Annotated in this window: 74 protein-coding genes and 2 pseudogenes; 43 read left to right on the forward strand and 33 right to left on the reverse strand. The window is 55.7% G+C overall.

Annotated elements, in window-relative coordinates:
- Positions 1 to 172 precede the first annotated feature (172 nt).
- The 8 genes from ACTIKR_RS00445 to ACTIKR_RS00480 all read left to right on the forward strand — a co-directional run bounded on the left by ACTIKR_RS00445 (position 173) and on the right by ACTIKR_RS00480 (position 7,629).
- Positions 173 to 1,045 carry a branched-chain amino acid ABC transporter permease gene (locus tag ACTIKR_RS00445; protein WP_193088079.1) on the forward strand — a complete coding sequence of 291 codons (873 nt, stop codon included), beginning with the start codon at positions 173 to 175 and terminating at the stop codon, positions 1,043 to 1,045.
- Positions 1,042 to 2,037 carry a branched-chain amino acid ABC transporter permease gene (locus ACTIKR_RS00450; RefSeq protein WP_193088080.1) on the forward strand — a complete coding sequence of 332 codons (996 nt, stop codon included), beginning with the start codon at positions 1,042 to 1,044 and terminating at the stop codon, positions 2,035 to 2,037. The genes ACTIKR_RS00445 and ACTIKR_RS00450 overlap by 4 nt, the downstream gene beginning before the upstream one ends.
- Positions 2,034 to 2,843: an ABC transporter ATP-binding protein gene (locus tag ACTIKR_RS00455; RefSeq protein ID WP_193088081.1), complete on the forward strand. Its 810-nt coding sequence runs from the start codon at positions 2,034 to 2,036 to the stop codon at positions 2,841 to 2,843. Before ACTIKR_RS00450 ends, ACTIKR_RS00455 begins: the two co-directional genes overlap by 4 nt.
- Positions 2,844 to 2,902: 59 nt before the next feature.
- Positions 2,903 to 3,607, forward strand: a complete 705-nt coding sequence (locus tag ACTIKR_RS00460; RefSeq protein ID WP_193088272.1) for an ABC transporter ATP-binding protein — start codon at positions 2,903 to 2,905, stop codon at positions 3,605 to 3,607.
- Positions 3,608 to 3,716: 109 nt separating this feature from the next.
- Positions 3,717 to 4,946: an FAD-dependent monooxygenase gene (locus ACTIKR_RS00465; protein WP_193088082.1), complete on the forward strand. Its 1,230-nt coding sequence runs from the start codon at positions 3,717 to 3,719 to the stop codon at positions 4,944 to 4,946.
- Positions 4,947 to 5,067: 121 nt separating this feature from the next.
- Positions 5,068 to 5,898, forward strand: coding sequence for an alpha/beta fold hydrolase (locus ACTIKR_RS00470; protein ID WP_193088083.1), 831 nt, complete (start codon positions 5,068 to 5,070; stop codon positions 5,896 to 5,898).
- A gap of 37 nt (positions 5,899 to 5,935) precedes the next feature.
- On the forward strand, positions 5,936 to 6,994 hold the full coding sequence (locus tag ACTIKR_RS00475) for a 2,5-dihydroxypyridine 5,6-dioxygenase (RefSeq protein WP_193088084.1): 1,059 nt from the start codon (positions 5,936 to 5,938) through the stop codon (positions 6,992 to 6,994).
- A complete protein-coding gene (locus tag ACTIKR_RS00480; RefSeq protein WP_193088085.1) occupies positions 6,994 to 7,629 on the forward strand; it encodes an N-carbamoylsarcosine amidohydrolase in 636 nt (211 codons plus the stop codon). The genes ACTIKR_RS00475 and ACTIKR_RS00480 overlap by 1 nt, the downstream gene beginning before the upstream one ends.
- Before the next feature lie 59 nt (positions 7,630 to 7,688).
- On the opposite strand, the gene ACTIKR_RS00485 is transcribed toward ACTIKR_RS00480, so the two are convergent.
- Positions 7,689 to 8,381, reverse strand: coding sequence for a TetR/AcrR family transcriptional regulator (locus tag ACTIKR_RS00485; RefSeq protein WP_193088086.1), 693 nt, complete (start codon positions 8,379 to 8,381; stop codon positions 7,689 to 7,691).
- 364 nt (positions 8,382 to 8,745) lie between these two features.
- On the opposite strand from ACTIKR_RS00485, the gene ACTIKR_RS00490 reads away from it, so the two are divergent.
- Positions 8,746 to 9,570, forward strand: a complete 825-nt coding sequence (locus ACTIKR_RS00490) for an SDR family oxidoreductase (RefSeq protein ID WP_442326945.1) — start codon at positions 8,746 to 8,748, stop codon at positions 9,568 to 9,570.
- A 191-nt stretch (positions 9,571 to 9,761) separates the two neighbouring features.
- Here ACTIKR_RS00490 and ACTIKR_RS00495 read toward each other — a convergent pair whose 3' ends face one another.
- Both ACTIKR_RS00495 and ACTIKR_RS00500 read right to left on the reverse strand, forming a co-directional pair.
- Positions 9,762 to 11,168, reverse strand: a complete 1,407-nt coding sequence (locus ACTIKR_RS00495) for a heavy metal sensor histidine kinase (protein ID WP_193088088.1) — start codon at positions 11,166 to 11,168, stop codon at positions 9,762 to 9,764.
- A complete protein-coding gene (locus ACTIKR_RS00500) occupies positions 11,168 to 11,839 on the reverse strand; it encodes a heavy metal response regulator transcription factor (RefSeq protein WP_193088089.1) in 672 nt (223 codons plus the stop codon). Before ACTIKR_RS00500 ends, ACTIKR_RS00495 begins: the two co-directional genes overlap by 1 nt.
- A gap of 193 nt (positions 11,840 to 12,032) precedes the next feature.
- Here ACTIKR_RS00500 and ACTIKR_RS00505 point away from each other — a divergent pair, with 193 nt between their 5' ends.
- Together ACTIKR_RS00505 and ACTIKR_RS00510 are read left to right on the forward strand one after the other, a co-directional pair.
- Positions 12,033 to 12,494: a DUF305 domain-containing protein gene (locus ACTIKR_RS00505; RefSeq protein WP_193088090.1), complete on the forward strand. Its 462-nt coding sequence runs from the start codon at positions 12,033 to 12,035 to the stop codon at positions 12,492 to 12,494.
- A 56-nt stretch (positions 12,495 to 12,550) separates the two neighbouring features.
- Positions 12,551 to 13,942 (forward strand): YVTN family beta-propeller repeat protein, encoded by a 1,392-nt coding sequence (locus ACTIKR_RS00510; protein ID WP_193088091.1) that lies wholly within the window; start codon positions 12,551 to 12,553, stop codon positions 13,940 to 13,942.
- 23 nt (positions 13,943 to 13,965) lie between these two features.
- Here ACTIKR_RS00510 and ACTIKR_RS00515 read toward each other — a convergent pair whose 3' ends face one another.
- Genes ACTIKR_RS00515 through ACTIKR_RS00540 form a run of 6 tightly spaced genes read right to left on the reverse strand, consistent with a single transcriptional unit; the run spans position 13,966 to position 20,236 of the window.
- On the reverse strand, positions 13,966 to 15,159 hold the full coding sequence (locus tag ACTIKR_RS00515) for a mandelate racemase/muconate lactonizing enzyme family protein (RefSeq protein WP_193088092.1): 1,194 nt from the start codon (positions 15,157 to 15,159) through the stop codon (positions 13,966 to 13,968).
- A 39-nt stretch (positions 15,160 to 15,198) separates the two neighbouring features.
- Positions 15,199 to 16,824 carry a GMC family oxidoreductase gene (locus ACTIKR_RS00520; protein ID WP_193088093.1) on the reverse strand — a complete coding sequence of 542 codons (1,626 nt, stop codon included), beginning with the start codon at positions 16,822 to 16,824 and terminating at the stop codon, positions 15,199 to 15,201.
- A gap of 5 nt (positions 16,825 to 16,829) precedes the next feature.
- Entirely contained in the window at positions 16,830 to 17,828 is a 999-nt protein-coding gene (locus ACTIKR_RS00525) for an ABC transporter substrate-binding protein (protein ID WP_193088094.1), read from the reverse strand.
- 37 nt (positions 17,829 to 17,865) lie between these two features.
- A complete protein-coding gene (locus ACTIKR_RS00530; RefSeq protein ID WP_442326946.1) occupies positions 17,866 to 18,684 on the reverse strand; it encodes an ABC transporter ATP-binding protein in 819 nt (272 codons plus the stop codon).
- A gap of 2 nt (positions 18,685 to 18,686) precedes the next feature.
- A complete protein-coding gene (locus ACTIKR_RS00535; protein WP_193088096.1) occupies positions 18,687 to 19,472 on the reverse strand; it encodes an ABC transporter permease in 786 nt (261 codons plus the stop codon).
- A gap of 41 nt (positions 19,473 to 19,513) precedes the next feature.
- Positions 19,514 to 20,236, reverse strand: coding sequence for a GntR family transcriptional regulator (locus ACTIKR_RS00540; RefSeq protein WP_193088097.1), 723 nt, complete (start codon positions 20,234 to 20,236; stop codon positions 19,514 to 19,516).
- A 385-nt stretch (positions 20,237 to 20,621) separates the two neighbouring features.
- Here ACTIKR_RS00540 and ACTIKR_RS00545 point away from each other — a divergent pair, with 385 nt between their 5' ends.
- Together ACTIKR_RS00545 and dmeF are read left to right on the forward strand one after the other, a co-directional pair.
- A complete protein-coding gene (locus ACTIKR_RS00545) occupies positions 20,622 to 20,897 on the forward strand; it encodes a metal/formaldehyde-sensitive transcriptional repressor (protein ID WP_193088098.1) in 276 nt (91 codons plus the stop codon).
- A 12-nt stretch (positions 20,898 to 20,909) separates the two neighbouring features.
- The gene (gene dmeF / locus ACTIKR_RS00550; RefSeq protein WP_442326953.1) at positions 20,910 to 21,902 is read left to right on the forward strand and encodes a CDF family Co(II)/Ni(II) efflux transporter DmeF; all 993 of its coding nucleotides are present in this window, start codon (positions 20,910 to 20,912) and stop codon (positions 21,900 to 21,902) included.
- 180 nt (positions 21,903 to 22,082) lie between these two features.
- Here dmeF and ACTIKR_RS00555 read toward each other — a convergent pair whose 3' ends face one another.
- The 3 genes from ACTIKR_RS00555 to ACTIKR_RS00565 form a co-directional block, all read right to left on the reverse strand.
- Positions 22,083 to 22,892: a substrate-binding domain-containing protein gene (locus ACTIKR_RS00555; protein WP_193088099.1), complete on the reverse strand. Its 810-nt coding sequence runs from the start codon at positions 22,890 to 22,892 to the stop codon at positions 22,083 to 22,085.
- 302 nt (positions 22,893 to 23,194) lie between these two features.
- A complete protein-coding gene (locus ACTIKR_RS00560; protein WP_193088100.1) occupies positions 23,195 to 24,892 on the reverse strand; it encodes an L-lactate permease in 1,698 nt (565 codons plus the stop codon).
- A 423-nt stretch (positions 24,893 to 25,315) separates the two neighbouring features.
- Complete coding sequence (locus ACTIKR_RS00565; RefSeq protein WP_226816695.1) at positions 25,316 to 26,239, reverse strand: LysR family transcriptional regulator; 924 nt, start codon at positions 26,237 to 26,239, stop codon at positions 25,316 to 25,318.
- Positions 26,240 to 26,377: 138 nt separating this feature from the next.
- Here ACTIKR_RS00565 and ACTIKR_RS00570 point away from each other — a divergent pair, with 138 nt between their 5' ends.
- Positions 26,378 to 27,016 carry an NAD(P)-dependent oxidoreductase gene (locus tag ACTIKR_RS00570; RefSeq protein ID WP_193088101.1) on the forward strand — a complete coding sequence of 213 codons (639 nt, stop codon included), beginning with the start codon at positions 26,378 to 26,380 and terminating at the stop codon, positions 27,014 to 27,016.
- 213 nt (positions 27,017 to 27,229) lie between these two features.
- Here ACTIKR_RS00570 and ACTIKR_RS00575 read toward each other — a convergent pair whose 3' ends face one another.
- The 4 genes from ACTIKR_RS00575 to ACTIKR_RS00590 form a co-directional block, all read right to left on the reverse strand.
- The gene (locus ACTIKR_RS00575; protein WP_193088102.1) at positions 27,230 to 27,370 is read right to left on the reverse strand and encodes a hypothetical protein; all 141 of its coding nucleotides are present in this window, start codon (positions 27,368 to 27,370) and stop codon (positions 27,230 to 27,232) included.
- A 192-nt stretch (positions 27,371 to 27,562) separates the two neighbouring features.
- A complete protein-coding gene (locus ACTIKR_RS00580; RefSeq protein WP_193088103.1) occupies positions 27,563 to 27,886 on the reverse strand; it encodes an EthD family reductase in 324 nt (107 codons plus the stop codon).
- 138 nt (positions 27,887 to 28,024) lie between these two features.
- The gene (locus ACTIKR_RS00585; RefSeq protein ID WP_193088104.1) at positions 28,025 to 28,264 is read right to left on the reverse strand and encodes a hypothetical protein; all 240 of its coding nucleotides are present in this window, start codon (positions 28,262 to 28,264) and stop codon (positions 28,025 to 28,027) included.
- Positions 28,265 to 28,494: 230 nt separating this feature from the next.
- Positions 28,495 to 29,718: an MFS transporter gene (locus ACTIKR_RS00590; protein WP_193088105.1), complete on the reverse strand. Its 1,224-nt coding sequence runs from the start codon at positions 29,716 to 29,718 to the stop codon at positions 28,495 to 28,497.
- A gap of 55 nt (positions 29,719 to 29,773) precedes the next feature.
- Between ACTIKR_RS00590 and ACTIKR_RS00595 the strand changes: the two genes are divergently transcribed.
- Positions 29,774 to 30,598, forward strand: coding sequence for an AraC family transcriptional regulator (locus ACTIKR_RS00595; RefSeq protein ID WP_226816698.1), 825 nt, complete (start codon positions 29,774 to 29,776; stop codon positions 30,596 to 30,598).
- A gap of 157 nt (positions 30,599 to 30,755) precedes the next feature.
- On the opposite strand, the gene ACTIKR_RS00600 is transcribed toward ACTIKR_RS00595, so the two are convergent.
- Positions 30,756 to 31,400 (reverse strand): TetR/AcrR family transcriptional regulator, encoded by a 645-nt coding sequence (locus ACTIKR_RS00600; protein WP_442326947.1) that lies wholly within the window; start codon positions 31,398 to 31,400, stop codon positions 30,756 to 30,758.
- A 237-nt stretch (positions 31,401 to 31,637) separates the two neighbouring features.
- Between ACTIKR_RS00600 and hglS the strand changes: the two genes are divergently transcribed.
- From hglS to ACTIKR_RS00625, 5 genes are all read left to right on the forward strand, one after another.
- A complete protein-coding gene (hglS, locus tag ACTIKR_RS00605; protein WP_193088107.1) occupies positions 31,638 to 33,014 on the forward strand; it encodes a 2-oxoadipate dioxygenase/decarboxylase HglS in 1,377 nt (458 codons plus the stop codon).
- A 523-nt stretch (positions 33,015 to 33,537) separates the two neighbouring features.
- A complete protein-coding gene (locus tag ACTIKR_RS00610; protein WP_442326948.1) occupies positions 33,538 to 34,467 on the forward strand; it encodes a siderophore ABC transporter substrate-binding protein in 930 nt (309 codons plus the stop codon).
- Positions 34,468 to 34,570: 103 nt separating this feature from the next.
- Positions 34,571 to 35,533 (forward strand): ABC transporter permease, encoded by a 963-nt coding sequence (locus ACTIKR_RS00615; RefSeq protein ID WP_193088109.1) that lies wholly within the window; start codon positions 34,571 to 34,573, stop codon positions 35,531 to 35,533.
- On the forward strand, positions 35,526 to 36,482 hold the full coding sequence (locus ACTIKR_RS00620; protein ID WP_193088110.1) for an iron chelate uptake ABC transporter family permease subunit: 957 nt from the start codon (positions 35,526 to 35,528) through the stop codon (positions 36,480 to 36,482). Before ACTIKR_RS00615 ends, ACTIKR_RS00620 begins: the two co-directional genes overlap by 8 nt.
- Complete coding sequence (locus tag ACTIKR_RS00625; RefSeq protein WP_193088111.1) at positions 36,479 to 37,237, forward strand: iron ABC transporter ATP-binding protein; 759 nt, start codon at positions 36,479 to 36,481, stop codon at positions 37,235 to 37,237. The genes ACTIKR_RS00620 and ACTIKR_RS00625 overlap by 4 nt, the downstream gene beginning before the upstream one ends.
- Before the next feature lie 133 nt (positions 37,238 to 37,370).
- Here the strand turns inward: ACTIKR_RS00625 and ACTIKR_RS00630 are convergent, their stop codons facing one another.
- The 5 genes and pseudogenes from ACTIKR_RS00630 to ACTIKR_RS00650 all read right to left on the reverse strand — a co-directional run bounded on the left by ACTIKR_RS00630 (position 37,371) and on the right by ACTIKR_RS00650 (position 43,093).
- Positions 37,371 to 39,842, reverse strand: a complete 2,472-nt coding sequence (locus tag ACTIKR_RS00630; protein ID WP_370540195.1) for a mechanosensitive ion channel domain-containing protein — start codon at positions 39,840 to 39,842, stop codon at positions 37,371 to 37,373.
- Positions 39,843 to 40,091: 249 nt separating this feature from the next.
- A complete protein-coding gene (locus ACTIKR_RS00635) occupies positions 40,092 to 40,826 on the reverse strand; it encodes an SDR family oxidoreductase (protein WP_193088112.1) in 735 nt (244 codons plus the stop codon).
- 88 nt (positions 40,827 to 40,914) lie between these two features.
- A complete protein-coding gene (locus ACTIKR_RS00640; RefSeq protein WP_255509673.1) occupies positions 40,915 to 41,760 on the reverse strand; it encodes an alpha/beta fold hydrolase in 846 nt (281 codons plus the stop codon).
- A gap of 6 nt (positions 41,761 to 41,766) precedes the next feature.
- Positions 41,767 to 41,883: pseudogene (locus ACTIKR_RS00645) on the reverse strand (twin-arginine translocation signal domain-containing protein); the annotation flags it as partial.
- Positions 41,884 to 41,926: 43 nt separating this feature from the next.
- Positions 41,927 to 43,093 carry a mandelate racemase/muconate lactonizing enzyme family protein gene (locus ACTIKR_RS00650; protein WP_193088114.1) on the reverse strand — a complete coding sequence of 389 codons (1,167 nt, stop codon included), beginning with the start codon at positions 43,091 to 43,093 and terminating at the stop codon, positions 41,927 to 41,929.
- Positions 43,094 to 43,273: 180 nt separating this feature from the next.
- Here ACTIKR_RS00650 and ACTIKR_RS00655 point away from each other — a divergent pair, with 180 nt between their 5' ends.
- Together ACTIKR_RS00655 and ACTIKR_RS00660 are read left to right on the forward strand one after the other, a co-directional pair.
- A complete protein-coding gene (locus tag ACTIKR_RS00655) occupies positions 43,274 to 44,236 on the forward strand; it encodes a Bug family tripartite tricarboxylate transporter substrate binding protein (protein ID WP_193088115.1) in 963 nt (320 codons plus the stop codon).
- 39 nt (positions 44,237 to 44,275) lie between these two features.
- Positions 44,276 to 45,250 (forward strand): LysR family transcriptional regulator, encoded by a 975-nt coding sequence (locus ACTIKR_RS00660; RefSeq protein ID WP_226816701.1) that lies wholly within the window; start codon positions 44,276 to 44,278, stop codon positions 45,248 to 45,250.
- A gap of 131 nt (positions 45,251 to 45,381) precedes the next feature.
- Here ACTIKR_RS00660 and ACTIKR_RS00665 read toward each other — a convergent pair whose 3' ends face one another.
- The 3 genes from ACTIKR_RS00665 to ACTIKR_RS00675 all read right to left on the reverse strand — a co-directional run bounded on the left by ACTIKR_RS00665 (position 45,382) and on the right by ACTIKR_RS00675 (position 48,874).
- Entirely contained in the window at positions 45,382 to 45,822 is a 441-nt protein-coding gene (locus tag ACTIKR_RS00665; RefSeq protein WP_193088116.1) for a VOC family protein, read from the reverse strand.
- A gap of 110 nt (positions 45,823 to 45,932) precedes the next feature.
- Positions 45,933 to 46,445 carry a VOC family protein gene (locus ACTIKR_RS00670; RefSeq protein ID WP_193088117.1) on the reverse strand — a complete coding sequence of 171 codons (513 nt, stop codon included), beginning with the start codon at positions 46,443 to 46,445 and terminating at the stop codon, positions 45,933 to 45,935.
- A gap of 437 nt (positions 46,446 to 46,882) precedes the next feature.
- Complete coding sequence (locus ACTIKR_RS00675; RefSeq protein ID WP_193088118.1) at positions 46,883 to 48,874, reverse strand: sigma-54-dependent Fis family transcriptional regulator; 1,992 nt, start codon at positions 48,872 to 48,874, stop codon at positions 46,883 to 46,885.
- Positions 48,875 to 49,115: 241 nt separating this feature from the next.
- On the opposite strand from ACTIKR_RS00675, the gene exaC reads away from it, so the two are divergent.
- The 3 genes from exaC (at position 49,116) to ACTIKR_RS00690 (ending at position 53,799) form a co-directional block, all read left to right on the forward strand.
- Positions 49,116 to 50,639, forward strand: a complete 1,524-nt coding sequence (gene exaC, locus ACTIKR_RS00680; RefSeq protein WP_193088119.1) for an acetaldehyde dehydrogenase ExaC — start codon at positions 49,116 to 49,118, stop codon at positions 50,637 to 50,639.
- Positions 50,640 to 50,998: 359 nt separating this feature from the next.
- A complete protein-coding gene (locus ACTIKR_RS00685; RefSeq protein WP_193088120.1) occupies positions 50,999 to 51,463 on the forward strand; it encodes a (2Fe-2S)-binding protein in 465 nt (154 codons plus the stop codon).
- On the forward strand, positions 51,460 to 53,799 hold the full coding sequence (locus tag ACTIKR_RS00690) for a xanthine dehydrogenase family protein molybdopterin-binding subunit (RefSeq protein WP_193088121.1): 2,340 nt from the start codon (positions 51,460 to 51,462) through the stop codon (positions 53,797 to 53,799). The genes ACTIKR_RS00685 and ACTIKR_RS00690 overlap by 4 nt, the downstream gene beginning before the upstream one ends.
- A 163-nt stretch (positions 53,800 to 53,962) precedes the next feature.
- On the opposite strand, the gene ACTIKR_RS00695 is transcribed toward ACTIKR_RS00690, so the two are convergent.
- Together ACTIKR_RS00695 and ACTIKR_RS00700 are read right to left on the reverse strand one after the other, a co-directional pair.
- A complete protein-coding gene (locus ACTIKR_RS00695; protein WP_193088122.1) occupies positions 53,963 to 54,604 on the reverse strand; it encodes a nucleotidyltransferase family protein in 642 nt (213 codons plus the stop codon).
- A 7-nt stretch (positions 54,605 to 54,611) separates the two neighbouring features.
- Positions 54,612 to 55,631: an XdhC family protein gene (locus ACTIKR_RS00700; RefSeq protein WP_193088123.1), complete on the reverse strand. Its 1,020-nt coding sequence runs from the start codon at positions 55,629 to 55,631 to the stop codon at positions 54,612 to 54,614.
- Between the two features lie 401 nt (positions 55,632 to 56,032).
- On the opposite strand from ACTIKR_RS00700, the gene ACTIKR_RS00705 reads away from it, so the two are divergent.
- The 3 genes from ACTIKR_RS00705 (at position 56,033) to ACTIKR_RS00715 (ending at position 59,607) form a co-directional block, all read left to right on the forward strand.
- Positions 56,033 to 56,815 (forward strand): c-type cytochrome, encoded by a 783-nt coding sequence (locus ACTIKR_RS00705; protein WP_442326949.1) that lies wholly within the window; start codon positions 56,033 to 56,035, stop codon positions 56,813 to 56,815.
- 79 nt (positions 56,816 to 56,894) lie between these two features.
- Positions 56,895 to 58,685, forward strand: coding sequence for a pyrroloquinoline quinone-dependent dehydrogenase (locus ACTIKR_RS00710; RefSeq protein ID WP_193088125.1), 1,791 nt, complete (start codon positions 56,895 to 56,897; stop codon positions 58,683 to 58,685).
- Between the two features lie 340 nt (positions 58,686 to 59,025).
- Positions 59,026 to 59,607 carry a DUF4760 domain-containing protein gene (locus ACTIKR_RS00715; RefSeq protein WP_193088126.1) on the forward strand — a complete coding sequence of 194 codons (582 nt, stop codon included), beginning with the start codon at positions 59,026 to 59,028 and terminating at the stop codon, positions 59,605 to 59,607.
- 103 nt (positions 59,608 to 59,710) lie between these two features.
- Here ACTIKR_RS00715 and argE read toward each other — a convergent pair whose 3' ends face one another.
- A complete protein-coding gene (argE, locus tag ACTIKR_RS00720) occupies positions 59,711 to 60,874 on the reverse strand; it encodes an acetylornithine deacetylase (RefSeq protein WP_193088127.1) in 1,164 nt (387 codons plus the stop codon).
- A 143-nt stretch (positions 60,875 to 61,017) separates the two neighbouring features.
- Between argE and ACTIKR_RS00725 the strand changes: the two genes are divergently transcribed.
- Entirely contained in the window at positions 61,018 to 62,316 is a 1,299-nt protein-coding gene (locus tag ACTIKR_RS00725) for an MFS transporter (RefSeq protein ID WP_193088128.1), read from the forward strand.
- 145 nt (positions 62,317 to 62,461) lie between these two features.
- Here the strand turns inward: ACTIKR_RS00725 and ACTIKR_RS00730 are convergent, their stop codons facing one another.
- A complete protein-coding gene (locus tag ACTIKR_RS00730; protein WP_193088129.1) occupies positions 62,462 to 62,938 on the reverse strand; it encodes an OsmC family protein in 477 nt (158 codons plus the stop codon).
- A gap of 81 nt (positions 62,939 to 63,019) precedes the next feature.
- Positions 63,020 to 63,340 (reverse strand): putative quinol monooxygenase, encoded by a 321-nt coding sequence (locus ACTIKR_RS00735; protein ID WP_193088130.1) that lies wholly within the window; start codon positions 63,338 to 63,340, stop codon positions 63,020 to 63,022.
- Between the two features lie 323 nt (positions 63,341 to 63,663).
- Here ACTIKR_RS00735 and ACTIKR_RS00740 point away from each other — a divergent pair, with 323 nt between their 5' ends.
- Both ACTIKR_RS00740 and ACTIKR_RS00745 read left to right on the forward strand, forming a co-directional pair.
- Positions 63,664 to 64,470 (forward strand): helix-turn-helix domain-containing protein, encoded by an 807-nt coding sequence (locus ACTIKR_RS00740; RefSeq protein ID WP_442326950.1) that lies wholly within the window; start codon positions 63,664 to 63,666, stop codon positions 64,468 to 64,470.
- A 57-nt stretch (positions 64,471 to 64,527) separates the two neighbouring features.
- Positions 64,528 to 65,421 (forward strand): arylamine N-acetyltransferase family protein, encoded by an 894-nt coding sequence (locus ACTIKR_RS00745; RefSeq protein WP_193088132.1) that lies wholly within the window; start codon positions 64,528 to 64,530, stop codon positions 65,419 to 65,421.
- On the opposite strand, the gene soxR is transcribed toward ACTIKR_RS00745, so the two are convergent.
- On the reverse strand, positions 65,347 to 65,808 hold the full coding sequence (soxR, locus tag ACTIKR_RS00750; protein WP_193088133.1) for a redox-sensitive transcriptional activator SoxR: 462 nt from the start codon (positions 65,806 to 65,808) through the stop codon (positions 65,347 to 65,349). The two genes, ACTIKR_RS00745 and soxR, sit on opposite strands and share 75 nt — an antisense overlap.
- 289 nt (positions 65,809 to 66,097) lie before the next feature.
- Here soxR and ACTIKR_RS00755 point away from each other — a divergent pair, with 289 nt between their 5' ends.
- The 8 genes from ACTIKR_RS00755 (at position 66,098) to ACTIKR_RS00790 (ending at position 73,104) form a co-directional block, all read left to right on the forward strand.
- On the forward strand, positions 66,098 to 67,096 hold the full coding sequence (locus ACTIKR_RS00755; RefSeq protein ID WP_193088134.1) for an MmgE/PrpD family protein: 999 nt from the start codon (positions 66,098 to 66,100) through the stop codon (positions 67,094 to 67,096).
- Positions 67,097 to 67,229: 133 nt separating this feature from the next.
- Positions 67,230 to 67,490 (forward strand): ParD-like family protein, encoded by a 261-nt coding sequence (locus tag ACTIKR_RS00760; protein ID WP_193088135.1) that lies wholly within the window; start codon positions 67,230 to 67,232, stop codon positions 67,488 to 67,490.
- The gene (map, locus tag ACTIKR_RS00765) at positions 67,487 to 68,278 is read left to right on the forward strand and encodes a type I methionyl aminopeptidase (protein WP_442326951.1); all 792 of its coding nucleotides are present in this window, start codon (positions 67,487 to 67,489) and stop codon (positions 68,276 to 68,278) included. The genes ACTIKR_RS00760 and map overlap by 4 nt, the downstream gene beginning before the upstream one ends.
- Positions 68,279 to 68,506: 228 nt before the next feature.
- Complete coding sequence (gene pcaCD, locus ACTIKR_RS00770; protein WP_442326952.1) at positions 68,507 to 69,769, forward strand: bifunctional 4-carboxymuconolactone decarboxylase/3-oxoadipate enol-lactonase PcaCD; 1,263 nt, start codon at positions 68,507 to 68,509, stop codon at positions 69,767 to 69,769.
- Between the two features lie 252 nt (positions 69,770 to 70,021).
- Positions 70,022 to 71,047 carry a ketopantoate reductase family protein gene (locus ACTIKR_RS00775; protein WP_193088138.1) on the forward strand — a complete coding sequence of 342 codons (1,026 nt, stop codon included), beginning with the start codon at positions 70,022 to 70,024 and terminating at the stop codon, positions 71,045 to 71,047.
- Between the two features lie 8 nt (positions 71,048 to 71,055).
- The gene (locus tag ACTIKR_RS00780) at positions 71,056 to 71,925 is read left to right on the forward strand and encodes a fumarate hydratase (RefSeq protein ID WP_193088139.1); all 870 of its coding nucleotides are present in this window, start codon (positions 71,056 to 71,058) and stop codon (positions 71,923 to 71,925) included.
- A gap of 6 nt (positions 71,926 to 71,931) precedes the next feature.
- On the forward strand, positions 71,932 to 72,525 hold the full coding sequence (locus ACTIKR_RS00785; RefSeq protein WP_193088140.1) for a fumarate hydratase C-terminal domain-containing protein: 594 nt from the start codon (positions 71,932 to 71,934) through the stop codon (positions 72,523 to 72,525).
- Positions 72,526 to 72,741: 216 nt separating this feature from the next.
- Positions 72,742 to 73,104: a DUF488 domain-containing protein gene (locus tag ACTIKR_RS00790; RefSeq protein ID WP_193088141.1), complete on the forward strand. Its 363-nt coding sequence runs from the start codon at positions 72,742 to 72,744 to the stop codon at positions 73,102 to 73,104.
- Positions 73,105 to 73,361: 257 nt separating this feature from the next.
- On the opposite strand, the gene ACTIKR_RS00795 is transcribed toward ACTIKR_RS00790, so the two are convergent.
- Together ACTIKR_RS00795 and ACTIKR_RS00800 are read right to left on the reverse strand one after the other, a co-directional pair.
- Entirely contained in the window at positions 73,362 to 75,842 is a 2,481-nt protein-coding gene (locus tag ACTIKR_RS00795; protein WP_193088142.1) for a glucose/quinate/shikimate family membrane-bound PQQ-dependent dehydrogenase, read from the reverse strand.
- 173 nt (positions 75,843 to 76,015) lie between these two features.
- The gene (locus tag ACTIKR_RS00800; RefSeq protein ID WP_226816708.1) at positions 76,016 to 78,214 is read right to left on the reverse strand and encodes a TonB-dependent receptor; all 2,199 of its coding nucleotides are present in this window, start codon (positions 78,212 to 78,214) and stop codon (positions 76,016 to 76,018) included.
- Positions 78,215 to 78,670: 456 nt separating this feature from the next.
- Between ACTIKR_RS00800 and ACTIKR_RS00805 the strand changes: the two genes are divergently transcribed.
- From ACTIKR_RS00805 to ACTIKR_RS00820, 4 genes and pseudogenes are all read left to right on the forward strand, one after another.
- Complete coding sequence (locus ACTIKR_RS00805; RefSeq protein ID WP_193088143.1) at positions 78,671 to 79,924, forward strand: aminotransferase class V-fold PLP-dependent enzyme; 1,254 nt, start codon at positions 78,671 to 78,673, stop codon at positions 79,922 to 79,924.
- A 58-nt stretch (positions 79,925 to 79,982) separates the two neighbouring features.
- Complete coding sequence (locus ACTIKR_RS00810; RefSeq protein WP_193088144.1) at positions 79,983 to 81,032, forward strand: taurine ABC transporter substrate-binding protein; 1,050 nt, start codon at positions 79,983 to 79,985, stop codon at positions 81,030 to 81,032.
- A gap of 11 nt (positions 81,033 to 81,043) precedes the next feature.
- Positions 81,044 to 81,877 carry an ABC transporter ATP-binding protein gene (locus tag ACTIKR_RS00815; protein ID WP_226816713.1) on the forward strand — a complete coding sequence of 278 codons (834 nt, stop codon included), beginning with the start codon at positions 81,044 to 81,046 and terminating at the stop codon, positions 81,875 to 81,877.
- Positions 81,874 to 82,101 (forward strand): annotated as a pseudogene (locus tag ACTIKR_RS00820) (hypothetical protein); the annotation flags it as partial. The gene ACTIKR_RS00815 and the pseudogene ACTIKR_RS00820, both read left to right, overlap by 4 nt.

Raw genomic sequence — 82,101 nt, forward strand, 5'->3', positions numbered from 1 at the left:
ACAAGACGGACTATGCAGCGCCTAACGGACGATTCCAGTTCACCGAAAAAGGCGAGGGCTACGGCTTTGATACCGTACTGGTGCAAATCCAGGGAGGCAAGACACATGTGGTCACTCAGGCTCGTACCGAGAAGCCGTAATTATTTCGGGATAACAAAATAAGGAAACCGGTATGGAGTTGTTACCGCAGTTTATCGCCAACGGGCTGGTGATCGGGTCATTTTATGCATTGTCTGCACTGGGTCTGACACTCATTCTGGGTTTGATGCGTGTCGTCAATTTTGCGCATGGTGAATTGTACATGGTCGGCGGCGTTATGGGGTGGTGGGCTACGACACGCCTGGGGCTTGATTTCTTTTCAGGCCTGCTGCTTGTCGCAGTTGTACTGGGCACGTTCGGTTGGTTGATTGACCGATTCCTGATTGAGCGAATACGCGACCAGGGTGAAGAGCCCGGGATTCTGTTGACTATCGGGCTTTCGATTTTCCTGGCCAATACCGCCTTGCTTCTGGTTGGCACCGCGCCCCTGAAAATAGAATCACCCATGGCTGGAGGCCCGCTCTTTCTTGGCCCGATCGTGCTGACCAAGGCACGCCTGTTTGCTGTTGCGGTCAGTATCGTTTTGATGATTGTCACGTATCTGGTTATCCAGAAAACCCGGCTGGGCCGTGCGATGCGGGCGACGTTTCAGGACCCGATGGCTGCAAAACTGGTAGGGATCCGTACCGCCAGTATCTATGCCGGTACGTTTGCTATGGGAACGGTGATTGCCGCCATGGCGGGAATGCTGCTTGGCTCCATTTATTCCACCCAGGTGTCCATCGGCGGATTGGTAAGCATGAAAGCCTTTGTGGTCGTCATTCTTGGGGGCATGGGCAGCTTTGCCGGCGCGATCGTGGGCGGCTTGCTGCTGGGCCTTGCCGAAGCATTGTGGGGCGGCTACGTTGCCACAGGGTGGGTGGATATTATCGGTTTCATACTGGTGATTCTGACCCTGCTGTTTCGCCCTTATGGACTGTTTGTTAAACGCGCGGAGAGAGCATGAAGATTCAACGCAATTGCCTGACGGCATTCATGCTGCTGGCAGCGGTACTGCCATTTGTCATAAACGATCAATACATTCTGCATGTGGCCATCATTGTGATGTTCTATGCGGTATTGGCAACAAGTCTGAACCTTGTGGTGGGCTATGTTGGTGAGTTTTCCCTGGGACATACGGCATTTCTGGGGACCGGAGCGTATGCGGCAGCACTGCTTTCGACCCAGGCAGGCTGGCCAATGTGGGCTACGATCCCTGCTGCCGGGTTGTGCGCCGCTGTCATGGGAACAATTATCGGCGCCATCACATTGCGATTGCACGGGCCGTTTTTCGTCATCATTACCCTATCATTTTCGGAAGTATTGCGGCTGATTGCCAACAACTGGGTCGCAGTCACAAAGGGGCCGATGGGCATTGCCGGGGTGCCACAGCCAGCGTTTCTGGCACAGATAGACAATCTGGCCGGCAAACACTTTTATTACGGTATTGCGTGGCTGCTGCTGGCGATTGCCTTATATCTGGCATACCGTTTTGTGAACTCCAATGCCGGGCGCGCTGCGGTGGCTGTCCGGGAAAACAGGTATGTTGCGCAGTCCATCGGCATTCGTCCGCTGAACTATTCCATGATGGCGCTGGTGCTGGGCGCTTTCCTCAGTGGTACTGCAGGGGGGTTCTATGCGCATTACATTTCATTTGTAGGGCCGGAGATGTTCCGGTTTGCGTTCATGGTCACCATGATCACGATGGTGCTCATCGGTGGCAAGGGTACGCTGATCGGCCCATTGGTGGGCGCGCTGCTGGTCACGTTTCTTGAAGAGTATCTTAGAGAAGCACAGGAATTGCGATTGTCATTGTTCGGCCTGATCGTTATTGCGATTGTGCTATTCATGCCCAATGGAATCATGGGATTTGTTACGCGGCATCGTGAAAAACGGGCGCAGTGCCAGGCAACACCGGTGGGCATGCCTGTAAGTGGTACGAAAAGGAGATCGGCATGATGCAAACGCACGCGCAAAACGGGCAGCCCAGCGGCGTACTGCAGGTCAATGGGTTGTGCAAGTCATTCGGCGGTATACATGCAGTCAAGGACATCAGTTTCAATGTGAATCGCGGAGAAATTGTCGGCTTGATCGGACCCAATGGCGCCGGCAAAACGACATGTTTCAATCTGATCACTGGCTTTTATGCTCCAACCTCCGGGACGGTTCACTTTGATGAACAGGAGGTAACCGGTGAAAAGCCATATAGCATGGCGCGCCGAGGCATTGTACGCAGCTTTCAGAAAACCAATATCCTGAAAACACTTTCAGTATTTGAGAACGTGCTGACTGGCCACTACATGGAGGCACGCCAGCCGGTGTGGAAAACGTTTTTTCCTACAGCAAAGGTACGTCAGACGGAAGCAGCAATCCGCGACAGTGCAGCGCGCATCGTCAATACGATTGGGTTGTCGCGGCACATGAACGTACCTGCAGCCCAGCTGTCCTGCGGCGAATTGCGTTTACTGGAGGTGGCGCTGGCATTAGCAGCGAAGCCCAGAATTCTGATGCTGGATGAGCCAGCTGCCGGCCTCAATAGCCACGAGGCCCGGGAGTTCGGCAATGTGCTAAGAAAATTGATTGGCGATCTGGTCGAATCTATTCTGATCGTCGAACACAACATGGGGCTGGTCATGAGCGTATCCGATCGTGTGGTTGTCATGCATTTCGGTCAGAAGCTGGCCGAGGGAACACCGGAGCAGGTGCAGAAAAACGCGAAAGTGGTGGAAGCCTATCTGGGCGCAAGCGCAAAGGAACGATCATGAATGCAGTCACGCTGCCACAGACGTCTGATCTGGATAATAAGTGTGCACCGGCAAACCCGATGCTTGAGATCCGGAACCTGCACGTCAGCTACGGAAAGACCCAGGCATTGCATGGGGTCGATCTGATGGTTCAACAGGGAGAGGTTATTGCCCTGATCGGTGCCAACGGCGCCGGGAAAAGCACAACGTTGCGGGCGATTTCCGGGCTGCTCAAGCCCACGCAAGGGCAGATTATTTACCAGGGAAATAATATAGCCGGTGTTTCTGCCGACCGCATCGTCGCCCGAGGCATCGCCCAGTCGCCTGAGGAACGCCATATTTGGCCGACCATGACGGTATACGAAAACCTGACTTTGGGTGCATATCTGTGTAAAAAAGAGGCAGAAGTGGAGCGGCGCGTTGCGTTGGTGTATGACCGATTTTCCCGCCTCAAGGAAAGACATCGCCAACTGGCAGGCACGCTTAGCGGGGGCGAACAGCAGATGCTGGCAATCGGCCGCGCCTTGATGTCGGAGCCCTCACTGTTGCTATTGGATGAACCCAGTCTTGGGTTGAGTCCGCGCATGGCTGAGGAGGTCTTTGAGTTTGTCAAAGAAATCAACACGCATGGAGTGACCGTTGTCCTGGTTGAGCAGAATGTGTATAACGCGCTGTCGGTCTCTACACGTGCTTATGTATACGAAACCGGAAAAGTGGTTGCCGAAAGGGAAGCGGCGGGCCTGTTGGACGATCCTGAGCTGCTGAGCGCATATTTGGGAGCCTGACCAATCAGGCATGTGGCGGGCAGTGCCGCATCTTTTAAATTAATTAATTAGTTATTTAATAAATAATGTGTAGTCAATTACACATGTTGTTGAAACTGGAGTGGAATGTATGTCGAAAACTTTGAAAGTAGGAATCATCGGGGGCGGTATTGGTGGCGCAGCACTGGCCCGCGCCTTGCAGCAGCACGGTATAGAGGCATGCGTTTTTGAGCGCGCGCCTGCCTTTGGCGAAATTGGCGCCGGCGTGCAGATGACGCCGAACGCGGTCAAAGTACTCAGAGCGCTGGGATTGCAGACGGACCTTGACCAGATCGGGTTTTTGCCCAAGGCCATGGTGGGGCGCAACTGGGATGATGCACGTGAGCTGTTTCGCACCCCTTTACAGCAGATGTGTCGGGACAATTTCGGAGCCGATTTTCATCATGTACATCGTGCGGACTTGCATGCCATTTTGTGCCAGGACATTGCCTCGGATCACGTGACATTCAACACGACCTGCATCGGTATCACGCAGAATGCCGACTCTGCCACGGCACACTTTGATGATGGTTCGACTTTTGAGGCCGATATTATCGTGGGGGCCGACGGCATTCATTCGGCCGTGCGCGATTCGCTCTGGGGCAAGGATCAGGCCAGCTTTACCGGCCATATGTGCTGGCGTGCACTGGTGCCGGTAGAGCAACACCCATTGCCTTTTGTGAGCCCGGATGCGTCATTCTGGTTTGGTCCCAAGGCTCATATCGTTACTTACTACGTCAAGGGAGGAGCCGCTGTCAATATTGTCGCGGTCAACGAAAGTGCAGATTGGGTTGCAGAGTCGTGGACCGAGCCGAGTACGCGCGAAGAGTTACTGGCTGCCTATGACGGTTGGCATCAGAACATCATCGACCTGCTGGAGCGCACCGATCCTGATCAAACCTTCAAATGGGGACTCTTTGACCGGGATCCCATGAAGCAATGGGCCAAAGGCCGGGTGACGCTGCTTGGGGACGCGGCGCATCCAATGCTGCCCTTTTTGTCACAGGGTGCAGCCATGGCGCTGGAAGATGCTTTCGTGCTGGCCGAGATGATTGCTCACTTTCCGGCAGATCATGAAGCAGCCCTCAGGTGCTATGAAGCCGAACGGCTTGCACGTACAGCACGGGTTCAGCTTGAAGCACGCGAGCGCGGCCGTACGTACCATCTGTCCTCGCCTGAAGAGCAACGGGCACGTGACGAGGCGCTCAAAAAGCAACAGGCTGAAAATCCCAACGCTGTCGGCATCAAGGCCGAATGGGTTTATGAATACGACGCGACCCGTTGCAAAGAGCGTATCGGCACGATGGAAACGGTTGCATGAGAATGCGTCGGCACACATTCAAATGCGTTGTTAATTGTGTGAAAAATGTGAGGGTGCAGCAACGACGCGATCGATGCTGAGCAGGCTTTTACTTTGCCATGAACACCAGGAAACAAATTCGATGACAAATACTTATCTTTATGGCGCCCACGTTTGGGCCAATGACATACGTCAGCACTATCTGCGTTTTGGCGGACAGACTGATGGCCGGGCTGAACGTGATCCGGTAATCGTGATTCCAGGTATTACCAGCCCGGTTGAAACATGGCGTTTTGTCGCAGAGCGGCTGGGACGGTATTTCGACACTTACGTGCTGGATGCTAGAGGCCGGGGGTTGAGTCAGGCCAATGACGAGCTGGATTACAGCCTTGATGCAATGGCAGCCGATGTCATTGCCTTCGTGCAGGGGCTGAACCTGCCGACGTACTCGATCGTCGGGCACTCCATGGGCGGGCGTATTGGCATACGCGTGGCGGGACAGCGGCCCGCAGGACTGACGCGTTTGGTCGCGGTGGACCCACCGGTTTCCGGCCCGGGCCGGCGCCCATATCCGGCAAACCTTGCCTGGTATGTGGATTCGATCAGGCAGGCACAGCGGGGAATAAGCGTTGAGCAGATGCGCCAATACTGTCCGACCTGGACCGAAGAGCAACTGCGGCTGCGCGCTCAATGGCTGCATACCTGCAATGAGCGTGCCATCACGACAAGCTTTCATGCATTTCAGACGGATGACATTCATGTCGATGCGGCTCGGATCAATATCCCGGTTCTACTGATGACAGCGGAGCGGGGTGATGTCATTCGTGATAACGAGGTTGAACAGTTGCGGCAGCTATTGCCGTCCATGCAGTGCTTGCGGGTTAAAGACGCCGGCCATATGATTCCCTGGGATAACGAAGCAGGTTTTTATCGGGCTTTTGGGGGGTTTTTGGGCCATCCTCTGGACCATTGATGAACGTGATTTTACAAGGCAGAAACAGGGAGATACTATGGCTGTGCGCGATACAGATCTGATCCAGGCGTGGATCAATGTACTGAAATTATCAAATCTGAAAAAGGGGGATGCGGTTACTGTGCTGACCAGTGATCATACCCATCCGCAAACACTGCGCTGCGCCTTGACCGCTGCGACCATGTTGGGCGCGATTGTCAGCCGCCTGGATCTGCCACCCGTAAACGCAGAAAAATCGTTAAGTCGAGACCCGCTGGCCTATCTTGGCACGACGCCGCTTACCGGCAATAAACCGGCGATTGCCGCATTAAAGGCAAGTGACCTGGTCCTGGACCTGATGACGCTGCTGTTTTCACCGGAACAGCATGACATTTTGCAAGGAGGCGGTAAAATCCTGCTGGCCGTGGAGCCGCCGGAGGTTCTCTTGCGGATGGAGCCGACCCAGGAAGACTATGTGCGGACCCAGGCCGCCGCCGCATTACTGAAAGAGGCTGGGCAAATGCGCGTGACATCTGCAGCAGGAACCGATTTGCGCTGTCCGCTGGGCCAGTACCCCTGCGTATCTGAATATGGCTTTGTCGATGCGCCGGGTCGTTGGGATCATTGGCCTAGCGGCTTTACCTTTACCTGGCCCAATGAGGGAGAAACCCAGGGCACCATCGTGCTATCAAAAGGCGATATTCTGCTGCCAATGAAATCCTATGTGGGCGAGACAATCACCCTGACCGTAAAAAACGGGTTTGTGACCGGCATAACTGGTGGGGTTGAGGCGCAAATGCTATCGGAATACATAGAATCGTTTGCCGATCCTGAAGCCTACGCCATTTCCCATATTGGATGGGGTTTGCAGAAACGTGCCTACTGGTCCACATTGGGCTTATACGACAGAGAGGCGACCATAGGCATGGATGCCCGTGCAGTAAGCGGCAATTTTCTGTTTTCTCTGGGCCCGAACAACGAGGCGGGCGGCAGCCGAACGACAGCGTGCCATATTGATGTGCCGATGAGGCGATGCAATGTTTATCTGGACGATCTGCAGGTGGTTGCCGATGGCAGGGTGGTTGAGTCCACGCTGACGCAGCGGGAGAGCGCGTAATGAGCGAGGAAAATCAGGTGTTCAAGCGCCAGGGTTTTGGTACAGATGTGGATCTGGCGCCGCCCTTTGGCCTGCTTATCGTCGACTTTGTCAATGGATTTGCCGACCCTGGGGTTTTTGGCGGTGGCAATATCGCAAATGCAATTGCTTCAACACAGCCGCTGTTGCAACACGCAAGACGCAGCGGCTGGCCTGTCGCCCATAGCCGGATCGTGTTTGCGGATGATGGCGCGGATCACAATGTTTTCAGTCGTAAAGTGCCAGGGATGCTAACGCTTCGGGAAAACAGTCATGCCAGTGCGATTGTGCCCGAGCTGCAGCCGCAAGCAGGTGAGTTGGTCGTACGCAAGACGGTCCCGTCCGCGTTTTTCGGGACGATGCTGGCAGCCTGGCTTGCGCAGCGCGGCGTGAGCACGCTGCTGGTGGCTGGCTGCGTGACCAGCGGTTGCGTACGTGCCAGCGTTGTGGATGCCATGTCGATGGGTTTCACACCGCTAGTGGTGGCCGATTGTGTGGGCGATCGCGCCATTGGGCCACATGACGCCAGTTTGTTTGATATGCAGCAGAAATATGCCATGGTGATGGACCGGCTGGCTGCGCTTGCACTTTGCAGCCAGGCCGTGCTGGGCAGTTGACGCGCGGCTTAGCTGGTTGGTGGCCACCCAAGGCCACCGCAAGAGCCAGCGCTGATGCTTTATTGTGCCTCCAATCCGCCAACCATGAACCGGGTTACCTGGTCGATCAACTCGTCCGTATCATTGACATCGTAAAGTCCTTTGGGCGTCATTTCCTGCATCCTGTGCGTGTCGGAAAACGCATATAAATAGGTGCCGATCATGAAGGTTACTCGCCAGCAGGCATCCAGTTCACTCAGTTTGGGCAATGCTTTTCTCAGTACTGCAACATAGCGCTGGGTTGAACCACCATAGGCCTCGGACCGAAGCGAGTAGGAAATTTCTGACGGCTCGGTATGAAGCCTGGCCTGCAACCGGAGAAATGCGCGCCCCTGGAAGGTACTTCGCAACGACAGCACCGGCTCCAGAAACGTTCTTACAATATCCTTAACTTGAGGAGTCTTCTGCCTTTCCAGCGCTTCAAGGCGTTCCAGGCGTTCCCGCGAGACCAGTTCGCTCCTGCGCAAAAACACGGCCTGGAAAAGTCCGAATTTGGAACCGAAATAATAGCTGATCAATGCCTGAGTCACATTTGCCTGGTCGGCAATCTCTCGCAATGCCGTCCCCGCATAACCCTTGTCTGAAAAGATGACTTCGGCTGCATCCAGGATTTCGTCCCGCACAACACTCGCCCCTTCGGGACGACCGGGGCCATTGATTTTTCGGGGCCGTCGTACTGAGGTTTTTTTTGCAAGCTGCTCTGTTTTTTTCATAATTGATCGATTAATTAAATATTGGTTCGTACCTGTTCGTTCCGGATCGGCTCGCCAACGAGCTCATGCACCATAAAATATCATAAATTGATCGGCTGTGAATACAATTCAGATCAAAGCGCACCAGTGGTGTGCGCGCACGGTTGCGTTGTCACGACAGCCGGTTGGCGCTTACGTTTGTCGAAAGCCCAGGTTACCGATGGTTGCTTGACGCCAGATCTTCTCATCTTTACGGCCTGTCTGGCCACGCAAGTATTGATCGCCTATTTCGTTTATGATTTCCCATGCTCTGCACATCTGTCGCTTTTGCCCTGTGCAGATTGAATAACGTAAATGATATCAATAGCATGAAAAGGAAGCAGGTATGAATCTGGAAATAGCGGGCAAGTGGGCCCTGGTTTGTGGCGCCAGCAAAGGGCTGGGTTTTGGATGCGCCAAGGCGCTGGTGGATAACGGCGTCAATGTGGTCATTAATGCAAGGCGCGCCGAGGTGCTGCAAGCCGCAGCAAGTGAATTGGCTGCTCTGGCCGATACCGCGGCTAAACGCGATGGGTTTGCTGCGGCAAAAGTTATTTCCATTGCCTGCGATATCACAACTGTCGAAGGACGCGAGGCGGTATTCGGTGCCGCAGGCGGTCCTGGCAAGGATTTCGATATTGTGGTTACCAATGCAGGTGGACCTCCGCCGGGCGACTTTCGTGAATGGGAGCGTGACGCATGGATAAAGGCGATTGACGCCAATATGCTGACACCAATCGAACTGATCAGGGCCACCGTCGATGGTATGGCATCACGCGGCTTCGGGCGTATCGTCAATATCACTTCAAGCGCCGTGAAAGCACCCATTGATATTCTGGGGCTGTCCAACGGTGCACGCTCGGGCCTCACAGGATTTGTTGCCGGTGTAGCGCGCTCGAGCATCGCGGAAAAGGGCGTGACCATTAACAATATTCTGCCCGGGAAATTTGCGACAGATCGCCTGAAAGGCAACATCAAAGTGACGGCTGCCAAATCAGGCAAGGACATGGACACGATCAGACAGGCCCAGCAGGCCGTCGTACCAGCCAAGCGTTTTGGCCACCCTGACGAATTCGGCGCCCTGTGCGCCTTTTTGTGCAGCCAGCAAGCCGGTTATATCACGGGCCAGAACATGCTGATTGACGGTGGTATGTATACCGGCACGTTCTAACGGGATGCCTCCTGCGGGGGCACAGGCTCTGCGGCAAGTCACTTCATGCAATTGTCTGGTGTCGTTGTGTCGGCTTTATGCTATCGACGGCCGCACGGCGCTGGCGTTACTGCGACACAATATCTGCTCGCCGTATCCTGACGAGGTCCTGCAGTCGGGTATGCACCGCCGGTGCAGTTCTCGCAATCGAATCACGTTTGTGACAATGCAGGAAACTGCAGTGCGAAGCGTATCTGTCCATCTGGCATGGCGAGCACCGTTGCGGTGCCACCATGCAGGGCCATGATGGCTTTGACCAGCGCAAGACCCAGGCCGTTCGATTCGGTATATTCATTGCGCGATTGATCACCACGATAAAAGCGGTCGAACATGCGCTCGGCCTGGATCTGGGATACCGGTTCGCCCGTATTCTCGATCGTCACCGTGCAGCCTGACTGGTCAGCATGCGCAGATAGCTGTATGGGCGTGCCGGGCCTGCCATAGCGTATGGCGTTGATCACAAGATTGTTGACGGCGCGACGCCACATGACGGTGTTGGCCAGCACGGCGCCATCGGCACTGACGTGCAGCTGCATGCCCCGCTCCTGAGCGGGCCCTTCAAAGTACTCGGCTATCTTGTGCAGTTCCCTGGCCAGGGCCAGTGGCGCGCGTTCGATGGCTATCGTGGCGTGATCAGCGCGAGACAGGAATAGAATGTTCTCGATGATATGCGCAATACGATCGAGTTCCTCCAGATTGGACTCCAGCAACTGTTCATATTCTTCTTTTGTCCGAGCTCTTCCCAACGCGACCTGCGTCTGCCCCATCAGGATGTTTACCGGTGTCCGCAACTCGTGCGCCAGGTCGGCTGAGAACTGAGACAGATGTTCAAAGCCACCCTGGAGTCTATCGAGCATCGCATTAAAAGCAATCGCAAGCTGATGCAGTTCGCTGGGCACGCCCGTATCGGGAAAGCGTAATGTCAATTGTGATGGTGTGATCTGTGCTGCAAGCTGGCTCATCCTGGTCAAAGACAGCAAACCCCGCCTGAGTAGAAGATAGCCCAGCAGTGTGGTAAGCAGCACGGCCAGTACAATGGCGCCGATCACGCGCAGCAGATAATCATGCAGCAGGCCTGCTTCCTGAGTCATGACATAGGCTGCCGTGATTCGCACCGTACCGCCCTGATCGCCAATGTCGGCCAGCGCCGATACCCAGCGCACCCTGATGCCGTCGGCGCGTTCTCCGGCATGCAGCGCGTTGATGGTCAGCCGCTGGCCGACAGGCACCGGCGTCATGGCTGGGGGCGTCATGCGATCAGGGTTGACGACAATAAACGGGGTGCCGTTTTCGCGCTGGAAGATCCGTACGTCCTTTTCGTTGCCCAGCATGCTTTCAAAAATTGCCGGGCGCTCCTCCATTTGGCGCACATTGTACAAGTCATGCAATAGGGTGCGGAAGCGTTCAACGCGGCCGATCAGTGTGTAGTCGGCGCGTACTTCCAGTGCCTGTCTTGCAGAGGAATAGAGATAGAATCCGAGTGCAGAGACAATCAGGCATGAAATCACCGCAAACGACAGCGTAGCCCAGATGGCCAGCGAACGGGGCTTGCCGGGCATCAGGGTTCTTCCGAAAACATATAGCCGACGCTGCGCACGGTATGGATCAGCTTGCGATCGAATGGGGCGTCAATCTTTGCGCGCAGCCGCTTGATGGCGACATCGACCACATTGGTATCGCTATCGAAATTCATATCCCAAACCTGCGAGGCAATATCACTGCGTGACAACGCCTCGCCTTGTCGTCGGATCAGCAAATGCAAAAGCATGAATTCCTTATTGGTCAGAACGATATTGATGCCCTGGCGGGTCACCTTGTGCCGCAAGGGATCCAGTTGCAGATCCGCCAATTGAAATACTTCAGAATCACGCACGACGCCACGCCGCAACAGCGTACGAACGCGCAGGACCAGTTCGGTAAATGAAAACGGTTTGACCAGATAATCGTCGGCGCCAAGTTGCAGGCCGTGAATCCGGTCATGTACCTGGTCGCGGGCGGTCAGGAATATAACGGGCACATCGCGCTCGCGCCGCAGCTCGCGCATGACTTGCCAGCCGTCTTTGCCGGGCAGCATCACATCCAGAATGACCAGATCATAGTTCTGTGTCTGGGCCAGATGCAAGCCGTCCAGGCCATTGCGGGCGAGATCGACGGCATAGCCCGATTCAAGCAGGCCTTTTCTGAGGTAATCACCGGTTTTTGAGTCGTCTTCAATAACGAGAATAGTCACGGTCGGTTCCACGGGATTGGGCAGAAAATCGTACCACGTTATCTTAAGCGGTTCATGACAAAAATGTCATCAAAAAGCCATGTTGCTGACAGGAGCCGATCGTTACGATGCATCTGAAGGCTTTGGCTATCACAACGATGATATTGCAAGGCCGACGCCTGCTTTGAAACCCCTAATGATTAAGGACTGTGATATGTCGCCTATTCAGTTTAATGCGTTGCCTGCCAGAGCACGCACTGTCGCTGCCGCCCTAAGTCTGTGCCTGGGCTTGTCGGGCGCCTTTGCCCATGCGCACGCCGGGCATGCCCACCATGGATCTGCCTCGTCCGAAACCAGTTCAACAAAGACCAATGCCAAACCACCTGCTTTTGTCGCGAGCACCGCCAAATCCTTTGACGCTTTAATGAACGATGCCATGGCGGTGATGGATTATGGAATGCTGCAGGCCCCCATGAACGGCAATGCCGAGCACGACTTTGTCACGATGATGATACCCCATCATCAGGGTGCAGTGGATATGGCCAAAGCCGTGTTGTTGTATTCCAAGGATACCGGCCTTCGGAATCTGGCGCTGGGCATTATTGCCGAACAGCAAAACGAGATCAATGTGATGCAGACTTTTCTGCAGAAACATGCCGCTAACACTTCTGAATGATGCGAGCAGCGCATTCCGTTATCACATTTTCAACGAACTTTATAAGCGAATTCAGTATGAAAAACTACTCTGCACTTGCTGCGCTGACGGCCACCGTTTTTTATGGCAGTACCGTTGCCGCATTGCCTTCATCGCATGATCGCGTATACACCGCGGATCAGAACAGCAATACCGTATCGGTGATCGATCCGGCCACCAATACCCTGCTTGGCCAGATCAAGCTGGGCAATCCGCGCCCAGACCTGCTTTCCCCCTTGTACAAGGGGCAGATCAACGTGCATGGCATGGGCTTCTCGCCGGATCACAAGACACTGGTTGTGGTATCTAATGGTTCCAATTCCGTTACCTTTATCGATACGGCGACCAACGCCGTGAAGGGCACAACCTATGTGGGCCGCTCGCCGCACGAAGGTTTTTTCACTGCTGATGGCAGCGAAGTGTGGGTGGTGGTGCGTGGCGAAGACTACGTCTCGGTGATCGATCCTAAAACCTATAAGGAAAAACGGCGTATCCAGACCGACCCGGGACCGGGCATGGTTATGTTTGCCCCCGATGGCAAACTTGCCTTTGTGGTGTCCAGCTTCACGGCAAAAGTGTCCGTGGTTGATGTGAAGACCCACAAAATTGTCAAGAAAATCGACGTGGTCAGCCCGTTTTCGCCTTTCGTGCAGTTCACGCCCGATTTCCGGGAGATCTGGATGACGCACAAGGATGTAGGCAAGGTCACGCGTATTGATACCAAAACGCTGGAGGTGACCGGTGTGACGGATATCGGTTTCATCACCAATCATCTGGCTTTTGCCGAAGTGAACGGGAAGACCCTTGCCTATGTCACCGTGGGTGGTGAAAATGCGGTGAAGGTGTATACGACAGATAAAGAAGCAAAACTGGTGTCGACCATTCCTACCGGGGCACTGCCGCATGGCATATGGCGCTCGGACGATGGCAGTCGCCTTTATGTCGGTCTGGAAAATGGCGATGCCGTGGACGTGATTGATCCAGTGGTCGGTAAAGTGGTGGCGCGTATCCCGGTTGGCCAGGCGCCACAGGCGTTGGCATATGTTTCAAATGTCATCGCGCAAGGTGAAGGCAAAGACAATCTGGTGCCACGGGTAAACAGTGATCCGGCCAATCTGTCCCTGAAGCCGGTCAAAGAGGACGCACGTGGTTTTGTCGTGTTGCGCAACCTTGGGCTGGTTGATGCGCTGGAAGTTAATCTGTTTCGTTTGAAGCCCAAGACCGTGTATAGCGTCTATCTGAATGGCAAAGAGATGCCGGCAGCCAGTTTTCAGACCGATCAGAAAGGCAATGCCAATGGCACGATGATCGCACCGTTGAGAACGCCGGCCAAAGCCGGTTCAACTGACGCTTCTGCGACCAACAGCATTATCGTCATGCAGGGAGATGCGCCGGTAGATGCCAAGGCAGCAGCGCTGATCAATCTTTGATGGACATTCTGCCAGCTGTCGGCTTAATATTTCAACTGGAATTGTCGTAGCTGGTCCATGTCGGGTGTGATACCAATTCCGGGTTCATCGGAAAGCGATATCCGGCCTTCATTCGGCTTGAGATAAGGCCCGGCGATCAGGTCCCGCAGCGGATTCGGATTGGAATCCACTTCGACATAGCCCGGTCCGCCGACACCGGCTTTCAGATGCATGGAGGCCACCAGGCCGATGCCGCCGCCCAGCCAGTGTGGGCAGAACAGACGCTGGTGGGCGACGGCATAATGGCCAACCGGTACGCAGCCACTGAAGCCGCCCCATTTGCCCAGATCGGGCTGGATCACGCCGAAAGCGCCGGAATCAACGATGTCGCGGAAATTGGCCTCTCCCCGGATATTCTCGCCGCCGGCAAGGGCAATGTCGCTGGCTGCAGCCAGTTGCTGCCAGGCGCCCAGCGATGAATCGGCCGTCATCGGCTCTTCCAGCCAGTCGGGCGCAAAGGGTGCAAGAAGCCTGGCCATGTGCTGCGCCTCGTCCGCAGACCAGGCCTGGTTCGCATCTACCATCAAAGGCGTGTCCGGTCCCAGCAGCTCGCGCAGGCTGCGCAGGTTGCCGATATCGCGATCGCGACCGAATCCCACTTTTAGTTTGAAGGCGCGATAGCCTTCCTGCTGCTTGGCCTGGGCCAGTTTTTCAGGATCGCTGGGGCTGATGCCGGAAGCGTAAACGGCAATCTCTGATGTGCCGCCCAATAGCTGCCACAACGGTTTGCCCACCTGCCTTGCCGCCAGGTCCCACAGGGCGATGTCGGCGCCGGCGATGGCCTGCGCCAGCGTGCCTGGCTCGCCGCTCTGTATGCCCAGCACATGCAGGCGCTGGTGCAAGGTCTGAAATGCCTGCCTGGGGTTGTCCCAGGTGCGCTCAAGCAATATCGGTGCAATACATGACTGCAGAATACGGGCGCGATGTTCGGCGCCGACACTGGGAAAATTGCACCATATTTCGCCCCAGCCAACCAGGCCATCGTGGCTTTGCATTCGCACCAGCACTGCCGGCCGATCGTACATAATGCCAAAAGAGGTCTGCACCGGCTCACTGACGGGGGCGCGAAAAACCAGCGCATCCACGTGTGCCAGCTTGATCGGCTGCAATTGCAGAGCGGCATCCTTGCGGTTGCCCAGCGTGCTGTAACCAGTGCTTTGGCTATCGGTGTCCTGCATGATTATCCTTGTATTGCAATTGAGATTTTTGCCGGCGCGCTAGCGTTTTGCGTTCAGGATCAGATCCGCGCCTTTTTCGCCGATCATGATCGAGGCGGCGTTGGTATTGGCCGAGACTATGTCGGGCATGACAGACGCATCGATTACCCGCAGACGTTGTACACCCTGGACCCTGAGCATGGGGTCGACCACTGCAAGTGTGTCCGAGCCCATGCGGCAGGAGCCAACGGCATGAAAAACCGTGCCACCGCATTCACGTGCGAATGCAATCATGCCTTCACGCGATTGGCGATCGCTACCGGGTAGCACTTCGGTGTCGATCAGATCGCGGAAAGCCGGCTGGTTATAGATGTCTCGCAACATTTCCAGCCCGGCGGCCAGCGTCTGGCGATCGATCTCTTCGCTCAGATAACGGGTTTCAATACCGGGCGGGGCCAATGGATCGGCGCTGCGGATCTGCAGCCTGCCTCGTGATACCGGTCGGCACTGCGAGGCCGAGGCGGTAAAGCCGGGGTAGGCGTGCAACGGGGTGCCGGGTTTGTCTACCGATAAGGGCATCACGTTAAATTGCATATCTGAGCGATCGTCGGTCGCGTATTGTGTTTTTGCGAATCCGCCGACCTGTCCCGCGCCCACGGTAAGCGGGCCCGCGTGCCTGAACGCCCATTGCAGGCCCATGGCAGCCAGTTTCAGCGGATTGCGCACGTCATTATTGAGCGACATTTTCTTTTTCAGACGAACAATCGTGCGCGCCTGGTAGTGGTCTTTCAGATTTTCTCCCACTTCAGGCGCATCGAAGACTACCGGGATGCCATGCTTTTCCAGCAGCGCTTTCGGACCTACGCCCGACAACTGCAATATTTGCGGAGACTGCACGGCGCCGGCCGACAGAATCACTTCGGCATCCGCCTGTGCCTGATAGACGGCGCCATGTTGCAGCCACTGCACCCCAGTGGCTGTAGTACCGTTGAACAGAACACGGGTCAGGTGCGCGTCGGTCAGCACAGTGAGGTTGGCACGGGCCTGAACCGGACGCAGAAACGCGGTGGCCGCGCTGGAGCGCCAGCCGTTTTTCATGCTCAGCTGATAGGCGCCTACGCCGAATTCGGTGGCGCCATTGAAATCTGGGTTTAAGGGCAGCCCGAACTGCTGCCCGGCGTCCAGCCACGCCTGACAGTAAGGATGGTCGTTCTTCAGATCGGATACGCCCAGTTCGCCATCGCCACCGTGATATTGGCTTTCGCCATGTTCGTAGCCTTCGGAGCGTTTGAAGAAAGGCAATACCGACTGATAATCCCAGCCGGTGGCGCCCTTGGCGGCCCAGTCGTCGTAGTCCTGATGCTGGCCTCGAATATACAGCAGGCCATTGATGGAACTGGACCCGCCCAGCACACGCCCGCGCGGCCAGATAATACTTCTGCCTGCCGTGCCTTCACACGGCTCAGTGTCGAAAAGGCGGGAAAAACGGGTATCGTAAATGGTTTTGAAATAGCCGACCGGCAGGTGAAGCCAGAAGTTTTTATTTGGTTTACCCGCTTCGAGCAACAGCACACGAACGGCAGGGTTGGCTGACAGGCGATTGGCCAGGACGCAGCCGGCCGAACCTGCGCCTACGACAATATAATCGTAGGCGCCGGAATGTTGTATCGGCCGTTGTTCACTCATTTGACTCATGATTTGATAACGTTCAGATAAAGCTTGGGATCAAAGTATTGGGCAGCCGGTGTGGCGTTCGGAATGCTGGCAAAATCAATGAAGAAATCGCTGACGCGCTGCAGCCATTTGGTGACGGAACCGTCAGCATACAACTTGGCCCATTCCGCGGAAGTAAACATCTTCTGGGCCGCATACTGTTCCTTGATGTCTGCCAACGGCACCTGGGGATAATGTTTTGCCTGAATTGCCGCCAGCGCCTTGTCGGTATTGGCAATCAGATAGTCATTGGCCTCGGCCCAGCCGCGGATAATCTTTTCCAGTACGTCCTTGTTCTTGTCATAATAATCGTTGCGCGCCGCCCAACCGCCCATGATGGCCGCTTCAGGGTAAAACTTGGAGGCATCTACCAGCATTTTTGCGCCAGGCACTTTGTTGCGAATGGGAATGTTGAACGGAACCCATAAGGCAATGGCTGGCACCGCTTTGGAAATAAAGGCAGTCACCGCATCCTGCATGCGCTGGTTGATGATTTTCACATCCTTCTTTGGATCCAGTCCGTTTTTGCGCAGGGCATTGTCCAGGAACACATGCGCGGTCGTGCCTGTGGTGGTGGATATCTGCTTGCCTTTGAGATCAGCGATCGAGTTTACCCCCATATCCGGATGCACCCACAACTGCGCCGTGGCAAACTCCACGTCGTTCATCAGAAAAACTTTGCCTTGTCCGCGAGCAGGGAAATTGGACATGACGGCGCCGGTGCTCAGTACGTCGATACTGCCGCCGCTCATGGCCTGAAACAGCTCCAGGCCGGTCTGAAATTGAATGAACTCCATCTGCAGCCCGTTCTTCTTCCAGATACCCATGTCCTCGGCCAGCCAGATCTGGCCATCTACGGCCAGGGTATGCAGATAGCCGACCTTGACTTTAGTACTGCTTTGAGCGAAAACGGGTGACGCATGTAACCCAACGGCTGCCGTGCCGGCCGCCATCTTGATAAAAGTTCTACGTTTCATAGCAACTACCTCCTTTGGTATTGGACAGCCAGTGCGCCTAGGCGACGCGTTTTTCCTTTGCCAATGCTTCCTGTGCGGCGTATTCCTGCATCACGCTATTGTGGATACGGGCGCGCAGCGCAATAAATTCCGGTGTTTCCTGCAGCGATCGATGGCGAGGATAGGCAAAGGGGATGTCGATCACCTCCCGAATGCGCGAGGGGCGTGCAGAAATAATCAGCACCTTATTGGAAAGATACAGAGCTTCTTCCACCGAGTGTGTAATCAGCATGACCGTTTTGCCTTCTGCGTACAGCACATCCAGCAGCAGATCGTGCATTGCGCTGCGGGTCTGCGCATCCAGCGCTCCAAACGGTTCGTCCATCAGGACAAATTCGGGGCGCACCGCATAGGTACGTGCAAGCGCCAGGCGCTGCTTCATGCCGCCCGACAGTGTTTTCGGAAACGCCTTGCGAAAATCAGCCAGCCCCATCAGGCTCAGATAACGATCAACAATCTCGTTCTTGTCTGCGGCATTCAGGTGCTTGCTTACTTTCAGGTTTAAGCCAAATGCAATATTCTGCTCGACTGTCAGCCAGGGGAAAACGCCATACTCCTGAAACATGACGCCCCGATCCGGGCCTGGTTGTTCAATCGGCTTGCCATCGAGCATGACCGCGCCGCGGGTGGGTTTGACAAATCCTGCGGCCATATTCATAAGGGTGGTCTTGCCACAACCGGATGGCCCCACAAGTGAAATGAAATCGCCCTGGTTGACGCTAAAGGACATATCCCGGACAACTTGCAGTACACCGCCCGGTGTATCAAACTGCATGGAAACATTGTCGAAAACGATCCGTTCTTTGTTTGTCTGCATGTCTACTCCCCGGCCCTGTCCTGCCAACTGATCAATCGGTTCGATAATTTGCGAATGGCCACATCCATCAAAAGCGCAATGGCGCCAATGCAAATGATCCCCACATAAATGGCGCGCAGATCAAAGAATGCCGAGGCGTTTTGTATCATCGCACCCAGGCCTTCCTGGGCCGCCACCAGTTCAGCCGCGACCAGTGTTGCCCATGCCACGCCCAGCGCTACCCTGAGCGCAGTCAGCATGTGGGGCACGGTCATGGGCACCATGACTTTGAGGAATATTTCCATATCCGTGGCACCCAGCGTTTTGGCCACGCGGATATACACAGGGCTGATCTGATTCATGCCTTCATACATCACAATGACGGCCGCAAAAAAGGAGGCATAAAAAAGAATGGCAATTTTGGCCATTTCGCCAATGCCGAAGTACACAATCACAAGTGGAATAAGCGCGATGGGCGGCAGGGCGCGAAAGAAATTGACCAGTGGGTCGACAAAACGCCGTATGGGCTTGTACCAGCCGATCAGAAAGCCGATAGGCACCGCCAGCAACATACCCAGCAGCAGCCCGCCCACCACGCGCTGGATAGACATGGCCATATTCACCAGCAGCCCACCCTGGGTCAGATGCGTCCAGAACGTCTGCAGCACTTCCAGTGGCGACGGCAGCAATGCCGGGCTGATCCAGCCCGACGCGTGTACAAGCATCCAGACTGCGATCAGGCAGATAAACGGAAAAACGGACCAGGCCAGATTGCCCAACCGGTTGCTGCTTCTTGTGGCTTTTGCCATCCTTGTCTCCATATGTTTTTTGGGTGCAGCGTTCAGTGACCTCAATACTGGTTATGGGCGATATCGTTTTGCAGCAGATCGGTGTCAATCTGAATCAGCTGCGCGGGATACTGAATATGCGCGTAATACAGGATTGTGTCCGACGGATCCTTGAATACGCGGCAGACATCGGCAATCGGGTCCCCCACGCCAATGTTCAAATGCGACGCCGTCTCTTTATCGGATACGGTGATACGCATAATCTGCCGGGCCTGGTGAATGCTGATATCTGGCCGCTGAGCCAGCTGCGGTACAACCGGTGCAGTGCGAAAGCCTTCCGGATCACTATCGAAAATCGTCTTGTCCAGATAGATATCAATAAGGCAATAAGGTGTGTTTTCGCGGTAATGCACCCGACGCAATCGCTGATAGGCCGCACTGTTGCCATCAAAGCCGAAAGCCGGATCGGGCGCGCGCTCACCTGGCTCTATTGGCAGCATGCGGATTTTCAGCGTCGATACAGCCTGGACCAGTTCGCCAAAACTGTTGGCCAGCCTGAACCAGCGCTGTTCGGATAGGTCTTTGGCAACAAACGTGCCGACCCCACGGGTGCGCCGGATAATGCCATTGTCTTCCAGCAGATTGAGTGCAGCACGCAAGGTAATTCGCGATACCTCGAACTGCGCCACCAGATTGTCCAGGGTAGGAATCTGCTCCCCGAAACGCCATTGCTGGCTCTCGATCTTCTGGCGCATGAGCTTGGCCACTTGCAGATACAGTGGCATGCGGCTTTCGTAGCGAGGTTTTATTTCATTGTGCATATCATCATATTAATAAGCACAATTGAAATAAACAAGTAGGGGTTAGCCCGTAACTATGACTAAAGCGTGGCGTTTGCAGCTCTTGTGTTGCGGGCATTGCGACGGCATTGACCACGTCATTAATCACGCCAATATTCAAATATGACGGTCATCTCCTGATCGGGAACGCTCATATGCGTGGCTGCCCGGGCCAGCGAAAACGCGCAGAGTTGCGGCGCGCCGGGCAAAGGACCGGCCGCTTCTGGCCAGACCCGTGTGGCGCCAGAATATACACGGCACCCTGATGTCGATTGCGCAAATGGGCGGGTTGGCTTATGATAATGGTCAATATAGTATAGGGGGGTAGGGTATGTCTCATTTGCATGCCGATAACGACGAGTTGCTCAATCGGGTTCGCAGAATTGCCGGACAGGTCCAGGCCATCGAGCGCGCGCTGCAGGCAAAGGCCGATTGTGGCAAGACGCTGCATCTTGTGGCGGCAACGCGCGGGGCATTGAACGGATTGCTTGAGCAGATTATTGAAGCGCATGCGCAATTTCATGTTGCCGATCCGGCGCTCAGCGATGAGCAACGCCAGGCGGGGGTGAACGAATTGCTCAAAGCGATTCGCCAGTATTCGAAATAAAAGGAATAAATGATGTATTCGGAACACAGTCCCCACAGCCATGCGTTTCTGGGCGCGTCCCATGATGAAAATGCCAGGCGGACCCTGTGGGTGGTCACCCTGACTTTTGTCATGATGGTCGTGGAAATTGCCGCCGGCTATGTGACCGGTTCCATGGCCCTGCTGGCTGATGGCTTTCATATGGCCACGCATGCGGGCGCCCTGGGCATCGCGGCAGGCGCATATGCGTTTGCACGGCGCAATGTGAACAACCAGCGGTTCAGCTTTGGAACCGGCAAGGTGGGAGATCTGGCCGGGTTTGCATCGGCGCTCATTCTTGCCATGGTGGCCCTTGGCATTGCCGTGGAGTCGGTCGCCAGATTGTTGAGTCCGACCAGCGTTGCGTTCGGGGAGGCGGCCATTGTCGCGACGGTCGGCTTGCTTGTCAATATTGTGAGCGCGCTCATGTTGTCGGGCGGCCATCATCACGGACACGATCATCACAGTCACCAACATCATGGCCATGCTGCTGAACACGACCATGCGCACGGATATGCACCCGGCGGCGACAATAATATGCGGGCGGCGTACATTCATGTGCTGGCCGATGCCCTGACCTCGGTCCTGGCCATTGTGGCCCTGCTGGCAGGCCGTTATTTTGGCTGGATTTGGCTGGATCCGGTCATGGGCGTGGTCGGCGCAATAGTTATCGGCAGATGGGCCTATAGCTTGATGAAAGCCAGCGCAGCTGTGTTGCTGGACGTGACAGACGAGCACGTTGCACAGGAAATTCGCGAAATTCTGGCGCCGGTGCCCGATATGAAAATCACAGACCTGCACGTTTGGCAGGTCGGGCCACAGGCGCGTGCGGCCATTGTCAGCGTGGCAGGCAGCGGGCTGACGGCTCAACAGATACGCGAGCAGTTATGGCCAGTCCATGAAATATCACATTTGACAATTGAATGCCAGGCGGCGCCCGCGCCGGCCAATGAGCCCTCAACCTTGGCAGTGATGCCACGTACCTAGGGTGTACGATCCGGGTCGGCTGGCTGCCTGCAAGGGCGTGACGGATCCGCGCAGCAGGCCGGGCCGGGATAGGCATGTGCAGCGGATCTGTCGCATGACCCACTGCCGCTTACGCTTTTGTTACCCAACTACTCGTGGATCGCCTGGCCAGAAGCCGACGAACCCACGAGCGGTACCCGTTTATTGTGTCGGGAAGGCCGGTTCCAGCCCGTTTTGCCGTATCGTTTGGACAGCGGCGGGAGAAGTCAGAAATTTGATCAGATCGTTGGCGCCCTGCTGATTGCGCGCATGCGTGGTCACCCCGGCCGAAAAGATAGTCGCTTTTTGCAAGGCGGGTGGCAACACGCCCACGTAATCGGCCCCTTTGATCGGCAACAGTTCACTGACCTGTTGCAAGCCTAGAGCCGCATCACCGCGGGCCACCACTGCACCTACGCGCTCGGAAACAATACGCTTGCTCTTGGACTTGACCTGGGCTTCAATACCCAGCTTCTTGATCAGTTCTTTTTCATAATAGGTGCCGCTGGCGCTGGCCGAATAGGCGATGGAAGGCGCAGCCAGCAGGGCGCGTTTTACCGCCTCGGCGTTGCTGATATCTGGTTTGGGGGCGCCTTTCTGGACCGAGATGCCGATGAGTGAACGAACCAGGTCCACCTGGCTGCCCTTGACGGCCTGACCTTTATTGACGAGCTGATCCAGTGATTTGCGGGCCAGGATAACCATGTCGGCGGGTTCCTGTCGATCCAGTCGGGCTGGAATGGAATCTGGCGCGCCGCCCATGGATGATCCATGGACAATTTCAACGTGATAGCCGGACTGCTTTTCAAATTGCGGGGCAAGCGCTTCGACCGACGAAGCAAAGCCGCCCGAAGAGATAACCGTTATCGTATTTTTTGGGGACTGTTCCGGCATATGGCCGCAAGCGGCCAGTGCGGTGGATAGTGCAAGTGTGACCAGCATCGCGCGGCGACGGGGGGATTTGACGAACATGTAGTTTTCTCCTTGGGAATGGTCTCTGGTATTAAATGATTGTGTTCTGCCGGTACTTGGCAGAGCGCGCACTGAGTTCAATTGCAGTGGCAACCACGGGTGGATGAATCTGTTTTTTGTATTGGTGCCGTATACCGACCAGCCACCCGAATCTACCCGGGGATCATGGCGATGGCCTTGCCCGGCGACCCCCATCCCTTGCTTAGCCAGATCAATCGTTCGCGCGCAGGCAGAAGTATGAATGATTTGGCCACCCGGTCTGTTTAGATACGGGCGGCCAAATGGTTGACGGGCTGGTTATACTATTTCCCGAGCAGCGGATCGGTTACGCCAAAGACATAAAAAGCCAGCATGGCAATAACGCCGGTAAAGATCAGATAGTACAGCGTTGGCTGGATGGTTTTGCGAAGCGTGTCCCCTTCCCGACCCAACAGGCCCACTGTTGCTGATGCAGCAACGACATTGTGAATAGCAACCATGTTGCCCGCGGCAGCCCCCACAGCCTGTACTGCTATCATCATGGCAGTGGAGATGCCTAGTTGCTGAGCGACATTAAACTGAAAGTCGGCAAGCATCAAATTGGAGGCCGTATTAGAACCAGTGATGAATGCGCCTAGTCCGCCCATGGCCGGAGCGAAGAAGGGATAAACGCTGCCTACTCCGTTGGCGACAAACTGAGCCATGGCAACCGGCATGGATACCAGATCTGCAGCATTTACACCTGAATTGATCAAAATCCGCACCATTGGAATGGTGAAAACCAGGACGAAACCGGCACCCAGAATGGTGCGGCATGATTCGCCAACGGCTTGCTTGACCTCATTGCCACTCATGCGATGCAGGAAAATCGTAATGAGCACAACGAAAATCAGGATCCCGCCGGGTAGATACAAGGGCTCCAGCGTACCTGAAACCTTGTCTTCGCCCATGATATTGCTCCATCCGAAACTCACGGTATTGAGCGCCTGCTTGATGGGTTCAACCGTACGGGAGATGACCAGAAAGACGGCCAGCAGAACATAGGGCAGCCAGCCGTTGAAGGTGGAAATGGGCGTTTTTCCCGCGGTTTCTACCGGTTTCACATCGATGTCACCAATCCAGGTCTTTGGCCATCGGCTTGCCTCAGGGAAGTCCCATGTCTCGCGAGGAATCAGAAAGCCGCGCTTTGCCGCAGGAATGACGATCGCCAGTCCGACCAGGGCGCCGATCATCGACGGAAACTCAGGCCCGAGGAACACGCCGGCCAGCATATAGGGAATCACAAAGCAGACGCCCACGAACAGGGCGAATGGCGCGATAGCAAGCCCTTCCTTCCACGAGCGATTTGCACCAAAAGCCCTGACCATAATCATGACCATGATCAGTGGCATCAATACGCCCACAACGCCGTGCGTTAGCGCGACTTCGGAGGTGATCAGGCGGAAATACTCTTCCCATGAGGAGCCTTGCGCGATCAACTGTTCGGTAATGCCCGCCTTGTTGACGCCGCCGGAGACGCCCACCACAATGGGGGTGCCAACAGCGCCAAAGGAGACCGGGGTTGACTGTATCATCATGCCCACAACCACGGCAGCCAGGGCAGGAAAACCAAGAACCACCATCAGGGGCGCCGCCACTGCGGCCGGTGTACCAAAGCCCGACGCACCTTCAATAAAGCAGCCGAACAGCCAGGCCACAATAAGCGCTTGCACGCGCCGGTCGGGACTGATGTCCGAGAACCCTTTGCGAATCGCCGTTATACCGCCCGAGTGCTTCAGGGTGTTGAGCAGCAAAATTGCGCCGAAGATAATCCATAGAATGGAGGCGGTCAGAATCAGGCCCTGCAGGGCTGAAGCGACCACGCGGTTGACGCTCATCTGCCATGCAGTAAGGGCGATCACGGTCGTGACAATGAATACAATGGGCATGACCACTTTGGCGGTCATTCTAAATCCGATCAATAGCACTCCGGCCAGAATCAGCGGCAGAAATGCAAGTAGCGCAAGCGCGGTGTTGCTCATATTATTGCTCCTTTTGTTCTACAAACCATTTTTTCCGACGGATGCACCTTTGAGCGCGTTTTGGTCACGTCAGACACCAGCAACAGTGTGTGGTATCTGCGAGCATGGCTGTCTCGACCATGCTCCGACAAAAAGGTACATAGAGAAAATGAATTGCCATATTAACCTGAATATTTAATGAATAAGTGCTGCACATGGCACAACGCTGACATTGCGTTGCGAGCCTGTACCGGCCTGGCGACGGACAGTCTGAGCCTTTGTTGGTTGGCCATGCGCCATGCGCCATGTGGTATGCGTTATGCGGGCATAACCGAGATCAGCAGAGCAAACGAGATTTCCGACAGGAGTGCAGGGCGCATTGCGCAGGTGTTTGTGACCGACAACGGGAGCGGCCATGAAAAATTCAACACCTGTTCGCATTACTCACTTTATTGTCCCCAGCTCATTCAGATAGCCGCGATAGAAGTCAATGAACTGCTGTGCGCGATAAGAGACCCGACGGCCTGGTGGGTAGACCGCGTAGATGCCGACCTGCGGTAACGCCCATTGTTGCAGCACAGGTTCAAGCCTGCCTGCCGCGATGTCTTCGGTTACGCTATGCTCGTCCAGTATTGAAATACCGTAACCTTGGCGCAGCATGGCACGCAGTGCGCCGGGTGAATCGACGCGGATGCGGGATCTGAGGTGTATGGTTTCGCTCGCGTTATTGGTATGCTCGAACGTCCATGTGAGCGGAGCAGGCAGCAAGGACAGGCAAATCCAGGGATGGTCTGCGAGATCGGCGGGAGTCAGGATGGGTTTTGCAGCGCGCAAATAGGTGGGGGAACAAACGACGAACTGGCGCATGCCGCCCAGCTTGATTGCGCGCATGGACGAGTCACGCAACCAGCCGACCCGAATCGAGGCATCAATACCTTCGCTGACCAGGTCCTGGACACGGTCACTTGACCGCAGGTCGATGTGCAGATCAGGATGGCGCCCGGCGAAGATCGCCACGGCGCCGGCCAGCGACAGGATGGAGTGATCAACCGTTGAGCTCAGTCGCAAGGTGCCGGACAGGGTTGTGCTGTCTTCCCCCAATTGGTCCAGGGTTTCCTGTAACAGGCCCAGCATGGGTTCACATTGCTCGAACAGTCGTCTGCCGGCATCGGTCAGATTGACCTGGCGTGTGGTTCGTGTAAACAGTGGAACCCCCAGATGCTTTTCAAGGCGGCTTATCTGAATGCTGACTTTGGCTTTGGTCATGCCCAGTTGCATTGCTGCCGCCGTGAACCCGCGCAAGCGGGCCACCATGCAGAAAATAGCGAGCGCGTTCAAATCAATGCCGGCAGCAGTGCTCATAATCATTATTGTTACTAATATAGAAACAATGAATTATAGTTTTTCCTGTTTATTGAATCAATGGCTTCTGTGATGATGTGTATTCTGGCCGTTTGGATACGCAGGTTTCCAGACATAGGCCAAATTACATTTTAGGAATTCAATATGAAAATCGCACTTATCGGCGCGACCGGTTTTATCGGTAGCGCCTTGCTGACAGAGGCCTTGGCGCGCGGGCACAAGGTAACAGCCCTGGTGGCGCACCCCGAAAAACTGCAGCCGCAGGACAATCTGACGATTGAGCAGACCGATGTGCTGGATGGCGTAAAACTGGCGACGCAACTGACGGGTCATGATGCAGTGATTAGTGCATTCAGTGGGCATGCCCAGCAGGACGTTTATGGATACTACATGAAAGGTGTGGATTCCATTATCGCGGCGACAAAACAGGCGGTGATCAAGCGTCTGCTTATTGTGGGCGGCGCAGGTAGCCTGTACGCCCAGCCGGGCGTGCTGGTTATCGATACGCCCGATTTCCCTCAACAGTGGAAAGCCACCGCTCAGGGCGCCAGGGATATTCTGACGCAACTGCGTAAAGACAGTGATCTGGACTGGACTATGTTGAGCCCGTCGGCAATCATTGAACCTGGCGAGCGTACCGGCTCGTTCAGGCAGGCCGATGATGAACTGATTGTGGATGCCGGCGGCCAGAGTCGCATTTCTACTCAGGATTTTGCGCTGGCCATGATCGATGAACTGGAAACGCCCCGGCACGTACGGGCGCGATTCACGGTCGGTTACTGATACGGTTTTTGGTGTAACTGCAACAGCCCTGGCGAACGAACTGTTGAGGGTTGCTGCGGCGGGCATGCCTATTGTGCACTAGTGTGCCTATAGGCCAGAGAGATGGCGGCCCCAATGGAAGGTTACCCGTGCCCGGGAATATCATTGTGCCGCCTGTCAGGGTTTTATTTAACGTGCCACTCGCTGACTTACACACTGTCCTTCCCGGTTCCGTTAACTGATATCGCTGGGCGGTGCGATCGGGACCGGGGCAAACGTGATCTGCAACGCAGTTGGTGCCAGGTTCATGCTGCGCCGATATTTGACCGGCATACGCAGGAAGATCGCGCCTTGGGTACAGATCAGGTCAATCATAAGAGACACCACCGCTGTCGTGCATGAACAGAAGATTACCATCCGATCACTTTTCGTTGATGATCGTCCGGCGTGCCTTTATTGCTGGGAGATATCACAAGCGCGATTGAGATTATCGACGGTCCGATGCACCGGTGTCCGGACCAGCCGCTGATCGCGTTTGAAACTGCTAAGAACGCGGCGACAACGTCGCTAGGTGCGTGTATCGGTGACCACTTCGCTGAGCTGCAGTATCGGGCTCAGATCCGTGTAGTTTGGAATGTCGCCCAGAATTTCATCGGCGTGCGGCCCGAATCCTGCCTGGAAGTCTTCGGCGCTGTCGCAGAAAATATGACACATACCGATATAGGTAGGAGGGGCATCTGGCGTGCCACCGGCGATACCCCGGTCTATGGTGTAATATCGGCAACGCTCGCCCATGCGCTCCTTGAGCAGAGGCAAATGCTTGTCACGATAGTAATCGTGGTCAAAGCGCGCGCCTGGGGTATTGGGGTACATCACACTGACTTTAATCATTACAGCGTCTCCTTTGTCGATGAAATAATTATTTTTGTGTATCTTAGCGCATTACGCCAGGTTGGCTGGCAAGCAATTGTATATGCCCAGCCGGTTTTGTTATTTGAGGCCGATCAAGATAACAGCCCATGTCGTGGGTTAATGCAAGCCAACAAACTGTTGCGCAGCCTGTAGTGTGAGCTTGTGCAGCAGCCGTTCGGCCTGCTGTTCGGTTGCACCCTCATGCCGCAGGTTGCTGATGAACACAGACAGCGAGGCATCAACCAGCTTGAGCCGTTCATTGGGGTCGGGCGCAAACTCCAGTCCCGACAGATGCTGAACATTGCCGTTATCAAGCCGCCGCCATCCGTTGGCTGCAAATTTGGGCAGAGTACTCATGAGCGGCTTCCTTGTCGTGTGTTGCGGCGGCCTCGGCGAGGACGCATAACGTATATAGCCCATTGTACCCAGTTAATGTGTCGCGATCGATGGCAGCGCGCATGATAGCAGCGCAAATTATCCGATAACGAGTGCGCGGTTCAATGTCGTTAAGGGGCAGCGCTTGATCCATAATCAGCGGCCTGGGCCGGTCGTCATACCAACCAGACGAGTGCGGCGCATTCATGACATTAAGGCCGGCGCGCCAGAGCGCGCTTTTCCGTATCTGGCAACAGTGCGGCGACAATACCCAGTAGCGGCAGATAGGCGCAAACGCTGTACACATAGGAGATGCTTGTAGTGTCTGCCAGATGTCCCAGCGCTGCTGCACCGACGCCGCCCATGCCAAACGCGAAGCCGAAGAACAGACCGGCAATCATGCCGGTTTTACCGGGCACCAGTTCCTGGGCATAGACCACAATGGCGGAAAACGCCGACGCCAGGATCAGACCGATAATGACAATGAGGATGCCGGTCCAGAACAGATTGGCGTGCGGCAGCAACAGGGTAAAGGGGGCGACACCCAGAATTGACGCCCAGATGACCCGCTTGCGGCCGATGCGATCGCCGATCGGCCCGCCTACGATGGTGCCGACGGCGACGGCAGCAAGAAAAATGAACAAATAAAGCTGGGAGGTGCGTATCGACAGGGCAAATTTTTCCATCAAATAAAACGTCAGGTAGCTGCTCATGGAAGCCATGTAGAAATATTTCGAGAAAATCAGCACGCCGAGGACAGCCAATGCAGCGATGATTTTGTTGCGCGGCAGTTCAATCGCATTGGCCGAGCGTTTGGAGCGCAGGACGAGCAGGCCCCGGTTGCGCTCATACCAGCGTCCGATCTGCAGCAGCACCACCATGGCCAACAGGGCGGCCAGTGAAAACCAGGCAACGCTACCCTGACCATGAGGCAGAATAATCAGCGCAGCAAACAGGGGCCCCAGCGCAGAGCCGACATTGCCGCCAACCTGGAACAGTGATTGCGCCAGGCCGTGTTGCCCGCCCGAGGCCATACGGGCAATGCGGGATGATTCCGGATGAAATACCGACGAACCGGTACCCACCAGAATGGCGGCCAGCAGCAAAAATGGAAAGGAAGGCGCGACCGACAGCAGCAGCAGGCCCAACAGCGTTGAACCCATGCCGATGGTTAATGAATAAGGCTGCGGGTGCTTGTCGGTGTAATGGCCGATAAGGGGTTGCAGCAGCGAGGCGGTAATCTGATAGACCAGCGTGATCAGGCCGATTTGCGCAAAGCTCAGGCTGAAGTCATCCTTGAGCATCGGGTAAATGGCCAGCAGGATGGACTGGATCATGTCGTTCATCATATGGGCGACACTGATCGCACCAAGCACCTTGAAGGCGGTGCTGTTTTCGGGCTGGGAGGGGCGTATGGCGGCGGATTCTATCGACATTGCATTCACATATATATGACATTCGCAATCAGTAAGTGTAGCCGTGCTAGAATTAATGAAAGTGCCAATTTTCGTCGAGAAAGTGACAGTGATGCATCCGCTTCCCAGAAGCGTCAACGCAGAAGACTACCAGAACATTGCCCCCGCCGTGGCCGCCATGTCCAAGGAGTTTGCGGCCGGTACGGGATCGGCGACGCATTCGCATCGGCGCGCGCAACTGCTTTTTGCATCGCGCGGCGTGATCCGCGTAAGCACCGACAAGGGTTATTGGCTGCTGCCGCCGCTACGTGCCTTATGGGTGCCACCCAATGTTCCGCACTGCACGATGGCGGTTTCCCACGTGGACATGCGCACGCTGTATATTGATGCAGGCGCTGCCAGATCATTGTGGGCCGGTTGCCAGGTGATCGAAGTCAGCAACCTGCTGCGCGAGCTGATCCTGAGCCTGACCGCCGAACCCGTCATCTATTCGCAAAATGAACGGGGTGGCCGGATTGCAGCGCTGATTCTTTCGGAACTGCCGTCAGCCGAAACCGTGGCCACCCAGATCCCGTGGCCGCGGGATCGTCGGCTTATATCCATCTGCACCACCATCATGGATCAGCCCGGACTGAGCCGTCCGTTGGGGGCGTGGGCCGATGCAGTGGGCGCCAGTGAGCGCACGCTGATTCGGCTGTTTCAGTCAGAACTGGGAATGAATTATCGTCAATGGCTGCAGCAGGTCAGGCTGGCAGACGCGGTATGCAGACTATCGATGGGCCAGTCCATCGGGACCATTTCACGGGAACTGGGCTACCGCAGTCCCAGTGCGTTCAGCGCGATGTTCCGCCGTGCGCTGGGCATGCCGCCCAATCTGTATTTGCACCCGGCAAAGCTATGATGTGCCCTGTCCCAATTGCCCTGACGACCAGGGACGGGCTGTCTGCTTTATCTCATGGGGCAGGTAGACGCTTTGCCTGCCTGAAGCGCCATCCTCGGCATTGTGCTCAATGCCCACCAGGCCGGCACCATGTCAGGTGCCATATCACATTCGTCAATCAGGACGATGGCGGCTCGCGCCGCGCTTCCAGTTCATCCAGCGACTGCTCGCGCAGTGCCTGCGGGAAGCCGGCAGTCATGGTTTCCAGTGCGTTGAAAATACGCTCCCAGCCTTCGTCCGTGCGTATGGGAATGCCCAGGAACTGGCTTTCGGTCTTGGCGCGCAACATTAAATAAAGGACTCCGGCAAGCATGATGCTCACGGTCGCGGGCATATCAATTTCCGGAGTCAGGCCATCGACCCGATCAATGAATGCGCGGGCGGCCTTCTCGCGCCGCTGGGCCAACTTGGCGGTGACCTCATTGAGTTCCACCAGTTCCCAGCGGCGCACTTCACGCAGCGTGTCGTTGCTGGTCAGTGCGTCAACCTGGGCATGCAGCATGGACAGGACCAGTTGCTGGGGTGTCTGCTGGCTTGATTCGTCGTTGCCCAGCATCCCGCGGTGGCCGGTCCAGAAATCCTGCTCCTGCATCCAGGCCAGCAGCAGCCCGTCCAGCCCGTTGAAGTAACGATAAATCAGTTCCTTGCTCACGCCCGCGCGGCGGGCAACGGCGTTGATACCAATGCCTCCCATCCCGGCTTCGCGGATTTGGGCATCCAGGGCCTGGAGGATCTGCTGTTCTGTTTGCTGACGACGGGACATAGGAATCCGCAAGTGTATGAAAACTGCATCAGTGATGCCGATAACTCATTCTACAAGAGAAAAACAATACCGGCGCGCGGTTTGATTCGGCTATACTAAAAAGTGACTTTATGGTCACATTTTGCTGTTTGCCCTCTGTGCAAATCCGGTAGCCGGAACGTGTCCATTTGCCAGCAGGCTATTGCTGATCTGCCCGCCTTTATTTTTGCCAACTGAACTACAAAGAGTATTCTCGTTATGGAAAACAATCATTTCGTCTCGACCGACGAAATCCGCACCCGGTTTTCAACTGCCATGTCCAATATGTATGGGCAGGAAGTGCCGCTTTATCGCGATCTGCTTGAGCTGGTTGCCGACGTTAACGCACAGACGCTGCAGGAAAATCCGCAATTGCAAGCGCAATTGAATGAGTCCGGCGAAATCCAGCGCCTGAACCTGGAGCGACACGGCGCCATCCGTCTGGGTACGGCTGCCGAGCTGTCCGGCATTCGGCGAGTTTTCGCGGTGATGGGGCTGCAGCCGGTGGGTTATTATGATTTGTCGGTGGCCGGGGTACCGGTGCACGCCACGGCGTTTCGGCCGGTGGACGATGCTTCGCTGGCAGCCAATCCGTTTCGGGTGTTCACCTCCTTGCTGCGCCCGGAATTGATTGACGATGAAGCGTTGCGCACCAAGGCCGCCGCGATTCTGGAAAAGCGCTCCATATTCAGCGCACGCGTTTTGGAACTGGCAGAAAAATTCGAAACCGAAGGCGGCCTGAAAAGCGAACAGGCTGATGAGTTCGTGATACAGGCCACTGATATTTTCCGCTGGCACAATGAAGCGACGGTGAGTGTTGAAACGTATAACCAGTTGCTTGACGCCCACCGGTTGATTGCAGATGTGGTTTGCTTCAAAGGTCCCCATATCAACCATCTGACGCCCCGCACGCTGGATATTGACGCGGCACAAAAGGAAATGCTCAATCGCAATATTCCTGCCAAGGAATCCATCGAGGGCCCGCCTACCCGGCGCCACCCGATTCTGTTGCGCCAGACCAGCTTCAAGGCGCTGGAAGAGAACGTAACGTTCGACTCCGGTACCGAAAAAGTGGTTGGCGCCCATACCGCGCGCTTTGGTGAAATTGAACAACGCGGTCTGGCCCTGACGCCCAAGGGACGCGCCCTGTATGATCAGTTGTTATTGCGCGCCCGCGAATCGGGCGAACAGGCTGACGGCACTTATGCAGAGCGCCTGGCGAGCGTGTTCACTGAGTTTCCAGACGATCTGGCGGCGATCCGCAAAAGTGGCCTGGGCTACTTCCGCTACAATCTGACGCAACAGGGACGCGTTGCCAATGGCAAGCAGATCGCCAATGCGGACGATATCGACGCCTTGATTGACGCCGGACTGGTTCACGCCGAGCCGATTATTTACGAAGACTTTCTGCCCGTCAGTGCCGCCGGTATTTTCCAGTCGAATCTGGGTGGCGATGACCAGAAAAGCTATCAGGCAAGTGCTGCCCGGGCCGCATTCGAAGAAGCGCTGGGTGCAAAAGTCAACGACGAGTTTGCATTGTACGAAGCCGCACAGCAACGCTCGCTTGATCAGCTTGCCGGGCAACTGAAAAAATAAGACTGGCAGGCCGGTCGCGCTGTCGTGGCCGGCTTTGATCCAGAGCGGGTAATTTGGCCCTTATCTTGCCTGTATCGTGCCCGTATCGTGCCCGTATCGTGCCCGTATCGTGCCCGTATCGGGGCTGTATCACACGTCCAGCTGGGAGTTACAGGTCATTCGAATGGCGCTGCACCCTGAGGCTAGATCGCGCCTATTGCCGTTGTCTTTCTGCGAGCGTTGCGTGCCGCTCGCGACCGATGACCGGCGGCACCCTGCATGAAAAAGTATAAATAAGAATACATCTTATTACCAGTTATGCTACAATTTTCTGTTGTCAAGTCAATCATTTTGTTACCCTCGCGACTCCCTGTCCGGGCCCTCTGATGTGCGTGTATCGCGTGTGAATTTATAGCTCACCGAATGCATCCAGGCACAGGCGGCACGATACCCAGGTGTGGCGTTTTGCCTGCGGCAGATCAACGCCGCGATGCGTTTGGGTGGGTAACCTTTGCAGTTTGAATCAGAAGTGGAGTCATTTTTCATGCAATTTTGCAAGTCTCAAGCTCGTCGCGGGTTGCTGACCGGCATATTGGTGGTAGCCGCCAGCGTCGCGCTGCCATTGCACGCCTTGACCGTTGATCATGCAAGCGGGAAAACCACCATCGAAGGCGAGCCAAAGAAAACAGTTGTCTTTGATCTGGCCTCGCTAGACACCATGCATGCGTTGGGCATAGAGGCTTTTGCTGTGCACGAGGCCAAGTACATCAATCAACTGGCTGCCTACGCGGAAAAATCGGTTCCAAAGGTCGGTTCACTGTTTGAGCCCAGCTACGAAGCGGTTAATGCGCTGTCGCCAGACCTGATTATTGTGGGTGGCCGTTCGGCCCCCAAGTATGCGGAATTGAGCAAACTGGCGCCCACCATTGATTTGACCGTCAATGCCAAAGACCTGCTGGCCAGCGTCAAACGCAACACGCTTACGCTGGCAGACATTTTCAATAAGCAGGACAAAGCCAAGGAACAACTGGGCCGGCTGGACCAGTCCATAGCGGCGCTCAAGCAGAAGGCCGGCAATGCTGGCTCGGGGCTAATCATTCTTACCACCGGCGGCAAAGTCAGTGCGTATGGTCCGGGTTCCCGCTTCGGTATTCTTCATGACACCTTCGGCATTCCCGCTGCGGCGCCCGACCTGTCCACGTCAAATCACGGGCAGGCGGTGTCATTTGAGTTTATTTATAAAACCGACCCGCAGTGGCTGTTTGTGATTGACCGGGATGGCGCCATCGGCCGCGAGGGTGTGGCCGCCGGCAAGCTGCTCGATAACGAGCTGATCCATAAAACCACCGCCTGGAAAAAGAAGCAGATTGTCTATTTGAATGCAATGGATTGGTATTTGCTCGGTAGCGCCGGGCTGACCGCTATGCAGCAGAACGTGGACCAGCTGTCCAAAGCACTGGACGGCAAGCAGTAACCATGGCGCGCTCGCAAGTCCGGGCCCCGGCGTTCTTGACGATTGACGCCATAGTGGGCCTTTCATGAGCGGTTATCCCGAAGGGCACAGAAGCAATAAACTGATGCAGCCCCTACTGGTCTGCATGCTGCTATTGCTTCTGTGCTTTTTGTTTCTGGTCAGTCTGTTTCTGGGCGCGGGCGATATGTCGCTGGCCGCGTTATTGCGTCTGGATAGCGAAGCCTGGCAACTGCTGCTGATCAGTCGCCTGCCGCGTACCCTTGCATTGGTGCTGGCAGGCACCTCATTGGCCGTTGCGGGGCTGATCATGCAAATGCTGGTGCGCAACCGCTTTGTCGAACCCTCCACGGCCGGGACCGTTGAATCTGCCACCATGGGAATCCTGGCTGTCACATTATTGGCGCCGGGGATCTCTGTGCTTGGGAAAATGCTGGTTGCCGCCTTGTTCGCCCTGGCCGGCACGTCGGTGTTTTTGCTGATCCTGCGGCGCATTCCTTTGCGTTCCGCCTTTCTGGTCCCTGTGGTCGGTCTGGTTCTGGGCGGCGTCATACAGGCTGTTACCACCTTCTTTGCTTACCAGTACGATTTGCTTCAGGCCTTGCATACGTGGACCATGGGCGATTTTTCTGGTGTCCTGCGAGGGCGCTACGAACTGTTATGGGTGGCGTTTGCCCTTTCCTGCGCTGCCTATTTCGCTGCAGACCGCTTCACGGTGCTGGGCATGGGTGAGCAATTTACCACCAACCTGGGGCTTAATCACAAACGCCTTATGCTGATTGGCATGGTTCTGGTGTCGGCCATCAGTGCCGTGGTCGTGGTCACTGCGGGCAGTGTGCCGTTCCTGGGCCTGCTGGTGCCCAATGTGGTGAGCCTGATCTTTGGCGATAATATGCGGCGCTCGCTGCCGTGGGTGGCCTTTCTTGGAGCGCTGTTTGTACTGGCTTGCGATATTGTCGGTCGCCTGATCATTTATCCGCATGAAATTCCAATCGGTACGGTAGTGGGCGTGGTCGGTAGCGGGTTGTTCCTCTATCTACTTCTGAACAGGCGGTCTCGTTTTGGCTAAGCTGTCACCCGCCCTGCGGCTTTATCTGCTGGCTTTTTTTGCGCTGCTGTCGGTAGCCGCGTTCATGACATGGGGCGCCAACGGCCACTGGGACTTCGTGCTCTCGTTTCGCGCCAGCAAGCTGGCCGCGATGCTGCTGGTGGCCTATGCTGTTGCGGTGTCGTCTGTGCTGTTTCAAACCATCACGCATAACCGTATTCTGACGCCATCGATCATGGGATTTGATGCGCTCTATACCCTGATTCAGGCTGTGGTTATATTCTGGTTTGGCATGACTGCGGGAGGCCAGTGGGGCATGACAGGCAAGTTCGTGCTGGAAGTCGGTGTCATGACCGTTTTCGCCTGCCTGCTGTTCCAATGGATTTTCTCCGGTGCTTCGCATAGTCTGCATCTGCTGTTGCTGGTCGGGATCGTGTTCGGGCTGCTGTTTCGCAGCCTGTCCGGCCTGATGGTCAGAATGATTGATCCCAACGAGTTTCTGTTTCTGCAGGACAAAATGTTTGCCAGTTTCAATGCCATTCGCACCAATCTGTTGCTGGCCTCAATGGCGATGGTAGGGGCCGTGTCGCTGATCGGCTGGCGGCTGCGCCGCGCCTATGATGTGCTGTCGCTTGGTCGCGAGGTAGCAATCAACCTGGGAATCCATTACCGCAAGACACTGTGGCTCACCCTTGTGCTGATTGCCGTGATGGTGTCGGTGTCAACGGCGCTGGTGGGGCCGGTTACGTTTTTTGGATTGCTGGTGAGCAATCTCGCATACATGATCATGCAAACCGACAAACACAAATATACGGTGCCGGCTGCCGTGCTGCTTGGTATTGTTGCGTTGGTAGGCGGCCAGACCGTGCTGGAGCATGGCCTGGCGCTCAATACCACGGTCAGCGTGGTGATTGAGTTTGCCGGCGGGCTGATGTTTATCGCGCTGATTGTGCGCAAGGGACAACGATGATAAAGGTCAATGGTGTCAGCAAGGACTACGCGAATTTGCGCGTAGTGGATGATGTTTCAGTGCAAATTCCCCGGGGTGGCGTCACTTCCATAGTCGGCCCCAATGGCGCCGGCAAATCCACATTGCTGGGCATGATTAGCCGCTTGCTGCCCATGTCTGCCGGATCGGTTGAGGTTGGCGGGCTGGATATCGCTCGCACCGATACGGCCGAACTGGCCCGGCATTTGTCCATTTTACGCCAGGACAACCATCTTTCCCTGCGCCTGACGGTTCAGGATGTAGTGGCGTTTGGCAGATATCCGCATACGCATGGTCGCTTGACGGTGCAGGACCGCAGCCATGTCGAGCGCGCCATGGCTTATCTGAATCTCAATGGGCTGGAGCAGCGATTTCTGGATGAGCTCTCGGGCGGGCAGCGCCAGCGTGCCTTCATTGCAATGGTGCTATGCCAGGACACGGAATATGTCCTGCTGGATGAGCCGCTGAACAGCCTGGATATGAAAAATGCCGTTGACATCATGAAGGTGATGCGGCGTGCAGCCGACCAACTGCATAAGACGGTTGTGATGGTGTTGCACGATATCAACTTTGCATCCTGCTATTCGGATCTGATCATCGGAATGCGCAACGGCAAGGTTCTGCACCAGGGCCCGCCGCAGACTTTCATTCAGCCACCGGTGCTCAAGGAGCTATACGGACTGGATGTGGTCGTGCACGAATGGCAGAATAATCGGATTTGCGTTCATTACACCTGACATAGAAGCACACTGAGACAGGCGCTACACCTGCCAGAGCGCGGTGTGCAGGGCGGCTTGCGGCTCGCCGCCTGCACAGTTGGCATAGTCGGTATGGTCAAAGAAACCCGCGGCGGCCTCAGTCGCGGTCTCATCAGGATGTCGGGCCGGGACGCAGCGAGCCGTCTGCCTCGTCATTCCCATCTTCATCGGGCACCCGTTGTTCCAGCTCATTGCCCAGTACATCTTCCGAGCCACCGCGGCTCGGTGCCAGTTTGCGCGGCGTATGCCCGGCCGCAGGCGCCTTGCCTTTGGGCGCTTGCGCGTGCTCAGCCTTGCGTCCAAGATCTACCCGTGCCGAGGGTGCGTTGCCGTCCTTGTCCTGGCCAAAATAAACCACGGTATGCGGGTATGGCAGTTCGATATTGGCGGCGTTGAAATGTTTCTTGACCAGACGGTTATAACCGCGTTGCACCGCCCATTGCATGCCGGGCGTGGTTTTGACCAGCACCCGAATAGTGACGCCGCGTTCATTGATGGCTGTCACGCCGGGGATGGTAATTTCTTCCAGTATTTCGGGGGACAGCACTTCATCCTGCATCAATTCCGCAAACGCGGCGCGCAGGTGTTCGATGGCGTCGTCTACATTTTCACGATGTGCAATGGTGTACTCACCCATATGATAGGAAAAATCACGCATGTGGTTGGCTACGACATCAACCGACGAGAACGGAATCAGGTGATAGCCGCCGTCCATGGTGCGAATGCCTACCGAGCGGATGGTCATTTTTTCCACGGTGCCAAAAACCCCGCCCGCTTCCACGACATCATTCACATTCATGCCGTTTTCAAGCTGGATGAAAATGCCCGTGATAATGTCCTGCACCAGCTTTTGCGCGCCAAAACCAATGGCCAGACCCACCACACCGGCGCCGGCAATCAGCGGGCCGATATTGATGCCGATCTGGGACAGCAGGACCAGGGCCGTCATGGTGATGATCACAATCAGCGCAGCATTGCGAAACAGTGACAGCAGCGTTTTTTCGCGAGCGCTGGGCGCCCGGTTGCCCGTGCCGCTCAGGCGGCTCTCGATGATACTCGCAATAATGGTCCATGCCAGTGCGGCGAACAGCAGGATGATGGCCACATGCACCGCTGTGCTGATGGTTGCGCGGCCCGATTCGGACATGACCCACGCAGACAGGTCGAATGCATGCCATGCGTCCAGCACAAACAGTACTACGATGACAAGCGTAATCAAACGCAGGCCTTTGAGTATTGCCGGAACATATGAATTGACGCGTGCTTCCAGTAGTGGCAGCCGGGCACGAAGCTCATCGGACAGCCGGATCGGGTGGCTCAGAATGGCAGTCAGAATGGCGGAGAGCAGCAGTCCAAGGGCAATCGCCGCCAGGCTTTGCACCGTGGCGCGCGCCATGAACGGCAGGGCATCGACCGGATCGATCTGGCTGACAACGAGCAGAACGGTGAAATAGAGAATGGCCAGAATATGCCAGACACGGGCCAGCAGGCGCAGCATGGTTGCAAAAAATGCAGTGGAAGTCTGATTGGCGCGTTCTACGATCCGTTCACGTATCAGGGCCCGGTTATTCCATACCACCCGCAGGGCATAAATATACATGCCAAGCATGATGAGCAGGCCGACCAGATTACCCAATGCCGCAGTAAACAGGGCTGTGACGACAGGTACGACAACCAGCATGCCGTAGCCGGTGATGCCAATCAGGCTACACAGCCAGCCGTTCCAGTACATGGCAACTTCGTCACGCATTGGAAACAGCCGCAGTTGCGGAAAGCGCGTTGCAAACACCGTGCGCACCAGCGCCCTGGCAATTTCAACGGCGACAAAGGCATTGACAAAGAGCGATTCGAATGTGCCCACGGTCGCGTCAGGCCCCGCGACCGCCAGCGCAACGCTATATCCGACAACACCGGCCAAGGCAATGGCAGCGACATCGACAATGAGCGCGCCAATGACAGCTGCAATTTTTTTCAGTGTCGCAGGCTGGGCCAGGCGACGCCGCCCGAGGGCGGGTGTCGGCTGGCCGACCCAGCGATTGATAATGGAAAAGATGCGCGCGGCCAGCAAGCGCAACAAGACAAAGGCGATGACCGTGGCTGCGATAACCAGTGCAAAATTGGCCAGCGTCGATTGCCAGTCGGTCATGCCGGAGCCGCCAGTGCCTTCACCGCGCGCCATGGCGCCGATTGCCGCCGCCGCATCGCCCATATCGTTCAACAGTTTGGTCAGAAAAAATTGCGTGCTGTCGGCGACCCGGCGAGGCAATGAATCGTCAAGACTGCTCTGTGCGTCGCTGGACGCCGCTTGCTGTGCAGCGGGCGCCTGCGCGCGCAGTTGCTCTATGAGTTGCTGACGCGTCTTTTCGTTTTCCAGCAAATCGGCCAGTTGCGCGGCAGAGGCAGGCGCGATGTCGGGTTCAGGAGAGGGGGCAATCTGGGCACCTGCAGTATTCAGATGCAGCAGTGCAGCGAGCAGCAGAAAAAATGGGAGAAATAACCGGAGGATAAGGGCGGACAACGGTCTGGCTGCCTGCGCGCCCGTTAGTCTGGATTTCTGCGACCCTCTTGCAAACCGTTCAAGCACTATCCTAACTCCTTGTCCAATAGGGTTACTCAGAGGCCGGCAGCCGTGACATCCTGATTACAGCTGCAATATGACGCACGCTATTTACTGGTATTAACACTACTGACATGACACGCTTGACAGGCATAGCTCGTTGGTATGCGGCACGCTGGCTCTGAGGATACTATACGGTAACACGATTGCTATAGTGAATGAAAGCGGCAAGACGGCTTACCGGACGATCCCTTGCCAGTCAGGGCCGGCGCATGCCTAGCGTCCGCCAGCCAGATCAATAAACGAGCCGGTCACGTATGACGCTTCATCGGACAGCAGCCAGGCTATGGCCGATGCGACCTCTTCTGGCTGACCACCACGTAGCATGGGAATCTGGCTGCTGACGCGATCAACCCGGCCGGGTTCGCCGCCATCAGCGTGGATATCTGTATAGATAAACCCCGGCCGCACACCATTGACCCGGATTCCTTGGGGGGCCAGTTCCAGCGACAGACCTCGGGTGAATATATCAACGGCGCCCTTGGATGCAGCGTAATCCACGTATTCACCGGCAGCGCCGGTGCGGGAAGCCACCGAGGAAACATTGACGATGGCGCCACCGGGTTGCATGCGTTTGAGCGCTTCCCTGCTGCACAGAAAATAACTCGTCACATTGGTGGAGAGCGTTTTGTTGATGCGTTCTGCATCCATCTCGGTCACTTTCATCTGCTTGAACAGCACGCCGACATTATTGACCAGATGGGTGACCGGGCTTAGCAGCTCGTCCATTTCGGCAAAGAGCCGTACCACTTGCGCCTCTTCGGAGACGTCGGCGCCAATGGCAATGCACGGGACGGAAAATTGCTCCTTGATCTGGGCGACCAGGGTCTCGGCGGCCTGTTCGTTTCGATGATAATTAATGCAAATGCCATATCCTTTGGCGGCCAGGTATTTGGCAGTTGCCGCGCCAATGCCGCGACCTCCGCCGGTAATCAACGCCGTTTTGTCCATCCCGTTCTCCTGTTTTGCATCATGTCACGATGTCAGATAATACCGCGTGGCTTGTGCAGGAGTAAAGCGGACCTATCGCCTTGACCGGTTAAGTGGCGATATGTTTTCCTATGAATTGGAGAACAGAGGTATTAAACGCCTGCGGTTGTTCCCAGTTGGAGCAATGACCGGCTTCCTTGATTATTACCGTCTCGGCTGCTGGAAAGTGCGATGCCTGCAGACGCAATACGGACGGCGGCACATAAAGATCGGCGTCGCCAGTCATAAGCAATACCGGTACCTTGATGCTTTTCAGATTTTTCCAGTTCAATTCATTTTTTATTTCCGGCATGACTCTGCCTCCGGGCCGCGCAGCTTCTGCCAGTGCCTTCCATTGGTCGTGCCCTTCTGGATTGCCGGCGCGATATGACGGACCCAGCTCCTTGAAGTCAACGGGCAAGTCGTTGAAAAACGGCGGCCTCAGCCGTTTTTGCATGATGCTGTATGCATCGTCCCTGACACCTAGCATTGAAGAGGCCAGCGTCAGGCTCAGTACTTTGGCCGGATGGGACAGACTGTAGTCCAGTGCAAAGTAACCGCCGTGGGCTACCGCCACCAGATGTGCGCGTTCAATATTCAGATGCTGAAGCAGCCGATCCAGGTCATCGGATGCGACGCCGGGGTTACTGATATCACCCAAATCGGACTTGAAATAGCCACGCCGCGAATAGCCAATAGCACGATAACCGGCAGATGCAAATGCCGCTTGCTGGTATCCCCAGCCGGCTGCGCTCTGGCTGCCGGCGTGCATGAAGATGACGACTTCACCATTGCCGCCGGTGTCCCAATACCACAAGCGGGTGTCACCGAGATCGGCAATAGCATCTGTTACGGGCACTTGCGCCGGGATGGGTGACGCAGGCCACATTGGGGTGGTCTTTATTGTGTCTGCCATGGCTGCTTGCGGCCACAGCTCAGAAACACCGGCGATGGCTGCGCCAGTCAATAAGCTGTGTTTGAAAAAGTTCCTGCGACTATTTTGCGGTTCGCAATCCTGAAGGTGCGGTGAGCATGCCATTGTTTTTTCCCCTTTAAGTTGGTCGGATAAGGCGGTTTTCGATTTATTTTTGTAAATAGGAGATGCCGCCGCCCGGTAGGTCAGGAACGGCGATGTGACCTTGTTCGATCGGCAGGCTTTCGAATGGATCGTCCTCGAGGTGCTGATGTTCGGACAGTTCACAGGCATAGGGCAGCTGTTTGATGACACTGGCAGCCTGAGCTGCCATTGCCTGTAGCAGACCAGGGCCGAATGCAGCGCCAACCCGGCAGATGACATTCCCTGCCTCACATATATGAACCGCCTGCATAAACCGTCGTATACCACCGAGTTTGGTTATTTTCAGGTTGATCACATCAGCCTGCCGGTTCGCCACCAGTCTGAATACGTCGCTGACTGTCTGCGCGCTTTCATCGGCCTCTATGGCCGCAGGCAAGGTCCGGGTCAATAATGCCAGACCTTCGGTGTCCGATGCGGGCACGGGCTGCTCGATCAATGCAATATCGTAACGCTCCATTTTCGAAAATGCTTGCAGCATCTGCTTGCAGCTGTAGGATTGATTTGGATCCAGCGTTAATACGGTACCGGCACCGGCGGCGTTGCGCACTGCGGCGATCCGCTCAATGTCCAGCTTAGTGTCTCCGGAGAGCTTGAGTTTGAGCTGACGGTAGCCCGCCGTGACAAGCAATTCCGCCTTGTGGGCCATATCTGATGGCGATTTGATGGCCAGAATGCGCGATTGGGCAATTGTGTCGTGCATACGTCCACCCAATAGGGTGGCGACACTGAGCCCCTTGCGTTTTCCCAGCAGATCATGCAGAGCCATGTCTACAGCAGCTTTTACGCTGCAGTTGAAAGCAAGTAGCAGATCCAGCTCCTCCATGACAGACGCAATACTGTCGATTCGGCGATGCTGCAATGCAGGTCTGATCCAATCCAGAGCGCTGCGTGCACCGGCGCCGTGAGTGGTAATCGCCGGTATGGCGTGAACGTATCCCAGGCCTGTCACACCTGCGTCGTCTGTCAACTCAAGGATATGCCCCTCCAATTGAGGCACCAGAGCACGTGCAAACTTCCAGCTCGGGTCCTTCAGGCGCTGGGTACATTCTATGATCTTGACGTCGACGATTTCCAATGCAATGTTCCTGTGTATGAGTGCGCTTCGAGATATAAGTGTTCTTGGGCAGCCCGCGATGATGGCGATGGTGCCAACGCTCGGGTTTGTCTGCATGATACGTTTGCCGGCGGTTGCCAGCTACCTCAAAAACCGCAATTCAGAATTGCTGTTGCTGCGCTGGCCTAGCGCCACATTTACGCCATAAAGTAAGGGTTATCGTGGCAGCGTTTACGCCTGAGTAGGCGCTGTCCGGTCTGGAAAACAAAATAAAACCATGTTGGAGACAAAGCCGCTATGCGCAAGTTATTGTTGATGTTCATCTTGTTTTCTCCCGGCATCCTGGCGCCGGCCGCTAACGCCGCTTCCTGGCCGACAAAACCACTGCGTCTGATTGTTCCGTATACCGCGGGCGGGCCCACAGACGGTGTCGCCCGACTCATTGCCCAGCACCTGGAAGAAAATCTTGGGCAAGCGGTCGTGGTACAGAATCGGCCAGGCGCTGGCGGTGCAGTTGGTGTGGGGGAGGTTCTGCGGGCTGCGCCCGACGGCTATACGCTGGCGCTGGTCGCGCCAGGCCCTGTAGCCGGGTTACCCGCCCTGCAGGCGCTCCCATATAAACTATCGGATATTCAATATATTGCCGGGGTGGCCAGATACCCTTCTGTGATTTCGGTCGGCGCCAAATCGGCCATATCAACATTGCAGCAATTGGTGGATACGGCAAAAAAGGCGCCTGGCACGCTCAATTACAGTTCAGCCGGCAATGGCACCACACCACATATTGGTGCAGAGTTGTTTCGGCAGGAAGCCGACATCGACACGCTGCATATCCCCTATAAGGGAGCCGCGCCTGCAACGACTGCATTGCTGGCAGGTGAAGTGCAGTACGAAATGTCGGATCTTGCCCCCGTATTGCCATTTCACCGGGCGGGTAAGCTCAAAGTGCTTGCTGTTGCAGGCAAGGAGCGTTTGTCTCAATTGCCGGATGTGCCGACAACAGTCGAGTCCGGGTTGCCGGCGGTCATCATGGAAACGCTGTATGGTCTGATCGGGCCGGCTGGAATCGATAAGACGATCATTGAACGCCTTGGGCAGGCGGTCACGGATGTGACCGCCACCGAGCATGTCAGACAATTTCTGTATGAGCAGGGCGGCGCGCCGGCAAATCTGAATGACGATCAGTATCGTCAGACGATGATGGCCGAGTTCAACAAGTGGAAACGGGTGGCGGAAAAAGGGGATATCAAGCTCAATTGAATGGTAAGCTGCAGACGCAATTGTCAATACTGGCGGGCGATGAGCCTGCCTTGGGATTACAACGTCATGCAGCCAGAGCGCGTCGCTACCGATTTTCAAATTAACTTATCGTCGGATTTGAACCGGTGGCGGTTCTTTGTGGTCATTGCCCAATTGGGCAGCCTGACCCGTGCCGCGGCTTTTCTGGATAGCAATCAGTCTTTGCTGAGCCGGCAGTTGAATGCGCTTGAGCGCGAATGCGGTGTCCGGCTTTTCAACCGCACCGGGCGTGGCGTGACGCTTACCGAGACTGGAAGCCAGATTTTTGATCGGGTGGTGGCGCTGCTCAAAGATGCAGAGCAACTGGATCAGCGTTTACAGGACTATGTCAAAGCCCCCGTCGGCAAGGTCACGTTTGCCTGTTTTGGCTCGATCGGCGCGACGCTTGCTGGCCGGCTATATGATGATCTTCGCAAGGATGCACCGGGCGTCAGCTTGTGCTATATGGAAGGTAATGTAGGGCAGATCGAAGCCTGGCTTGCCGACGGGCGTGCCGATATCGGCATAGTGTATCGGTATGGAGAGGTACTGCCAGAGCAGGAATTTGAACTGGCTACGGTAGACAGCTATCTGGTGGGTAGTGCCAACGATCCGCTTACCTCCCGTGCCGAGGTCGAATTCAGTGAGCTAAGGAATTTGTCGTTTGTACTTCCTGGAGCACCTAATGAATTGCGCAATACGATGGAGTCTTTGGCGCGCGATATGGGATTTTCCATCGCGGTTTCAATGGAGACCAACTCGTTGACGTTGATGAAACTGATGGTCGCGCAAAAGGGGCTGCATACAACACTGCCCATCCATTCTGTCCTGGATGGTGTCGCCGGCGGCCGCCTCCAGGCCTCACGTATTGTGAATCCACCGATAAGGCGGTTGATTTCAATGGCCATTTCAAAAAGCAAGGGCCCTTCCAGAACGGTTTCGCTGGTATCGACAAGATTGTTTGGTCTGGCACGCTCGATATTGGTTGATCACTAGCGGGGCAAAACAGATTATTGCAGTGCACCCATCCGGATGGTATCTGGTCGGGTGCACTGTATCCGGGTGGGGGTCCGCGGTTTTTGCTGCAGTCAGCAGTGTTGGGACGCTGGGCTTGGCGCCTGCGTTCCTCAGGCTTGCGCCGCCTGTTCTGCCGGTTGCATGGCAATCATCCATTCCATCCCGAAACGGTCTTTGAGCATGCCAAAGCAGGGGGAGAAGAAGGTTTCACCCAGCGGCATGGTGACAGTGCCGCCGTCGGCCAGCGCGTTGAACATCCGGGTTGCATCTTCTTTGTTGACCGGAATAACAGACAGGGCGAAGCCGCTCAGGGTGCTGTCGCCGCCGCAGCCATCGGAAGCCATGACCAGGCTGCTGCCAATGCGAAAACTTGCGTGCATGATCTTGTTATCAAAATCTGGGGGAACGGCGCCTGGTGGTGGCGGTTCAGGGCTCTCGCCAAAACGCATCATCATATCGAGCTGGGCGCCCACGGCATCTTTGTAAAAGTTCAGGGCTTCTTCGCAGTGGCCGCCGAAGAAAAGGTAAGGGACGATAGAGGTCTGGTTCATGATGTTTTCCTGGTGTGGCCCAGTCGCAAACAGACTGGATACGGTATTAAAAATAGTCTATTGAAAAATAGCGATGTAAATTAAATTGAACTGCATTGATGCTGAGCCGATCAGGATCTTTCGGCACTGGTTGCGTCGGCAGCCTGCTGCAGTTTGCCAATATCCAGTTTTTTCATTGGCAGCAATGCCTCCATGACTCGCTGGGCGCGAGCCGGGTCGGTCAACAGGGTCGGCAATATGGCGGGCACGATCTGCCAAGACAGGCCGTACCGATCCTTGAGCCAGCCGCACTGCTGGGCAGACGGATCGCCACCTTCATTTAACGCTGTCCAGTATGTGTCTAGCTCTTCCTGAGACTCGCAATGCACCTGCAGAGAAATGGATTCATTGAACTTGAAAATGGGGCCACCATTAAGGGCAGTAAAAGGCACGCCGGCAAGCTCGAACGCGACTGTGAGCACACTGCCTTCGGGTCTGCCGCTGACCTGTGTCATTTTCTTGCCCAGATAATGGGTAGTCTGGGTTATTTTTGAATCAGGAAAAATGCCGGTATAAAACCGTGCTGCAGCCTCGGCCTGGTCGTCAAACCAAAGGCAGGGTGAAATTTTCGAAGCGATTATCATGTTTATTTCCTTTTGCCGACAGCACAATTGCAAATGCCATAATGAGAACCAGGAAGGAGAGACGACCCGACCGATTCGGCCGTTTTATTGCACGCTGTCAGTATGCGCAGGAACGAACTGTCGGTAAATAGGCAGATGCGTCATTCTGCAAGGGGAGATACGGCAGCGGTTAAAAGGCAGATAACGACTGGCTCAAGGCGGTGCCCAGGCGCAGTGGTCTGCCGGCGTGCCGGGCCAGACGCAGGGGCGCTGGTATGCTTGGTGGGCAACAAATTGGTCACTGGCGTCATTGAATGACGCCAAGCGCAATGGAACAACAACTGCAATGACCACCGTGCGACATCATAATTCAGCAGAGATTTGCGCAGCCACCGCGAGCGTCCGTACCTGGCCGGGGGCGCACAGTAAAACAAATCCGGCGCCGTGCCTGTGCCAGCCTATTGCACTCGAGAACCAGCTCGAGTCAATTGCCGGTATACCGTACTGCGATGTAACCCCAGTTCTCTGGCTGTTTTGCTGACATTGCCCCGATTTTTGGTCAGCGCCTGTCTGATCCGCAATGCCTGCAAATCCTTTACGCTGACCTCCGGCAAGGGCCTTTCTGAAGGCGATATGGCGTCTTGCCACATCGTCCCACCCGCCTGAGTGATCCTCGTCGCCAGGTCCTCCTGTGCTGCCGTCCTGTCCTCCTGTCCGGCTACCGCTGCTCCGATGTCGGTAGACGATGGCGTGTGCGATTGCGTGCGCAGATGGGCCGGCAAGGATTCAGGATGAATAATACAGCCAGCGGGTAAAAAGGCGGCCAGCGTTTTGAGCACCGATCGCAATTGTCGGTAGTTGCCGGGCCAGTGATAGGTACACAGGATATCCAGCGTCTGGTCGGCGAAAATCAGGCTGGGGGTGTTTTCATGGCGTCTGAGTTCTGCGCAGATAAAGGTGCGCAAGTCAGCGCGATGACGCAGTGCCGGCAACTGAACCAGATGATCCTGGATACGATAGTAAAGGTCCTGGCGGAAATTTTCCTCGCGGCTCAGGGTATCGGCGTGCTGGTTGGTGGCGCTGATCAGTCCAAACTGCACCGGCCATGTTTTATCGGAACCCAACGGCTGCACGACCCGTTCCTGCAGGACTCGCAGCAGGCGCGATTGCAGTTGCAATGGCATGTCGCCAATTTCATCAAGAAAGAGCACACCGCCATTGGCCTCGCGCAGGCGACCCCGAGAGCCGTTGCGCTGGGCTCCGGTAAATGCACCGGGTTCGTAGCCGAACAACTCGGCTTCAATCAGGCTTTCAGGAAGCGCAGCGCAGTTGATGGCGACAAACGGACCATCGCGCCAGCGGCTATGCACATGCAAGTGGCGGGCAAACACCTCTTTGCCGGTGCCTGTCTCGCCCAGCAGCAGAATGCCCAGATCGGCATTGATGGCCAGCGTACTCTGACGTAACTGGTGTTGCAATGCTGGCTCCAGCGCTGGCAGGGCCGCCTGCACCCCGCCCGGGCCGCTGCGGTTTTTCACTTGCGGTGGTATCGACGTCGCCCCTTCGCCGTGCAACGCTTGTGAAGGGGCGCTGCCGGCAACGCCGATCCGCTCAAACTGCAAGGTTGCATACAGCGCAGTGCCATCGGCGCAAAAGCTGCGCTTCGGTTGCGACTGTAGTTGTTTCCAGGCGGGCAGCCATTTATCGACGGGTTCGTCCAGTAATGTAATAAGCGGGACATCAAGCAGTTCAGCTGCTGTTTCATTGGCGCCCACAATCTGCTGATCGGCAATCAGCAGCGTGCCGCATTGCGCCGCGTTCAGCGGCCCTGCGTGCCGCTGAAACTGCAGTCGGGCAATGTGCGTGCCGGCAAGATCCAGGATCTGGTTGCCGATCTGGCGTGCCGTGATTCGGACCAGATCGCCGGTGTAGTCCGGCAGTGTACGGGCATCGCCGGAAATATCCAGAACGCCCAGGATTTCTCCGCGTGGCGAGCGGATAGGCGCAGCATGGCAACTGAGAATACGGTTGCAGGGCAAAAAGTGCTCCCGGCCGATGACTCGGGTAAAGCCGTTTTCGATCAGGGCGGTGCCGATGGCATTGGTGCCGCGATGGCCTTCGGCCCAGCTGGCGCCGGGCCGCAGGGTCACCTGGTCAGCCTTATGCAGAAAGGCGCTATTGCCGGTGGCGTGCAGGATGACGCCGCTGGCATCCGAGAGCAACAGTATGCCCTGCGCCTGCGCCGCGATGCCACTGGCCGTGGCGATGTGCGGCGCGGCAGTCTGTAACAGGCTGGCGTATTGATCCAGGCGGGTATCAAGGTCTGCCCGGTCCAGCAGAATCGGTTCGTTTGCCAGCGTATCCGCCTGCTTTTCACAGCGCTCCCAGGAACGCTGAATTAGCGCATTCGGCTGTACGGTACCGGCGGAGTTCAGCGAGTGATGCAACATCGTAGTCTCCTGATGTGTTGCAAAAACAGACAGTTGTTGCTTGTGTTGCCTGCCTGCTGTCGTGATTCGCGACACCTTCTTGCTATGTTGTGCGTGCCGCGCGCGATGCGTCAAAACTATTCTACTCCAAAACCCTGTTTTGCTCCTTGCTAGCGAGATGGCATGAACTTTGCTCTAGAACGATAGCAGCGCGAGGCTATGGCTGCGCGCCATTTTAAAAATGAATATCTGGAGATAAGACATGAATCTATCCGATTTGAAGCAATTTGGTATTGACACCGATTACCCCTACAAGACCAAGTACGGCAACTATATTGGCGGCAAATGGGTGGAACCGGTCTCGGGCGAATACTTTGAGAATATTTCTCCGGTCAATGGTCAGGTGTTTTGCGAAGTCCCCAGGTCCGGCGCCGACGATATCGAGCGGGCCGTGGACGCTGCGCATGCGGCACGCCGTGCCTGGGGGCAGACCTCGACGACCGACAGAGCTAACCTGCTGCTGAAAATGGCCGATCGCATGGAGCAGAATCTGAAAGTGCTGGCGGTAGCTGAAACCATTGACAATGGCAAGCCCCTGCGTGAAACGATGGCTGCCGATCTGCCGCTGGCAGTGGACCATTTGCGCTATTTTGCCGGATGCATCCGGGCGCAGGAAGGGGGTATTTCCGAAATCGACAATACAACGGTGGCCTATCATTTTCACGAGCCACTCGGTGTGGTGGGGCAGATCATTCCATGGAATTTTCCGATCCTGATGGCGATCTGGAAACTGGCGCCGTCACTGGCAGCAGGGTGCTGCGTGGTGCTCAAGCCGGCCGAGCAGACACCCGCTTCGATCCTGGTGCTCATGGAAATTATTGGTGATCTGTTCCCTCCCGGTGTGATCAATATTGTCAATGGCTATGGCAAGGAAGCGGGCAATGCGCTGGCTACCAACAAGCGTATCGCCAAAATTGCCTTTACCGGCTCGACCGCCACAGGCAAGCATATCCTGCATGCGGCTGCCGACAACTTGATTCCGTCCACCGTTGAGCTTGGTGGCAAGAGCCCGAATGTATTTTTTGCCGATGTCATGGATCAGTCAGACGACTTTTTTGACAAGGCGCTTGAAGGGCTTTCGATGTTTGCGCTCAACCAGGGCGAAGTGTGCACATGCCCTTCACGCATCCTCATCCAGGAGTCCATATACGATCAGTTCATCGAGAAGGCCATTAACCGCGTGCAAAAGATCAAGACCGGCAACCCGCTGGATATGAATACCATGGTGGGCGCTCAGGCGTCGCAGGCGCAGATGGACAAGATCCTGGGCTATATTGATATTGGTCGTGATGAGGGCGCAGCGTGCCTGACCGGTGGCGAGCGCAATCGTGTGCAGAGTCTGGAGGAGGGGTATTACGTGACACCCACCATGCTTTCCGGCAAGAATGATATGCGCATATTCCAGGAAGAAATTTTCGGGCCGGTCGCCTCTGTTACGACGTTCCGGGATGAAGAAGAAGCACTGGCCATTGCCAATGACACCTATTATGGTCTGGGCGCAGGCGTATGGACCCGGGATGGTTCCCGCGCCTATCGCATGGGACGGGGTATTGAGGCAGGCCGGGTTTGGACCAATTGCTATCACCTGTATCCGGCTCATGCTGCATTCGGTGGTTATAAACAGTCGGGCATCGGGCGGGAAAATCACAAAATGGCGCTGTCCAATTACCAGCAGACAAAATGCCTGCTGGTGAGCTACAGCCCCAAGGCGCTGGGTTTTTTCTGATCGCTGTGCGTGTCGGACCGCATCTGGCGGTCCAGCCAACTGACCGGTGCAGGCCTTATGACTGCAAATATGCGCCGGTTTGCGTTTCTGTTGCATTTGTATTTCATTTTTATTTCTGCGTCAAAGACAACTTAGCATTGTCATCTGCGCTGCTTGGCCATAGCGGGCGGCCAGATCATACTGGCGCAAAACGTTAGGACAAATGTGGTTATCAGGAAGTTGATCACAATCCCGATAAGATTGCTATACTGAATACAGTAAAGCGAGTCTGGTTTGCCTGCGTCGGGTGCGACAGCACGTTAATGATGGGGCTTTACGATGATGGTTTTGTTTAGCAACGAACGGAAAGGATAGCTGCAATGATTACACTTGAAATTAACGGTTCGAAGCATGATGTTGATCTGCCGGATGACACGCCCATTCTTTGGGCGCTGCGCGATCACCTCGGATTTACCGGGACAAAGTTCGGTTGTGGTATGTCGCTATGCGGCGCCTGTACGGTGCATCTGGACGGTGAGCCGATACGATCCTGTGTGACGCCGATTACCGCTGCCGTAGGCAAGCAAATCGTCACGATTGAAGCCCTGGAAAATGACGAGACAGGCAAAGCGGTGCAGAAAGCCTGGGTGGAAATGGGCGTGCCGCAATGCGGTTTCTGTCAAACGGGGCAAATCATGTCTGCCACGGCTCTGCTGAAAAAGACGCCGGCGCCGACCGATGCCGATATTGACGCGGCGATGAGCGGCAATCTGTGCCGCTGCGGCACCTATACGCGTATCCGCAGCGCCATCAAGAATGTCGCACAGGCCGGAGGTGCAAAATGAATATACGTGACAATGCATTTGCCATGGCTGCTGCCGATGTGCAGATCAGCAATATCAGTCGTCGCAAAATGCTCAAGGGCTTGGCCCTGGGCGGATTTGTGCTGGCCGTCGGAGTGCCATTGCGCGCCCTTGCCGAAGGCGAAGAACAGAAGGGCCCCAAAAAGTATGGCGCCGACGCCATGCCGCATGGCACGGTCGACAATCCGCTGGTTTTCGTGGCAATCGCCGCCGATGGCGCAATCACGATTCTTTGTCACCGGGCCGAAATGGGACAGGGCGTCAGGACCAGTCTACCCATGGTTGTTGCCGACGAAATGGAAGCAGACTGGGGGCGTGTGACAGTAAAGCAGGCCTGGGCTGAAGAAGCACGTTTCGGCAATCAGGACACCGACGGCTCGCGCAGTGTGCGCCATTTCTTCATGCCGATGCGGCGCGTGGGCGCTGCTGCGCGGGCCATGCTCGTGTCTGCGGCTGCCAGCCAGTGGAATGTGCCCGAATCCGAAGTGCAGGCCAAAAATCATGAATTGATTCATACGCCAACCGGCAAGAAACTCGGTTTCGGTGACGTCGCGCAGAAAGCGGCGCAGCTTGATGTACCATCCGGCGAAGCGCTAAAACTAAAATCGGCAGACGCCTTTCGCTATATAGGCAAAGGGCAGACACATATTGCAGATGGCATGGATATCGTTACGGGCCGCGCGCAATATGGCCAGGATGTCCGGCTTGAAGGCATGCTGTACGCTGTGGTTGCCCGTCCTCCTGTGTTCGGCGGCAAACTGGTCAAGGTCGACGACACGGCCGCGCTGAAAGTTCCGGGTGTGGTAAAAGTGGTGACGCTGGCCGGATCGCCACCGCCGGCCATGTTCAATCCGCTGGGCGGCGTGGCCGTGATTGCGACCAATACGTGGGCGGCCATTGCAGGGCGCAAGGCATTGAAGATCGAATGGGATGGGGGCCCTCACGCCTCTTATGATTCGACAGAATACCGCAAGCAGCTTGAAGCGTCGGTACGCAAGCCGGCCGATAAAGCGGTGCGCAACGATGGGGATGCAATGGCTGCACTGGGCAGTGCGGCCAAACGCATAGAGGCCGAGTATTACGTTCCGCATCTAGCTCAGGCGCCCATGGAAACGCCCGTGGCAACGGTAAGGATCGTCGATGGCAAATGTGAAGCCTGGGCCAGTGTCCAGGCGCCGCAGGCGACGCATGACATGCTGGTCAAATGGCTTGAGCTGCCGCCGGAAAACGTCAAGGTCAATCAGACACTGCTGGGCGGCGGTTTTGGCCGTAAGTCCAAGCCGGATTTTGTGGTCGAAGCCGGGCTGCTGTCCAAGGCGATGGACGGCAAACCGGTGAAGGTTACCTGGACCCGTGAAGATGACATTCAGCATTCCTATTATCACACCGTATCGGTGGAGCATCTGGAAGCGGGGCTGGACGCCCAAGGCAAGGTAACGGCGTGGCTGCACCGCACTGCGGCGCCCTCCATTGGCTCCACTTTTGCCGACACCAAGCTGCAGTCAGCAGGAGAACTGGGCATGGGTGCCGCTAACGTGCCTTTTGCCATAGCCAATGTTCGGGTCGAGAATCCCGAAGCCGAGGCTCATACCCGCATTGGTTGGTTCCGTTCGGTCTCGAACATTCCCCGTGCGTTCGCCATCCAGTCCTTTGTCGCGGAAATGGCCGCCGAACTGGACAAGGACCATAGGGACTTCCTGCTCGATCTGATCGGCCCTGCCAGGCGCATTAACCCGGCCGACCTGTCAGATTCATGGAATCACGACGAGTCTCCCGAAAAGTATCCGGTGGATACGGGCCGCCTGCGCAATGTGATTGAAGTGGTCACGCGCGAAGCAGGCTGGGGCAAATCTGCAGAAAAAGGGCAGGCCATGGGGCTGGCAGCGCACTACAGCTTTGTCACCTATGTCGCCACAGTGGTTCATGTGCAAGTGTCAGACAATGGCGAGGTTTCCATCCCGCGCGTGGATGTCGCGGTCGATTGCGGGCCGCAAGTCAATCCCGAGCGCATTCGTTCCCAGATTGAAGGCGCAACGGTTATGGGGGTGAGTCTGGCCACGACGGGTGAAATCAGTTTCAAGAACGGCGCGGCGGTGCAAAGCAATTTCCATGACTATCGCATCACATCCATGATGAGCGCGCCGCGTGAAATTCATGTTCATCTGGTCGCGGCCAGTGATTATGATGCGCCGCTGGGTGGCGTGGGCGAGCCCGGCACGCCACCGGTATCGGCTGCCCTGTGCAATGCTATTTTTGCCGCTACCGGCAAGCGGATTCGCAGCTTGCCTATTGGTAATCAGACGCAGCAAAAAAGTTAAGGGAGGCAGTTAAGCAGGGGGCAGGCCTGTGATTGTTTGGCCTGGGTATGTAGTGCTGGCAAAGAAGGCTGCTTATGCACGCCTCTTTGCCGCTCAAGGTGCTGACAGGTGCTTCTCCTGGTGTCTTACCTGAAATAAACGGGGCGCTTGATGCGCCCCGTTTCTATGGGCGCGCGGGCAGGGCGCTGGCCTTGCCAAGCTGCTGCAATTGTTCCTGGGTATCAATATCGAGCAGGCAACCGGGATCGTTGACGGGAATGAGCGTTAACGCCTCGGGATGGCGCTGGACGATTGCGCGTGCACCCTCGTCGCCCGTCACCTGCAGCAGTTCGTCCTTGAACTGACTCGCAAATGCCACGGGATGCCCGGGCCTGTTCTGAAATTGCGGGCGTATGATGAGGCCATCCTGGCGCAGGCGCGTGGCGACTGCCTGCACCGTATTTGTGTGGATGCAGGGCATATCGGCAAGGGCGATGATCCAGCCAACTCGGGCCGGGCTGTGACTGATCCCGCAACGCAGCGAGGCGCTCATGCCCATGTCAGCATCGGCGCAATGAATCAGGTTTACCGGCAGCCCACCCAGCGCATTGCGCACCGCCTCCTGCTGCGGACCGCAGACAACAGTGACAGCATCAGTATGTTGCAGCAACGTATGACAGACGGCATAGACCATGGGGGTCCCATCGGCCAAGGGCTGCACGGGCTTGTAACGTGCGCCCGAGGCATCAAAACGGGATCCCTTGCCAGCTGCCAGAACAAGAGCGACGATATCGGGAGCGGGGGTTCGGCAATCAGCTTCCGGCATGTCAGTGTCAGGCGGCGTATTCAGAAAGGTTGGCCTTGGCATGGGAGACATCGAAACTGTCTGGCAGCAGCAGGCCGTTTTTCACAGCGATCACTTCGGCCATGACGCTGACGGCAATTTCGGCGGGAGACTTGCTGCCAATATATACGCCGATCGGGCCGCGCAGACGGGCAAGCTGTTGCGGCGTGATGCCAAAGTGCTCTTGTAGTCTTTGACGACGAATGTGATTATTGCGACGCGAACCGATGGCGCCCACATAGAAGGCATCTGACAGCAGTGCTTCCATCAGCGCCAGATCGTCCAGCTTGGGGTCATGGGTCAAGGCAATAATGCAACTGCGCCGGTCCGGCCGAAAAGCGGTAACCACGTCGTCGGGCATTTCCGAGAGCACAGTTACACCCTGTACCGACCAGCCGTTGCGGTATTCGATGCGCGGGTCACAGACGGTCACGGCAAAGCCGCTGAACAGGGCCATGGTGGCCACGTACTCGGTCAACTGGCCCGCGCCGATCAGCAGCATGCGAAACTCCGGACCGAAGGTGTTTTTCAGCGTCTTGTCGTCAATACTGAGCGGTAACGGCTGATCAATCGGCTGCTGCTGAACAATGCCATTATCCAGTTGCACGGCGCGTTGCATCAACTGGCCCTGTTCCAGGGCCGCCACCAGCTCATCCAGCGCCTGCGCATCGGGATTGAATTCCAGCAGGATTTCCAGGGTACCGCCGCAAGGCAGGCCAAAGCGATAGGCTTCTTCAGCGGTCACGCCGTAGCGGACCAGGCAGGGCGGTCCGCCATTGACCAGCACTGCATTCTCGTTGCCGCCGGTGTAGCGATAGATCAGGTCGTCTTCAATACAGCCGCCCGAAACCGAGCCGACCACCGCGCCGTCTTCGCACAAGGCCATGACCGATCCGAGCGGGCGCGGCGAGGAGCCCCAGGTACGAATGACTGTGGCCAGCAGGGCCTTTTTCCCTTCCTGGCGCCAGGCGCAAAGTTTGCGCAGTACGAGGACATCAAGATTTTCCATTACTACCGCCTGTTCCTGTTTGTCGGGGCCGTGTATAGCCCAAGTTGATGACAGTCGTCATGTCATTTCGATTGTAATGCAATCGGCGGGATTGGGCAGCCAGGCAAGGGCTTTGCCGCTCGCTCATCATCTGCGGCGTCCCGGCAGGTCCTGGGCCTTTGGAGTTGCAAAACAGCAGTGAAAAGAGGGTGTGTTGTGTCGGGTTACCAACGTTATATCCGGTTGGCGGCGGATGGAATCAACGGTAAGTCCTTGATGAGGTAACCAATTGAGCAAAAGACCGGCAGATGGGTTGTCCCGGCGAAAATAAAAGCATATCATTTGACCTATATCATTGACTAGTCAACCAAATTATGGCTTGAGCAATGACTAATTCGAACCCTCCCAACACGAGAAAAGCAATGAAAATTAAACTGACACACACTGCCGCAGCAGTCGCGTGTGCGGCTGCCTTCGGCTTTGCTGGCCTGGCAAATGCAAACGCGGCAGCCGATTCACAAGGCACGGACAAGACTGCCGGGTCAACCTCCACAACCCTGATTGCCAAGGGCACCAGCGGCACCATGACGCCATTTCTTGTCGACGAGAAAGGGTACACGCTGTATACCCTGACCAAAGAGAGCAAAGCCAGCTGCGATGAAGCCTGTATGAAGCATTGGGACCCCGTGGTTTCCGAGAGCCGTCCTTTGGGCCACGAAATTTTGCCGGGCCTGCTCAAGGCAGAAAAAAATGACCAGGGTGTGTCCCAGGTCAGTTACGGCGGCCTTCCCCTGTATCGCTTTGACGGCGACAAAAAACCGGGCGACATGAACGGCCAGGATTTTTCCGACGTTGGCGTGATGGTCTCTGTATTGGGTACGGCAGAAAAGCCTGAAGTGGCTGGTGAAAAAGTAGAAGCCACGCCTGAATTGATGGCTGCCGGCGCCAAAGTGTATAGCAGCACATGCGCTGCCTGCCATGGTGCAGAAGGCCAGGGGGCGTTCGGCACGAAGCTGGAAGGGTTCGACAGGCTGGCCAATGCGCCTGCACTGCTCAGCACGATTATCCATGGCCTGAACAGTATGCCGGCCCTGGGTGGCCAGTTCAATGACGAGCAGGTTGCTGCCGTTGCTACTTACGTTCGCAACAGCTGGGGCAACAGTTATGGAGGAGTTTCAGCAGAACAGGCCAAAGCCGCGCGCTGATCAGTACATTTGACCCAACGTCGTGATGCCTCTCTTGTGAGCCGCGACGCGTAACGAATATTGAAGAATAGGATCTAAAATGAAATTTCATAGCCTTCTGGCTGTATCTGCCGCAGTGATGTTTGCCTGTGCGGCTCAGGCACAAGTGAAGATCGACGATTACAAACCCATTTCCAATGAACAGATTCTGAATCCTGCCGACGGCGACTGGCCGAGCTGGCGCCGTACCATTGACAATCAGGGTTACAGCCCCCTGGATCAGGTCAATAAAAAGAACGTCAAACAGTTGGATCTGGCCTGGGCGTGGTCCATGCCGGTAGGCGGTCTGCAGGAAACGGCGCCGCTGGTTCACGACGGCATCATGTTCCTTGGAATGAATCGCAGCCATGTGCAGGCGCTGGATGCCACAACGGGCGACTTGATCTGGGAATACACCCAGCCCTTGCCCAAGTTTACTGGCGGCTATCATGATGCGCAGGCCAATCGCCAGCGCAATTCGCTGGCACTGTACGAAGACAAGGTCTATCTGACAACGCCGGATGCCAAACTGGTCGCGCTGGAAGCGAAAACCGGCAAGAAACTGTGGGAAGTCCAGGTCAATGAATGGGAAAAAGGCTACAGCTTTACCGCAGGCCCGCTGGTCGTTGACGGCAAAGTCTTCACCGGGACGTCTGGCTGCAGTATCACTGGCACGGCAGGCGGTTGCTATATTACCGCCCATGATGCCGAAACAGGCAAGGAACTGTGGCGTCTGAACACCATTGGCGATCCAGCTGTAGACGACAGCTGGGGCGGTCTGGCCAAGGAAAATCGCTGGGGCGGCTCGCCCTGGATCACCGGCTCTTACGATCCAAAACGCAAAATGCTGTTCTGGGGCGTAGGCATGCCGATTCCGTACCCATCCATTTTGCGCGGAAGTGGCGATGGCGATGCACTGTACACCAGCTCTACGCTGGCCATCGATGCGGAAACCGGCAAAGTCAAATGGCATTATCAGCATATGCCCAATGACGACTGGGATCTGGACAGCCCGTTTGAACGCGTGCTTGTAGAGAGCCAGATTGCGCCATCCAAGGATGAAGTGGCCTATATGAGCAAGGATGTGGAAGCGGGCAAGAAATATGACGTGATTGCATCCGTTCCCGGCAAATACGGTACTGCTTTTGTGCTGGATCGTGATACCGGCAAGCTGCTGTGGGCACGCGATACCGTTTTCCAGAATGTGATCAAGGGATTTACGCAAGACGGCAAGGTCATTACCAATACCGATCTGAAAGCCAAATCCATCGACGAAACGGTCAAGGTATGTGGCGGACGCGATCTGGGTAAATTGTGGATGACAGCGGCCTACAGCCCGCTGACCAACGCCCTGTATGTTCCGGTCAGTTCTTCATGCAAGGAGCTCACGCCCAAGCCGATAGAGCTGCGTACCGGCGAATCTGTTGGTGCCCAGGCATCGGGTGCAGTATCGTTTGCGCCAGGAGAAGATAGCGTGGGTCGCGTGTATGCGGTCGATGTGAAAACCGGCAAGTTCCTGTGGGTTAAAAAGCAGAAACCGATTTTTAGCTCTGGCGTGCTGACCACCGGTGGTGGCCTGGTCTTTACCGGCGACAGCATGCGCGAGTTTGCTGCGTATGACCAGAACAACGGCGAGAAGCTGTGGTCGATTCGCTTAAACACCTCGATCGGCGGTTTCCCAATGACCTACAGTGTTGATGGCAAGCAGTACATCGCCGTTGTGACAGGCCCGAATGCCCAGACGCCGCCCGCTGCGATTCTGAGCCCCGAGCTGAAAAACGTTGTTGACTCCGGCCACTCGGTATTTGTATTTGCGCTGGATGATGTAAAGGCCACGGACGGCAAGAAATAAGGTTGCGAACGAAGTTGCGTGACAGTGTTCTGCTGTCACGCGGGTTCGATAAACCAGAGGCAAACAGCGTTTTTTTCGTTAGCCGATGTTGGTAAAAAAGGGATGAGCCTTTAGGGGCTCATCTTTTTTTGTGGAGGTTGATCAGCCGCACAAGCGATCATAGAGGATTTACGCGCAGGCCAATGCGGCAATTCGTATGGCGATTCCTGGCCATAATCAGGACATTTATGCGCGATCTCCAGCTCTGGTTTGCTCTATAATCGGTGCATGGTAGAACGATTTATCGTTTGTTACGCTATGCAGGAGGTCATATGAAACATGACGAACAGGACTTCGGCCAATGATGTTTAATGGCTGTTCAGTAAGAGCGCCCCTTTGGGGCGCTTTCTCGTTAGTGCTCGCTGTCGCAGGATGCCATCATTTTGACCGGGCGACGGTATGGCAATTTGCGAAAAACAATCCCACCGCTCCCATCATGTCCTTAGCGACCCTGATAGCGCATAACGGTCTTAGAACTCAAAGAAAAATAGCTCGGGTCAAAAACGCTCTTGATTTTCAGAACAATTATCTATCTTCGGAAATATCAAAAAAATATATAGCAAATGCTGTTCAAATTGCAAATAATAAGTCAGCAGAAGAACTTAGCGTCGCCGCACTAAATGATCAAGATTTACTATGCATTCGAGAAGTTTTGAACAGTTTTGAGAGAATGGCGATTGGTATTGAAATCAAAGCTTATGATTCAAAAGTGCTGTTTAGGTCATACGCGTCTACGGTCTTGACAGTATGGAAAGCGTTGCGACCTTATATACGGGAACGACAGCAAAGCGCATCGTACGTCTACTGTCATGTAGATAAACTTGCGGCAGATTGGATGGCCAAAAGAGACAAGAAGATAAGTCGGCGTGACAAAGCGGTGTGACGACGGGGGTTATTTGCAGTTGCGCGATGCGCGCAGTATTGCCGATCAATAACAGCGTTTGATTCTCGGCAATACCTTCCCGCAAGAAAAGGCCCTATGGCATTCAAAGACTTGCCGACAGTTTTCTTAGGAAATTTTCGCAGTCATTCAATTGTGAAAAGTCCACGAATTCGTCGGGCTTGTGCGCCTGCTCGATCAGTCCGGGACCACACACGATGGTGGGGATGCCCAGCTGCTGGAACAGACCTGCTTCGGTGCCATAAGCAACCTTGCGTGTTTCGTGGTCCTGGGTCAGTGCCCGAACCAGTTCTGTAATCGCTGCCTGTTCAGAGGCCTCAAGCGGTGGGGCGCTGGCATCGGCGCTGATATCGATGCGCGCATCAGGATATTCTTTTTGCATGCGCGGCAGCAACTCGTTACTTACATATTCCTGAATCTTGGCCTGGATTTGCTCGCCGGGCATGCCGGGCAGATTGCGGAACTCGTAGTTGAACTGGCACTCGCCGGGGATTGTATTGACGGCAATACCGCCCTGGATTTTATTGGAGGTGATAGTTGAATAGGCCACGTCATAGTGCTTGTCATAAGGGCCGGTATCACGATAGTGATCGGCGAGGTCGCGAATATGGCAGATCAGTCTGGCCGCGTGTTCAATGGCATTGCAGCCGAAGGGCGTGAGCGACGAGTGTGCCGCCTTGCCGTGAACGCGGCAGGTAAACAGATTAATTCCCTTGTGCGCAACCACCACCCGCATGCCCGTGGGCTCGCCGACCACGCACCCATCTATTTTCTGATTGCGTTTTTGCAGATCCTTGAGCATGAACGGCGCGCCCGCACAACCGACTTCTTCGTCATAGGAAAAGGCCAGATGGATGGGTTTGGTGCGCTTTTGCTGCAGGAATTCGGGCACCAGGGCCATTGCAGTCGCAATAAATCCTTTCATATCGCAGGTGCCGCGACCGTAGAAGCGATCTTGCGAAGGCAACAGCACAAACGGATCGCTGTTCCAGTCCTGCCCGTCCACCGGTACGACGTCGGTGTGTCCCGATAGCGCGACGCCGCCCTGGGTCTGCCCGTCGGATGCCGGCAGGGTGGCAAATAGATTGGCCTTGGCACCCTTGTCATCGGTAGTGAGCCAGCTATCGACGCCCTGGGCGGACAGCGCGTCGCGAATGGTTTCGATCAGCCCCATGTTGGAGTTGCGACTGGTTGTGTCCATGCCGACCAGAGTGGCAAGCCATTCTTCTTTGGTGATATTGGTTGTCATGCGAAATTGTCCTTGATACAGGATAAGGAGTATGGAAAAACCACAGAATCGGTGTTTTTACACGTTAACTATTCTTGCGTGCTTGTGCTGTATGTCATTACAAAGTATTTTAATTTCTATTCTAACCGGTAAAGGACATTTTCATGCAATCCACCAAGGTTTCGGTGCGCAACCTGGCTGCTGCAGTCATTGGCAATGCGCTGGAATGGTACGACTTTCTGGTCTTCGCCTTCATGACGCCAATTATCGCCAGGCTCTTTTTTCCTGTGGATCCGTCCGCTGAAAGTGGTGATCTGAACGCTATTCTCATGACAACTGCAATATTCGGAGTAGGTTTTTTCATGCGGCCGGTGGGCGGCATCATCCTTGGCATGTATGGCGACAGGAACGGGCGTAAAGCGGCGCTGGTGCTGGTCACGTCGCTGATGGCCGTGTCCATGGCAATTATCACTTTTTCGCCGACCTATCTGACCGCAGGCATTCTGGCTCCTGTCCTGATTCTGATTGCGCGGCTTATCCAGGGTTTTTCGGCAGGCGGAGAGTTCGGTACGGCCACGGCGCTATTGATTGAAATGGCGCCACCAGGCAAACGCGGATTCTACGGTTCATGGCAAATGACCGGACAGATGATCGGTCTGTTGATCGGCGCCGCAGCCGGCACCTTGATGACCGTGTATTTTACGCAGGAAGAAATCGAAGCCTGGGCCTGGCGTATCCCGTTCTTTGTCGGGCTGATCATCATTCCGGTGGCAGTATATATTCGGCGACAACTGGATGAAACCGAAGTGTTTCGCAATGCCAAAAAGCTGGAAGCAGCAGAAGGACGCCGTATCACGATCGGTGAACTGCTGGTCAATGCCTGGCGCGAAACAGTTCTGGGTATCGGGCTTGTGGCGGCGGCCACCGTGACCGTGTATATTACGTTCACTTATCTGGTGACGTTTGCCACGAAAATACTGAAACTGCCGCTGCAGGAAACCTTTGAAGTGCAGATGCTGGGGGCATTGTGGGTGGTTATTCTCACGCCCTTGATGGGCCTGCTGTCCGATCGCATTGGCCGCAGCCGGTTGCTGATCGGCTCACTGGGTCTGTATTTTGTGATTCTGTTCCCGATCTATTCTTGGCTCACGGCAGCACCCACCATCTCCAAACTGATTGTGGTGCAATTGGCCACCGGTCTGTGTGCGGCGGCTTTCTTTGCTGTTTTCAGTACGGTGATGGCCGTGTTGTTTCCAACGCGCGTGCGTTCGCTCGGCCTGTCCATTTCCTATAACCTGGCGGTCATGCTGATTGGCGGCTTTGCCCAGTTCATCGTTACCTGGCTGATTCAGCAGACCGGTTCACCCATGGCGCCAACCTATTATGTGATGTTCGGGGTTGGTCTGGGACTGGTTGCGGCCATCATATTGGGCAAACGTGCCGATAGCGAAGTGACGCACTGATGGTGCCCGTGCAGGTTGGTAGTTGACATAGCAGTAATAAAGGCCACATGGCGATTGTCATGTGGCCTTTGGTATTTCAAAACGGGTATTTCGAAGTGGCTATGTCAACGCTGAGGCATTTGCCGGCTGCTCGCGCACACCTGCGTTATTGCGCTGCGGCGACCCGAATTTCCGGTTCGACTTCTATCGGAAAATTCACCGAACTGGCAATAAAGCATTTTGCGTGGGCGTCGTGATGCAATTGGCGAGCCTTGTCGATATCCTGCTCTCGGCTAATGGTGATGACTGGCCGAAGCACAATCTTGCTGAAGGCACCACCATTGGCGTGGGTCACCATAACGCCATGGGCCTGATCGATATAGCTCATGACCTGTATGCGGGCGTCTGAACACAGATGCAGGTACCACAATTTATGACAGGCAGACACGGAGGCCACAAGAAGGTCTTCAGGATTCCAGCGCTGCGCATCGCCGGCAAATGCCGCATCCGAAGAGCCTGCGATATCGGGTTTGCCATTGGCACGGATGACGTGGTCGCGATCATAACTTTTATAGTCGCGCGTCCCAACACCGCGATTGCCGGTCCATTCGATGATAACGTCATAGTTGTGAGTGACTGCCATGGTCTGCTCCTGGTGCAGGAATGATAAAAACATCGGGCTGGGCGAAGGACCCGCCATGATCGTTGCCCGCACATTGTAACTTCAGACGGTCAGATCGGTCCTGATCGGTTTCCATACCTGTATCTGTCTGGGTTGCTCCAGCAGTTCCGGCAGGATATCCCAGAAAGCCTGGCGATAAGGCCTGTGCATCTGGACATTCAGCACATCTTCACGATCCAGCCAGGTTTCAGAGAGCATATAGACGGTGTCCGATACCGGGTCGCGGTGCAGCGCTGCATTGACGAATGTGGTTTCGTCGCGCATGGCGTCCAGCACGGGTTCCAGTAGCGCGAGAAACTGTGCTTGCGTGCCCGCTTTCAGATGAAAGATAATGACGTAGGTCTCTTCTGTAGGCTGACTCACAGACGATACAAGCGTACGGTGATTTGTATTTTTGTGTAAGTCAGGACTTGATGTGGACAGCTCGATCATGCGATATTCCTTTTATTTTACGAATCGATGGCAATTGTCATCGGGCCGCAGGTGTGGTGTGATGAGTTCGGTTGCATCTACTGTGATGTAAAACGCGGCGCATGTCCATTACCAGCCAGGTAATGGTTTATTGTTCAGGACCCGATTATGATTGAGCCAACAAGCTGCTTTTGCTTTTGTATTTGTGGTGACACGCCAGACCGCCCGTGTGTGCGTCCGCATGCCTGCGCCGACCATTCAAACCTGCGAAAATCATGACACAAACCACTGTTGGAGGTCTCATACGCGACTGGCGACAACGACGGCGCTACAGTCAGCTGGACCTGGCCTGCCTGGCAAATATTTCCGCCCGGCATTTGAGTTTCATGGAGACCGGCAGGGCGCAGCCCAGCCGCCAGATGTTGCTTTTACTGGCTGAACATCTGGATATTCCCCTGCGGCAGCGCAATGAAATGCTGCTGTGCGCCGGCTATGCCCCTCACTATGCCGAACATGCGCTGAACGATGCGCCGCTGCATGAAGCGCATAGCGCGATCACTGCCTTGCTGACGGCGCATGAACCTTTTCCTGCCATGGCGGTGGATGGCCACTGGAATTTGGTGCATGCCAACCGCAGCCTGTCGTTGTTGCTTGCCGATGTGGCGCCTGAGCTGTTGGAGGCGCCGGTTAACGTACTGCGGCTGGGCCTGCATCCGCAAGGGCTGGCAGCGCGCATTCTCAATTTTTCTGAATGGCGTGCGCATTTGCTGCAACGGTTGCAGCGCCAGTACGAGCAGACGGCCGACCCGTGGCTGCTGGCGCTGTATGATGAGCTGGTTGCCTATCCCACCCCGGATGGCATCCCGCATCTGCCGCGTGTCAACCATACCATTGCCGTGCCATTGCAGCTGGACACGAACGAGGGTGTGTTGTCTTTACTGAGCGCGACCATGACCTTTGGGACCCCTTTGGAGGTTGCGCTTTCGGAGTTGGTGCTGGAAATATTTTTGCCGGCCAATGCCGGTTCTGCAGCGATCCTGCGGAATCTGGACATGCCTGTGGAGCAGATGGCTTGTCCTTAATGTAGGTTGAGGTTTTACACTGCGATCGTCATTTATTCTTTTACCCGGAGTGTTTTGATGAAGACCCCGCTCACAGATTACAAAATCGATCTGAATGCGTATTTTGCCAAACTCGGTTATACAGGATCCCAGGACCCCACGCTGGAGACGCTGGCAGCGCTGCAGTTGTTGCACCAGAAGACTATTTCATTTGAAAATCTGGACCCGTTTCTGAACCGGTCGGTTCCGATCGATTTGCCCAGCCTTGAGCACAAACTGGTATTCAGTGAGCGCGGCGGGTACTGCTATGAACAGAATTTGCTGTTCGCCCATGTGTTGCGCCGTCTGGGCTTTACTGTGTCCAATCTGCTGGCGCGTGTGCTGTGGGGTGCCGACGATAATGCCATTACCCCTCGCTCCCATATGCTGCTGCATGTCAGGCTGGATCATCGCCCTTACATTGTCGACGTGGGCTTTGGCGGCAACTCCATTCCCGCGCCCATGGTGATGAACCGGGAAAATCTGCAGCAAACCAGCCACGGCACTTATCGCTGTCTGCTGATTGATGGCGATTACTGGCTACAGGTTCATACCAACACAGGCTGGCGCAATATGTACCGGTTCGATTTGACCCGGCAGCATCCGGTGGACTACATTGCGCCCAACTATTACACATCCACGCACGACGATTCCCATTTCCGTCATTCCGTTGTGGCAGCCAGGATTTTCCAGAATGGGCGCTATACCTTGCGCAACAATCTGCTAACCACGCGTTATGAGGATGGACAGACTGAACAGACCATGCTGGAAAGCGCGCAAGCGGCGCAAGCCGCGTTGCATGACGTTTTTGGGATTTGCGTGCCGGATATGACGGCGTTTGCAAAGAAATGGCAGCTGTTAGCCCAGGGATGGGAAATGGGCGCCCGGTCCCTCGTCCGAGAGCCTGTCCAGGTAGTTGCGCAAGGGGCATGACGCAATCGACAGGCAACCACACCCTATGCATTCGGTAAGCTGATCGCGCAGGCTGGTCAGCGTCCGGATGCGGTCGCTCAGATCATCATGCCAGACCTGGGACATGCGTTCCCAGTCTGCTGCGCTCGGGGTCCGGCCGCTGGGCAGGGTGGCAAACGCTTCGGCAATTTCCGTCAATGGAATGCCCACCCGCTGTGCAACCTTGATAATGGCCACTCTGCGCAGGACTTCGCGTTTGTAGCGGCGCTGGTTGCCGCTGTTTCGTACGCTGGCAATTAATCCCTTGCGTTCATAAAAGTGCAGCGCAGATACCGCCACGCCGCTGCGTCGGGCTACGTCGCCCACCGACAGTAGTTTTCCGTGTTCTTCAGGTTTTATCTCTGGCATGGGCGCTCCCGCACCTCAACTATGGTTCAGTGATTATATCTGTGATCGGCCCGCTGCCGGTGTGCCAGGGGCGGCGGTGCGTGAACAGGTAGCGCAAGCTGCGAGCGCATAGCAATATCCATGGCCGTATTGCGGGCAATCGATTGCATGTGAAATATCCCTGTGGTTGTTGTGGTCTATAAATTTAAAAAATATGATCCACGTCAAGAAACCTCCTGAGTGCAACTGGCGGCGATGCGCATGGTGCTGCACAATAGCAGTGGCATTTAACAGAAGAGATTAGAAAGATATGACCGATCCGGTGACGGCGCAATTTGCGCAACGTATCAGTAATATGGCAGTTGAAAATATGCCGGTTGCGGCTACAGAACAGATTCGCTGGCGTGTGCTCAAGGCACTTGCAGCGATACTGAGCGCAGACATAAACCGGCAGGTAACCGTGCCGCGTACCACCACCACTATCGGCACCAGCGCCAGCAGCGGCTCGCAGGCCGCTATGGACACAACAGGATATATTCAGAACCAACCGGTGTTATCAGCCTTGTCAACTGGCGTGATGCTTGAAATCCCACAGCCTGGTGCAGATGCGCATTCCGGGTTCATGACAGTGGACGCCGCCGTCATTCCTGCTGCTTGGGCGCTCGTCCAGGCCTGTCAGGGCAGCGGGCACGTGTTCATGAGCGCGCTGGCCGCCGGTTACCTTGCAACAAGGGTATTGGCCGATCTGCCTGATATCGATCACAGCCCTGCCTGGCGGGGCGGCGCTGTTAATGGAACGGTCGGAGCCGCGGTGGCGGCAGCCAGAGCAAGCCAGTTACCCGCAACCGCGACGCTGGATGCAATGGGATTTGCTGCTGCGCAGGCGGCGCAATTGGCGGAAAATGCGGCAACAGCGGCTCAGGCCAGGATACACGATGCTATCGGTGGCGTTTCCCAGGACCCGCCCGATCTTCCCGGCCCCGGCCGGTCCGCGATGGATGGAGTGCTATCGGCCCATATGGCGACATTGGGCGGTCACTGTCCGCCTGCATTGATTGAGCAACTACAGCTGCGTATGGGCACCGTGAACCTGAATCGCGCCTTGTCTGACGCCTGGGTCGCTGTCCAACGCAACCGGCCATGCACCGGGATCGAGGCCATACGGGGTTTCCGGAAGCAGGTTGCATCAGTCATCAGCAATGGCGAGGCCGAGAGGATTATCGGCTTGATACTGCATCTGGAATATACTGCCCCGGGTGAGCTGACGACCTATGTGAATGAGCGGATTGCCTCCCGTCTGGATTCATAAGTCCGGTCACCCATCTGCGTATCGTGATATACTAAACATATGCGTTTCATATAACATCATTCAGCTGAATGACGTTATATGTTGGCGTGGCCTTGCGGTCGCGCCATTTTTTATTACCGACTCCGGACAAATTATGGGTATTGTAAAAATTTCCGATCAGATGCATGAAAACCTGCGTCTGGCCAGTACGGCGCTTAGTCGTTCCATCAACGCTCAGGCCGAGCACTGGATGCGCATTGGCATGCTGGCTGAAATGTATCCCGATCTTGATCATAGCGACCTGTGCCGTCTGCTGGTGCAGGCCGGGCAGAGTGGCTCGCTGGATCTGAACTCGATCTCGACCATGGGTACAGCGGCGATCCGTGCAGGTGTGCCTGCGGGGGCGCGTCAATGAGTCAGCGCGTTTCCATCAAAAGTGCCCAGGACATAGCCAAGGCGCGGATCGCCGGCCGACTTGCGGCCGATGTTCTGCATATGATTGCGCCGCATGTGAAAGCCGGTGTAACAACCGATGAGCTGGAGCGTTTGTGCAACGACTATATCGTGAATGTCCAGAACACCATCCCTGCCAATATCGGATATCACGGGTTTCCCAAAACCCTGTGTACGTCGGTCAACCATGTCATTTGTCATGGCATTCCTTCCGATAAGGTGCTGCGCAACGGCGATATCATCAATATCGACGTGGCTATCATCAAGGATGGCTGGTACGGAGACACCAGTCGCATGTATTTTGTGGGAGAGCCGGGGCCGCTGGCCAGGCGCCTGGTACATACGACCTATGAAGCCATGGTGGCCGGCATCCGTCAGGTGCGTCCTGGCGCTACATTGGGTGATGTCGGCTACGCCATACAAAGCGTAGCCCACCGCGAAGGGTTCAGTATCGTACGCGAATATTGTGGTCACGGTATCGGACAGATCTACCATGATGATCCGCAAGTGTTGCACTACGGGCGGCCGGGCGAGGGGCTCAGGTTGCAGGAAGGCATGATGTTTACCATTGAACCCATGGTCAATGCCGGCAAACGCCATTCGCGGCAACTGGCCGATGGCTGGACGGTGGTTACCAAGGACCACTCACTGTCGGCTCAGTGGGAGCATATGGTCGTGGTCACCGCCGACGGGTTTGAAGTACTTACCCCCTGGCCGGAAGATCAGGACGGCTACGAACCCATTGGCTGAGCATCGCAAGGGTGGTGAACCGGGCAAGGCGCAGGCGATTGCCCGCGTTCGTGCCCGACAAATCAGGTAGAGGCCGATTCTGCGGTACGATTACCGTCGGCGCCGCAAGAGCGCAAGCACTCTGATCTGTGGTCATCCTGGCGCGCCAGGCACCCAGGATGACGCCGGCACGACTGCCTTTTTTATTGTCCACTTTCCCATTGTCTATTTTCTTCGGAATTACACACCATGAGTTTTGATCCAGTTGACCACGATCTTGAACGAGGCCTCGATAACCGCCGTCGCGTTCTGGGCGATGCCTGGGTAGAGCGCTCGCTGACCGGCGCCAACGATTTCAATGCCGAGTTTCAACAGCTGATCTCGCGGTTTGCCTGGCACGAAATCTGGAGCCGACCCGGTCTGGATCACAAAACGCGCCGTATCATTGTTCTGTCTATTACGATTGCAATGGGACGCTGGGAAGAGTTTGACCTGCATGTGCGTGCGGCGCTCACGGGTGAAACGTCGTCGCGCCTGACCCCGGATGAAATCAAGGAAGTACTGATGCAGGCAGCAATTTATGCCGGTGTTCCTGCCGCCAATACGGCTTTCAGTCATGCCATGGCTATCTTGAGGGAAGTTGGACCGCAAATCGGTTACGAGCCGCAAGCCTATTCTCCTTTGGACGTCTTTCATTCAGGAACCGGGCAGGAAGATCGTACGGTCAGTAAGCCGGCGCTGCACTACACGATACGCCGTGCCCGTAATGGCAAGGCAAAAAATACGGTTGTGTTAAGTCATGCGCTGGGTTGCGATCTGGCCATGTGGGACCGCCTGGCCAGCGAGCTGGCGGCCGATCATGATGTGATTGCCTATGATCATCGCGGCCATGGCAGTTCCGATGCGCCTGCCGGGCTGTACAGCATGGCTGAGCTGGCGGATGACGCCGCGCGACTGCTGCGTGAACTGGACAGCGGCCCTGTTGTGTGGATCGGCTTGTCGATGGGAGCAATGGTCGGGCAGGAACTGGCCTTGCGTCATCCCGAGCAGTTAATATCACTTGTGATCGCCAATTCCACTTCGGGGTATCCGCAAGAGGCGCGGGACAACTGGCGTCAGCGTATTGCAACTGTGCAGGATCAGGGTATTGAAGCCATTGCCGATGCCGTGATGCAGCGCTATTTTCACGATACATTCCGGCGCGAGCACGCCGGTGACGTGGCGGCTTACCGTCGTCGCCTGCTGACTACCGACACCGAAGGATATATTGGGTGCTGCAACGCAGTTGGCACGGTCGATACCACGGACAGGCTCAAGGACTTGTCGTTGCCGGTGCTGGTCATCGCCGGACGCCTGGACCAGGGCGCGCCGCTGCAAATGTCGGAAATCATGAGCAGCCAGATTGCGGGCGCGCAATTGGTGGTGCTGGAGGACGCATCGCACATTGCCGTTGTTGAACAGCCCGAGGCGTTTGCGGACGCGGTAAAGCAGTTTCTGAATAAACACGATTGAGTAAACCTGGCTAAGGTCTGGGCTAGATACCGAGACCTTACAGGCCGGATACGCACACCATAAACGAAATAGCATACGCCGGGTAAGGTGTATGCCATCCGCTCAATATACGGCGCTTGGTTTTACATATAGGTCAATAATATAATCTATTGACATTTAAACGAGCATATTCTAGTATAAATTTTCTGAAGACAGGGGTGTATACAGGTTCGCCATGGCGATGGCTACATCCAACCTGCATGTGGAAGGAATATGAGTACACAGGATAAAACCAAGGTCTGCATCATTGGCGCGGGCGCGATCGGCGGCTATCTGGGCGTGCGCCTGGCCCATGGCGGCGCTCAAGTAAGCGTGCTGGCTCGCGGCCAGACCCTGCAAGCCATACAGGCGCGTGGCTGGGTACTGGAAGATGGGCCCGAGCGGCTAGTCGCGCAAGTGCACGCGTCGGCCGATGCCGCAGCGCTCGGCCCGCAAGATATCATCATTCTGACCGTCAAGACCCATGCGCTGCAGGACATTGCAAACATGGTGCCCGCACTGTGCCACGCGGACACGATGATCATCCCGGCGATCAACGGTATTCCCTGGTGGTTTACGCAAGGGCTGGATAACAGCGAATCGCCCACTGGCCAACTGCCCACTCAACTTAAGGCCCTGGATCCCAGGGGCATTATTGCAGGCGCCATTGACGCCAGTCGCATAGTCGGTTGCGTTGTCTATCCATCGTGCTATAGCCCGGAACCGGGCGTGTCTCATCACAGCTCGGGCAACCGGCTGGTGCTTGGCGAAATAAGCCGCCATGCGGATCAATCAAACCAGGACCGGCTCGATCGTTTGGTCGCGCTGTTCAATGCGGCCGGCCTGGCTGCAGAAAAAACATCTGCCATCCGTTCTGCCGTCTGGGAAAAGCTATTGGGCAATGCCTGCTTCAATCCAGTCAGCATGCTCACCGGATCACAGACCGACCTGATGATTGACGACCCTGCAATTTACCGTTTGTTTGTCGCGCTTATGGAGGAAGTCGTCGCGGTAGGCGCGGCGCTGGGCATTGCAGTGAGCGTAACACCACAGCAACGTCTTGCTGTTACGCGCAAGCTTGGTGCGGTCAAGACCTCGATGCTGCAGGATACCGAAGCAGGACGCCCGGTCGAGATTGAGGCCATTCTTGGCGCATTTGTAGAGCTGGCAGCAAGCCTGCAAATGGCCACGCCGATTGCAGCAACCATCTATGCGCTGGCCCGCATGCGAGCCCGGACCTTCGGACTGCTTAAACACTAAGAGAAACAATGGCCATTACATTTGAAATGATCAAACAGGTGACAGCGCAACTTTACGAGCGGTCACTCAAGCAGATCCCGGACGATACTCGCCAGGCCCTGGTGCAGGCGAGTTTTCGCGAGACCAATGAGACCGGTCGACGTACCTTGCAAATCATGATCGAAAGCGCTGATGCAGCGCGCAGCCAGCAGTCGCTGGTCTGTTCCGACTCCGGTGTGCCGGTTTATTTCATGCAGATTGGTACGCAGGCGCGGTTCGATGGCAATGTGAAACAGGCCATTGAAGAAGGGTTCGCAGAACTGGTTGCCACGGTCAACCCGCCGCTGTTGCCGCATGTAACCAATCCGCTCACGCTTGAGCGTGGTTACCAGGGCAAGGGCATGCCGATTACCACGTTTGATCTGGTGGATGGCGCAGATTATATCGACATTACCTGTTCGCCCAAGGCGCTGGGTTCAGGACGCTGGGCTGCGCTGGAAATATTCAGTTTCCCCGATTTGCCGACAATAGAGAATTTTGTGATGGAGACTGTCGTCAAGGCAGGATCCCAACCCTGTCCGCCAGTGGTAATTGGCGTGGGCATTGGAGGCTCGTTTGATTACGCGGCAAAAATGGCCAAGGAGGCGACGCTGCGGCAAATCGGCACGGTCAATCCCGAACCCATCCTGGTGGATATGGAAGCCCGGTTGCTGGAGCGAATCAATAAAACAGGCTTTGGCCCCATGGGCACAGGGGGCGACAGCACTTCCATGGCGGTTCATATCAATTACTGCGCAGGTCATGGCTTTACACCGGTCGCGGTTTGTTTCAACTGCTGGATCAACCGGCGTACGCGGGCGCGCTGTTATAACGACGGTCGCATTCAAATGCTGGAGTAAACGGGCATGTCCATTACCACCCACCGCATGACTTTTCCGCTGTCTGCCAGTGATGCACGCACGCTGCGGGCCGGCGACCAGGTCATTATTGACGGTGAAATTATCATTACCGCCGGGCTGCCGACCCACGCCCGATTTCTGGATTGCCTGGATGGCAAGGAACCATTTCCCATGGACCTGCAAGGCGCCTCGCTGTTTCATCTGGGCAGCTATAGCCGGGAAACCGCCGGGCAGTTTGACATTCTGTACATCAATCCAACTACAAGCACCCGCTTCAACCCGCATATGCCCCGCCTGATCCGCGAACTGCAACTGCATGCAACTGGCGGCAAAGGGGGGCTGGACCAGGCCAGCGCCCAAGCCATGCAAGTGGCCGGCTGTGTCTATCTGTCTTTTCTGGGAGGCGGCTGCACGCTATTGAGTCAGGCCATTGAAGAGGTGCTGGAAGTGGGGTGGACCGATATGTTGACTCACTATCGCGTGGTGCGCCTGCGTGTGAAGGGACTGGGGCCGGTGACGGTGGGAATCGACGCACATGGTAACAACCTGTACGCCCGGATTCATGAGGCTGCGCAGAAACAGCTGACGAGCGGGGGTTAGGGCGAACTGCCATCCAGAGCGACTTTATGCAGGTTGTGGTAATAATAATGAACAGACCAGCGACAATGCACCGCATCTGCTCGCGCCCATATCCTGGTGCCAAGACCACCTGCGTACCGTATTCGCAGTACCATAGACAAGAGGTATTGGAGCAGGCATTGCGGGCATCATCTATCTGATAGCGGCCGGCAAGCATGGTGCGACAGGAGATTGATAATGAAAAAAGATCAGATCCAGACTAAGCGTGTATACGATGAGCCGGACGATAACGACGGTTATCGGGTGCTGGTCGATCGATTATGGCCGCGAGGGATAAGAAAAGTAGATCTGAGGCATGATCTTTGGCTCAAGGAGGTAACCCCCAGCAGCCCATTGCGCAAATGGTTTCATGAGAACAAGGACCAATGGGCCGAATTTACGAAACGCTATTGCGCCGAACTGGATGAAGCGCCAGAAGCGGTGAAGCAGCTGTTAGATAGGGCGCGGCAGCAGCGCGTGACTCTGCTGTATTCGGCAAAAGACGAGCAGCACAATAACGCAAATGTATTGCGGGACTACCTGCTTGCTCATGCGAAATAGGCGCAGGGTACCGGTCACTAACCGTGAGAATGTGCTGCGTACCTGAACATGTTCCGTCAGTCCAGGCCCGCTGTTGCAGGCAGTCACGTCAAGCGCGGGGTGCGCAACCGCTGACGCTTGCCACTCATCCCAATATCGAGCAAAACAAAACAGCCCCAATAGCGTCGTAAATGTCAGTTGCTATTGGGGCTGTATTTCGGGCTTTTTTGGGCGATGGGCTGATGCCACACAGCCCATCAGCCACGCTTTTTCATACGCTATTGTTCCTTGCGTGCATCATCTGGCAGCGCATAGGCAATGATGTAGTCGCCGCGATCAGGAGACTGCCTGGCTCCGCCGGCATTGATCACAATGTACTGCTTGCCGGTTTTGGGAGAAATGTACGACATGGGGCCGGCCTGGCTGCCTACCGGCAGGCGAGACTTCCAGATTTCCTTGCCGGTGGCCGAATCATAGGCGCGCAGGTAGAAGTCTTGCGTGCCCGCAAAGAACAACAGCCCGGCCTGGGTTGCCAGCGATGGGCCCAAGGTGGGCATACCAACAGGAATGGGCATACCCATGCGAATGCCCAGCGGTCCCGTATCCTGGACGGTGCCGACCGGAACCTGCCAGACGATCTTGCGGGTTTTCAGGTCAATGGCAGTCATCGTACCAAATGGCGGTTTCTGGCAAGGGATACCCAATTGCGACAGGAAACGCTCGCGCATGGCGCCATAGGGCGTTCCGTCCTGGGGAACCACACCCATTTCGATGCCGCTGGCGCCGGCGCCCACTTTGTCGCGAGGGATCATGTAATTGGCCAGGCCCAGCCGCATGTCGTTGACAAACATATAGTTGGTGGTCGGATCAACCGAGACACCACCCCAGTTCATGCCACCCAGCGAGCCGGGAAACTGCAGGGCACGGTCTTCGCCGGGCGGTGTGTAGACGCCATCGTGACGCATGCCCTTGAACTGAATCCGGCACAGCAGTTGGTCGAATGCAGTCGCACCCCACATATCGGCTTCTTTTAGCGTCTGGTTGCCAATAGAGGGCATGCCTACTGAAAACGGCTGGGTGGCGGCGTAGCGTTCACCCTTGACATTGCCTTGCGGTACCTGCTTTTCCTGAACCTGCGCCAGCGGTTGGCCGGTCACGCGGTCGAGCATGAAAATTTCGCCCTGCTTGGTTACTTGTACCAGCGCGAAATGGGTGCCACCTTTGCCATCGGGAATGTCATAAAGCAACGGTTGCGCAGGCAGATCAAAGTCCCACAGATCATGGTGGGTTGTCTGGAAATGCCAGCGTACCTTGCCGGTTTTTACATCGAGTGCGACGATGGATGAACTGTATTTGTCATCCAGTTCGCTGCGCTGGGCGGCGTAAAAATCCGGTGTGGCATTGCCGGTGGGCAAATAGACGAGACCGAGCTTGGCATCGTAGGACATGGCAGACCACACGTTCGGTGTGCCCCGGGTGTAGGTCTGGCCTTCGGGCGGAGCGCCGGTTATTTCCGGATTGCCCGGATCCCACGCCCATTCCAGGTTGCCGGAAATGACATTGAAGGCACGAACCACGCCTGGCGGTTCGTCTACGGCAAAGTTGTCAGCTACGCGTCCGCCTACAATGACCAGATTGCCCGCAACCAGTGGAGTGGACGTTTGTTGATAGTAGCCGTCCTTGACTTCGCCCATGCCCACTTTCAGGTCGACCGTGCCCATATTGCCAAACTCGGAGCAGGGCTGGCCGTTGTCGGCATTGATTGCAATCAGGCGGGCATCGGTGGTGGGTAAAAACAGGCGCCGCGCGCAGGTTACCGCGTTGGCCGGCTGGCTGGTCGGCATCGTGCCCGCAGGTGTGGTGCCTTCGGCTGGTGACGTATTCTGGTCACCAGCGAGCGCAGCGCCTTCGGCGCTGGTTTGGGCTACAGTATTGGCGCTGGCGGTTGCATCGAAATACCCCAGACCGCGGCAGCGTTGCCAGTTAGGCGCGGTTGCTTTGGAGTCGTAGCGCCATTTTTCCTTGCCGGTATCTACATCCAGGGCCAGCACCTTGCTGTAGGGCGTGCACACGTACAGCGTATCGCCGATTTGCAGTGGTGTGTTCTGGTCTTCGGCGCCCGATCCGGTACTCTCGGGAATATCGCCGGTGTGAGCCGTCCAGGCTACTTGCAGCTTGCCGATATTGTTCTTGTTGATCTGGTCTATGGCCACAAAGCGCGTTCCGCTTGGGGTGTTACCCCAATGCTCCCAGTTTGTTGGCGGGTCGTTGGGGTCGACTTTTGTGACGGCGGCAATATGCTCAGCCTCGAGGACCGATTTGGGGAAAAAGAAAAGGGTGAATGTGACCACAATGCCGATGGCCAGCACGACCGAAGCCCAGCGCGTTACGCGGCAGGGCGCTTTGCCCTGGGCACGACGCAGTGCCGGCGCGGCCAGGGTGACCAGAAAAGCCAGAACGGCAAATGCAAAGACGCGTGCGACCAATGGCCAGAATTCCCAGCCGGCTTCCCATACCGCCCAAATGAGAGTGGCAATAAATGCCAGGCCATAAAGCCAGGCGCCCAGCAAGCTGCGTTTCCAGAGCAGGTAGCCAGACAGTAGCAGCGCCAGGCCCATCAATACGTAATAAACACTGCCGCCCAGGACGGCGAGCCACGCGCCTGCGCCGGTCATGAACAGGCCGATCAGAATAATGAGCGCTGCCAGCAGTGTCAGGCCAGCGGCAGCAATGCCGGATATGGGTCTGCGTTCGTCCATTGTATTTCCCTTTTGAAACAGACAACTTTACAACGATGATTCTTCGGGCTCTGGTGCAGCGCTTTGCGCTATGGCGCGCAAGCCGGTGGCGATGATGGTCGCCAGCGTGATCTACGCAGCCGGCGCAGCGCAGTCATGTGCGCCGGATCGGCAAGGATAGAGACATTCTAACGCTAAAAACGGTAACTTGCCGTCATGCCTGCCGTCCAGTTTCTACCAGGCGCCGGTTCATAATAACGTTTGTTGGCATCGTTTATGATGACCGATCCCGCATATCGCGCATTAAAGACGTTGTCTACGCGCGCAAATGCATTGACAGTCCAATGGTCGCGTTTCCAGGTGTAGCCAGTATGCAGGCCGGTTACCACTGCCGAAGGAGCGGACTCGCTGTTTTGGTTGTTTACGTACACTTTACCCAGGTAGTCGACATCGACACCGCCGCTCCAGCCCTGCTCCGGTTCCCATGCCAGCGAAGCCGTTGCTGTATTGCGGGCGATGCCGGGAATCATGTTGCCGGCAGGTACTTGCGGGTTGCTGCCGGAGCAGGGTCCGGAACAAAAGCTGTCGCGGTAGCGGGCGTGCAGATAAGTATAAGAAAGCTGGGCGCGCAGATTGCGGTAAAGTCGTGCATCCCAGGCCAGTTCGACCCCATCGCGCAGGGTACGGCCCGCATTCTGATAGGTGGTGCGCCCGCCCGAGGCGCCGGCGCTTACAATTTCGTCCTTGGTGTAGGTGCGAAAGACGGCGGCGGTCAGTTGACCGTAGCCGACATTGGCCTTGAGCCCGGCTTCCAGCGTGGTATTGACCGATGGCTTCAGACCAAAGTTCAGGCCTGGTTCGTTGTCGGCGCGATATGACAACTCGTTGAAGGTCGGGGTTTCAAAGCCGCGGCCGGCCGTGACGTATAGTAAAAGGTCTGGTGTGGCTTGGTAGTTCAGGGCAATGACTGGCAGCAGCTTGCTGTAGTTGGCGGTTCCGCTGTCGTCGGCGTTGCCGTTTGTAATATAGCGGTCTGAGGACTTGAAATGGACGTTGCTGTAGCGCAGGCCGGCATCCAGCGTCCAGCGCTCGGCAAAGTTCCACGATGCCTGTACGTAGGGATCAAGGTTCCAGATGTTGTTGATTTCGTTGCGCCGCAGGTTGCCCTGCACGCCAAGCTGGTTGCCGATGAAGTTTTCGTAGCCCTTGCGCGCTTCGCGCATCGTATCCCAGGCCAGGCCCGCCACCAGAGTGAGCGGCCTGTCGGCCAGGGAGACATGCGAGGTGAGCCGGATGTCTGCACCCCCGTATTGCCTTTTGAGCCAGATGACGCCGCCCGAATGCGAGGGTGCACGTTGGGGGCCAATTGGAATGGACAGAAACTGCCTGGTTTCCCGCTGGCCATAGTAGCCCATGACGCGCAGATCGGTCCGGTCCGACAGCGGCTGTTCATAGACCAGACCACCCTGGGTCTGCTTGGTCGTTTTGCGTACATTGTAGGTTTGGGCATTGGGCGACGAGGCTCGTGGATCGTTCTCGAACGCTTCCCGCGTCAGCCCTTGTGGGTCCTGTGCCGACACATCGACATGATTGAGCAGCAGGCTAAGATGGCCGGCATCGCCTACGCGCAGCCCGAGCTTGGCATTGACCTGGTTTTTCTGCGCCCTGCTATGGTCGCGGTAGCCGTCTGTACGGAAATGATTGGTGCTCAATAGATAGTCTATGGCGCCGGCGCCTTCCCCACGGGACCCTGACGCTTTCATGCCGTAACGCTGTTGCCCGTAGCTGCCGGCTGCAAAAGACGGGGTAAGGGTAAGCGGCCCCTCACCGGTTTCGGTTTCGGTCAGCAGCACACCGCCCGATGAGTTGCCGTGCAACGTGGAAAACGGCCCGCGCAGGACCTCTGCCGATTCAATGGAGGACAGATCAATATTGGACGTCTGGCCCTGTCCGTCTGGCATGGTCGCCGGAATGCCGTCCACATACAGGCGGATGCCGCGTACGCCAAATGCCGACCGGGCGCCGAAACCGCGAATGCCCACCTGCAGATCCTGAGCATAGTTCTGCCGGTTGCGCACGGTCAGCCCCGGGATGCCGCGCAAACCTTCGGATAGATTGACTTGCATCTGGTTGGCGCGGATGTGCGCACCGTCTATGATGCTGATCGATGCCGGTATTTCGCTTGCCGGGCGATCCATACGGGTGCTGGTGGCCACAATGGGCGACAGTTGGGTAATGGGAGCTTCTGGTGTGGCAGCAGCGGGCGTGGCTGATTCAGGCCCGGCTGTGATGGCTGCTTGTGCTGTAGTCACCGGCTGGGCAACCGCCGCGCAGGCAAACAGCGAAAAAATACAGCCGGCCACAACTGCGGGCTTAAAAGTAGGCGAACTCATGGACAAACTCATGCAGATTAAATGGTCAGGATGCTGGCCAGGCGACGCGTCTCATCTTAGGCATGGTGTACACCAGCCAGCGTGAAAGCGATATGTCTGTTAAAGGCCGTGTTATGTCCGTTTTTGAAACGAACTTAAATCTTGTTACGTTCTATGATAACCCGTCAGTGCCCGTACGGGATTAAACATACATCAAATGCTTATATCTTTGATGTGCGAGATCTTAGGGTTCAATTTGTTTGAGACTGATTTGCGGGTCAGTCAGATGGGTGCCCGGACTGCTTCGCCTTCTTTTTTCCTGCACTGTGCGCAACTTCCACGTGTGCGATTGGCCTAGCGCTGTTCGGGTAGCTTCTTAAAGGCTTCGTTGGGGGCTATATATGGTGATAATACTTTCTTGTTTAATCCAATATTTTGATATAACATATATCTAACTTAAATCTCCTTCTAAAGAAAATGACTCCATTTCCCTCACATGGTGTGTCCAAAGAAACAATCAAATATGCACTGGATGCGTTCGCAGAAAGTGATAAAAACTGGCGAGGAGGGCGCATTCCGCTCTACGTTTTTCGTGGCGAACAGGATGCGTACGAAGTAGGGCGTGATGCTTTCTTTCAATATTTCTCAGAAAATGCGCTGGGCGCAAACCGGGCATTCCCAAGCATCAAAACCATGCAGGAAGAGATTATCCAGAAGTGCCTGTCATTATTAAATGGCAGTGCCGATATGGCCGGGATTGTCACCTGCGGCGGAACGGAGAGTATATTTTTAGCGGTGCGTGCGGCACGCGCAGAAGCAAGGTTGAAGCGCGCGTTACCGAAAGGCTGTGGCAACATTGTACTTGCGGAAACGGCACACCCGGCTTTTACCAAAGCTGCGCAAAGTATGGATCTGCAAGAGCGCCGCATCCCCGTGATGCCCGATGGACGTGCCGATGTCGATCAAATGGCGGCATCGATAGATGAGCAGACCGTGATGCTAGTCGGCTCGGCACCCTGTTTTCCGTTTGGAGTAATAGATCCTATCGCCCGTTTGGGCCAGATCGCGCTGCGCCATGACATATGGCTGCATACCGATGCTTGCGTGGGTGGATACTTAGCGCCATTTGTCCGGGATATTGGCTATCCCCTTCCAGAATTTGACTTGAGCGTACCGGGAGTAGCGTCGCTTTCCGCCGATCTGCACAAATATGGATTCTGTCCTAAACCAGCTTCTACTGTTTTCTTTTCAAATCATGAGCGGTGCTCCATGGCTGGATTTGATATTGATGTTTGGCCTTCCGGGCGGTTTGTAACTCCCACGTTAATTGGTACGCGTCCGGCTGGCGGTGTCGCCGGAGCCTGGGCGACGCTGCATTTTTTAGGCGCAGATGGCTATCGGCGCATTGCACAAAAAATAATGACGATGCGCGATAGCTATATCAAGGGGATCATAGCAATTCCAGGCTATCGGATGGTCGTGGATCCCGACCTGGCTATTCTGGCATTTGCGGACCCCGGCCTGGATATGTCACGGGTCGCCGCCTTGATGCTTGAAAGGGACTGGCTGCCTGGCATGACCACGCAGCCACAGGCGTTGCACATGATGCTGTCGCTGTTGCATGAACCTGTACGCGAACAGTATTTGTCAGATTTACGTGATTGCTCTGAGATCGTGCGTCAACAGATGGCGGCGGGACAAAGTGGATTGCGAGCAGCGGTGCAGTATTAATTCATAAGCAAGTGTTTTGTGTATAAATTGCAGTTTCAATCATATTTCGGAGGAGACTATGACTATTCTCGAATCGTTCTCGCGTCGCGACGCATTACGCTTGATGCTCAACATGGGGGTCCTGACCTTCGGCAGCGCAGGCTTGATTTCCCCTCGCCAGGTCCAGGCGCAAGAACCCAGCAATGCGTTTGTACTGGGCCATTTCGGATCAGCCAATCCGCAAGTGCTTGGAAAAGCGATGGGGACGTATAAGAACGCTTTTGGTACTGGAGTCAAGACTGATTTCGTTACTGTGTCGGCCGGCTCGCAAGTGCTTGCTGCCATCGCAGGAAACAGTATGGATATATGTAATGTCGGCTCAAGTCCCATGGTCGTGGGCTTTGGACAAGGCGTGAAAATGTCGATGGTTTACGTACAAAAGTACATTACCGACAGTGAATGCCTTGCCGTACGTAAAGAGGCGGGGATCACCGAATTAAAAGACTTAAAAGGCACGACTATTGGACTGCCGTTTAATACTTCGGTACATTTTGCGCTCAATGCCGCGTTGAAGTCGGCTGGCATTGCAGCGAATGAAGTCAGGCTTTTGAACATAAAAGCTGACTCCATACGAGCTGCGTGGAAACGTAAAAGTATTGATGCTGCTTATATTTGGGCGCCTGTCTTGAATGACCTTGTTGCTGATAACGGCACTATTTTATTACGCACCGGCGATCTGGCTGATTCAGGTTTGCTGGTGTTTGATGGCATTGTAGTACGGGATGAATTCAAGCGGCAGCACCCCGAGTTGGTACTGGCTTATCTCAAGGAATATGCGCGCTTATGCGATATGTACGAGAATGATCCAAAGCAGGTTGTCGACGTACTGTCGCCCTACTTGAGTTTGCCGCCCGAAACGACAATTGAATATATGAAAACTTTCCATTCAATACCGGCTAAAGAATTGGCCACCGACAAGTGGATGGGAATGCCGGGAGCCAAGGATACAGGGGTGTTGCGTACATTGCGCGCGCAGGCAGAGTTTCTCAAAGAAGCAGATCAGCTTCCGGTTGTGCCTGCCAGCTTTGCTCCTTTTGTCGATTCGTCCTTTTTAGCACAGATGATTTAACAGGAACGCTTATGTCTATTCAACCGGTAAGCATGAGTTCGAAGTCGCGCGCAGACAGAGCAAAATTAATATTAAATGGTGTATCCAAGCGTTTTGGAAACGGTGCTGACGCAGTCCAGGCCCTGGAACCAGTCGATCTCGTTGTTGAAAACGGTGATTTCGTCTGTATTGTCGGGCCGTCGGGTTGCGGAAAAAGCACGCTCTTAAGTATTGTTGCCGGCTTTGAAACGCCTTCGTCTGGAAGTGCAATTTTGGATGGGAAGAAAATTCTTGCGCCAGGAGCAGAACGTGGGGTAGTGTTTCAGCAAGGCGCGTTGTTTAACTGGATGACCGTAAGAGATAATGTCGCGTTCGGACCGCAGGCCATGGGGAAATCTCGAGAGGCATCTTTAAGTGTGGCAGCCCGCTATCTGGAGTTGGTGGGGCTCACTTCATTTTCCCATCGTTATCCTTATGAATTGTCTGGCGGTATGCAACAGCGTGTCGCTATAGCCAGGGCGCTTGCCAATGAGCCGGAAATTTTGCTGATGGACGAGCCTTTTGCCGCACTCGACTACCAAACTCGCGAGCTTTTACAGGAAGAAATCCACAGTATTTGGAAACGTACTGCGAGTACCGTACTTTGGATCACCCATAGCATTGATGAGGCTTTGGTTCTTGCGACGCATATTGTCGTCATGAGCGCAAGGCCGGGCCGTATCAAAGCAACCTTCGAGTCCGATTTCTCAAAAAATACCGATCCGATGCTGACCACAACGGTTGAGTTCGCGGATGCCAAGCGTCAGATCGTGGCGCTTTTGCGACAAGAGTCCATTGAGGCGCAGCGACAGGAGATTAATCTATGAATAATGCAACGGTAAAGCGTCTGTGGACTCGCAGGCCGGTTAGCAAGGAGGGGTTTTTCAATTTCAAATTGAGTATGTGCTCTTTTGTAGGCATGCTCGCAATCTGGATAGCCTTGACCGGCTCCGGATTATGGGTCCCTATCGTTGATCCCATGTTCTTGCCGTCGCCTGTTGCTGTGTTGGATACGTTCTGGCAGCTTTGCAATACAGGCTACCAAGGCAAT

The organism is Advenella sp. (assembly GCF_052108595.1).
Lineage (GTDB): Bacteria > Pseudomonadota > Gammaproteobacteria > Burkholderiales > Burkholderiaceae_B > Advenella.

Coding starts and splice junctions, on each gene's coding strand:
- ACTIKR_RS00445 (WP_193088079.1), top strand. CDS start 173: ATGGAGTTGTTACCGCAGTTTATCGCCAACGGGCTGGTGATCGGGTCA.
- ACTIKR_RS00450 (WP_193088080.1), top strand. CDS start 1,042: ATGAAGATTCAACGCAATTGCCTGACGGCATTCATGCTGCTGGCAGCG.
- ACTIKR_RS00455 (WP_193088081.1), top strand. CDS start 2,034: ATGATGCAAACGCACGCGCAAAACGGGCAGCCCAGCGGCGTACTGCAG.
- ACTIKR_RS00460 (WP_193088272.1), top strand. CDS start 2,903: ATGCTTGAGATCCGGAACCTGCACGTCAGCTACGGAAAGACCCAGGCA.
- ACTIKR_RS00465 (WP_193088082.1), top strand. CDS start 3,717: ATGTCGAAAACTTTGAAAGTAGGAATCATCGGGGGCGGTATTGGTGGC.
- ACTIKR_RS00470 (WP_193088083.1), top strand. CDS start 5,068: ATGACAAATACTTATCTTTATGGCGCCCACGTTTGGGCCAATGACATA.
- ACTIKR_RS00475 (WP_193088084.1), top strand. CDS start 5,936: ATGGCTGTGCGCGATACAGATCTGATCCAGGCGTGGATCAATGTACTG.
- ACTIKR_RS00480 (WP_193088085.1), top strand. CDS start 6,994: ATGAGCGAGGAAAATCAGGTGTTCAAGCGCCAGGGTTTTGGTACAGAT.
- ACTIKR_RS00485 (WP_193088086.1), bottom strand. CDS start 8,381: ATGAAAAAAACAGAGCAGCTTGCAAAAAAAACCTCAGTACGACGGCCC.
- ACTIKR_RS00490 (WP_442326945.1), top strand. CDS start 8,746: ATGAATCTGGAAATAGCGGGCAAGTGGGCCCTGGTTTGTGGCGCCAGC.
- ACTIKR_RS00495 (WP_193088088.1), bottom strand. CDS start 11,168: ATGCCCGGCAAGCCCCGTTCGCTGGCCATCTGGGCTACGCTGTCGTTT.
- ACTIKR_RS00505 (WP_193088090.1), top strand. CDS start 12,033: ATGTCGCCTATTCAGTTTAATGCGTTGCCTGCCAGAGCACGCACTGTC.
- ACTIKR_RS00510 (WP_193088091.1), top strand. CDS start 12,551: ATGAAAAACTACTCTGCACTTGCTGCGCTGACGGCCACCGTTTTTTAT.
- ACTIKR_RS00515 (WP_193088092.1), bottom strand. CDS start 15,159: ATGCAGGACACCGATAGCCAAAGCACTGGTTACAGCACGCTGGGCAAC.
- ACTIKR_RS00520 (WP_193088093.1), bottom strand. CDS start 16,824: ATGAGTGAACAACGGCCGATACAACATTCCGGCGCCTACGATTATATT.
- ACTIKR_RS00525 (WP_193088094.1), bottom strand. CDS start 17,828: ATGAAACGTAGAACTTTTATCAAGATGGCGGCCGGCACGGCAGCCGTT.
- ACTIKR_RS00530 (WP_442326946.1), bottom strand. CDS start 18,684: ATGCAGACAAACAAAGAACGGATCGTTTTCGACAATGTTTCCATGCAG.
- ACTIKR_RS00535 (WP_193088096.1), bottom strand. CDS start 19,472: ATGGCAAAAGCCACAAGAAGCAGCAACCGGTTGGGCAATCTGGCCTGG.
- ACTIKR_RS00540 (WP_193088097.1), bottom strand. CDS start 20,236: ATGCCACTGTATCTGCAAGTGGCCAAGCTCATGCGCCAGAAGATCGAG.
- ACTIKR_RS00545 (WP_193088098.1), top strand. CDS start 20,622: ATGTCTCATTTGCATGCCGATAACGACGAGTTGCTCAATCGGGTTCGC.
- dmeF (WP_442326953.1), top strand. CDS start 20,910: ATGTATTCGGAACACAGTCCCCACAGCCATGCGTTTCTGGGCGCGTCC.
- ACTIKR_RS00555 (WP_193088099.1), bottom strand. CDS start 22,892: ATGTTCGTCAAATCCCCCCGTCGCCGCGCGATGCTGGTCACACTTGCA.
- ACTIKR_RS00560 (WP_193088100.1), bottom strand. CDS start 24,892: ATGAGCAACACCGCGCTTGCGCTACTTGCATTTCTGCCGCTGATTCTG.
- ACTIKR_RS00565 (WP_226816695.1), bottom strand. CDS start 26,239: ATGATTATGAGCACTGCTGCCGGCATTGATTTGAACGCGCTCGCTATT.
- ACTIKR_RS00570 (WP_193088101.1), top strand. CDS start 26,378: ATGAAAATCGCACTTATCGGCGCGACCGGTTTTATCGGTAGCGCCTTG.
- ACTIKR_RS00575 (WP_193088102.1), bottom strand. CDS start 27,370: ATGATTGACCTGATCTGTACCCAAGGCGCGATCTTCCTGCGTATGCCG.
- ACTIKR_RS00580 (WP_193088103.1), bottom strand. CDS start 27,886: ATGATTAAAGTCAGTGTGATGTACCCCAATACCCCAGGCGCGCGCTTT.
- ACTIKR_RS00585 (WP_193088104.1), bottom strand. CDS start 28,264: ATGAGTACTCTGCCCAAATTTGCAGCCAACGGATGGCGGCGGCTTGAT.
- ACTIKR_RS00590 (WP_193088105.1), bottom strand. CDS start 29,718: ATGTCGATAGAATCCGCCGCCATACGCCCCTCCCAGCCCGAAAACAGC.
- ACTIKR_RS00595 (WP_226816698.1), top strand. CDS start 29,774: ATGAAAGTGCCAATTTTCGTCGAGAAAGTGACAGTGATGCATCCGCTT.
- ACTIKR_RS00600 (WP_442326947.1), bottom strand. CDS start 31,400: ATGTCCCGTCGTCAGCAAACAGAACAGCAGATCCTCCAGGCCCTGGAT.
- hglS (WP_193088107.1), top strand. CDS start 31,638: ATGGAAAACAATCATTTCGTCTCGACCGACGAAATCCGCACCCGGTTT.
- ACTIKR_RS00610 (WP_442326948.1), top strand. CDS start 33,538: ATGCAATTTTGCAAGTCTCAAGCTCGTCGCGGGTTGCTGACCGGCATA.
- ACTIKR_RS00615 (WP_193088109.1), top strand. CDS start 34,571: ATGCAGCCCCTACTGGTCTGCATGCTGCTATTGCTTCTGTGCTTTTTG.
- ACTIKR_RS00625 (WP_193088111.1), top strand. CDS start 36,479: ATGATAAAGGTCAATGGTGTCAGCAAGGACTACGCGAATTTGCGCGTA.
- ACTIKR_RS00635 (WP_193088112.1), bottom strand. CDS start 40,826: ATGGACAAAACGGCGTTGATTACCGGCGGAGGTCGCGGCATTGGCGCG.
- ACTIKR_RS00640 (WP_255509673.1), bottom strand. CDS start 41,760: ATGGCAGACACAATAAAGACCACCCCAATGTGGCCTGCGTCACCCATC.
- ACTIKR_RS00650 (WP_193088114.1), bottom strand. CDS start 43,093: ATGCAGACAAACCCGAGCGTTGGCACCATCGCCATCATCGCGGGCTGC.
- ACTIKR_RS00655 (WP_193088115.1), top strand. CDS start 43,274: ATGCGCAAGTTATTGTTGATGTTCATCTTGTTTTCTCCCGGCATCCTG.
- ACTIKR_RS00660 (WP_226816701.1), top strand. CDS start 44,276: ATGAGCCTGCCTTGGGATTACAACGTCATGCAGCCAGAGCGCGTCGCT.
- ACTIKR_RS00665 (WP_193088116.1), bottom strand. CDS start 45,822: ATGAACCAGACCTCTATCGTCCCTTACCTTTTCTTCGGCGGCCACTGC.
- ACTIKR_RS00670 (WP_193088117.1), bottom strand. CDS start 46,445: ATGATAATCGCTTCGAAAATTTCACCCTGCCTTTGGTTTGACGACCAG.
- ACTIKR_RS00675 (WP_193088118.1), bottom strand. CDS start 48,874: ATGTTGCATCACTCGCTGAACTCCGCCGGTACCGTACAGCCGAATGCG.
- exaC (WP_193088119.1), top strand. CDS start 49,116: ATGAATCTATCCGATTTGAAGCAATTTGGTATTGACACCGATTACCCC.
- ACTIKR_RS00685 (WP_193088120.1), top strand. CDS start 50,999: ATGATTACACTTGAAATTAACGGTTCGAAGCATGATGTTGATCTGCCG.
- ACTIKR_RS00690 (WP_193088121.1), top strand. CDS start 51,460: ATGAATATACGTGACAATGCATTTGCCATGGCTGCTGCCGATGTGCAG.
- ACTIKR_RS00695 (WP_193088122.1), bottom strand. CDS start 54,604: ATGCCGGAAGCTGATTGCCGAACCCCCGCTCCCGATATCGTCGCTCTT.
- ACTIKR_RS00700 (WP_193088123.1), bottom strand. CDS start 55,631: ATGGAAAATCTTGATGTCCTCGTACTGCGCAAACTTTGCGCCTGGCGC.
- ACTIKR_RS00705 (WP_442326949.1), top strand. CDS start 56,033: ATGAAAATTAAACTGACACACACTGCCGCAGCAGTCGCGTGTGCGGCT.
- ACTIKR_RS00710 (WP_193088125.1), top strand. CDS start 56,895: ATGAAATTTCATAGCCTTCTGGCTGTATCTGCCGCAGTGATGTTTGCC.
- ACTIKR_RS00715 (WP_193088126.1), top strand. CDS start 59,026: ATGATGTTTAATGGCTGTTCAGTAAGAGCGCCCCTTTGGGGCGCTTTC.
- argE (WP_193088127.1), bottom strand. CDS start 60,874: ATGACAACCAATATCACCAAAGAAGAATGGCTTGCCACTCTGGTCGGC.
- ACTIKR_RS00725 (WP_193088128.1), top strand. CDS start 61,018: ATGCAATCCACCAAGGTTTCGGTGCGCAACCTGGCTGCTGCAGTCATT.
- ACTIKR_RS00730 (WP_193088129.1), bottom strand. CDS start 62,938: ATGGCAGTCACTCACAACTATGACGTTATCATCGAATGGACCGGCAAT.
- ACTIKR_RS00740 (WP_442326950.1), top strand. CDS start 63,664: ATGACACAAACCACTGTTGGAGGTCTCATACGCGACTGGCGACAACGA.
- ACTIKR_RS00745 (WP_193088132.1), top strand. CDS start 64,528: ATGAAGACCCCGCTCACAGATTACAAAATCGATCTGAATGCGTATTTT.
- soxR (WP_193088133.1), bottom strand. CDS start 65,808: ATGCCAGAGATAAAACCTGAAGAACACGGAAAACTACTGTCGGTGGGC.
- ACTIKR_RS00755 (WP_193088134.1), top strand. CDS start 66,098: ATGACCGATCCGGTGACGGCGCAATTTGCGCAACGTATCAGTAATATG.
- ACTIKR_RS00760 (WP_193088135.1), top strand. CDS start 67,230: ATGGGTATTGTAAAAATTTCCGATCAGATGCATGAAAACCTGCGTCTG.
- map (WP_442326951.1), top strand. CDS start 67,487: ATGAGTCAGCGCGTTTCCATCAAAAGTGCCCAGGACATAGCCAAGGCG.
- pcaCD (WP_442326952.1), top strand. CDS start 68,507: ATGAGTTTTGATCCAGTTGACCACGATCTTGAACGAGGCCTCGATAAC.
- ACTIKR_RS00775 (WP_193088138.1), top strand. CDS start 70,022: ATGAGTACACAGGATAAAACCAAGGTCTGCATCATTGGCGCGGGCGCG.
- ACTIKR_RS00780 (WP_193088139.1), top strand. CDS start 71,056: ATGGCCATTACATTTGAAATGATCAAACAGGTGACAGCGCAACTTTAC.
- ACTIKR_RS00785 (WP_193088140.1), top strand. CDS start 71,932: ATGTCCATTACCACCCACCGCATGACTTTTCCGCTGTCTGCCAGTGAT.
- ACTIKR_RS00790 (WP_193088141.1), top strand. CDS start 72,742: ATGAAAAAAGATCAGATCCAGACTAAGCGTGTATACGATGAGCCGGAC.
- ACTIKR_RS00795 (WP_193088142.1), bottom strand. CDS start 75,842: ATGGACGAACGCAGACCCATATCCGGCATTGCTGCCGCTGGCCTGACA.
- ACTIKR_RS00800 (WP_226816708.1), bottom strand. CDS start 78,214: ATGAGTTCGCCTACTTTTAAGCCCGCAGTTGTGGCCGGCTGTATTTTT.
- ACTIKR_RS00805 (WP_193088143.1), top strand. CDS start 78,671: ATGACTCCATTTCCCTCACATGGTGTGTCCAAAGAAACAATCAAATAT.
- ACTIKR_RS00810 (WP_193088144.1), top strand. CDS start 79,983: ATGACTATTCTCGAATCGTTCTCGCGTCGCGACGCATTACGCTTGATG.
- ACTIKR_RS00815 (WP_226816713.1), top strand. CDS start 81,044: ATGTCTATTCAACCGGTAAGCATGAGTTCGAAGTCGCGCGCAGACAGA.